The 115,343-nt window shown below is 64.7% G+C and carries 98 protein-coding genes, 1 tRNA gene and 1 pseudogene (2 of these 100 running past the window's edge); 56 read left to right on the top strand and 44 right to left on the bottom strand.

The genetic code is table 11. From position 1 onward, the window contains the following. On the bottom strand, positions 1–708 hold the 5' portion of the coding sequence (locus tag ACK4R0_RS02875) for an alpha-E domain-containing protein (protein WP_409669904.1). It extends 234 nt beyond the left edge of the window; only the first 708 of its 942 coding nucleotides appear in the window; it begins with the start codon at positions 706–708; its stop codon lies off the left edge, out of view. Positions 709–739: 31 nt separating this feature from the next. Further along, a complete protein-coding gene (locus ACK4R0_RS02870; RefSeq protein WP_409669902.1) occupies positions 740–2,167 on the bottom strand; it encodes a circularly permuted type 2 ATP-grasp protein in 1,428 nt (475 codons plus the stop codon). A gap of 163 nt (positions 2,168–2,330) precedes the next feature. On the opposite strand from ACK4R0_RS02870, the gene ACK4R0_RS02865 reads away from it, so the two are divergent. Further along, positions 2,331–3,452 carry a DUF2891 domain-containing protein gene (locus ACK4R0_RS02865; protein ID WP_409670881.1) on the top strand — a complete coding sequence of 374 codons (1,122 nt, stop codon included), beginning with the start codon at positions 2,331–2,333 and terminating at the stop codon, positions 3,450–3,452. A gap of 223 nt (positions 3,453–3,675) precedes the next feature. On the opposite strand, the gene clpB is transcribed toward ACK4R0_RS02865, so the two are convergent. Together clpB and ACK4R0_RS02855 are read right to left on the bottom strand one after the other, a co-directional pair. Beyond that, complete coding sequence (clpB, locus tag ACK4R0_RS02860; RefSeq protein WP_409669900.1) at positions 3,676–6,255, bottom strand: ATP-dependent chaperone ClpB; 2,580 nt, start codon at positions 6,253–6,255, stop codon at positions 3,676–3,678. A 111-nt stretch (positions 6,256–6,366) separates the two neighbouring features. Next, on the bottom strand, positions 6,367–7,245 hold the full coding sequence (locus tag ACK4R0_RS02855) for an HpcH/HpaI aldolase/citrate lyase family protein (protein WP_409669898.1): 879 nt from the start codon (positions 7,243–7,245) through the stop codon (positions 6,367–6,369). Between ACK4R0_RS02855 and ACK4R0_RS02850 the strand changes: the two genes are divergently transcribed. The 3 genes from ACK4R0_RS02850 (at position 7,181) to ACK4R0_RS02840 (ending at position 8,612) form a co-directional block, all read left to right on the top strand. Next, on the top strand, positions 7,181–7,564 hold the full coding sequence (locus ACK4R0_RS02850; RefSeq protein WP_409670928.1) for a hypothetical protein: 384 nt from the start codon (positions 7,181–7,183) through the stop codon (positions 7,562–7,564). The two genes, ACK4R0_RS02855 and ACK4R0_RS02850, sit on opposite strands and share 65 nt — an antisense overlap. 179 nt (positions 7,565–7,743) lie before the next feature. Then, entirely contained in the window at positions 7,744–8,067 is a 324-nt protein-coding gene (locus ACK4R0_RS02845) for a winged helix DNA-binding protein (protein ID WP_409669896.1), read from the top strand. 83 nt (positions 8,068–8,150) lie between these two features. Then, a complete protein-coding gene (locus ACK4R0_RS02840; RefSeq protein ID WP_409669892.1) occupies positions 8,151–8,612 on the top strand; it encodes a PilZ domain-containing protein in 462 nt (153 codons plus the stop codon). A gap of 74 nt (positions 8,613–8,686) precedes the next feature. Here ACK4R0_RS02840 and serA read toward each other — a convergent pair whose 3' ends face one another. The 4 genes from serA to ACK4R0_RS02820 form a co-directional block, all read right to left on the bottom strand. Further along, positions 8,687–10,273 (bottom strand): phosphoglycerate dehydrogenase, encoded by a 1,587-nt coding sequence (serA, locus tag ACK4R0_RS02835; protein WP_409669890.1) that lies wholly within the window; start codon positions 10,271–10,273, stop codon positions 8,687–8,689. A gap of 138 nt (positions 10,274–10,411) precedes the next feature. Continuing rightward, complete coding sequence (locus ACK4R0_RS02830; RefSeq protein ID WP_409669887.1) at positions 10,412–11,566, bottom strand: phosphoserine transaminase; 1,155 nt, start codon at positions 11,564–11,566, stop codon at positions 10,412–10,414. Positions 11,567–11,719: 153 nt separating this feature from the next. Next, a complete protein-coding gene (locus tag ACK4R0_RS02825) occupies positions 11,720–12,013 on the bottom strand; it encodes a PepSY domain-containing protein (RefSeq protein WP_409669884.1) in 294 nt (97 codons plus the stop codon). Between the two features lie 40 nt (positions 12,014–12,053). Further along, positions 12,054–12,647 carry a sulfite oxidase heme-binding subunit YedZ gene (locus ACK4R0_RS02820; protein ID WP_409669881.1) on the bottom strand — a complete coding sequence of 198 codons (594 nt, stop codon included), beginning with the start codon at positions 12,645–12,647 and terminating at the stop codon, positions 12,054–12,056. 161 nt (positions 12,648–12,808) lie between these two features. Between ACK4R0_RS02820 and ACK4R0_RS02815 the strand changes: the two genes are divergently transcribed. Together ACK4R0_RS02815 and ACK4R0_RS02810 are read left to right on the top strand one after the other, a co-directional pair. Then, the gene (locus tag ACK4R0_RS02815; protein ID WP_409669878.1) at positions 12,809–13,696 is read left to right on the top strand and encodes an extensin family protein; all 888 of its coding nucleotides are present in this window, start codon (positions 12,809–12,811) and stop codon (positions 13,694–13,696) included. Between the two features lie 25 nt (positions 13,697–13,721). Beyond that, complete coding sequence (locus ACK4R0_RS02810) at positions 13,722–14,591, top strand: LOG family protein (protein WP_409669876.1); 870 nt, start codon at positions 13,722–13,724, stop codon at positions 14,589–14,591. A 5-nt stretch (positions 14,592–14,596) separates the two neighbouring features. Here ACK4R0_RS02810 and proC read toward each other — a convergent pair whose 3' ends face one another. The 6 genes from proC to ACK4R0_RS02780 form a co-directional block, all read right to left on the bottom strand. Beyond that, on the bottom strand, positions 14,597–15,400 hold the full coding sequence (gene proC, locus ACK4R0_RS02805; protein WP_409669874.1) for a pyrroline-5-carboxylate reductase: 804 nt from the start codon (positions 15,398–15,400) through the stop codon (positions 14,597–14,599). A gap of 115 nt (positions 15,401–15,515) precedes the next feature. After that, positions 15,516–15,968, bottom strand: coding sequence for a YbjN domain-containing protein (locus tag ACK4R0_RS02800; RefSeq protein ID WP_409670878.1), 453 nt, complete (start codon positions 15,966–15,968; stop codon positions 15,516–15,518). Positions 15,969–16,160: 192 nt separating this feature from the next. Continuing rightward, positions 16,161–16,430: an accessory factor UbiK family protein gene (locus tag ACK4R0_RS02795; RefSeq protein ID WP_409669872.1), complete on the bottom strand. Its 270-nt coding sequence runs from the start codon at positions 16,428–16,430 to the stop codon at positions 16,161–16,163. A gap of 96 nt (positions 16,431–16,526) precedes the next feature. Then, positions 16,527–17,096, bottom strand: coding sequence for a TspO/MBR family protein (locus ACK4R0_RS02790; RefSeq protein WP_409669869.1), 570 nt, complete (start codon positions 17,094–17,096; stop codon positions 16,527–16,529). A 106-nt stretch (positions 17,097–17,202) separates the two neighbouring features. Next, positions 17,203–17,997 (bottom strand): TlyA family RNA methyltransferase, encoded by a 795-nt coding sequence (locus ACK4R0_RS02785; protein WP_409669866.1) that lies wholly within the window; start codon positions 17,995–17,997, stop codon positions 17,203–17,205. Positions 17,998–18,616: 619 nt separating this feature from the next. After that, complete coding sequence (locus ACK4R0_RS02780; RefSeq protein WP_409669863.1) at positions 18,617–19,612, bottom strand: adenosine kinase; 996 nt, start codon at positions 19,610–19,612, stop codon at positions 18,617–18,619. 123 nt (positions 19,613–19,735) lie between these two features. Here ACK4R0_RS02780 and ACK4R0_RS02775 point away from each other — a divergent pair, with 123 nt between their 5' ends. Together ACK4R0_RS02775 and ACK4R0_RS02770 are read left to right on the top strand one after the other, a co-directional pair. Continuing rightward, complete coding sequence (locus ACK4R0_RS02775) at positions 19,736–20,440, top strand: EI24 domain-containing protein (RefSeq protein ID WP_409669860.1); 705 nt, start codon at positions 19,736–19,738, stop codon at positions 20,438–20,440. Then, positions 20,437–20,802, top strand: a complete 366-nt coding sequence (locus ACK4R0_RS02770; RefSeq protein ID WP_409669857.1) for a hypothetical protein — start codon at positions 20,437–20,439, stop codon at positions 20,800–20,802. The genes ACK4R0_RS02775 and ACK4R0_RS02770 overlap by 4 nt, the downstream gene beginning before the upstream one ends. Positions 20,803–20,947: 145 nt before the next feature. Here ACK4R0_RS02770 and ACK4R0_RS02765 read toward each other — a convergent pair whose 3' ends face one another. Then, entirely contained in the window at positions 20,948–22,693 is a 1,746-nt protein-coding gene (locus tag ACK4R0_RS02765; RefSeq protein ID WP_409669854.1) for a DUF885 domain-containing protein, read from the bottom strand. 291 nt (positions 22,694–22,984) lie between these two features. Between ACK4R0_RS02765 and ACK4R0_RS02760 the strand changes: the two genes are divergently transcribed. Next, on the top strand, positions 22,985–24,313 hold the full coding sequence (locus ACK4R0_RS02760; protein ID WP_409669852.1) for an MFS transporter: 1,329 nt from the start codon (positions 22,985–22,987) through the stop codon (positions 24,311–24,313). Next, complete coding sequence (cysK, locus tag ACK4R0_RS02755; protein WP_409669849.1) at positions 24,310–25,227, top strand: cysteine synthase A; 918 nt, start codon at positions 24,310–24,312, stop codon at positions 25,225–25,227. Before ACK4R0_RS02760 ends, cysK begins: the two co-directional genes overlap by 4 nt. 755 nt (positions 25,228–25,982) lie before the next feature. On the opposite strand, the gene ACK4R0_RS02750 is transcribed toward cysK, so the two are convergent. From ACK4R0_RS02750 to hisI, 4 genes are all read right to left on the bottom strand, one after another. Next, positions 25,983–27,785, bottom strand: coding sequence for an acyl-CoA dehydrogenase C-terminal domain-containing protein (locus ACK4R0_RS02750; protein ID WP_409669846.1), 1,803 nt, complete (start codon positions 27,783–27,785; stop codon positions 25,983–25,985). 140 nt (positions 27,786–27,925) lie between these two features. Beyond that, entirely contained in the window at positions 27,926–28,354 is a 429-nt protein-coding gene (locus ACK4R0_RS02745) for a MerR family transcriptional regulator (protein ID WP_289619508.1), read from the bottom strand. 42 nt (positions 28,355–28,396) lie between these two features. After that, entirely contained in the window at positions 28,397–28,951 is a 555-nt protein-coding gene (locus tag ACK4R0_RS02740; protein ID WP_409669843.1) for a hypothetical protein, read from the bottom strand. Further along, complete coding sequence (gene hisI, locus ACK4R0_RS02735; RefSeq protein WP_409669840.1) at positions 28,948–29,313, bottom strand: phosphoribosyl-AMP cyclohydrolase; 366 nt, start codon at positions 29,311–29,313, stop codon at positions 28,948–28,950. Before hisI ends, ACK4R0_RS02740 begins: the two co-directional genes overlap by 4 nt. 139 nt (positions 29,314–29,452) lie before the next feature. Between hisI and purF the strand changes: the two genes are divergently transcribed. Continuing rightward, a complete protein-coding gene (purF, locus tag ACK4R0_RS02730; protein ID WP_409669837.1) occupies positions 29,453–30,913 on the top strand; it encodes an amidophosphoribosyltransferase in 1,461 nt (486 codons plus the stop codon). A gap of 13 nt (positions 30,914–30,926) precedes the next feature. Beyond that, positions 30,927–31,640 carry an SDR family NAD(P)-dependent oxidoreductase gene (locus ACK4R0_RS02725; RefSeq protein WP_409669835.1) on the top strand — a complete coding sequence of 238 codons (714 nt, stop codon included), beginning with the start codon at positions 30,927–30,929 and terminating at the stop codon, positions 31,638–31,640. Positions 31,641–31,687: 47 nt separating this feature from the next. Here the strand turns inward: ACK4R0_RS02725 and ACK4R0_RS02720 are convergent, their stop codons facing one another. Beyond that, complete coding sequence (locus ACK4R0_RS02720) at positions 31,688–32,437, bottom strand: SIMPL domain-containing protein (RefSeq protein ID WP_409669832.1); 750 nt, start codon at positions 32,435–32,437, stop codon at positions 31,688–31,690. A gap of 128 nt (positions 32,438–32,565) precedes the next feature. Here ACK4R0_RS02720 and ACK4R0_RS02715 point away from each other — a divergent pair, with 128 nt between their 5' ends. The 3 genes from ACK4R0_RS02715 to ACK4R0_RS02705 all read left to right on the top strand — a co-directional run bounded on the left by ACK4R0_RS02715 (position 32,566) and on the right by ACK4R0_RS02705 (position 34,092). Then, entirely contained in the window at positions 32,566–32,985 is a 420-nt protein-coding gene (locus tag ACK4R0_RS02715) for a VOC family protein (protein ID WP_409669830.1), read from the top strand. Positions 32,986–33,054: 69 nt separating this feature from the next. After that, complete coding sequence (locus ACK4R0_RS02710; RefSeq protein ID WP_409669828.1) at positions 33,055–33,504, top strand: hypothetical protein; 450 nt, start codon at positions 33,055–33,057, stop codon at positions 33,502–33,504. Positions 33,505–33,702: 198 nt separating this feature from the next. Next, positions 33,703–34,092 (top strand): endonuclease domain-containing protein, encoded by a 390-nt coding sequence (locus tag ACK4R0_RS02705; protein WP_409669825.1) that lies wholly within the window; start codon positions 33,703–33,705, stop codon positions 34,090–34,092. Positions 34,093–34,184: 92 nt separating this feature from the next. Here ACK4R0_RS02705 and ACK4R0_RS02700 read toward each other — a convergent pair whose 3' ends face one another. From ACK4R0_RS02700 to ACK4R0_RS02690, 3 genes are all read right to left on the bottom strand, one after another. Continuing rightward, entirely contained in the window at positions 34,185–35,192 is a 1,008-nt protein-coding gene (locus ACK4R0_RS02700; protein WP_409669822.1) for a histone deacetylase family protein, read from the bottom strand. Then, entirely contained in the window at positions 35,189–37,123 is a 1,935-nt protein-coding gene (locus ACK4R0_RS02695) for a S9 family peptidase (RefSeq protein ID WP_409669820.1), read from the bottom strand. Before ACK4R0_RS02695 ends, ACK4R0_RS02700 begins: the two co-directional genes overlap by 4 nt. A 186-nt stretch (positions 37,124–37,309) precedes the next feature. Continuing rightward, complete coding sequence (locus tag ACK4R0_RS02690) at positions 37,310–37,804, bottom strand: flavodoxin family protein (RefSeq protein WP_409669817.1); 495 nt, start codon at positions 37,802–37,804, stop codon at positions 37,310–37,312. Between the two features lie 188 nt (positions 37,805–37,992). On the opposite strand from ACK4R0_RS02690, the gene recJ reads away from it, so the two are divergent. Both recJ and ACK4R0_RS02680 read left to right on the top strand, forming a co-directional pair. Continuing rightward, on the top strand, positions 37,993–39,777 hold the full coding sequence (gene recJ, locus ACK4R0_RS02685; RefSeq protein WP_409669812.1) for a single-stranded-DNA-specific exonuclease RecJ: 1,785 nt from the start codon (positions 37,993–37,995) through the stop codon (positions 39,775–39,777). 75 nt (positions 39,778–39,852) lie between these two features. Next, a tRNA-Glu gene (locus ACK4R0_RS02680) sits at positions 39,853–39,927 on the top strand. Between the two features lie 355 nt (positions 39,928–40,282). Here the strand turns inward: ACK4R0_RS02680 and ACK4R0_RS02675 are convergent. After that, a complete protein-coding gene (locus ACK4R0_RS02675) occupies positions 40,283–40,543 on the bottom strand; it encodes a helix-turn-helix transcriptional regulator (RefSeq protein ID WP_409669809.1) in 261 nt (86 codons plus the stop codon). A 72-nt stretch (positions 40,544–40,615) separates the two neighbouring features. Between ACK4R0_RS02675 and ACK4R0_RS02670 the strand changes: the two genes are divergently transcribed. The 5 genes from ACK4R0_RS02670 (at position 40,616) to ACK4R0_RS02650 (ending at position 44,516) form a co-directional block, all read left to right on the top strand. Further along, entirely contained in the window at positions 40,616–41,125 is a 510-nt protein-coding gene (locus ACK4R0_RS02670; RefSeq protein WP_409669806.1) for a helix-turn-helix domain-containing protein, read from the top strand. Between the two features lie 321 nt (positions 41,126–41,446). Next, entirely contained in the window at positions 41,447–41,671 is a 225-nt protein-coding gene (locus ACK4R0_RS02665) for a hypothetical protein (RefSeq protein ID WP_409669803.1), read from the top strand. Between the two features lie 13 nt (positions 41,672–41,684). Next, positions 41,685–43,541: a hypothetical protein gene (locus ACK4R0_RS02660; RefSeq protein ID WP_409669800.1), complete on the top strand. Its 1,857-nt coding sequence runs from the start codon at positions 41,685–41,687 to the stop codon at positions 43,539–43,541. Positions 43,542–44,043: 502 nt separating this feature from the next. Further along, positions 44,044–44,223: a hypothetical protein gene (locus ACK4R0_RS02655; RefSeq protein ID WP_409669797.1), complete on the top strand. Its 180-nt coding sequence runs from the start codon at positions 44,044–44,046 to the stop codon at positions 44,221–44,223. Between the two features lie 2 nt (positions 44,224–44,225). Beyond that, positions 44,226–44,516 carry a UvrB/UvrC motif-containing protein gene (locus tag ACK4R0_RS02650; RefSeq protein ID WP_409669795.1) on the top strand — a complete coding sequence of 97 codons (291 nt, stop codon included), beginning with the start codon at positions 44,226–44,228 and terminating at the stop codon, positions 44,514–44,516. A gap of 58 nt (positions 44,517–44,574) precedes the next feature. Here the strand turns inward: ACK4R0_RS02650 and galB are convergent, their stop codons facing one another. Then, the gene (gene galB / locus ACK4R0_RS02645) at positions 44,575–47,355 is read right to left on the bottom strand and encodes a beta-galactosidase GalB (protein ID WP_409669792.1); all 2,781 of its coding nucleotides are present in this window, start codon (positions 47,353–47,355) and stop codon (positions 44,575–44,577) included. Between the two features lie 6 nt (positions 47,356–47,361). Here galB and ACK4R0_RS02640 point away from each other — a divergent pair, with 6 nt between their 5' ends. From ACK4R0_RS02640 to ACK4R0_RS02615, 6 genes are all read left to right on the top strand, one after another. Continuing rightward, the gene (locus ACK4R0_RS02640; protein ID WP_409669789.1) at positions 47,362–47,526 is read left to right on the top strand and encodes a hypothetical protein; all 165 of its coding nucleotides are present in this window, start codon (positions 47,362–47,364) and stop codon (positions 47,524–47,526) included. Between the two features lie 69 nt (positions 47,527–47,595). Continuing rightward, positions 47,596–49,719 (top strand): TonB-dependent siderophore receptor, encoded by a 2,124-nt coding sequence (locus tag ACK4R0_RS02635; RefSeq protein ID WP_409669786.1) that lies wholly within the window; start codon positions 47,596–47,598, stop codon positions 49,717–49,719. A 13-nt stretch (positions 49,720–49,732) separates the two neighbouring features. Next, on the top strand, positions 49,733–50,452 hold the full coding sequence (locus tag ACK4R0_RS02630) for an ABC transporter ATP-binding protein (protein WP_409669784.1): 720 nt from the start codon (positions 49,733–49,735) through the stop codon (positions 50,450–50,452). Next, a complete protein-coding gene (locus ACK4R0_RS02625; protein WP_409669781.1) occupies positions 50,449–51,897 on the top strand; it encodes a DUF3526 domain-containing protein in 1,449 nt (482 codons plus the stop codon). The genes ACK4R0_RS02630 and ACK4R0_RS02625 overlap by 4 nt, the downstream gene beginning before the upstream one ends. Next, positions 51,894–53,162, top strand: coding sequence for an ABC transporter permease (locus tag ACK4R0_RS02620; protein ID WP_409669778.1), 1,269 nt, complete (start codon positions 51,894–51,896; stop codon positions 53,160–53,162). The genes ACK4R0_RS02625 and ACK4R0_RS02620 overlap by 4 nt, the downstream gene beginning before the upstream one ends. Beyond that, positions 53,134–55,032: a TonB-dependent siderophore receptor gene (locus ACK4R0_RS02615; protein WP_409669776.1), complete on the top strand. Its 1,899-nt coding sequence runs from the start codon at positions 53,134–53,136 to the stop codon at positions 55,030–55,032. The genes ACK4R0_RS02620 and ACK4R0_RS02615 overlap by 29 nt, the downstream gene beginning before the upstream one ends. Before the next feature lie 115 nt (positions 55,033–55,147). Here the strand turns inward: ACK4R0_RS02615 and ACK4R0_RS02610 are convergent, their stop codons facing one another. Both ACK4R0_RS02610 and ACK4R0_RS02605 read right to left on the bottom strand, forming a co-directional pair. Continuing rightward, positions 55,148–56,818: an MFS transporter gene (locus ACK4R0_RS02610; protein WP_409670875.1), complete on the bottom strand. Its 1,671-nt coding sequence runs from the start codon at positions 56,816–56,818 to the stop codon at positions 55,148–55,150. 24 nt (positions 56,819–56,842) lie between these two features. Beyond that, the gene (locus ACK4R0_RS02605; RefSeq protein WP_409669773.1) at positions 56,843–58,240 is read right to left on the bottom strand and encodes a DcaP family trimeric outer membrane transporter; all 1,398 of its coding nucleotides are present in this window, start codon (positions 58,238–58,240) and stop codon (positions 56,843–56,845) included. A 193-nt stretch (positions 58,241–58,433) separates the two neighbouring features. Between ACK4R0_RS02605 and acs the strand changes: the two genes are divergently transcribed. Both acs and ACK4R0_RS02595 read left to right on the top strand, forming a co-directional pair. After that, on the top strand, positions 58,434–60,389 hold the full coding sequence (gene acs / locus ACK4R0_RS02600; protein ID WP_409669770.1) for an acetate--CoA ligase: 1,956 nt from the start codon (positions 58,434–58,436) through the stop codon (positions 60,387–60,389). Next, positions 60,386–61,006 (top strand): response regulator transcription factor, encoded by a 621-nt coding sequence (locus ACK4R0_RS02595; RefSeq protein WP_409670872.1) that lies wholly within the window; start codon positions 60,386–60,388, stop codon positions 61,004–61,006. The genes acs and ACK4R0_RS02595 overlap by 4 nt, the downstream gene beginning before the upstream one ends. Positions 61,007–61,008: 2 nt before the next feature. Here ACK4R0_RS02595 and ACK4R0_RS02590 read toward each other — a convergent pair whose 3' ends face one another. Continuing rightward, positions 61,009–64,353: a PAS-domain containing protein gene (locus ACK4R0_RS02590; RefSeq protein WP_409669767.1), complete on the bottom strand. Its 3,345-nt coding sequence runs from the start codon at positions 64,351–64,353 to the stop codon at positions 61,009–61,011. Positions 64,354–64,532: 179 nt separating this feature from the next. On the opposite strand from ACK4R0_RS02590, the gene ACK4R0_RS02585 reads away from it, so the two are divergent. Further along, entirely contained in the window at positions 64,533–65,537 is a 1,005-nt protein-coding gene (locus ACK4R0_RS02585; RefSeq protein WP_409669764.1) for an XdhC family protein, read from the top strand. Positions 65,538–65,563: 26 nt separating this feature from the next. Here the strand turns inward: ACK4R0_RS02585 and ACK4R0_RS02580 are convergent. The 4 genes and pseudogenes from ACK4R0_RS02580 to ACK4R0_RS02565 form a co-directional block, all read right to left on the bottom strand. After that, positions 65,564–66,022: pseudogene (locus tag ACK4R0_RS02580) on the bottom strand (NTP transferase domain-containing protein); the annotation flags it as partial. Between the two features lie 41 nt (positions 66,023–66,063). Next, complete coding sequence (locus ACK4R0_RS02575) at positions 66,064–68,331, bottom strand: molybdopterin cofactor-binding domain-containing protein (RefSeq protein WP_409669762.1); 2,268 nt, start codon at positions 68,329–68,331, stop codon at positions 66,064–66,066. Continuing rightward, entirely contained in the window at positions 68,328–68,810 is a 483-nt protein-coding gene (locus tag ACK4R0_RS02570; RefSeq protein ID WP_409669759.1) for a (2Fe-2S)-binding protein, read from the bottom strand. The genes ACK4R0_RS02575 and ACK4R0_RS02570 overlap by 4 nt, the downstream gene beginning before the upstream one ends. A gap of 94 nt (positions 68,811–68,904) precedes the next feature. Then, positions 68,905–69,606 carry a VIT family protein gene (locus ACK4R0_RS02565; protein ID WP_409669756.1) on the bottom strand — a complete coding sequence of 234 codons (702 nt, stop codon included), beginning with the start codon at positions 69,604–69,606 and terminating at the stop codon, positions 68,905–68,907. A 125-nt stretch (positions 69,607–69,731) separates the two neighbouring features. On the opposite strand from ACK4R0_RS02565, the gene ACK4R0_RS02560 reads away from it, so the two are divergent. The 3 genes from ACK4R0_RS02560 (at position 69,732) to ACK4R0_RS02550 (ending at position 72,517) form a co-directional block, all read left to right on the top strand. Further along, the gene (locus tag ACK4R0_RS02560; RefSeq protein WP_409669753.1) at positions 69,732–70,118 is read left to right on the top strand and encodes a hypothetical protein; all 387 of its coding nucleotides are present in this window, start codon (positions 69,732–69,734) and stop codon (positions 70,116–70,118) included. An 87-nt stretch (positions 70,119–70,205) separates the two neighbouring features. After that, entirely contained in the window at positions 70,206–70,943 is a 738-nt protein-coding gene (locus ACK4R0_RS02555; RefSeq protein ID WP_409669751.1) for an endonuclease/exonuclease/phosphatase family protein, read from the top strand. Next, positions 70,940–72,517 carry a phospholipase D family protein gene (locus ACK4R0_RS02550; RefSeq protein ID WP_409669748.1) on the top strand — a complete coding sequence of 526 codons (1,578 nt, stop codon included), beginning with the start codon at positions 70,940–70,942 and terminating at the stop codon, positions 72,515–72,517. Before ACK4R0_RS02555 ends, ACK4R0_RS02550 begins: the two co-directional genes overlap by 4 nt. On the opposite strand, the gene ACK4R0_RS02545 is transcribed toward ACK4R0_RS02550, so the two are convergent. Then, a complete protein-coding gene (locus tag ACK4R0_RS02545; protein WP_409669745.1) occupies positions 72,482–73,129 on the bottom strand; it encodes a class I SAM-dependent methyltransferase in 648 nt (215 codons plus the stop codon). The genes ACK4R0_RS02550 and ACK4R0_RS02545 overlap by 36 nt on opposite strands. Positions 73,130–73,276: 147 nt before the next feature. Between ACK4R0_RS02545 and ACK4R0_RS02540 the strand changes: the two genes are divergently transcribed. Beyond that, the gene (locus tag ACK4R0_RS02540) at positions 73,277–74,149 is read left to right on the top strand and encodes a diacylglycerol/lipid kinase family protein (RefSeq protein WP_409669744.1); all 873 of its coding nucleotides are present in this window, start codon (positions 73,277–73,279) and stop codon (positions 74,147–74,149) included. Further along, positions 74,146–74,988, top strand: coding sequence for an inositol monophosphatase family protein (locus ACK4R0_RS02535; protein ID WP_409669741.1), 843 nt, complete (start codon positions 74,146–74,148; stop codon positions 74,986–74,988). Before ACK4R0_RS02540 ends, ACK4R0_RS02535 begins: the two co-directional genes overlap by 4 nt. On the opposite strand, the gene ACK4R0_RS02530 is transcribed toward ACK4R0_RS02535, so the two are convergent. From ACK4R0_RS02530 to ACK4R0_RS02520, 3 genes are all read right to left on the bottom strand, one after another. After that, entirely contained in the window at positions 74,961–75,596 is a 636-nt protein-coding gene (locus tag ACK4R0_RS02530; protein WP_409669738.1) for a TIGR02281 family clan AA aspartic protease, read from the bottom strand. The genes ACK4R0_RS02535 and ACK4R0_RS02530 overlap by 28 nt on opposite strands. A gap of 17 nt (positions 75,597–75,613) precedes the next feature. After that, positions 75,614–78,079 (bottom strand): NAD-dependent epimerase/dehydratase family protein, encoded by a 2,466-nt coding sequence (locus tag ACK4R0_RS02525; protein WP_409669735.1) that lies wholly within the window; start codon positions 78,077–78,079, stop codon positions 75,614–75,616. Between the two features lie 152 nt (positions 78,080–78,231). After that, on the bottom strand, positions 78,232–79,272 hold the full coding sequence (locus tag ACK4R0_RS02520) for a DNA topoisomerase IB (RefSeq protein WP_409669732.1): 1,041 nt from the start codon (positions 79,270–79,272) through the stop codon (positions 78,232–78,234). 207 nt (positions 79,273–79,479) lie between these two features. On the opposite strand from ACK4R0_RS02520, the gene ACK4R0_RS02515 reads away from it, so the two are divergent. From ACK4R0_RS02515 to treY, 8 genes are all read left to right on the top strand, one after another. Next, on the top strand, positions 79,480–79,890 hold the full coding sequence (locus tag ACK4R0_RS02515; protein WP_409669726.1) for a DUF2934 domain-containing protein: 411 nt from the start codon (positions 79,480–79,482) through the stop codon (positions 79,888–79,890). 211 nt (positions 79,891–80,101) lie between these two features. After that, positions 80,102–83,110, top strand: coding sequence for an alpha-1,4-glucan--maltose-1-phosphate maltosyltransferase (locus tag ACK4R0_RS02510; protein WP_409669723.1), 3,009 nt, complete (start codon positions 80,102–80,104; stop codon positions 83,108–83,110). After that, positions 83,107–86,343, top strand: a complete 3,237-nt coding sequence (treS, locus tag ACK4R0_RS02505) for a maltose alpha-D-glucosyltransferase (protein ID WP_409669720.1) — start codon at positions 83,107–83,109, stop codon at positions 86,341–86,343. The genes ACK4R0_RS02510 and treS overlap by 4 nt, the downstream gene beginning before the upstream one ends. Further along, positions 86,340–88,535, top strand: coding sequence for a 1,4-alpha-glucan branching protein GlgB (gene glgB, locus ACK4R0_RS02500; RefSeq protein ID WP_409669717.1), 2,196 nt, complete (start codon positions 86,340–86,342; stop codon positions 88,533–88,535). The genes treS and glgB overlap by 4 nt, the downstream gene beginning before the upstream one ends. After that, a complete protein-coding gene (gene glgX, locus ACK4R0_RS02495; RefSeq protein ID WP_409669714.1) occupies positions 88,535–90,637 on the top strand; it encodes a glycogen debranching protein GlgX in 2,103 nt (700 codons plus the stop codon). The genes glgB and glgX overlap by 1 nt, the downstream gene beginning before the upstream one ends. Beyond that, on the top strand, positions 90,634–92,343 hold the full coding sequence (treZ, locus tag ACK4R0_RS02490) for a malto-oligosyltrehalose trehalohydrolase (protein ID WP_409669711.1): 1,710 nt from the start codon (positions 90,634–90,636) through the stop codon (positions 92,341–92,343). Before glgX ends, treZ begins: the two co-directional genes overlap by 4 nt. After that, positions 92,340–94,349: a 4-alpha-glucanotransferase gene (gene malQ, locus ACK4R0_RS02485; protein WP_409669708.1), complete on the top strand. Its 2,010-nt coding sequence runs from the start codon at positions 92,340–92,342 to the stop codon at positions 94,347–94,349. The genes treZ and malQ overlap by 4 nt, the downstream gene beginning before the upstream one ends. Next, entirely contained in the window at positions 94,346–96,805 is a 2,460-nt protein-coding gene (treY, locus tag ACK4R0_RS02480; protein ID WP_409669705.1) for a malto-oligosyltrehalose synthase, read from the top strand. Before malQ ends, treY begins: the two co-directional genes overlap by 4 nt. A gap of 16 nt (positions 96,806–96,821) precedes the next feature. Here the strand turns inward: treY and ACK4R0_RS02475 are convergent, their stop codons facing one another. Continuing rightward, positions 96,822–97,331: a nuclear transport factor 2 family protein gene (locus tag ACK4R0_RS02475; RefSeq protein WP_409669702.1), complete on the bottom strand. Its 510-nt coding sequence runs from the start codon at positions 97,329–97,331 to the stop codon at positions 96,822–96,824. A 20-nt stretch (positions 97,332–97,351) separates the two neighbouring features. Then, positions 97,352–97,924 carry a TetR/AcrR family transcriptional regulator gene (locus tag ACK4R0_RS02470; RefSeq protein WP_409669699.1) on the bottom strand — a complete coding sequence of 191 codons (573 nt, stop codon included), beginning with the start codon at positions 97,922–97,924 and terminating at the stop codon, positions 97,352–97,354. A gap of 166 nt (positions 97,925–98,090) precedes the next feature. On the opposite strand from ACK4R0_RS02470, the gene ACK4R0_RS02465 reads away from it, so the two are divergent. After that, positions 98,091–98,855, top strand: a complete 765-nt coding sequence (locus tag ACK4R0_RS02465) for an SDR family oxidoreductase (RefSeq protein ID WP_409669696.1) — start codon at positions 98,091–98,093, stop codon at positions 98,853–98,855. Positions 98,856–98,875: 20 nt separating this feature from the next. After that, complete coding sequence (locus tag ACK4R0_RS02460) at positions 98,876–99,874, top strand: zinc-dependent alcohol dehydrogenase family protein (protein ID WP_409669693.1); 999 nt, start codon at positions 98,876–98,878, stop codon at positions 99,872–99,874. A gap of 27 nt (positions 99,875–99,901) precedes the next feature. Here ACK4R0_RS02460 and ACK4R0_RS02455 read toward each other — a convergent pair whose 3' ends face one another. Further along, entirely contained in the window at positions 99,902–100,474 is a 573-nt protein-coding gene (locus ACK4R0_RS02455; RefSeq protein ID WP_409669690.1) for a TetR family transcriptional regulator, read from the bottom strand. Between the two features lie 138 nt (positions 100,475–100,612). Between ACK4R0_RS02455 and ACK4R0_RS02450 the strand changes: the two genes are divergently transcribed. After that, entirely contained in the window at positions 100,613–101,971 is a 1,359-nt protein-coding gene (locus tag ACK4R0_RS02450) for a PQQ-binding-like beta-propeller repeat protein (protein ID WP_409669688.1), read from the top strand. Between the two features lie 24 nt (positions 101,972–101,995). Continuing rightward, positions 101,996–102,946 carry a PQQ-binding-like beta-propeller repeat protein gene (locus ACK4R0_RS02445; protein WP_409669685.1) on the top strand — a complete coding sequence of 317 codons (951 nt, stop codon included), beginning with the start codon at positions 101,996–101,998 and terminating at the stop codon, positions 102,944–102,946. A 79-nt stretch (positions 102,947–103,025) separates the two neighbouring features. On the opposite strand, the gene ACK4R0_RS02440 is transcribed toward ACK4R0_RS02445, so the two are convergent. The 4 genes from ACK4R0_RS02440 to ACK4R0_RS02425 are packed head-to-tail and all read right to left on the bottom strand — an operon-like array spanning position 103,026 to position 107,624. Then, positions 103,026–104,402, bottom strand: coding sequence for an FAD-dependent oxidoreductase (locus tag ACK4R0_RS02440; protein ID WP_409669682.1), 1,377 nt, complete (start codon positions 104,400–104,402; stop codon positions 103,026–103,028). 12 nt (positions 104,403–104,414) lie between these two features. Further along, complete coding sequence (gene leuD / locus ACK4R0_RS02435; RefSeq protein ID WP_409669680.1) at positions 104,415–105,047, bottom strand: 3-isopropylmalate dehydratase small subunit; 633 nt, start codon at positions 105,045–105,047, stop codon at positions 104,415–104,417. Continuing rightward, positions 105,044–106,486 (bottom strand): 3-isopropylmalate dehydratase large subunit, encoded by a 1,443-nt coding sequence (locus ACK4R0_RS02430; protein WP_409669677.1) that lies wholly within the window; start codon positions 106,484–106,486, stop codon positions 105,044–105,046. Before ACK4R0_RS02430 ends, leuD begins: the two co-directional genes overlap by 4 nt. Continuing rightward, positions 106,458–107,624, bottom strand: coding sequence for a CaiB/BaiF CoA transferase family protein (locus ACK4R0_RS02425; protein ID WP_409669674.1), 1,167 nt, complete (start codon positions 107,622–107,624; stop codon positions 106,458–106,460). Before ACK4R0_RS02425 ends, ACK4R0_RS02430 begins: the two co-directional genes overlap by 29 nt. A 170-nt stretch (positions 107,625–107,794) precedes the next feature. Here ACK4R0_RS02425 and ACK4R0_RS02420 point away from each other — a divergent pair, with 170 nt between their 5' ends. From ACK4R0_RS02420 to ACK4R0_RS02395, 6 genes are all read left to right on the top strand, one after another. Continuing rightward, positions 107,795–108,598, top strand: coding sequence for a GntR family transcriptional regulator (locus ACK4R0_RS02420; protein ID WP_409669672.1), 804 nt, complete (start codon positions 107,795–107,797; stop codon positions 108,596–108,598). Between the two features lie 104 nt (positions 108,599–108,702). Next, entirely contained in the window at positions 108,703–109,653 is a 951-nt protein-coding gene (locus ACK4R0_RS02415) for a hydroxymethylglutaryl-CoA lyase (RefSeq protein WP_409669669.1), read from the top strand. Beyond that, the gene (locus tag ACK4R0_RS02410; RefSeq protein ID WP_409669666.1) at positions 109,650–110,333 is read left to right on the top strand and encodes an isochorismatase family protein; all 684 of its coding nucleotides are present in this window, start codon (positions 109,650–109,652) and stop codon (positions 110,331–110,333) included. The genes ACK4R0_RS02415 and ACK4R0_RS02410 overlap by 4 nt, the downstream gene beginning before the upstream one ends. Beyond that, a complete protein-coding gene (locus ACK4R0_RS02405) occupies positions 110,333–111,259 on the top strand; it encodes a polysaccharide deacetylase family protein (RefSeq protein ID WP_409669662.1) in 927 nt (308 codons plus the stop codon). The genes ACK4R0_RS02410 and ACK4R0_RS02405 overlap by 1 nt, the downstream gene beginning before the upstream one ends. Next, positions 111,256–112,191 carry a polysaccharide deacetylase family protein gene (locus tag ACK4R0_RS02400; protein ID WP_409669659.1) on the top strand — a complete coding sequence of 312 codons (936 nt, stop codon included), beginning with the start codon at positions 111,256–111,258 and terminating at the stop codon, positions 112,189–112,191. Before ACK4R0_RS02405 ends, ACK4R0_RS02400 begins: the two co-directional genes overlap by 4 nt. After that, positions 112,188–112,682 carry a nuclear transport factor 2 family protein gene (locus ACK4R0_RS02395; RefSeq protein ID WP_409669656.1) on the top strand — a complete coding sequence of 165 codons (495 nt, stop codon included), beginning with the start codon at positions 112,188–112,190 and terminating at the stop codon, positions 112,680–112,682. The genes ACK4R0_RS02400 and ACK4R0_RS02395 overlap by 4 nt, the downstream gene beginning before the upstream one ends. A 27-nt stretch (positions 112,683–112,709) precedes the next feature. Here ACK4R0_RS02395 and ACK4R0_RS02390 read toward each other — a convergent pair whose 3' ends face one another. Beyond that, positions 112,710–113,936 (bottom strand): MFS transporter, encoded by a 1,227-nt coding sequence (locus ACK4R0_RS02390; protein WP_409669653.1) that lies wholly within the window; start codon positions 113,934–113,936, stop codon positions 112,710–112,712. 93 nt (positions 113,937–114,029) lie between these two features. Here ACK4R0_RS02390 and ACK4R0_RS02385 point away from each other — a divergent pair, with 93 nt between their 5' ends. Together ACK4R0_RS02385 and ACK4R0_RS02380 are read left to right on the top strand one after the other, a co-directional pair. Next, complete coding sequence (locus ACK4R0_RS02385) at positions 114,030–114,821, top strand: SDR family NAD(P)-dependent oxidoreductase (RefSeq protein WP_409669650.1); 792 nt, start codon at positions 114,030–114,032, stop codon at positions 114,819–114,821. Between the two features lie 55 nt (positions 114,822–114,876). Next, positions 114,877–115,343, top strand: partial view of a RidA family protein gene (locus tag ACK4R0_RS02380; protein WP_409669647.1) — the 5' end (the start) only. 898 nt of this gene lie beyond the right edge of the window; only the first 467 of its 1,365 coding nucleotides appear in the window; it begins with the start codon at positions 114,877–114,879; its stop codon lies beyond the right edge, outside the window.

The following is a 115,343-nucleotide window of genomic DNA, read 5'->3' as shown; positions in this document are numbered from 1 at the left end:
CGGCATCACCTGATCGAGGATCATGAACTGGGCGATGTTGCGCGGATTGGTTTCGCCCGGGTTCAGCCAGCGGAACGCGCGATAGGCCGAGACCGAGCGCAAAATCGTCTCCCACTGCACGTTGTCGAGGCTCGAGCCGACATAGGACAGCGAGGGCAGCAGCACGTAGTATTTGACGTCGAGAATGCGCGCGGTGCTGTCCGCGCGCTCGACGAACGCGCCCAGCTGCGCGAAGAAATAGATGTCGTTGCGCATCATGGTGCCGCTCTGCGCGCCGCGCACCAGTGCGCTTTGCTGGCGGATGAGGCTGAGCACATCGGGAAGATCATTGTCCGAAATCTGAGTGCGCAGCCCCTCCTTCAGCGTCATCCAGCACTCGTTGATCGCCTCCCACACCTCGCGGGTCAGCGCGGTACGGACCAGACGGGCGTTGTTGCGCGCGCTCTCGATCACCGACAAAACGCTCGAGGGGTTGGTCTTGTCGCGCAGCAGGAAGTTGATGACGCTCGATCCGTCGACCTTGTCGTAGCGCTGGGCATAGGCCCGGCGCACGCCTGCGGTGGTTAGCACCGATCCCCATTCGTCCTCGGCGGCTTCCGAGCGGGTCAGCGCGATACGGAAGCCCGCATCGACCAGCCGGGCGATATTTTCGCTGCGCTCGAGATAGCGCTGCATCCAGAACAGGCCGCCTGCGGTTTTGCCCAGCATCAGCGGGCTCCTTGTGGCGTGAGCGCGCGCGTCATTCGTCGAGCACCCAGCTGTCCTTGGTGCCGCCACCCTGGCTTGAATTGACCACCAACGACCCTTTTTTCAGCGCCACCCGGGTAAGCCCGCCCGGCGTGATGTCGATACCATTCGGCGAGACGAGCACGAACGGGCGCAGATCGACATGACGCGGGGCCAGCCCCTGGCGCGTCATGATCGGCACGGTCGACAGCGACAGCGTGGGCTGGGCGATATAGTTGCCGGGCCGCGCCTTCAGTTTGTCGCGGAACGCGGCAAGCTCGCGCCGGTTGGCCGCAGGCCCGACGAGCATGCCATAGCCGCCCGATCCATGGACTTCCTTGACCACGAGCTCGCTCAGATGCTCGAGCACATAGGCAAGCGAGTCCGCTTCGGAACAGCGCCAGGTCGGCACATTCTCCAGGATCGCCTTTTCGCCGGTGTAGAATTCGATGATCGCAGGCATGTAGCTGTACAGCGCCTTGTCATCCGAGATGCCGGTGCCGGGCGCATTCGCGATGGTGATGCCGCCTGCGCGGTAGACATCCATGATCCCGGGAACGCCCAGCGCCGATTCCGGGCGGAAAGTCAGCGGATCGAGATAATCGTCGTCGACCCGGCGATAGAGCACGTCGATCGCGCGGTACCCTTGCGTGGTGCGCATCGCGACGCGCCCGTCAATGACGCGCAAATCATGCCCCTCGACCAGTTCGGCGCCCATCTGGTCGGCCAGAAAGCTGTGCTCGAAATAGGCGCTGTTGTGGATGCCCGGCGTCAGCACCGCGATCTCGGGCGATCCGTTGCACGCGCGCGGCGCGCTGGCAGCCAGCGAGCGGCGCAATTTGCGGGGATAATCGGAAACCTCGCGCACCTTGTTCTTGCGGAACAGCTCCGGGAACATGTGCAGCATCGTCTCGCGGTTCTCGAGCATGTACGACACGCCCGACGGGGTGCGTGCATTATCCTCGAGCACATAGAACTGGTCGGGACCGGTGCGCACGATATCGACGCCGATGATGTGGGTATAGATGCCGCCAGGCGGGTCCATCCCGATCATCTGCGGCAGATAGGCGTCGTTCTTGGCGATCAGCTCGATCGGAATGCGGCCCGCGCGCAGGATCTCCTGCCGGTGGTAGATGTCGTAAAGAAACGCGTTGATCGCGCGCACCCGCTGCTCGATCCCGCGGCTGAGGCGGGCCCATTCGCGGCCGGAGATGATGCGCGGCACGATGTCGAACGGGATCAGACGTTCGCTGGCTTCCTCCTCGCCATAGACCGCGAAGGTGATGCCGGTGCGACGGAAGAATTTTTCGGCGTCGCGCGCCTTGATCCGCAATCTGCCGGCGTCCTGCGCGCTGTACCAGGCACAAAACTCGTCATAGGGCGCGCGCACCGAACCATCGGCCCGAAGCATCTCGTCAAAGTGCGGTGTGTCCCCTGTCATTGACACAAGATGTGACAGCTATTGTGCACTGCCGCAAGGCTGGAAATGCACGGATTGCACCTGTTCTGCCAGTGCCACCTCGGGACGGGTGAACTTGCCATAGCGGGCCATTGCGTGTGTATTGCGCGCCGACCATGTGGAAGGACGACACAGCTTGAAGACAATGACAGGTTTCGCGCTCGCAGCAGTGCTGCTGCTGGCAGGCTGCGGCCCCGCCGAAAAGAGCGCCGATGATGCTGCAACGGCCCCGATTCCCGAATCGCGGCCCGATGCGGTGAACGACCGCTTTGCCCGGCTGGCACTGACCTGCGTCCACAAGGAATACCCCAACAAGATCTCGCACGTGATGAACGATGCCGACGACGCGCGAACCCCAAGCGCGCTGACCCCGGCGTTCTATGGTTGTTTCGATTGGCACAGCTCGGTCCACGGTCACTGGCTGCTGGTACGCATCCTCAAGACCGATCCGCAGTCGCCGATGAACCCTGCGATCCTCGCCGCGCTCGACCGCAGCTTCACCCAAAGCAATATCGCCGCCGAGCTCGCCTATCTCGATGGCGAGGGCCGCAAGGGGTTCGAGCGGCCTTATGGCACTGCGTGGCTGCTGCAACTGGTCGCCGAACTCGACGAAAGCGATGACCCGAAGCTGAAAGCCTGGCGCGAGACGTTGCGCCCACTCGAGGAGCGGATCGTCGCCGAAACGCAGGAATGGCTGCCCAAGCTTGCCTATCCGATCCGGCTGGGCACCCACAACCAGAGCGCCTTCGCGTTCGGCCTGATGATCGACTATGCGCGGCAGGTGGGCAATACGGCGTTCGAAAGGCAACTCGCCGACAAGACGCTGGAATTCCACGGGGCTGACGTGAACTGCCCTCTTGCCTATGAGCCATCGGGCGAGGATTTCCTCTCGCCCTGCCTGATGGAAGCAGACCTGATGCGCCGGGTGATGCCGCAGGCGGACTATGCCGCGTGGTTGGCTAAGTTCCTGCCACAGATTCCGGCGGATGGCTCGGGCGGGTGGCTCAAGCCCGGCGAGGTGCGCGACCCCACCGATGGCAAGCTCGTCCACCTCGACGGCGTGAATCTCTCCCGTGCATGGGCGATGGAAGGCATCGCCAGCGCGCTAGCGACGGGGGATGCGCGGGTTCCTGCGCTACTGGCGGCATCGAAAGCGCACGCCACCAGCGGGCTCGCTGCGGTCAGCGCCGACAATTACGAGGGCAGCCACTGGCTCGGCAGCTTTGCGACGTATCTGACGACAAGGCGGGGAATTGCCGCGCGGTAAGTCAGCGCGCAACCCGGTCTCCTGCGAAGACAGGAGCCCATCTCGTGGCAGATGCAACGGCTCAAGAGCTCAGGAGATGGGCCCCTGCCTTCGCAGGGGACCGGTAAATGCTAAATCCCCCGCCAATACTTAAAGCCGTTCTCCGCCGAACGCCGGAGCCCAGGAGTCGGATTACACTGCAACCGCCCTGGACCCCGGCGTTCGCCGGGGAACTAGAAGTCTGTCACTCCACCGTCAGCTCGAGCTGCCCGTCGCCGTCCTCGACCTTGACCGTCGAGCCGTCGGGAATCTCGCCGCGCAGCAGTTTGTCCGCGAGCGCGTCCTGCAGGTAGCGCTGAATCGCGCGCTTCAAGGGACGCGCACCGTAGACCGGATCATAGCCGACCCGGCCCAGCCATTTCTTGGCGCTCTCCGACAGGTCGATGGTGATCTTGCGATCCTTGAGCAGCCGGGCGACGCGCGCGACCTGGATGTCGACGATCGGCGCCATATGCTCCTCGCCCAGACGGTGGAACAGGATGATCTCGTCAAGCCGGTTGAGGAATTCGGGGCGGAAATGGCCGCGCACGATTTCCATCACCTGCGGTTCGACATCCTTGACCTTCTGGTCCTCGGTCATCCCGGCGAGGTACTGGCTGCCGAGGTTCGAGGTCAGGATAATCAGCGTGTTCGAGAAATCGACCGTACGGCCCTGACCATCGGTCAGACGGCCATCGTCCAGCACCTGCAGCAGCACGTTGAACACATCGGGGTGCGCCTTTTCGACCTCGTCGAATAGCACCACCTGATAGGGCCGCCGCCGCACTGCCTCGGTCAGCACGCCGCCTTCCTCATATCCGACATAGCCCGGAGGCGCGCCGATCAGCCGCGCGACCGCATGCTTTTCCATGAACTCGCTCATGTCGATGCGGACCATCGCGTTGTCGTCATCGAACAGGAACCCCGCGAGCGCCCGCGTCAGCTCGGTCTTGCCGACACCCGTGGGGCCGAGGAACAGGAAGCTGCCCAACGGCCGGTTGGGGTCCTGCAGACCCGCGCGCGAACGCCGCACCGCCTTGGCGACGGCCTCGACCGCCGCGGCCTGGCCGATCACCCGCTTGCCGATATGCTCTTCCATCGCCAGCAGCTTCTCGCGCTCACCCGCAAGCATCCGCTCCATCGGGATGCCGGTCCACTTGCTGACCACCGCGGCGATATCGTCCTCGGTCACTTCCTCGCGCAGCATCGCGCCTTCGGTGAAGGTCGCAGCTTCCTCGATCTTGCGCTCGAGTTCGGGGATGCGCCCGTAGGACAGCTCGCCAGCGCGCGCGAGGTCTCCATTGCGCTGCGCCTGCTCGAGTTCGATGCGCAGGGCATCAAGCTCTTCCTTGAGCCGCGCTTCGGCGTTGATCTTGTCCTTCTCGCCCTGCCATCGCGTCGTCAGTTCCGCCGACTGCTGCTCGAGATCGGCCAGATCCTTCTGCAGCGTGACCAGCCGATCCTTCGACGCGGAATCGCTCTCGCGGCTCAACGCCGAGGCTTCGATCTTGAGCTGGATGATCTTGCGGTCGAGCCCTTCGATTTCCTCAGGCTTGCTCTCGACCTCCATGCGGATGCGGCTTGCGGCCTCGTCCATCAGGTCGATCGCCTTGTCGGGCAGGAAGCGGTCCGAGATATAGCGGTTGGACAGCGTCGCAGCGGCAACCAGCGCGTTGTCGGTGATCCGCACGCCGTGGTGCAGCTCGTACTTTTCCTTCAAGCCGCGAAGGATCGAGATCGTGTCCTCGACATTGGGCTCGCCGACGAACACCGGCTGGAACCGCCGCTGCAGCGCGGGGTCCTTCTCGACGTGCTTCTGGTACTCGTCGAGCGTCGTCGCGCCGATGCAGTGCAGCTCACCGCGCGCCAATGCGGGCTTGAGCAGGTTCGAGGCGTCCATCGCGCCCTCGCCTTTGCCTGCGCCCACCAGCGTGTGCATTTCGTCGATGAACAGGATGATCTCGCCGTCGGCGCCCTTGACCTCGTCGAGCACCGCCTTCAGCCGCTCCTCGAACTCGCCGCGATACTTCGCGCCCGCGATCAGCGAGCCCATGTCGAGCGACATCAGACGGCGGTCCTTTAGGGAATCGGGCACGTCGCCATTGGCGATGCGCAGCGCCAGCCCTTCGGCGATCGCGGTCTTGCCGACGCCGGGCTCGCCGATCAGCACGGGATTGTTTTTGGTCCGCCGCGCGAGGATCTGCACCGTGCGGCGGATTTCCTCATCGCGCCCGATCACCGGATCGAGCTTGCCCTCGCGCGCCGCCTCGGTGAGGTCGCGGGCGTATTTCTTCATCGCTTCGTAGCTCTCCTCGGCGCTGGCCGAATCCGCCGAGCGGCCACCGCGCAACGTCTCGATCGCGGTGTTGAGTGCTTCAGGGATCACGCCGGCCTTGGCCAGTGCGTCGCCCGCCTTGGTCCCCTTGGCGAGCGCGAGCGCGAGCAGCAGGCGCTCGACGGTGACGAAGCTGTCGCCCGACTTGGTCGCGACCTGTTCGGCGCTGTCGAGCAGCCGCACCGCGTCATTGTCCAGACCCGGCGTCTGCTGCGCCCCGCCGCCCGAGACGGCGGGCACCTTGGCGAGCAGCGCATCGACTTCCTGCACCGCAACCGGTGCATTACCGCCAGCGCGCTGGATGAGACCAGCCGCCATGCCCTCTGTGTCTTCAAGCAGCGCCTTGAGGATATGTTCGGGACTGATCCGCTGGTGGCTCATGCGGATCGCCACGGTCTGCGCCGACTGCAGGAAACCCTTGGCGCGATCGGTAAATTTTTCGAGGTTCATGGGAGTGTCTCCGCCCTATCTGTGCCCTTGCCAAGCAGACATAGTGTTGCATCTTTGCAACGCAAGGGGTGCAGATGGCACATGCTGCGTCTTACGATAAATTCGCTACGATCAGCCCTGCCCTGCCTGCCTGAGCAGTTGTCGCGCGCGCGACAAATGCGGGCGATCGAGCATGCCGCCTTCATGGCCAATCGCGCCGGCGCCGGGGTTGGCGGCAAACAGATCGACGATCATCTGCGCGTGCGCTAGCTCTTCGTCGCCAGGCGTGAATGCGGCGTTGATCACATCGACCTGGGCCGGGTGTATGGCCAGCATCCCGGCAAAGCCATCGCGGCGGACCTGCTCGGCGCGCGCCTTCAGGCCATCGAGATCGCGAAAATCCGCCTGGATCGTCTCGATGGCGGCAACGCCCGCGCTGGCCGCCCCGAGAAGGCACAGGCTGCGCGCGAGTTCGTAAGTAAAGCGATAGCTGCCATCGGGATTGCGGTTGGCGGCCGCCCCGATCGAATCGGCCAGGTCCTCCGCTCCCCAGCTCATCGCGACGAGACGCGGCGCACCCTTGTAGCTGCCGGTGTGAAACATCGATTCGGCGGTTTCGGTGACCAGGGCGATCACCGGGGTCGATCCTTGCGCGATGCCATTTGCGACCTCAAGCGCCGACAGGTAATGGTCGAGCACCTCGACATCGCGTCGGCCGCTCGCCTTGGGCAGCATGATGCCGCCCGGGCATGCCGGCATGATCGCTACGAGGTCTGCGAGCGTATGCGGACCATCGAGCGGGTTCACCCGCACCCACAGCCGCTCGCGGCGCTCCGTCTGGCTGGCGAGCATCGCCTGGACCATTGTGCGTGCCACCGGCTTGTTTTCGGTCGTCACGGCGTCTTCAAGATCGAGCAGCACGATATCGGCCGCGCCATCGATGGCCTTGGCCATTTTCCTCTCGCTGTCGCCGGGTGCAAACAACCACGATCGCATGGGGCAGGACGGCATTGATGTTGCGGCTATTGGCGGCATGAGAATTTCCTATCCACGACAGGCCAGACCGGCCTTTCAGGTGCCTTTTACCGCCGATCGGGCCCCATGCAATCACCCGACGGCAGAGCCGATCATCAACCACGGTGCAGACACTGTGCCCTGTTCCGTCAATAATTTAGTATACAGTCGTGCATCCGCCAGTTTTTCGGAGGGATCGCAGGTGTATACTTGCAACACATGCGTAAAACTCCGCCTCTCCCCCAAAAGTTGGGGTAGTAAGCTGATGGCGAGACTGCAAGAAGAGAGGAACAAACAAGCCATCAATGTCGCGTGATTTACCGATCCGGTTTCACGCGCAGAAAGACGGCAAACGGTCGCGCGACTTTACAAAGGGGAAAGCACGTGAAATCGTTGGCGAGAGATAATTCCGCGCGCTCCGCGTCGGCCTGGCACCGGCCGACCAGACCCGACGGGGCGCACCCGGATTCAAAGCTGGGCGATGCAGATCGCAGGATGCGGCTGATCCTGCAGGAACAGCAGGCGAGCCGCTTGCGGTCGTCCTGCTTTGCCGGTCTCAAGCTGCGCAATCCCGCCTGGGACATGCTGGTCGCCTTGCTGGCGGCCAAGCGCAATGGCTCGCAGCTTTCCATGAGCGACCTGTGCCTGATGTGCGACGCCCCTGAAAGCACCGCGCTGCGGTTGATCCACCAGTTGCGTGAAAAGGGTTACGCGGAGATGGTCCCGGATCGCTCGGACCGCAGGCGCACCCGGGTGTCGCTGACCAGCATGGGCGAGATGGAGTTCGACAGCTATCTGGACAAACTCGATCAGGTTTGAATCCAATCTCGTCGGCTATCACCAATTTTACGACAATTTAACCGTTCTCGGATATTCCTCAGTCATGTGAGGATGAAAACGCTATGTCGTTCGGAAAAAAAGGCTTGATATCCTCTGGAACTCCGCAGACCCCGCAAGTCGACGGGACGCATGCCCATCGCGAGCCGCGGGTTCATCGCCTGATGAAGGTGACGGTGTTCCACGAGCGCTTCGGCAGCGCTGACGCGGTCATCCGCGATATTTCCTCGGGCGGTCTGGGTGGTCGCTGCAGCGCACGATTGCTGCCGGGCGATGTAATCGAGATCGACAAGCCCGGGCTTGGGCGGTTCGAGGCCGAGGTGCGCTGGTTGCGCAATGGCCAGTTCGGGGCGCAGCTGACATCGGATCTCAAAATCGACACCCAGGCGCTCGACAACCTGGGATTCAGCGAGAAGAGCTGGGACACGCAGGTCAACAAGCCGCTGGAACACCACGTTTTCACGCGCTTCAGGCCGATGCAAAGCACCTACAGGCCAGCAATATCGACGCCCCGCCGCGATCGCTGACCGCGATCGCTCCGGGCTGAACAAGTGCCCCGCCTCTGGCGCCTGCCAGAGACGAGGCATATGTTCATGGCGGATCAGTCGAAGCGAAGGCTTTTGACCGTCTTCACGCCGGCCAGCTGGCACAGCTTCCACAGCACCGGTTCCGCCGGAGCACCATCGAGCGACAGCAGCAGCACAGCCTCACCACCGCCGCGCGATTCACGGCGGCCCAGGTGGAAGGTCGCGATGTTGACATTGGCCTCGCCCAGAGTCGAACCCAGACGTCCGATAAAGCCAGGCTCGTCGCGGTTGACGATGTAAAGCATGTGTCCGGCCAGATCGGCCTCGATCTTGATGCCATAGATCTCAACCAGACGCGGCGTGGCGTTACCGAACAGCGTACCGGCAACCGAGCGCTCGCCGTCCTCGGTCTCCACCGATACCCGCACCAATGTGTGGTAATCGCCCTCGCGGTCGTGCCGCACCTCGCGCACGTCGAGCCCGCGATCCTTGGCCAGGAACGGCGCGTTGACCATGTTCACCGAGCTGCTGAACGCGCGCATAAAGCCTGCGAGCACGGCTGCCGTGATCGGGCGCATATCGAGTTCTGCCGCTGCACCTTCGACCTCGATCGCGATGCTCTTGACGCGGTCGCTCTCGAGCTGCCCGACGAGCAGACCCAGATTGGTGGCAAGCGCCATATAGGGCTTGAGCTTGGGCGCCTGTTCAGCGGACAGGCTGGGCATGTTGAGCGCGTTGGTGACGCCGCCCTTGACCAGATAATCCGCCATCTGCTCGGCAACCTGGATCGCGACATTGACCTGCGCTTCGCTGGTCGATGCGCCCAGATGCGGGGTCGAGACGAAGTTGGGCGTGCCGAACAATGGGCTGTCGGTGGCGGGCTCGGTGGCGAACACGTCGAGCGCGGCGCCTGCGACATGCCCCGAATCGAGCGCCTCCTTGAGCGCCGCCTCGTCGATCAGGCCGCCACGCGCGCAATTGATGATGCGCACGCCCTTCTTGGTCTTGGCGAGCGCTTCCTTGCTCAGGATGTTGCGGGTCTGGTCGGTCAGCGGGGTGTGCAGCGTGATGAAATCGGCACGTGCCAGCAGATCGTCGAGCGTCACCTTTTCGATGCCCAGTTCCACCGCGCGCTCGGGCGTCAGGAACGGATCGAACGCGACGACCTTCATCTTGAGGCCCAGCGCGCGATCGGCAACGATCGAACCGATGTTGCCCGCACCGATCAGACCCAGCGTCTTGGCGGTCAGTTCAACCCCCATGAAGCGGTTCTTCTCCCACTTGCCCGCCTGGGTCGAGGCATCGGCCTCGGGCAGCTGGCGCGCGAGCGCGAACATCAGCGCAATCGCATGCTCGGCGGTGGTGATCGAGTTGCCGAACGGGGTGTTCATCACGACCACGCCCTTGGCCGATGCGGCAGGGATATCGACATTGTCGACGCCGATCCCGGCACGGCCGACAACCTTGAGGTTGGTCGCAGCGTCCAGGATCGCCTTGGTCACCTTGGTCGAGGAGCGGATCGCAAGGCCGTCATACTGGCCGATGATCCCGGCGAGCTCTTCGGGCGTCTGGCCGGTGATGACATCGACTTCACATCCACGCTCGCGAAAAATCTGCGCGGCTTTGGGGTCCATTTTGTCGGAAATGAGAACTTTAGGCATGGTAATCTCCCTCTCCCCTTCAGGGGAGAGGGCCGGGGAGAGGGGAATGGCCTCAATACCCGGCCCTATTGTTGAATTTTGAATGAAGGTTTGCCCCTCTCCCAACCCTCTCCCCTGAAGGGGAGAGGGCTAGAATGATCAGGCAGTCAGCTCGGCGTAAGCCCAGTCGAGCCACGGCCCGAGCGCCTCGATATCGGCGGTGTCGACCGTCGCGCCGCACCAGATCCGCAGCCCCGGAGGCGCATCGCGGTACCCGGCGATGTCGAAGGCCGCGCCCTCCTTTTCGAGCAGCCCGGCGAACGCCTTGATGAACGCTTCGTCCGCACCCTCGACCGTCAGGCAGACGCTGGTGGTCGAGCGGGTCGCCGGATCGGGCGCGAGATGGCCCAGCCATGGGCGCGCCTGAACGATGGCGTCCAGAGCTGCGGCGTTGGCATCGCTGCGGGCAATCATGCCTTCAGCGCCACCGATCGACTTGCCCCACTCGAGCGCGAAGATAGCGTCTTCGACCGCGAGCATCGAGGGGGTGTTGATCGTCTCGCCCTTGAACACGCCTTCGGCGAGTTTGCCCTTGGACACCAGTCGGAACACCTTGGGCAGCGGCCATTCGGGCGTATAGGTCTCGAGCCGTTCGACCGCACGGGGGCCCAGGATCAGCACGCCGTGCGCGCCTTCGCCGCCGAGCACTTTCTGCCAGCTGAAGGTGGCGACATCGATCTTGTCCCAGGGCAGATCATAAGCGAACACCGCGCTCGTCGCATCGGCGAAGCTCAGGCCTTCGCGGTCTTCGGCAATCCAGTCGCCATTGGGGACGCGTGCGCCCGAGGTGGTGCCGTTCCAGGTGAACAGCACGTCGTTCGACCAGTCCACTGCGTTCAGATCGGGCACATGGCCGTAATCGGCGCGCAAAATGGTGGGATCGAGCTTGAGCTGCTTGACCGCGTCGGTGACCCAGCCCTCGCCGAAGCTTTCCCAGGCCATCGCGGTGACCGGCCGGGCGCCCAGCATCGTCCACATCGCCATTTCATAGGCGCCGGTGTCCGATCCGGGCACGATGCCGATGCGGTGGGTGTCGGGGAGCTTGAGCAGCTCGCGCATCAGGTCGATGCAATATTGCAGACGCGCCTTGCCGATCTTCGATCGATGCGAGCGGCCCATGGATTCGGTGGAAAGCGCTTGCGGCGTCCAGCCCGGAGGCTTGGCGCAGGGGCCGGATGAGAAATGCGGCCGTGCAGGCTTGGTATCAGGTTTTGCGGCGAGCACTGCGGTGCTCGCGCCAACGGTATCAGTCATGTCAGTCTCTCCTTACAGAGAGCACGCGCGGCGTTGGGACCGCGTGGCCCGTCGACGGCACTAGGGGTGTTTCGCGTATTACGCAATCACCAATCGCCGGACGGACATATTCAGGCGCCGTCCGGTGCAACAAAACACCGGACGGCGAGCCGATCACTTCTTGAAAATTACCTTGCCACGCTGCGAAACCAGCAGCTTTTCCATCGTTACGGGATGGAAATAGGCTTCGACATTCTGCCCCTCGGGGGTGACGCCATAAACTTCGTAGCAGCCGCCATCGACCTTGGACTTCTTGACCGTCCAGCCGTCCTTCTTGAGCTGCGCCTCGAGCGCGGTGCGGCTCTTCCAGCTGCTCTGCGGACCCGAGTCGCACTTCATCTTGCCGGTGGCAGATGCATCCGGGCTGCCGGCGAACTGCATGGCGGTGGCGGCGGCAATGGCCAGCATGGCCTGCGAAAATTTCATAAACGTCCCTCTTCTCTTGGCGTCAATGCGTGGTTGCCGGTGTGTCACGGCGCGCTGAACGCCGCTTGAACATAAGGACGAGTCGGGCAGTTTCCAGGAGAAGCAGCGGAACAAAATGCATCGCCATCGCCTTCCATTCACCATCGACATAAACCCAGTGGAGCGCGATCAGCAATGCCGCGAGATAGACAAGCCGCTGCAGCCGCTTCCAGTTGCGGCGCAAGGCACGCTGCGAAGCATTGTTGCTGGTCAGCGCCATCGCGACGAAGATCAGTATCGCTGCATAGCCCGTCCAGATGCTGAAGATCACCGCCTCTTCGACGATCTGCCGCCAGCTGCCCATATCGTAGAGATAGAAGCCCAGATGCAGCAGGCCATAGCCGCAGGCCGCAACGCCCAGGGCACGGCGACGTGCCAGCAACCAGTCGAGCCATCCCCGCCGGCCCAGCACCGCGCGCAACGGAGATATCATCATCGCCACGATCATCAACCGGACCGAAAACTCGCCGCTTGGGTGGATAAGGTCGAACGCCGTCACGGGGTCGCCGACAAAGCCTGCCAGCATCGCGATGCCCGGGAGGGCCAGGATCAACCAGAAAAACTGGGGTATCTTCACGATTCGCAGCATCGCGGACCTTCGGTGTTTGGTGCGGAAATGCGCCTGCGCCATCGCTAGCCCGCTCACCACAGCCGCGCAATGCCATGGTTTGGATCCTTACCCGCCTGTTAACCATGGTCGGCACGGCAGGGTTAAAGTTCGTCCGTTATAACTGCCTCATGATCGATAGCGCCCTTCCCTCCAGCACGCCCCCGGGTACGCTGCCGCCGTGCACCGCACCGGGCAGCAGCGTGGACGGCCTGGCTGCGTCGGAAACGTCGCCCCGCCCGCCTGCCGCGACCCATCACCGCACTGCGGTCCACAAGCCCGACCCTCGCTTTCAACCGACGATCGGCTCGTCCGAAGTACAGCGTATGGCGCTCGTCGCTGCGCTGTCGGTGATCATCGCCGGATGCAGCATGGTGCCCGATGGCCGCGGTCTTTCGCGCGGTGTCGCCCCGCAACAGGCCCGCGTCCAGCAGCCTGCGGCCCTGCCCGCCCCGCCCGCAGCCGATACCCGCCAGTGCATCAGCGCGCTTTCCAAGGCGCAGGTCCGCTTCACCCCGGTGCCCGACCAAACTTTTGGTGCAGGGTGTTCGCAGCTCGGCAGCGTGCGCCTCTCCACGATCGCGCTGACAGATGCGCCGCGCGGGCTGGACGAGCTGGCGATCACCAACATCGGTCCGGTCCGCTGCGAACTGGCACAGCGGTTTGCCGGCTGGGCCCAGTTCGGCATCGCCCGCGCGGCCGAACAGATGCTCGGCAGTCCGCTGGTCAGGATCGAGACGATGGGCAGCTATTCATGCCGAACCATTGCCGGCTCGGCCAAGCTGTCGCAGCACGCCCATGCCAATGCGATCGACATCGCAGCTTTCGTGCTCGCCGATGGCCGCAGGATCAGCGTCAAACAGGGATGGAACGGCGGGGACAATCAGGAGCGCGCCTTTCTGCGCACCATCCACTCCAGCGCCTGCAAGCGATTCGGCACGGTGCTAGGTCCGGACTACAATGCGGCGCATCACGACCACCTGCATGTCGATATGAGCGGCCAAGGCTATTGCCGATAGCGTCATCGCCCCTTAATTGCGGGCGATGACCAAGAAAGAATTGACCGAGCCGCGCTTTCGCCGCGCCGATGAAGATGCCCGCACCGCCGAAGCTGCAGTGCACGACACCCCACAAACGCGGGATCCGGCCTATCGCCTGGCCTTTGGCGACAGCGAATTCTTGCTGCGGCAAGAGCTTCGCCCGGTGCGCTTCCAGCTGGAACTGCTCAAGACCGAGATGCTGCTCGAGGAAGCGGGCATCGGCTCTACCCTCGTGATCTACGGTTCTGCGCGTATTCCTGCACCCGACAAGACCGAAGGTCTGGTCGAGGCCGCGCGCACGCCGGAGGAAAAGGTCGTCGCAGAGCGGCTGGTCGCCAAGTCCAAATATTACGAGGAAGCGCGCAGGCTGGCGCAGATCGCCAGCGAATGCGGCATCGAAGAGGACGGCAAGCGCCAGTTCGTCGTCTGCTCGGGCGGTGGCCCGTCGATCATGGAAGCCGCCAACCGCGGTGCGGCCGATGTCGGCAAGGAATCGGTGGGTCTCAACATCGTGCTCCCGCACGAACAGGCGCCCAACCGCTATGTCACCCCGCACCTGTCGTTCCAGTTCCACTATTTCGCGCTGCGCAAGATGCACTTCCTGCTGCGCGCGCGTGCGGTGGCAGTCTTCCCCGGCGGATTCGGCACCTTTGACGAGTTCTTCGAACTGCTGACGCTGATCCAGACCGGCAAGATGGCTCCGATCCCGATCATGCTGTTCGGCCGCGAATTCTGGAACCGCGTGGTGAACTTCGAGGCGCTCGCCGAAGAAGGGGTGATTTCACCCGGCAACCTTGAGCTGTTTCACTTCGTCGAGACCGCTGACGAGGCCTGGGCGCACATCGGGACGTTCTACGAACTGCCCTGCGACTGAGCGTTTCAGCCGCCCAGTTCGACGCTCCGCCGGGCTGCGGCCGCCATCGCCTCGGCCACCAGTCGTTCCAGCGAATCGTCGGCATCGAACACGTCGAGTGCGGCGCGGGTGGTGCCGCCGGGGCTGGCCACGCGTTCGGCAAGCTGCGCGGGCGCCTCTGACGACTGGTGTGCCAGCTCGGCCGAGCCGCGCACCATGGCAAGCGCAAAGCGTGCGGCCTGGTCCTCTGGCATGCCAAGCGCGACCGCGCCCTTGCCGAGCGCATCGATGAAGCGGAACAGATAGGCTGGCCCCGATCCGCTCAGCGCCGTCACCAGATGCATCTGCGATTCGTCCGCCAGCCACTCGGCGCTGCCCAGCATCGCGAACAGGGTTTCGAGCCGCTCACGCTCTGACGGCTGCAACGGCTCGGCATAGAGCGCGGTGACCGACTGCCCGATCCCGACCGCCATGTTGGGCATGACGCGGGCGATCGCGCCAACGTGCGGTACCGCCTTGCGAAGGCCGGCAATCTCGATTCCCGCCAGCATCGACACCAGCAGGGTGCCCGACAGATCAAACGGCGCAAGCTGCGGCGCGACATCGCCCAGCATCTGCGGCTTGATCCCCAGCAGCAGCCAATCGGGCGCGGCGAGGCTATTGTCGATGGCGGTCAGGTGACGCGCGCCTTCGGGCAGGTCACGCGGCGATGGGTCGACAATCGTCACGCTCGACGGGTCCAGCCCGCGCGCAAGCCATCCGCGCAGCATGGCCCCTGCCATGTTGCCCGAGCCTATCACCAGCAGCGATTGGGGGAATATGCCCGACACGAAAACCTCCGTTTGTCCCGAGCGAAGTCGAGGGACGTTTAGGGCAACCGTAGTGCATGCGTCCCTCGACTTCGCTCGGGAACGAGGGGAGGTTTGTTGGACTGTCAGTCCGGCCTCAAGCCTCGCCCTGGGTATCGATCAGCGCAGCGGCCAGCGCGTCCTGCGGGGTCTTGTCGCCCCACAGGATGAACTGGAACACCGGATAGAAGCGGTCGCATTCGTCGATTGCTGCCTCGACCGCAAGCTGCGCCTGGTCGAGCCCGAGCATCGCATCGCTGCCCAGCATCATGCCGTTGCGGTACAGCACCACGCCGCTGTTCGACCAGATGTCGAAATGGCCGAGCCAGAGCTGTTCGTTGATCAGAGCCAGCGCCTCGCAGATCACCGCGAACTTGGCGTCGGGAACGCGAATGTCGGGCATCGCGAGCAACTGCAGCACATTGTCCTCATGCCGCCAGATCGCGCGCAGCTGATAGCTGGTCCAGCTGCCCTTGACCTCGGTCAGCAGCTCGTCCTCGCCCACCATCTCGCACGGCCAGCCCCGCGCTTCGAACAGCGCGGCGAGCATGTCCACCGGGGCGGCTTCTTCCCGGTCCAGATCAAGCTGCTGTTCGTTCAAATGAATATCCTTTCGCGCCCGATGGCACGTCGTCAAATTGCCGGGATGCGGTGCTGCGCGCAATGGCTAGCCAGACCGCATCGCCGCGTGATGTGGCGAAGTCTGTTCAAAAACTGTGGATAACGGGGGGTTAAGCCGATGTCAGAGCGCAGGCCCTGACGTCTGGCTGGCCATCTTGGCCTCCAGCGCGTCCAGCCGGGCTTTCAGCGTTTCGCTTTCCTCGCGCGCCTTGCTCGCCATTTCCTTCACCGCCTCGAACTCTTCGCGGCTGACGAAATCAAGCCCGGCGATCCACTCGCGGGTGCGCTCGCGCGCGCTTTCGCCCGCCTCGCGGCTCATGCCTGCGACCGTTCCGGCCAGGCCGTTGATGAACTTTGCGAAATCGCCGCCAAATTCGGATTTGTTCTGCATGAAAGCCTCCATCGCAGGCGCATTGCGCCCCGGTTCAATTGTGATGCCATAGCATGTGGGTTGCGCCAGCACCAACCGCAAGCGCCTTTGATGCGGTCAGGGCGCTGGGGGGGCCAGCTGAATACGCTGGGAATCGCGCGGCACGACCAGATTTTCGGCATTGGGATTCAGTGTGTCGATCTGCTTGTTCAGCACAGCAGCAAAGCACAGCCACGCCAGATACGGCACCATCAGCCATGCGGCGAGCGGGCGTACCCTGCCGAAGACGATGGTGGTGATGAACGCCGCGACGAACACGGCGACCAGCAAGTAGAACGCGCCGGTGACCTGATGCATACCGAAGAAATAGATCGGCCAGGCAAGGTTCAACGCCAGCTGGACGAAGAACAGCAGCACCGCAAGCCCGCGCAGCCGCGCACCGCGCGCGGTGACCACGACGGTGATCGCCAGCCCCATCATCACGTACAGCACCGACCATGCTGCACCGAAGGCCCAGCCCGGTGGCTGTGCCGCGGGCTTCTGCAGCGCCTGGAACCAGCGATTGTCTTCGCCCGACCCGGAAAAATCGCTGACGCCAAAGCCGAGCAGCACGACCAATGGTACGAACAGCAACGCCCAGCGCAAAAAGCTGAGACGGAGCTGCATGGGCGAGGCGATTTCATTCATCGAAGCGAGGTCTCCTGCCCTTTTCAGGGGTTTACCCGTACTCGCATATCGGATTCGCTCGGACCGCGCCAGCGGGCTTTATTGTGCAAATGCGTACCGCTTCGGGTCAGCAATTGCCGCCCTTCTGCGCCGCGACCAGAAATTCGACGTTGCCGCTGGGCCCTGTAATCGGGCTTTGCGTCAGCCCGGCGACGGGCCAGTCGATGCTTTCGAGCCATTGCATCACCCGGTCGCACACCGCGCTGTGCAGCGCGGGATCGCGCACCACCCCGCCCTTGCCGATCTGGTCGCGCCCGACCTCGAACTGCGGCTTGATCAATGCGACCAGCCACGCGCCGGGCCGGGCGAAGGCCATCGGCACCGGCAGCACCTTGTCGAGCGCGATGAAGCTGGCATCGCACACCACGATGTCGATCGCCCGGGTGATGTGCGCATCGGTGATGATCCGCGCGCTGGTCTGTTCGTGCACGCTCACCCGGTCATCCTGCCGCAGCTTCCAAGCCAGCTGGTTGGTGCCGCTGTCCACCGCGAACACATGCGCCGCGCCGCGGGTCAGCAGCACATCGGTAAACCCGCCGGTGGACGAGCCGACGTCGATCGCGGTCATACCGGTGACATCAATGCCGAAATGGTCGAGCGCGTGCGCCAGCTTGATGCCGCCGCGCGACACCCAGGGATGATCGCGCCCGCGCACCTCGAGCGACGCATCGATTGCCAGCGTCTCGCCCGCCTTGGCCACCTTGCGCTCGCCCGCGAACACAAGCCCTGCCAGAATGAGCGCCTGCGCCCGCGCGCGGCTTTCCACCAGCCCGCGTTCGACCAGCAACTGGTCGACGCGCATCTTGGGCGTCTTGGCGGAAGGCTTTTTGTCAGATGCGGAAGGTGGGGGATGATCGGCCATGGGCCTTCGCCATACCGGCTGCGGCGCGCTTTTGCGAGCGGCAGATAGTGACGCCAAAAAAAATGAATTACAAGTCTTGCTGTGAGCCGCGCGATGATTCACAACAGGCGTGCAAGGTATACAGATCGTCACAAACGCGGGGTTTCCCGGGTTTTTGCGAATGGCCCTTCACTTGGTTTCAACATAGCGAAAGGAGGTGATCCGATGTCTCATGGTTCAGCAAAGGGGTCGGTCAAGTCCATTCGGAGTGTTCGCGGCTAACAGCCTTCTGCCCACTGGTCTGGGCAGGCGCTTGTTAAGCGCGAGATACACTCCGAAGGCGGCACTTCCGGCCGCTGACCATGTGATGGGCCGCGCAGGGGGCTGTGATCCCCGGCGGCCCCTCTCATATTTTCAGGTTTCACAACCTTGGTGACAGGCCTGTTCGAGTGTTACGAACGCCGCGCCCACATCCCACATCCCACACCCCGCAGCCATTATTTCGAAGCTTAGCTCGTATGTCGGGCACTGGCTATCGTCGTCACCCCCGCGAACGCGGGGGTCCCGCTACTGCGCTGACGTCGCGCAAAAAGCGTCATTCCCGCGTTCGCGGGAATGACGATGGTGGTGACCGAAACCCTCAACCCAGCTTCTGCGCGATCAGTGCCTTCAGATCGGCAGACGAGCGCGCGCCGAAGTGCGAGATAATCTCGGCTGCGGCGATTGCACCCATGCGCAAGGACGTTTCGATATCCTTGCCCTGCGCCTGTCCTGCGAGGAAACCGGCCGCGAACAGGTCGCCTGCGCCCGTGGTATCGACGACCTTGTCGATCGGCTCGGCAGCAACCGCAAAGCGCCTGCCTTCATGGACCGCGATCGCGCCGTTTTCGCTGCGCGTCACCACCAAAGTGGGCAGCTTGCCCGAGATCGCAGCGACGGCGGCATCGAAGTCATCGATCTGCGCGAGCGACTGGATCTCTGCCTCGTTGGCGAAGAGGATGTCGATCTGGCCCTTGTCGAGCAGGTCAAGGAAATCGCCGCGATGGCGGTCGATCACGAAGGCATCGGACAAAGTGAAGGCGACCTTGCGGCCTGCCGCGCGGGCGGCATCGATCGCGGCGCGCATCGCGGCGCGCGGCTCTTCAGGATCCCACAGATAGCCTTCCAGATACAGCACTGCAGCGTCCGCAATCATCTTGGCATCGAGCGCGCTGGCGGGAAGGAACTGCGATGCGCCCAGGAAGGTGTTCATCGTGCGTTGGCCATCGGGGGTGACCAGGATCAGGCAGCGCGCAGTCGGGGTCTCGCCCGCGCGCACCGGGGTCGCGTAATCGATGCCCAGCGCGCGGACATCGTGCGCAAACACTTCGCCGAGCTGGTCGTCGGCGACCTGGCCGATGAAGGCGCACTTGCAGCCCATGCCGGCAAGACCCGCCAGCGTGTTGGCAGCCGAACCGCCGCTGATTTCCTGCGCCGGGCCCATCGCTTCGTACAGCGAGGTTGCGCGATCGGCGTCGATCAGCATCATCCCGCCCTTGGTCAGCCCTTCCTTGGAAAGCAGGGCATCGTCGGCGGGGGCCATCACGTCGACAATGGCATTGCCGATGGCGAGAACGTCGAAACGGGGGTTGGTCATGTCGGGCTGGACTTTCTGTAGGCGCGTTCCATGGCTGGAGCAGCGCGGAATGTTGCCGCGCGGCCTATCGGCTTGGGCACACCGGTTCAAGCCCAATTGCGCGCGATTGACGCTGGCCAGGATTTGCCCGACAGCAATGGCATCATGCTGACCGCCTTCGTCAAGAGCCTGGGCCAATTGGGAGACCGCGCGATCCTGGCCGCGCTGGGGTGGACGTTGCTGTGCGCGGTGCTGATCTTCGGGCTGACCGGCTGGGCGCTTTGGCAGGGCCTGGCCTGGGCAACACAGCGGTATGGCGGCCCACTTGGCGCATATGCAGAATGGACCGGGGTGCTGGCGGCGATCATGACGATCCTGGCGTTCTGGTTCTGGTGGCGTGTGGTGGCGATCGCGGTGCTGCAGCTGTTTGCCGACCGGATCGTGATCGCGGTCGAACGCAAGCACTATCCGCAGGCTGCGGTGAGTGCGCGCGATCTGCCGCTCGGTCCCTCGTTGGCGATGGCGCTGCGCTCATTGGGCAGGGCGCTGCTGTACAACGCTCTCGCGTTGCCGTTTGCGCTGGTCCTGCTGTTCACCGGTGTTGGGGCACCGATGCTGTTTCTGGCGGTCAACGCGGTGCTTGTCGGGCGGGACCTGACCGAGATGGTGGCGGCGCGGCATCCGCATGCTTCGGCTCAGGCACAATCGCGGACCAGCCGTTTCGTGCTTGGGTTGATTGCCAACCTGCTGCTGCTCGTCCCCTTGGTCAATCTGCTTGCACCGATTATAGCCGCGGCAATGGCCACGCATCTTTTCCACCAGCGCAAGGCCATGGGGGCTTTGTCATGAACCGCATTTTCGCGATTGCCACGCTGACGCTGGGCCTGGCCGCCTGCGCCGCGCCGCAACAGGTCGTCGCTCCTTCGCGAACCGCCGTCCCTGCGCGCAGCACCACGCTGGATGGCAAGGGCCTGGAAGCCGTGCTCGGCAAGTCGGCGCGCGATCTTGAGCGGATGTTCGGTGCGCCACGGCTCGACGTGCGCGAATTCGATGCACGCAAGCTCCAGTTCGTCGGCAGCGCCTGCGTGCTCGACGCGTTTCTCTATCCCGAAGGCGCAGGCGGCGCGCAGGTGGTCACCTATATCGATGCCCGGCGCAGCGATGGGCAATCGGTCGACCGGGCCGCGTGCGTGGATGCGCTGCGGAAATAACGCGACGGTTGCGCGTACGTCCCTCGACTTCGCTCGGGACAAACGGAGGGGGGTATAGCAAGCCGTAATTGAGGACAGCACTACCTCTCCGAGTTCCCGAGCGAAGTCGAGGGACGTTGCGCGAAACCTGCGGTTGTGATTCCCCTCAAAACACCGCCTTGGGCGCCGCCTCCCCCATCATCGCGGCGCGCACCATCGGCACCGGGGGGCCGCCATAGGACAGGAACGCGTCGTGGAACGCCTTCCACGCATCGCGGCCGCCCTTGCCTGCGGTCCAGTCGGCGCGCAGCTTGCGGATCATCAATTTGCCCAGCGTGTAGTTGAGATATCCCGGATCATAGGTACCGCGAAGCGCCTGCTGGCGGGCGTTGCCTTCGTCGATAAAGCACTGCTCGCGGAACATCGCCAGCGACTGATCGACGGTCATCCCGCCGGTGTGCAGGCCGATCGCGGAGAGATAGCGGCAGTTGCGCAGCAGTGCGTTGGCAAGCTGGCCGATATGCGTCTCGGGATCGCCCTCGCCCAGCCCTGCTTCCCACATCATTTCCTCGGTGTAATGCGCCCAGCCCTCGGCATAGGCATAGCCGACGAACAGCCGCCCGAAGAACGACTTGGCGCGGTTGGCGTGGAGGAAATTGAGGAAGTGGCCGGGCCACACCTCGTGCACGCTTGTGAACAGCAGGTCCTTGCTCGGCGGGATATATTCGGCCTGCACTTCCGGCGCCCAGCTCGGGTCCGGCGGCGAGATATAATAGACCGAGGGCAGCCCTTTCTCATAGGGACCTGGAATATCGATATAGGCCGAGTTCTGCCGGTTGTAGGGCGGTGATTCTTCGACCTTGGCCTCTTCGGTGCCCGGGATCGAGACCAGATCCTTGTCGACCAGGAAGGCGCGCAGCTTCGGCAATTGCCGCCGTGCTTCAGCCACCGGTCCGTCCTCGGGCTTGTCGAGCGAAAGCTTGGCCATGCAGTCGGGCATCGTCGCGCCGGGGGCGAACTGCGCGCAAGCGGTCGCCAGCGCCTGCTGGTTGCGCCTGAGGTCGGCCTCGCCGATGGCCTTCAACTGTACGATCGGCAGATCGACCATCTCGGTACTCACCAGCATCTGCGCAAACAGGTCCGGCCCAAGGGCGTAGCCAACCCTTGCCGTCGCCTTTTCGGTGGTCAGCCAGTCTGCCAGCCCCTGCATCGCCTTGCTCGCATCGGCGGTGGCTGCCTCGAGATCGGCCTTGACCGCGGCGTCGCTGACATCGGCGAACGCGGCGCGCGCATCGCCGGTGAAGAAGGTGGCATAGCCGCCGAACGCATTGACGCCATAATCGATCGCATAAGGGTCGAGCGGGGTCTTCAGGTTGCTGCGAATCTGCTCGGCGGCCTTGGGAATGCCGCGCGCATAAGCGATAAACGCGCGCGCCCGGGTATCGACATCGGCATAAGGCCGCGTGACATAGACCGACGGGTCGAGCGTACCGGTATAGAATGCCGGGTTGCGGTGCGGCCAGTCCGCCTGCTTGAGCCAGAACAGTTCGCCGCGCACCACAGCGATCAGGTAACCACGCTCGAACTTGTGATCGTCTGCGAGCTTCGCGGGGTCCATTCCTTCGGCATCGGCCAGCGTCTTTTCGAGGAACGCGATCTGGTCGGCCAGCCCCTGTTCGGACCAGTCGGGCAGCTTGCCATCGAACTCGTGCCTGCCTTGATAGACCGCGAAATCGGGATTGCGCGGGAAATAGCCGGTCAGGAACGTGTCGACGAACTTGCCCCAGTCGGACGCGGTGTCGATGCCGGTGCTCTTTTCGGCTGCGGCGGGCTGATCAGACGGGGCAACGCTGCATGCGCTGGCCATCACGGCGAGCGATGCGGCAGCGAGAAGCGTTTTCGACCAGTGCATGCGCGACTCCAAATTCAAATCCTCCCCGAGCTTGTCTCGGGGAGGTGGCAGCCCGCAAGGGCTGACGGAGGGGTAGTTGCGCTGGCCTCAGGACAATGCCCCTCCACCATTCGCTGCGCGAACGGTCCCCCTCCCCGAGCAAGCTCAAGGAGGATTTCCTCAATGAATCATAGCTGACACCAACCCTCGCGCTTGGGAAGAGCCATTCTTTCGCAGCTGCACAACATCGATGCCACGCGCCTGCAAGTTCATCTTGCTTGCCGCCCGCATCTCGCTCGCCTACCGGACGGCATGGACTCACCGGCTGCTGCTCCCCACCCGTTCACCATCCCCAATTACCGCGCCTATTGGCTGACGCGGCTGGCATCGATGCTGGCGCTGTACTGCATGATGCTGATCGTCGGCTGGCAGGCGTACAACATCGCGCGCGAGACGATGGATATCGCGTCGAGCTCGGCGCGGCTGGGGATGATCGGCCTGCTGCAGTTCGCGCCGCTGTTCGTGCTGACCCCGCTGGTCGGCTGGATCGCCGACCGCATGGACCGGCGTTTCGTCGCGCGCACCGTCCTGCTGTGCCAGGCGGCGATCGCCGCGACGCTCGCATGGACCACCGCAAGCGGCCTGATCAGCCTGCCGATCCTGTACCTGATTGCCGCGCTGCTCGGCACGGCGCGCGCGTTTCTGGGACCGTCGCTGAGCGCGCTCGCCCCCAATCTCGTTCCCAAGGCATCGCTGCCCACCGCCATCGCGCTGTCTTCGATCGCCTGGCAATCGGGCATGCTGGTGGGTCCGGCAATGGCAGGGCCGCTCTACGCAATCCGCCCCGATCTGCCGTACATCGTCAGCGCATGCCTCTACACCGTTGCAGCGCTGGCGATGATGACGATCGGCCCGGTGCCCCGCACGATCATGGACAAGGGCAAGGGGCCGATCGCGCAGATCATCGACGGGATGGCCTATGTCGGGCAGAACAAGCTCGTGCTCGGAGTCATCACGCTCGATCTGTTCGCGGTGTTCCTGGCTGGTTCCACAGCGCTGCTGCCGGTGTTCGCGCGCGACATATTGCAGGTCGGCGAACAGGGGCTCTCGCTGCTGGCATCCGCGCCGGCTGCAGGCGCGGCGCTAGTCGCGCTTGTCTTCTCGTTCCGCCCGATCCGCACCAATGTCGGCAACAAGATGCTCGCCAGCGTCTTCCTGTTCGGCGTGGTCACGATCGTCTTCGGGCTCAGCAAGATTCTGATCGTCTCGATGGCCTGCCTGTTCATCGCGGGCGCCGCCGACATGTTCAGCGTCTATGTCCGCCAGTCGCTGATCCAGCTCAACACGCCCGACGACAAGCGCGGCCGCGTTTCTGCGGTGTCGCTGCTCACCGTTTCGGCGTCGAACGAGCTCGGCGACGCGTTCTCGGGAATGCTCGCATGGCTGATTGGCCCTGTCGCTGCAGTTGTCGCGGGCGGCGGCGGTGCTATAGTGATCACAGCGCTTTGGGCCCGGCTGTTTCCGCAGATCGGTGCCGCGCGCAGCTTTGATCCTACGGAGGAAGAAGCGCATCCTCAACTTCAGCCCCAATCCAGTGCGCCACACCCCACGGCGCCCTCTGCAGGAGAGACCAAGTCATGATCGCATCGAGCATATTGGAAACCATCGGCAAGACCCCGCATGTCCGCGTCAACCGCCTGTTCGGCGAGGCGAACGTGTGGATCAAGTCGGAACGCAGCAACCCCGGCGGATCGATCAAGGATCGCATTGCGCTCGCGATGATCGAGGCAGCCGAGGCAGACGGTTCGCTCCAGCCCGGCGGCACGATCATCGAGCCGACATCGGGCAACACCGGCGTAGGCCTGGCGATGGTCGCCGCAGTCAAGGGCTACAGGCTGGTTCTGGTGATGCCCGAAAGCATGTCGATCGAGCGTCGGCGGCTGATGCTGGCCTATGGCGCGACGTTCGACCTTACCCCGCGTGAAAAAGGCATGAAGGGCGCGATCGAGCGCGCGCAGGAACTGGTCGATCAGACCCCCGGGTCCTGGATGCCGCAGCAGTTCGAAAATCCTGCCAACATCGCGGTCCATGTCCGCACCACCGCGCTCGAGATCCTCGCGGATTTCGCCGACCAGCCTCTCGATGCGATCATCACCGGCGTGGGAACCGGCGGCCACATCACCGGTTGCGCCGAGGAATTGAAGAAGCACTGGCCCAGCCTCAAGGTTTTCGCAGTGGAACCGACGCTGTCGCCGGTGATCTCTGGCGGCCAACCCGGCCCGCACCCGATCCAGGGCATCGGTGCAGGGTTCATCCCCGGCAATCTGCACACCAAGCTGATCGACGGGGTGATCCAGGTCGATCCGGCCGACGCCAAGGTCATGGCGCGCCGCTCTGCGAGCGAGGAAGGCATGCTGGTGGGCATATCTTCGGGTGCGACATTGGCTGCGATCGCGCAGAAATTGCCCGAGCTCGGCAAGGACGCGCGGGTGCTGGGCTTCAATTACGACACCGGCGAGCGCTACCTGTCGGTGCCCGATTTCCTGCCGGAGTAAGGCTAGCGCCCGAGCATGCAAATTCATCGTCACCCCCGCGTTCGCGGGGGTGACGAGGTCTGGTGCTACCGGACGCAAAAAGGCCGGGAGATTGCTCTCCCGGCCCTTCGCTTGCGACCCTTGCGGGTTTTGATAATTCAGCGGCTTCCATTGGATCAGCCTTGTCGGGCTGGCCGTCGCCATTGGTATCCCAAGCGTCAGCCGTGCCGTCGCCGTTGCGATCCCAGGCGTCCATCACACCGTCGCCATTCGAGTCCATCGTGGCGGGCGGAACCTGGCTTGAGGTTGCCGGGGCATCGATCGCCGGGCCGTCCATCGTGGTGCCAGCCGGCACTTCGGTGGTGCCAACGGGCGCTTCAGGGGTCATTTCCTGTGCCATTGCGGGGGTAACTGCCAGCGCACCGGCAGCGATCAGAGTTCCAAAAATTGCGTTCTTCATGAGTTCTACTCCTCGTGGTGCGACCCCTTAGGGAGGGGCCTGAGATATTGCGGAGGGCCATCTTCGCTCCGCAGCATCAACGGCGAGAGGGGGCAGGCGTTCCACGGCAGAAACGCGGCCAGCGACGCTGATTCCAAGGTTCCCGCAAGTCAGCGCAATTACCTCACGATTCAGCGCGACGAACCCATGCGAACTGCGTCGATCCGGTTCGCGTCAGCGATAAAAAAATCGCATCAATTCATCGCAAATCAACAAAAAGGGGCACTTCCGGTATCCGAAAGTGCCCCCGATACTGTTGTATTGGCTATTTTTGCAGTCAAGCCGCAGCAAAAAGCTCAGGCTCGAGTGCCATGATCGCTTCCGATCCCGCCTCGATCTTGCGACGCAGGGCGCCAGCGTCCGGCATCACCCGCTCGGCGAAGTAGCGCGCGGTCTTGAGCTTGGTCTCATAGAACACCGCGTTGCCGCTGCCCGCATCGAGCGCGGCAATCGAAGCGCGCATCATCCGCAGCCACATCAGGCCGAGTGCGACGATGCCCATCATGTGCATATAGCTGTGCGCGCCCGCGCCGACATTGTTGGGGTTGGCCATGCCGTTCTGCATGAACCACATGGTCGCGGCCTTCAGCTCGCCCGCTGCCTTTTCGAGGCGGCTGGCGAAATCGGCGAGGCGTTCGTCGCCCTTGGCTTCGGCGCATTCGCTGTCGAGGATGCCGAAGAAGGTCTGCACCGCGCGGCCACCGTTCTGGGCAAGCTTGCGGCCGACCAGATCCATCGCCTGCACGCCATTGGTGCCTTCGTAGATCATCGCGATGCGGGCATCGCGGACATACTGCTCCATGCCCCATTCGGCGATATAGCCGTGGCCGCCATAGACCTGCTGCATGTTGGTTGCGATCTCATAGCCCTTGTCGGTGCCGTATCCCTTGATCACCGGGGTCAGCAGGCTGATGATGTCGTCGGCGGCGACGCGCTCTTCCTCGGTCTGCGCCTTGTGCGTCAGGTCGACCTGCAGGCCGCCCCACAGGATCAACGCGCGCAGGCCCTCGTTGATCGCCTTGGCTTCCATCAGCATGCGGCGGACATCGGGGTGCACGAACAGCGTGTCGGCCTTTTCATTGGCATCCTGCGCACCGGTCAGTGCGCGGCCCTGACGGCGGTCGCCGGCATATTGCACCGCGTTCTGGTACGACACTTCGCCCATCGACAGGCCCTGCCCGCCGACGCCGAGCCGCGCAGCGTTCATCATGATGAACATCGCGGCCAGGCCCTTGTTCTCCTCGCCCACCAGATATCCGGTCGCGCCGTCATAGTTCATGACGCAGGTCGAGTTGCCGTGGATGCCCATCTTGTGCTCGATCGAGCCGCACGACACCGCGTTGCGCTCGCCCAGTGAGCCATCGTCATTGACGAGAAACTTCGGGACAATGAACAGCGAGATGCCCTTGACGCTGTCGGGCGCGTCGGGGGTCTTGGCGAGCACCAGATGGATGATGTTCTCGGTCAGGTCGTGCTCGCCCGACGAGATGAAGATCTTGGTGCCGGTGATCGCATAGGCGCCGCCGGGCTGCGGCACCGCCTTGGTGCGGATGAGGCCCAGATCCGTGCCGCACTGCGGCTCGGTGAGGTTCATCGTGCCGCTCCACTTGCCGCTGATCATGTTGGGCGCGAACTTTTCCTTCTGCTCCTGGCTGCCCTTGGCGAGGATCGCCGAGACCGCGCCATGGGTCAGGCCCGGGTACATCGCGAACGCCATGTTGCTCGACGACATGAACTCTTCGAACGCGATGCCGACGACATGCGGCATGCCCTGCCCGCCGAACTCTTCGGGCGCAGCCAGCGTGCCCCAGCCAGCTTCGCAATACTGCTCGTATGCAGCCTTGAAGCCCTCGGGGGTCGTCACAGTGCCGTCCGCGTGGCGGGTACAGCCCTGGAGGTCACCAACCTGGTTGAGCGGAAACAAAACTTCCTCGACGAACTTGCCGGCCTCTTCGAGCACAGCGGACAGCACGTCGGGCGCGGCATTATCGAAGCCCGGGAGGTTCGAATATTTCTCGATACCGAGAACCTCGGTCAGGATGAACTGGGTGTCGCGCACGGGGGCGGTGTACTTGGGCATGTCAATGTCCTCTTTAACAATGGCGATCAGTGGTTCGAGCCAGTTGGGCCCGATCGGGGCGTGGTCCGTGAGGCAACCGCCCGCTAAAGTGGTGGCCGGTCCGGCCCGACCGTCAGGTTCAAACCCTCAGGTCCGATATCTTAAGCGAGGTCTTCACGGTCAACCCGCTCGACCATCTTCACGAACTGCGAAAGCTCTTGGATCGAGCTTTCAAGGTCCTTCTTCTGCTTGCGCATCAGCGCAATGCGTTCCTTGCAGCGCTGCAGGGTGACCCGGCGCTGCTCGCGCCTGCCGTCACCAATGTCGTACAGATCGATCATCTCGCGGATTTCGCCGAGGCTGAAGCCCACGTTCTTGGCGCGCATGATCCAGGCGAGCCGCGCACGGTCGCGCTTGGAATAGACGCGGGTCAACCCCTTGCGCTCGGGCGCGATCAGGCCTTCGTCCTCGTAGAACCGCAGCGCGCGCGCGGTCACGCCGAATTCATCCGACAGATCGGAGATGGTATAGCTGTCCCGATTGTGCAGATCGGGCGTATCGATGCGGCCAAGTGTCGAACGGTCGTGCATGGCGCAATGGCTACATTCCCTTGACGTAAACGTCAAGCCCAATCAGCCGCTGCAGAGCCGATCAAGCGAACGCCCGCGTGCTGCGGCGGCGGCGTCATCGCCTGGCTCGATCAGCGAGAACGACGCGCCGGCCAGGCTCGCACGGCCGCTGCATGCGGCAAGGCACCCTGCAGGCAGGCTGCCGGGCAAGGCCAGGCCGTTGCCATCGAACCGGGCGCTGAATCTGCACCCCGAAACTGCGCTGCCCTTGCCGCTGCGATCAAGGCTGATCGTGGCCTGCTCGCCCGACAGGGTCGCGGTGCCCTGCGCCTCGCACTGGCTCGCTCCGCCAAAGCTGACGGCCACGCCGACAGCATAGCCTTTGCGCCGGTCGCCGCGCGCGCAAAAGGCATCGCTGCCCGTGCCGGCGGTATCGGCAAAGCTTCCCGCCAGATCGATGTCCTGCGGATCGGCAAGGACGCCTGCCTCGATCGCCGCAGCATCCAGCGGGGTGACCGCCGCCGTATCGCCCCCGGCGCGCGTTTCGCTGCACCCGCCCAGCAGCAGGCAGACCCCCAGGCTGGCCGAAAGGCCGATGGGGGCAGCGCGGCGCATCATGCAATCCGTTCCAGCGCGCCGTCTGCCGTCACCTTGCGGTAGAAGCAGGAGGGCGCGCCAGTGTGGCAGGTGGGGCCTGCGGGCGATGCGATCACCCACACCGCGTCCTGATCGCAATCGATGCGAAGCTCGACCAGCTTGAGCACGTTGCCCGAGCTTTCGCCCTTTTTCCACAGGCGCGCGCGCGAGCGCGACCAGAAATGAACCTCGCCGGTCTCCAGCGTCAGCTCAAGCGCCTGGGCATTCATATGCGCGATCATCAGCAACGATCCGCTCGCCGCATCGGTAACAGCCGCGGTGATCAGCCCTGCGGCATCATATTTGGGTTCCAGGACCAGCCCGGTTTCACGCAGATTTGCCATCGGCCCCCGGTTAATCCTCCCTATGCCACTGCGCAACACGGTTAACAAAAAATGATCCGTGACAAAAGCAAGACAAACCCCATTTGCCTGCCTATAGGGAAGCCGAACCAGCCGGCTGCAACCGAATCGGGCGCGCGACATGATCACCACTCATCCTTTTGACGACGACAAGCTGCGCGAAGAATGCGGCGTTTTTGGCGTGGCGGGCGCCATCGATGCGGCCGCGATGGTCGCGCTCGGCCTGCACGCGCTGCAGCATCGCGGCCAGGAGGCTGCGGGCATCAGCAGCTTCGATGGCCGCCTGTTCCACAACCACAAGGCGGTGGGCCATGTGGCGGGCAACTTCGATTCCGAAGATATCATGCGCTCGCTCAAGGGTGAGTGGGCGATCGGCCATGTGCGCTATTCGACGACCGGCGAGACCGCATTGCGCAACGTCCAGCCGCTCTATGCGGAACTCGCCTCGGGTGGCTTTGCGATCGCGCACAACGGCAACATCTCCAACGCGATGAAGCTGCGGCACGACCTGATCCGTACCGGATCGATCTTCCAGTCGACCTCGGACACCGAGACGATCATTCATCTGGTCGCGACCTCGCGTTACCGGACGCTGCTCGACAAGTTCATCGACGCGCTCAAGCAGGTCGAGGGCGCCTATTCGCTGATCTGCCTCACCGACAGCGGCATGATCGCCTGCCGTGATCCGCTGGGCATACGCCCGCTGGTGATGGGCAAGATCGGCGACACGGTCATCTTCGCTTCGGAAACCGTCGCGCTCGACATCGTTGGCGCCGAATTCGTGCGCAGCATCGATCCGGGCGAACTCGTCGTGGTCAGCGGCGGCGAAATCCGCTCGCACCGCCCGTTTGCCGACAAGAACTCGCGGCCCTGCATCTTCGAACATGTCTATTTCTCGCGACCCGATTCGATCGTCGACGGCTCTTCGGTCTATACCGTGCGCAAGGCGATCGGCGCGCAGCTGGCGATGGAAAACCCGGTCGAAGCAGACCTCGTCGTGCCCGTGCCCGACAGCGGCACGCCTGCTGCGATCGGCTATGCCCAGCAATCGGGACTGCCGTTCGAGCTGGGCATCATCCGCTCGCATTATGTCGGGCGCACGTTCATCCAGCCAGGCGACGGTGTCCGTCACCTGGGCGTCAAGCTCAAGCACAATGCCAACCGGCCACTGATCGACGGCAAGCGCATCATCCTGATCGACGATTCGATCGTGCGCGGCACCACCAGCCTCAAGATCGTGCAGATGATGCGCGATGCAGGCGCTGCCGAGGTGCACATGCGCATCGCCAGCCCGCCGACGATGCACAGCTGCTTTTACGGCGTCGATACGCCCGAACGCTCCAAGCTGCTTGCCGCGCAGAAGTCGATCGAGGAAATGCGCCAGTTCATCCAGGCCGACAGCCTGTCGTTCGTCTCGATCAACGGCCTGTACCGGGCGCTGGGCGAGGCCGAGCGGCAGGACAACAATCCGCGCTATTGCGACGCCTGCTTCACCGGTGACTATCCCACCACGCTTACCGATCTGGCCGAGCGCGACCGGCCCAACCAGCTGACATTGCTGGCCGAACGGGTCGCCGGCTGAGGATTTTACTGCAATGACCGACAAGACTTTCGAAGGGCAGCTGGCCCTTGTCACCGGCGCGAGCCGCGGCATCGGTGCCGCGACCGCCAAGGCGCTCGCTGCGCGCGGCGCGCATGTCATCCTCACCGGGCGCAACGCCAGGGATCTCGAAGGCGTCGAGGACGCGATCTTCGAAGCGGGCGGCAACGCCACCATTGCGCCGCTGGATCTCAGCGATGGCGACGCCATCGCGCGGCTTGCAGTTGCCATCGGCGGACGCTGGAATGCGCTCGACATGCTGGTGCTCAATGCGGCGATGCTGGGCACGCTCGGCCCGGTCGCGACCATCGATGGCGGTGAATTCAACCGGCTGATGACGCTCAACGTGCTGAGCGCGCAGGCGATGATCGCGCATTTCGACCCGATGCTGCGCAACAGCGGCAAGGCACGGGTGGTGGCCTTGACCAGCTCGGTCGCCGCCGCTCCGCGCGCCTATTGGGGGGCTTATGGCGCCTCCAAGGCCGCGCTCGAGGTGCTGCTGTCGGCGTATGGCGAGGAATTGCGCAACTTCGGCAAGGTCCGCACCGCGATCGTCGATCCGGCGCGCACCCGCACCGCGATGCGCGCCAAGGCCTATCCGGGTGAGGACCCGGCCACGGTCAAGCCGCCCGAGTTCGTCGCGGACGCCATCGCCGATCTGCTCGCCAGCGATTTCGAGACCAACCACCGGCTGGTGCTGCAAGGCTGACGCCCCCGCCGCGCAGCGGAGGGTACGCCAGCCTTAGGGGTGCATCCTCAATCGAGGTAGAAGTCCACGGTCGTCACGACGCGGACCTTCTTGAAGGGCGTGTCGCTGACACCCCAGCTGCCGCCACCGTCACCATCGCGTGATTCCACCGAGAAGTACCCTTGGGTCGCGCTCTTGATGCCGCCGACGCCGGTGCCGCTGTCCTGCGCGAACTGCTCGGCAGACGCACGCGCGTCCTTGGTCGCGTCGGCCACCATCTCGGGCTTGATGTCATTGAGCTTGGTAAAGCTGTAGGCCATGCCTGAGCCTTCTTCGAGAACCACGCCGCGCTTGATCAGGTCGAACTGGCGCTTCACTGCAGCTTGCGCCTTGGCGATGTCGTTGGTCCTGAGCGACATGCGCTGGCGGATGGTGTAGGTGGTCGATCCATAATTGTTGTTGAACTGCGAGACGTTGGCGCCTGTCGGCTGCAGCGCTTCGCCGTCGAAGCCCAGCTCGGTGAAGAAGCCGCGCAGCGCCGTGGTATCGGCATCGATATCGGTCTGTGCAGTGGCCAGATCATCGGCCTGCGATGAATAGGCGATAGTCCAGGTGGCGAGGTCGGCTGTAACGTCCTTCTCCGCAAGCCCGCGCACCGTCACCGACCGGTCCGCCTGCTTGGCGCGAAGCAGACCGTCGCCCAGCAGATATCCGCCCGCGACCATGCCCAGCGCCAGGATTCCGGCCCCCGCCAGCAACACATTGTTCGCCAGCCAGCCGCGTTTTTCTGCACCGCGCAATTCCCCGCCCTCAACCATGTCCAAATGTCCTTTCAATGCCTTCTGCACCGCTTATATCACGAGAGTATCACCCCTGCGGCATACCTCATGAATTATGCTGCTGGCGATGAACCGTGTCTTAACTGCGATGAACTGAGTATATCCTAATGACCAAATATCTCCATACGATGATCCGCGTCACAGATCCCGATGCGACGATCCGGTTTTTCGAGCTTATCGGGCTGAAAGAGACCAAGCGGTTCGACAGCGAACAGGGCCGGTTCACGCTGATCTTCCTCGCTGCACCCGGCCAGGAAGGCGTTGCCGAGGTCGAGCTGACGCACAATTGGGACCCGCAGGAATATACCGGCGGGCGCAATTTCGGGCACCTGGCCTACCGCGTCGACAATGTCTACGAAACCTGCCAGCGGTTGATGGACGCAGGGGTCACGATCAACCGTCCGCCGCGCGATGGCCATATGGCGTTCGTGCGTAGCCCCGACGGCATCTCGGTCGAACTGCTGCAGGAGGGCTATCTCGAGCCCGCCGAGCCATGGGCGTCGATGCCCAACACCGGCGAGTGGTAAGCTGTTGGCGATCTGCGGCGAACGGGGTTATGCTGCGGCGTTCCGGGGGCGGATGAAAGGATGATGATCATGCGAGCTCTCCCCGCACTGCTGGGCATCGGTGCCATGGCCTGCGCCGCCCCGATGGTCGCAGCCAACAGCGACCGCACCGACGTCCGCGAAAACACCCTCGCCGCGATCGCCGGGCTCGATGCGCGCGGGCAGGACATCGCTAACCTTTATCTCAAGGATCGGGTGGCGGGCGAACCTGTGCAATGCATCCCGCGCACCCGGCTGCGCCGCTCGACCGCCGCCAGCGACAATGTATTGCTCTACGACGACGGGTCGACCGTCTACGTCAACACCCCCCATCTCGGCTGCCCGCGCGCGCGCGACAACACGATGATTTCCTCGACCCCGATCAACCGCCTGTGCTCGGGCGATGTGGTGCTGGTGCAGGATCTGCGGATCAATGTGCCGCTGGGCAGCTGCGCGCTGGGCGAGTTCGTGCCGTTTCGGAAGGTGAAGTCGGGCGGGTAGGCGTTCCATCCCCACCCCGGTTAGCAAGTCGGACTAGGGTTTCAGCAGGCCCACCCCGGTCCAGCAAGCTGAACCTGCACCTCCCTGAAGGGAAGGGAGGGGAGAGCGTTGGCGCACTACGTCTCCCCTCCCGCTTGCGGGAGGGGTGCCCGCAGGGCGGGGTGGGCAGGCTGAGGCGGAGCGTTGGGAGACATAGCCATGAAAATGCAACAGCCATTTTCCCGCAACTCCGCGCGCGCCCGCAGCCTGCGCAGCAGCGCAACCATCAGCGAAAAACGCCTTTGGCTTTACCTCAACAAACGCCAGCGAATGGGCCACAGGTTTTCCCGTCAGATACAGGTCGGCCCCTATTTCTGTGACTTTCTATGTCGCAAAGCCAGACTGGTGATTGAGGTCGATGGCGACACGCATGACTATACGGCCGATTATGATGCGCGTCGCGACATGTTCATGCGCCGCAACGGCTACCGCACCCTACGCTTCCATAACGAGGAAATCCGCGACGGTTTGGAAAGTGTGCTGGTAGTGATCGATGCCGCTCTGCAGGAATGGGAAGCATTGCAGGCCCACCCCGGTTCAGCAAGCTGAACCTGCCCCTCCCTGAAGGGAGGGGAGAGCCGCAGCGCCAATTCTCTCCCCTCCCTTCAGAGAGGGGTGGGCGAAGGCCGGGGTGGGGCCGGTTACTCGAACCCCGCCAGAAACGCCGCGACATTCGCGCCGAGTGCATCGACCGCGTAGCCGCCTTCCATCACGATCACGGTTGGAAGGCCAAGCGCTGCGATGGACTGGGCGATCGGAGTGTAGTCTGCCGTCTGCAGCGCGAACTGCGAGATGGGATCGCCTGCGAAGGTATCCGCGCCGAACGAGACGCACAGCATGTCGGCACCGAAATCACGGATCGCCTGCAGCCCGGTTTCCAGCGCGGCGCGATATTCCGCCAGCCCGGTGCCGCGGGGCAGCGGCAGGTTGAGCGTCGTGCCTTCGCCGTCCCCCTCGCCGCGCTCGTCGGCATGGCCCCAGAAGAACGGATAATCGGTGACCGGATCCGCATGGACCGAGACGAACAGCACGTCGCCGCGTTCGTAGAAGATGTCCTGCGTGCCGTTGCCGTGGTGGTAGTCGATATCGAGGATCGCGATGCGCCGCCTGCCCGCTGCAATCGCCGCCTCAGCCGCGATTCCGACGTTGTTCAAGAAACAATAGCCGCCCAGATAATCCGCGCCGCAATGATGGCCGGGCGGACGGCACAGCGCAAACGCCGCGCGTTCGCCGCCAAGCACAACCTCGGTCGCGGCCAGCGCTGCCTGTGCGCCCCAATAGGAACTCACCCAAGTGCCTGCCGCGATCGGGCTGGCGGCATCGAAGCTGAACTGGCCAAGATCGGCATCGATCCGGTCGAGCTTGAGCGGACGCCGCCCCACCACCGGCCAGGCATAGCCATGCGCATCACCGTCGCGCCCCGCCGCCACCCAGCGCTGGTGCGCGCTCTGCAGAAAGGCGAGATAATCATCGCCGTGCACCCGGCGGATCGGCTCGATCCCGAAATCGCGCGGAGCCTCGACCCCGGTCAGCGTCGCCAGCACATTCTCCATCCGCCCGCGATGTTCCGCGTGCGGCACATATGCGCCGTTGTGCAGTTCCACCGCCGGTGCATGGTCGTGCTGGCGCGGGTCGAAGAACGTCCTCATTGCGCAAAAAGCTTCTTCAAGAAAACCGTCTCCACCTCGCGGCGCAGATCGTTGTTCGCCTTCTTCATGAAGCCATGGCCCTCGTCGGCATAGAGCACGTACCACGTCTCCACCCCGTTGCCGCGCAACGCCGCAACCACCTGATCGGACTCGGACTGCGGCACCCGCGGGTCGTTCGCGCCCTGCATCACCAGCATCGGCTTGGTGATCTTGCCGACGTTCTTGAGCGGCGCGATCCGCTCGAACACGGCGCGCATCTTTGGGTCGCGCTCGTCGCCATATTCGGCGCGGCGATTGTCGCGGCGATAGGCTTCGGTGTTGGCCATGAAGCTAATGAAATCGCTGATGCCATAGCGCTCGACCCCGCCGACGAGCTTGTCCGAATAGAAGGTCATGCTGGCGAGCGACATATAGCCGCCATAGGACTGCCCATAGACCGCGATCCGCCCGGCATCCATGCCCGGCTGCTGGCCCGCCCAGTCGATCAGCGAGCCGATGTCCTTGACGCTGTTCTCGCGCAAAGGTCCGTTGTCGAGGTTGAGGTACTTGGTACCATAGCCGTCCGATCCGCGCACATTGGGCAGGATGACGACCGCGCCCAGCACATCGGCGAAATACTGCGCGCCAGGGTTCCAGCCGGGCCGCGTCTGCGCCTCAGGACCACCGTGGATGTCGATGATCACCGGCAGCTTCGAATCGGCGGCAGCGTTCTTCGGACGATAGACCAGAGCCGGCACCGACACGCCGTCGAAGCTCTTGAAGCGGATCAGCTCGGGCTCGACCAGCCTTGCCGGATCGAGCTCACCTGCTTCCGACTGCGTCCAGCGGGTGACCGCGCCGCTGCCCAGATCGACATCCCAGACATCGCCTGCGGTGGTGGCGTTGGTCAGCCCGATCGCAAGCTTGCCGCCATCGGGCGAGAACTCGAGCGCGGTGATCACGCCGCGCGGCAGCTTGGGCGACGAGATCGCCTGCGGCGTGGTCAGCGACGACACCAGCACGCGTGAAAAGCCATCCTCGTTAAGGGTATAGGCAAGTGTCCTGCCATCGGGTGCGAGGTCATAGCTCTCGACATCCCATTCGACCTTGTCGGAAAGCTGAGTCATCTTGCCGGTGGCGACGTCGATCTTGACCAGCCGCCGGAAATCGCCGCCCGCATTGGTGATCGCCAGGATCGCCTTGCCGCCATCGACGAAGCGCGGGTCCTCGAACCGTGCCTTGGCCTTGACCGAGAAATCGAGCGGGGTGACCTTGCCACTCGCCATATCGAGCAGCATCAGCTGGTTTTCGCGGTTGGAAATGCCCTTGGCGAGCAGCACGGTCGTCTTGTCGGCGCTGATATCCTGCGGGCCGACCGAGCCTGTGCCCTGCCAGACAAGACGGCGGCTCTTGGGGTCCGCCGGGTCCGCCGCCATGATCGCATAATCGGCCGACCCCTTGGTCGCGCGCGACCAGACCAGCAGGCTGCCATCCTTGGCAAACACCGCCGACTGGTTGCGGGTAACCGGCTCAGTGAGCGGCTGGGCCACGCCATCGAGATCGCGCACGAACAGCTGGAACCATTCATCGCCGCCGGTATCGCGGGTGAGCACGAAGCGCTGCTGGCCCGGCACCACCTTCGCGCCGCCCACAGGCTCGTTGAAATAGGTCAGCTGCCGCCGCGCCGCGCCCGGAGCGGCAACATGGTGCACCTGGAAGGTCGATCCAAAGCGGGTGGTGACCAGCATCGACCCGTCGGGCAGCCAGTCCTGGAACCGCGCCTCGCGATAGTTCTGATAACGCTGCACCGCATCGCGGATGTCCTGCGGAATCTCGGGCACGTTCTCCAGCCGCGCGGTGCCCACCTGACGGGTCTCGACCTCAGCCTGTTGCGCGGTAGCGGGAACGGCGACCAGCGCGGCGAAAGCCATCAGCGATGAACGGAACAGCATGCGACACTCCTTTGAAAAGGCGATAAATCCTCCCCTGCAAGGGGAGGGGGACCACGACGTGGTGGAGGGGTATCACCACTTCGCAAATGTGGACACCCCTCCGTCTGGCTAAGCCAGCCACCTCCCCTTGCAGGGGAGGATTTGCGCGGCGGTCATCCGATATCCATTACTTGCAGATGCTTACGGTCAGAAAATCCCCATGGCCAGCCCCGCACCGAACATTGCGCCCATCTCGCCGCACAGCGCGAGCTCGCGCGCATCCAGCACCTTGGGCGCTGCGATCGCCTCCGGGGTCTGCGCATGGGTGCAGACGATCAGACTGTCGGCGATCTGCTTGAGCCGCCACCCGGTCGCGATCCGTTCGATCTGCCGCACTGCCCCTGCCCCGTCCGACCCTGCCGCCACCATCACCGCATAGGGCCGTCCTTCGATCCGACGCAGCACCGGGTAATAGCAGCGGTCGAAAAACTCCTTCATCGCCCCGGTCATGCTGGCAAGGTTTTCCGGGCAGACAAACAGATAGCCGGCCGCCTCGAGCACGTCTGCGGGCTGCGCATCGGCGGCAGCGATCAGCCGCACCGCGCATTCGCCCGCCGCCGCATCAGCCGCCGCCTGCGCCATCGCTTGCGCAGCGCCGGTGCGGCTGTGCCAAATAATCAGCACGGTGGGCGTATCGGTCATGCTTCTGGTCTAGCGGTGCGCATCAACGATTGCGACCCTCTCGCCAAAGACCGGTCAGCGGTTTAGAGCACAGTTCAAAGCAAATCCGTTCTCCGGCGAAAGCCGGAGCCCAGGAGCGAGATTGCACCGCCTCCGCCCCTGGATTCCGGCTTCCGCCGGAAAGCGCAAACCCGATCGATCAGGATTTCATGGCCACCCTCCACCCCGAACCCGTTCTTGGCATCACTCAGTCGCTGACCGGCCAGCCCTGGCACTGGCGCGGCGCAGAAGGGGACAGGCGTCAGGCCGACCTGGAGCCGGACGATCTGGTCGCGCTGCTCCTGCTCAGCCGCGGGGTGGCGCGCGATGATCTCGAACGCCACCGCGCACCGACCATCCGCGGATTCATGCCCGACCCGTCGATCTTCCGCGACATGGACAGCGCCGCCGACCGGCTTGCGCAAGCGGTGATCGCGAGAGAACAGGTCACGATCTATGGCGATTACGACGTCGACGGCGCGACCAGCGCCGCGTTGCTGATCCGGCTGCTGCGCGATCTGGGGCTCGATGCGGGCGCCTACATCCCCGACCGGCTGATGGAGGGCTATGGCCCCTCGGGCGCGGCGCTGACCAGCCTGGCCGAAGCCGGATCGACCCTGATCGTCACCGTCGATTGCGGCGCGATGGCCTATGAGGCGCTGCAGATGGCGCACGACGTCGGGGTCGATGTCGTGGTGGTCGATCACCACAAATGCGCTGCCGAGCTGCCGCGCGCCTTCGCTCTGGTCAACCCCAACCGGCTGGACGAGGATGATGAGGCGGCGGCGCACGGCCATCTCGCTGCGGTCGGGGTCGCCTTCCTGCTCGGCGCGGCGCTCGTCCGCACATTGCGCACGCGCGGCTTCTTCGCCAGCCGCAGCGAGCCTGCGCTGATGGAACTGCTCGATCTGGTGGCGCTGGGCACCGTGGCCGATGTCGCGCAACTCAAGGGCCTGAACCGCGCTTTTGTCGCCCAGGGGCTCAAGATCATGGCGCGTCGGCGCAATATCGGCATGACCGCGCTGGTCGATGTCAGCCGCCTCACCCGCGCCCCGGTGTGCTCGGACCTCGGCTTTGCGCTCGGCCCGCGAATCAACGCAGGCGGGCGCGTCGGCGCGGCGGACCTTGGCGTGCGGCTGCTGACCACGCAGGACGAGGCCGAGGCCGCCGACATCGCAGCCCAACTCTCGCGCCTCAACGAGGAACGTCGCGCGATCGAAGCGATGGTCCAGGAAGAGGCGGAAATGCAGCTGGCGGGCCAGCACAACCGCTCGGTGGCGCTGCTTGCAGGCCATGGCTGGCATGCGGGCGTCATCGGCATCGTTGCGGGCCGGATCAAGGAGCGGACGAACAAGCCATCCTTGGTGATCGCGCTCGACAATAACGGCATCGGCAAGGGATCGGGCCGATCGATTCCGGGCGTCGATCTGGGCGCGGCGATCATCGCGGCCAAGGACGCCGGGCTGCTGGTCGCGGGCGGCGGCCATGCGATGGCGGCAGGGCTGACGATCAACGCCGACATGGTCGAGAGGTTCAGCGAATTCCTTGAAGACCAGCTCGCGGCCAAGGTGGCTGCGGCATCGGGCGCCTCGCGGTTGCTGGTCGATGCGCTGGTCGCGCCGCGCGGGCTCACGCCGGAGCTGATCGAGCGGATGGAGAGCGCAGGCCCCTATGGCATGGGCTGGCCCGCCCCTCGCCTTGCCACCGGCCCGGTGCGGATCGTGCGCTGCGATGTCGTCGGCACTACGCATGTCCGCGCGATCGCGGCGGGCGATGATGGCGCATCATTCAAGGCGATGGCGTTTCGCAGTGTCGATACCCCGCTGGGACAGGCACTGCTCGGCGCCCCGCGCGACCGCCGCTTCTGGCTGGCAGGCCGCGTCAAGATCGACAACTGGAACGGCAATCACGCCGCAGAAATGCATGTCGACGACCTCGCTGCGGTCGATCGCTGAAAAAGCGGATCAAACCCCAATAGCGCGCTTGACTGCCCAGCCGCGAATCCCTAATGGGTCGCTTCCCGCGAAGATGGCCCCTTCGTCTAGCGGTTAGGACGCGGCCCTTTCACGGCTGAAACACGGGTTCGATTCCCGTAGGGGTCACCACGCGGATAAACACTTGTTTTATAAGTGTTTTTGTTGTGCAAAACGACACACATGCTCAAAAAATCACCCAATAAATGTGACATTTTTCTGTATCTGGATGCGGTCCAATGCGCCCCAGTGCGCTCGCTGCACTCCCAGATTTTCTGTTCACTTTCAGATACTTAGAAACCTAACTGGACTGTCGCTTTTCGCGAACCTGTGTTTACAGGGCGGAAGGGCGGGTTGGGCATTGCGAAAGCGGGATTGAGGCCGCGACGTCGGCGGTGTTGGTGCGGCCTTTGCTCCCCTGCCGCGGTCCGACAACATGCATGTGTGTCAGCGTCTATGTCGGCTATCGGGGCTGACTTGGGCAGCGCTACCGCTCCTCGTTTATCCGAGAAATGGTGTCAGCAAAGCGATCGAGATGTTTCCTGTCCCATACCAGCCGCCGTCCAAGTCGAAGAGGATGCGGCATCTTGTAGCTTCGCCACAGCGCCTCAAATGATCGCTCGCTAATGCCAAAATATGCTGCCGCGGTGGGTTGATCGAAAAAGCGCGGCTCAGGCAAAGCGACGTATTGTCGCCTCGCCGACGGGTTGTCCGCGCTTTTCTCGTCAGCTTTCTTGCGGCCAACCATGCCGGTGGCTCATTTCAACCCTGGGAACGAATGTCGCGGCCCACCTTGATATAGGACTCCGTCTGAACAAGCATGATGGCCCACAGAGCCATCCCGTCCAGCCGGCAGACCCTGCGAAGAAGTGTCCATCAGCTCATTGAGAGTGAAACCACCAAAGCGAACGTCCGTGGCGGACACGGCTGTGAACAACTGCTCTGCCTCGTCCTCCATCAACTCGAGCAACAGGGTGACACGACGCATATAGCCTCTCTCCTCGCACACCCATCAATACCCCATTTTGGGGTAAAACCAAGACTGCTCGTAGCTCGCTCTGACGATTTCGGGAGCGCGCTGTTGACTAACAAAAGCATTCAGAATGCTTCTTACCGCGCCCTCGTTGACGGGCTACGGGACGGTCGTCGCGCTGCGCGCCTGACCCAAACAGAATTGGCTGCATCGTTGGGTCGATCACAGCAGTTCGTGTCAAAATACGAATCCCTGGAACGGCGCCTCGACGTGATCGAGTTGGTTCAAATTGCCCAGGCCCTGACGTTAGACTGGCGACAGCTCATTCAAGACGTGATTGATGAAGCCAACCCTTAATTTTGGCTGCCGGACGGCCTAGCTATTGGCCAGGAAACATCGCAACCACGCTACCTGAAAAGTTGAGGCTGCACCGCAGAAATGGCGAGCACTACATTCGCCAAGTCATCTGAATCACGCGCCCGACCAGCCTACACTCACCTCGCAGAATTCGACACATGAAGGCGTGCATGCCGGCATTCCAGAAACCGGCGTGGCGTTCTACACGCCGCGCACCCAGAAGGATGAGGTGTGTTCTTGCCGAACATTTTCATGAATTTCATGACATCCTTGCAAAGATTGCCATGCTTCATTATATGATATGCGGAAAGGAGATCATCGGTGCCTGATTCGGAAAAGCGCGAGAAATTTGTTAAACTTGCCGAGGGTCGAACGCAGATCGCGTTGGAAGCAATTCGCAAGCTTGGGAATCTATCGAACAAACGGGCTTATGCATATTCAGACAGCGATATTCGCAAGATCACGAAAGCGTTGCGCGATGCTGTCTCTGACCTGGAGAAGCGGTTCGGGTCCACCAACGAACCCAACGAAACGTTCAAGCTTTGAATAGGAGATAAGCATGGGTCCCGAACACCTTGGCATTGGCGACAGGAAGTTTCTCATCAATCGCCTCATTCAGCAGGCGCCGATCAACACCCTGATCAGAGAGTTTTTTAAGAACGCCGATGAGAATACGGCATTGGCGCCACCCGACCGCAGGGTCGTCAAGATTCACCCGACGACATTCAACGGCGTTCGCAAGTTAACATTCTTCAACACAGGCATTGGGATGTCTGCCGCGGAGCTGAGGGACGCGACGAATCTGAGTTCGTCGATTGGCAAGGAAATGTCGCTGGATGGCAACTTCGGAATCGGTGCAAAAGTGTCTGGCTTGGCCGCGTCACCAGACGGCATCCGTTACCGATCTTGTAAAAACGGCGAAGTCAACGAGGTGACCATAGGATGGGACCCGGACGAGGAAACCTACGTGCGCTTCAATGCCAGGATGCCAGATGGGAGTTATGAGACCATTTACGATGTAACTGCTGCCGCGATAGCTGAAGGCCATGATATTGGTTACGACTGGACAGAAGTTGTGCTTTTTGGTGAAACCCCCGAGCATGACACTGTCGCAGAACCCATCGGGGTCGGCAAAGAAGTTGATCGCAGTTTCATCGCAACGTCGATCTTCAGGCGCTTTGTCACATTTTCCGAGGGCGTCGATGTTAAGATTGATGTCGCAATGACGAAGGGCGGTGGCAAAAACGAAACAGGCCGATTTCGGCCACTCAAGACGTTAGATGATGTGCTCGACCGACTTGGACAATGGCAAGATGTCGTCGATGAAGCAACCGGCGTTATCATTAGATACATCCACGATCCGAAGCATGAGAGTTCGGGTCACAGCTTGAGCTCGCGTGCAAATGCGGCAACAGGTTCGACGACATTTTGCGCGCTGGTATATAAAGGCGAGCGTTACGACTTCAAAACGCAAAAGGTTTGGTCGTCAGTAGCTCCTTCATTCGGAATTCCCTTCGGCTCAAAAGTTCTGACAGTCGAAATTCGCTTACCGGACAACGGCGCCTACCCCAGTCAATATCGCGACGCGCTACTTTGGCGGCACGACCGGTCACCGTTAACTGCTGATAATTTTGCATACTTGGTTCGTGAGCAAATGCCGGATTGGGTAAAAGAGATAATTCGACAGGAATCACCGGACAACGCTGATGACTTGAATGATCTTCAATCCGAACTTCAGCAGCTTCTTGATGAGCTACGGGTTCCGACCCACGTGATCAAACCTGCGCCAACAAACGCCAGCCCCACATTCTGGACCAATCCCAATGATTCGGGCGAGGCCGAGCCTGAGCGAACCGCTATCGAATCTGAGCAGGACGAGCCGCAGATGGACGGAACGCAAGCCCCCGTGAAAGGCACCGAAAACCGAGCATCGAAGCGCAGAGTAAGGAATGCTCCGCAAGGTGCCATGGCATCCAGAGTTGCTCGCGCTCTCGAGCGTGCGCCTGACATCAAGATTCTCGTAGATCCACAAGAAATTTCGGATCGCGGTTTGAAAGGCCGCGCAGCCAAATTCTACGGCGATGTTCAAACGCTTTTTGTGAATGGCATTTACCCGGTGGTTGACCGGATGGCCGATGAATTGGCAAACGAGTTGGCTGGTGCTGACGACGCTGAAGAAGCGCGAAAGATCGCGGTCGAAGCCGCTCGTCGCACGCTCGCATTCCGTGTCGGAAAGGCAACCTGCTTTGCTTTGGCGAAACGGCTTCAGGAGGATTGGTCCAGCGAAGACTTGGACCGTGCGACATCGCCTGAGTCACTGTCAATGGCTGCTGATGATTATCGCCAAAGCATCACCTCCGCCAAACGATGGATCAAGGATCGAATCAAAATGGGAGACGTGGCAGCTATGGGGTAAGTTTTGGTCGCCATCATGTCTGTTTATACAGGCAAATGCACATCATGTTGCCTACCTGCCATTAATCTCGTTCTGCCTTTTTTCCACCGAGCCGGTGCTTTGAAGAAGCGGGTCTGCGTCACCCAAATCGGCTGGACAACATTGGACCGCATTGGACGCACGTGACACATTTTTGACTACCAGAAGCTCTATTTCTCCGGGTTTTCATACGTCCACGGCTGAAACACGGGTTCGATTCCCGTAGGGGTCACCAGGATGCTGTCTCACAGCATCCCGCAATGTGCCAAAAATTGGCTGTTTTCCGCGGTTTTTCCTGATATGATGATGCCAGTACGCCATAGCGGCGGGCAATCAGCAGGCGCGCGCAGCAAGGCCGCCCATGGCCGGATCAGCCTGTGTCGGCTCCTGGCGAGCCTGCTGTAGAAGAACCCCTCGGACTCGACCCTGTCGGCGATTTCACGAAGTGCTCGCGGTTGTGCTCGCGATCCACTAACTATGGTGCATGGCAGAGAAATTCGAACGACATCGACAACCATGGACCAGCGCCGAGCTTCAGAAGCTCCACGCATTGGCGAATAAGGGCATGCCTTTGAAGGCCATGGCCAAAGCGCTGACGCGTAGCGAGGAGTCGGTAAAGGACCGCGCCAAGGCAGACGGGCTGCCCATCAAGAAGCTTAGATAGCGATGAGCGAAACATTGCATGATCTGCAGCTGAAAATGGATGCTGCGGCACGCGCCCTGGACTTCGAGGAAGCCAAGCGATGCCGCGACAAGATCAGCCTGATACGCGGCGGCGCCACGGCATCACAAGCCGAGCAGGCAGATTTGTTGGGTGTGGAACGGCAGCAACCGGGCGCCATGGGCCTGGGAACCAGCCAGCAGCGCGTGACGCCCCCTGAAGGGTGGCAGCCACCGCCAAAGCCCGATCCGATGACATCCGGCAACACCGCTCCACGAAAACCGCGCAAGGGCTAACGACAACGGCGTGCGATGCACCGCCTGTGCGCTCTATCGCCGGAAAGGCGGGGAGACGCTATTTCATCGCCGCCGTCCTGCTGGTCGTGCTGATCGTCGTGCTGGCTGAGCCGAGGCCTTCTGCCTCCGCGCGCACGGTGACCTTGCCGGTCTTGCCGGGCAACCCGCGCACGATGACCAGCGCCAGTCCGTTGAAGGCGTCGCGCTGGTGCGACGGGAAGGCGGTCATGTCGGTCGGATCGCCATTGTCGGTGGCGACGATCTCGCCCGGGCCTTCGATGCTGAAGCGGATCGGGTTCTTGGCGGGGCGCACCATTGCGCCAGCGGCGTCGAGCACGCGCAATGTCACGAACGAGAGGTCCTTGCCGTCGGCCGCAATCACCGCGCGATCAGGCTCGAGCGCCAGCGCCGAGGCAGCGCCCGTGGTCCTGACGCTGGCGCTGGCCCAGGGCTTGCCGTCTTTCCAGGTCTCGACCCGCACCTCGCCCGGCGCATAGGTCACATAATCCCAGCGGAAGCGGTATTCATAGTCGCGCTTCTTGATCTTGCCCTGCGACGTGCCGTTGACAAACAGTTCGGCCTCGTCGGCAGAGCTGAACACGTGCACCGGGGTGATCTGCCCCTCGCGTCCGGGCCATGTCCAGTGCGGCAGGATATGCGCGAACTTCAGCTCTGGCCGCCAGCGCGACTGGTAGAGCCAGAAGCGGTCCTTGGCGAACCCGGCCAGATCGATGATCCCCGAATACGAGCTGCGCGATGTATAATAGGGCGTGGGCTCGCCCAGATAGTCGAAGCCGGTCCACACGAATTCGCCCGCGACATAGGGGTGCTGGTCGTCGCTGGCAAACACGCGGTCGGCAGATGAGCCGAAGTCCGACGCATGCAGCTCATAGGCGCTGACCTGATGCGTCACCGGATCGCCGCCCGAATAGGGGCGCACCGGGCCGCTGGTCGCGCCGGCCACCGGGAACAGATATTCGCCGCGGCTCGACAGCGCCGAGGCGCTTTCGCTGCTCAGGATGACCTTGTCGGGGAACGCGGCGTGGAACGCCGGATATTGCCCGATGATGCCGCGAATGCCCGCGCCCTGATAATTGAGGCTGATAACGTCGACCTCGGCGGGCATCGGCATGTCGGCCTTGGCGAAGTTCATCGCGACGGTGGTCAGGCGGCTGGGGTCCTCGTCCTTGGCGATGGCGACCAGTTCGCGGGTCAGTTGGGCGCCTTCCTCGCCGCTATACTGCTCGCCGACCTCGTTGCCGACGCTCCACAGGATGACGGAGGGATGGTTGCGATCGCGGCGGATCATCGCGCGCAGATCGGCCTCGCGCCACTCGGGGAAGATCAGGTGAAAATCGAGCGGGGTCTTCTTGAGCTCCCAGCTGTCGAACACCTCGTCCATCACCAGGAAGCCCATCTCGTCGGTCAGGTCGAGCAGCCCGGGCGCAGGCGGATTGTGGCTCATCCGCACCGCGTTGACCCCCATCTCGCGCAGAATCTGGAGCTGGCGCTGCGCCGCGCGACGATTGAACGCCGCGCCCAATGCTCCCAGGTCATGGTGGTTGTTGACCCCCTGGATGCGCACTTTCTCGCCGTTGACCAGAACGCCGCGCGTGGCATCGAAGCGGACATCGCGGATGCCGAAGCGGGTTTCGAACACATCGGTGACGCGTCCGCTGGTGCGGATGGTCGAGACGGCGAGATAGAGGTTGGGGCTCTGCGTCGGCGGCGGACCCCAGAGCCTGGGGCTGGCGAGCGCTGCGCGCCCGGCGAGCGTCAAGGACCCGCCTGCGGCGACCTCGCCGCCGGTATGCGTGATCTGCGCGACCGGGCGCCGGCTGCGTTTGCCATCGGCGCCAAGCGCATAGATGTCGGTGGTCGCGCTGACCCCGGCCGCAGCAGCGCTGGCGTTGTCGAGCGTCAACCGGACGTCGATCGTCGCGGACGCTGCCGAAACATCGCGGGTCGTGACCGCGCTGCCCCAGTGCGCGACGCGCACGGGATCGGTCTTGGTCAGCCAGATGTCGCGGTACAACCCGCCGCCGGGATACCAGCGCGCCGAGGCGGGCGGATTGTCGAGCCGGATCGCCAGCACGTTGCGGCCACCGGGGACCACGTGCCTGGTCAGATCGACGCGCCAGCTGTTATAGCCATAAGGCCAGCCACCGACGAGCGTGCCGTTGAGCCACACCGTCGCATGGGACATCGCGCCATCGACATCGAGGAAGATCGATTTGCCCGCGTCGCTGGCGGGCACGTCGATGCTGCGGCGGTACCAGCCGATTCCCCAGCTCTTGAGCCGGCCCATGCCACCATAGGGCCCCTCGGTGATGAACGGCCCGGCGATCGCCCAGTCGTGCGGCAGATTGACCTGCTCCCAGCTGCTGTCGTCAAAGCCAGGCTGGACATAGCTCACATCCTCGCCGGGATTGCCAGCAGGCCGAGCGTGATGCTGCGCCGGGTCCTTGATGAACGGATTGGCGGTCGGCAGGATCCAGCGCTTGAGCACATTGGCCCCCGAACCGTCGATCCGCGCTGCCTCTTCGGGCCGGGCGTCGGCGGCCTTGCCGTCGCCGGTGTCATCGAATTCCGGACGGACATCGTAGCGCAGGTCTGCGGTCATTCCGGCGGGATCACCGCGGGTGAAGCGCCAGTCCTGGTTGATCGATTCGCGCGTCCGGGGGGTCTGCTGCGCATGGGCAGGTGCCGCCAGCACCACCAACGCCCAGAGGAACAGACAGCCTGCCAGCGTCACCCATTTCAATACTGTTGCGCTTGCGCGCGCGCTTGTTGCGTTGGCCAGTTGCAATGCCTGCTCCCGTTTTGCTCTTTTTTTCATCGAACCATGACCATCGAGGCCCAGCGGTTGGGCGGCAATTTAACCGACGAAGACGCCGGGTCAACTATTTGTCTGAGTTTTCGGCGCGGCCAGTGGCGCAAATTCGCTTTCGGTGCGGGCCTCCCGCAGCATTGCAGCAAACAAAAAAGCAGAAACCGCTTGATCGCGTAATGATATTTTGTATCACGCCCCAGCATGCTTCACGGGGGAAGCAGCATTGCTGGGGAAGACACCTTTTACATGACCAGATTCACGAGGTTGGCGTTGCCGGTGCTGATGGCCGGATCGGCCTGCGTTGCAGCCCCTGCGCTCGCCGAAGAGGACAACGACACGATCATCGTGAGCGGCCAGCGTCAGGCCTATCGCGGCGATTTCACCCTGCGCGAAACGCCGCAGGCGATCACCCAGATCGATGCCGAGATGATCGATCAGAACGCGATTCTGCGGTTGTCCGACGTGCTCGACCTGTCGGCATCGGTGGCGCGCCAGAACAATTTTGGCGGCCTCTGGGACTCTTATGCGGTGCGCGGCTTTGCGGGCGATGAGAACCTGCCTTCGGGCTATCTGGTCAACGGCTTCAACGGCGGACGCGGCTTTGGCGGCACCCGCGACGCGGCCGGGATCGAGCGAGTCGAGGTGCTCAAGGGCCCCAATGCGGCGCTGTTCGGGCGCGGCGAGCCAGGCGGTACGGTCAACATCGTCACCAAGGTTGCCGATTTCGATACCCGTGGCCGGATCACCGCGCTGGCCGGCAGCTTCAATCGCCGCCGCGCCGATGGCGACGTCAACATTGCGATCGGCGATGTCGCCGCCATCCGCCTTGTTGCCTATTATGAGGACGCCGGCAGCTTCCGCGACACCGTGCGCAGCGAGCGTCTGGGCTTCCTGCCTTCGGTCCTGGTCAGGCTCGGCGAGCGCACCACCCTGACCTATGATCTCGAACTGTCGCGGCAGGAAGCGGATTTCGATCGCGGTGTCCTGGCGATCGGCGGCGTGCTGGGGTTGATCCCGCGCTCGCGCTTTCTGGGCGAGCCGGGCGACGGCCTGATCGAGGCCGATGCCACCGGACATCAGGTGCAGTTGCGCCACGAATTCAGCGATGACTGGAGCTTGATGGTCGGCGGCCAGTATCGCGAGACCCGGCTCGAGGGCTTTTCGACCGAGGCCGAGCTGGCGGCGGGCCGCCAGCGGCTTGGCCGCGATGGTCGCTCGCTGTCGCGCCAGCGCCGCTCGCGGCTGTACGAGGCCGTGCACTTCGTGCTGCGCGGCGAGATTGCGGGCCAGTTCGACACCGGCAGCCTGACCCACCGCGTGCTGATGGGCGTCGACTATGACGAGTTCGACAATTCGCAGGTGTTCCTGCGCTTCCGCCCGGCGGTGATCGGCGCTGCCACCACCCCGCAGGCAACCAACGACATCGACATCTTCAACCCGGTTTATGGGCGCTTCCCCCTGCCCGCACTGCCGCCGCAGACCAACCGGCTCGACCAGCAACGCGCGGTGGGTGCCTATTTCCAGGACCAGATCACGCTGAGCGACAGCCTGCAGCTGCGCATCGGCGGACGGTTCGACGACACCACGGTGGAGACGCTTAACCGCGCCAACGGCGCCGGCAACCAGCGCAGCTATACCCGGTTCAGCCCGCAGGCCGGCGTCGTCTTCACGCCATCGGACGCGGTCTCGCTTTATGCCGCTTATGGCGAAGGCTTCCGCGCCAATCTGGGCGCGACGGCGGCAGGCACGTTGTTCGACCCGGAGACGACCAAATCGGCCGAAGTCGGCGCGAAATTCGGCCTGTTGGACGGCGCGCTCGAAGGCACGGTGTCGCTGTTTACCCTGTCCAAATCCAACGTGCTTGCGGCAGACCCCGCCAACCCCGGATTCTCGCTGCCGATCGGCAAGGCGCGCAGTCGCGGGCTTGAGATCGACCTTGCGGGCAAATTGCCCGGCGATATCGATCTGTGGCTGTCTTATGCCTATGTCGATGCCGAGGCGCGTGCGGACGTGATCGATCTCAACTTCGGACTCGCGATCCGATCGGGCGACCGGCTGATCAACATCCCGCGGCACAGCGCCAACATCCAGCTGTCGCGCGGGTTCGATATCGGCACCACCCGGCTCAACCTGGGCGGCGGCGTGCAATATGTCGGCAAGCGCCTGGGCGAGACGGCAACGACGTTCGAGCTGCCCGATTATGTGCTGGCACGCGCCTTTGCGAGCTGGAAACTGCAGGAAAATCTCGAGGTGATTGCCAATGTCACCAACCTGTTCAATACCACTTACTACACCAACAGCTTTGCCCAATTGTGGGTACAGCCGGGTACACCGCGCGCAGCGTCGGTTGCCTTGCGCGTATCTTTTTGAAAAAGGGATTAAGGTGACAGATCGTACCCTGGCCATTGACAATCTGGTCGTCGAACGCGGCAGCCGCCGCATCGTCGACGGCCTTTCGCTGTCGCTTGCGCCGGGAGAAATCTATGCGCTGCTCGGCGGCAACGGCGCAGGCAAATCGACCACCCTGTTTGCCATCCTGGGCTTCCTGCCGGTCACATCGGGCACGCTGACGGTCTGCGGCCGAGACCCCGGCACCAGCCCGGATGCGGTGCGCGCCTCGGTCGCCTATCTGCCTGAAAACGTCGCGCTGTACGATCACCTGACCGCGCGCGAGAACGTCGATTATTTCCTCAAGGTCGCCGATTGCCAGCGCTCCCACGCGGACATCGAGCAGGCATTTCAGAGCGTCAGCCTTGCCTCTGCGGCCTGGGACCAGCGCGCGGGCCGTTTTTCCAAGGGCATGCGGCAGAAGACCGCGATTGCGCTCGCCTTGCTGCGCAACACGCCGCTGCTGCTGCTCGATGAGCCGACCTCGGGGCTCGACCCGGCAGCCTCGGCCGATTTCCATGCGCTGCTGGAAGCCCTGTCGGCGCGCGGCGTTTCGATCCTGATGGTCACGCACGACCTGCTGGGCGCGGCCGACACCGCCGACCGCATCGGGCTGATCGCGGGCGGGAGGATCGCCAATGAATGGCGCGCGCAAGCCACCGGCCCCCGGTTCGATCTCAATACGTTGCACGACGGCTTTGCGGGCGTCAAATGAACCGCAGCCTGATCATTGCCAAGGCCGAACTGCGCCTGATGCTGCGTTCGCGACTGGCGCTGGTCGGTGTCGTGACGCTGCTGCTGCTGTCTGCCATCGCGGCGGTGACATCGGCCGTGCAAATGACGGAGGCCGCCAGGGCGCGGGCCGAAGCACAGGCCGCGACCGATGCGCAGTTCAAGGCGCAGCCTGACCGCCACCCGCACCGGATGGTGCATTACGGAACCTATGCGCTGCGTCCCGTAGGACCGCTCGCCGCGTTCGACCCCGGCGTCGATTCGTTCACCGGCACGGTCGTGTTCCTCGAAGGGCACCGGCAGAACAGCGCCACCTTCGGCGCAGCGCGGGAATCGTCGGACCTGCTGCGCTTTGGCCAGCTCACCCCGGCGTTCGTGCTGCAGACGCTGGCGCCGCTGCTGCTGATCTTCCTTGGCTTCGCGACGATCGCGCGCGAACGCGAACGGGGCAGCCTGCGCGCTCTGGCAGCGCACGGCGCGAGTGCGCGAAGCATCCTAAGTGGCAAGGCGATGGCGCTGGGCGTCGTCGCGCTGCTGGCGCTGGCGCCTGCGCTGGTCGCGCTGGGCTGGGCCGCGCTGCGCCAGCCGCATGAGGGCGGCATCGCTGTGCTCATCGCACTGGCCTATGCGGGTTATCTTGCCGCCTGGGTGCTGGGCATCGTCGCCGTGTCGGGCATCGCGCGGACATCGCAGGGCGCGCTGATTGCGCTGATCGCCGCCTGGGCGCTGATCGTGGTGCTGGTGCCGCGTGCCGCCGCGGGCTTGGCGGGCGTTGCCGATCCGCTTCCCAGCCGGGTCGACACCGAGCTAGCAATCGCCGCCGACCTGCGCCGCATCGGCGACAGCCACAATCCCAACGACCCTCACTTTGCCGCGTTCAAGGCGAGGTTGCTCAAGCAATACGGCGTCACGCGCACCGAGGACCTGCCGTTCAATTATCGCGGGCGCCTGGCACAGGAGGGTGAGCGGATCACATCGCAGCTGTTCAAGGATTATGCCGCTCGGGCCGATGCCATCCGCCAGCGCCAGTCCGGCTGGCTGGATTGGGCAGGCGTGCTAAGCCCGGCGCTTTCAGTGCGCGGCGCATCGATGGTCGGCGCGGCTACCGATTTATCCACCCACACCGCCTTTATGAATGCCGCCGAGGCTTATCGCTTCGATCTGGTGCAGCGCCTCAACGGGCTGCAGGCGACAGCCGTAGCCAGCGCAGACGATGCTGCGCGCAGCAAGGACCCGCTCGCCGACCGGCGCACCCGGATATCTGCCGACTTCTGGAAGACCATGCCCGAATTCGAATTCGCCGCCCCCTCTCCCTCGGCCCGCATGATCGCGATGGTGCCGTCGCTGCTGCTGCTCGGCCTGTGGATCGCCTTGGCCTTTGGCGTGCTGGGCTGGGCCGCGCGGCGGATGGAAAGGCACGGCGCATGAGCAACGTGATCCGCGAACTCTGGCTGCTGGGCCGCAACCGCGCGGCCGTCGCAGCATTGGTCCTGCTGGCGGTTTTCGCCGCAGCCGGCGTAGCGATCGGTCTGGCCAACGTGTCACGCGATCAGGCGATGATCGAGCGGATGCTCGCCGGGCAGCCCGCCGAGGAGCAGGCATTGGCAGGCTTTGTCGAGGATGCGGGCTATGGCGCCTATTACGGCTTCCAGCCGGTCTGGGATCCGCCGTCGGACCTCGCCTTTGCCGCGCTTGGCAACCGCGACATTGCCCCTGCGATTCTGCGGGTGCGTTCGCTCTCGCTCGAAGCGCAGCTCTATGAGAACGAAAGCGCCAACCCCGAGCTGTCGCTGGCCGGGCGGTTCGATCTGGTGTTCATCACCATCTACATTGCACCCTTGGTGCTGATCGCGCTGCTGCACGATGTGTGGTCGGGCGAACGCGAGGCGGGGCGGCTGTTCATGCTTTCGGCGCTGCCCGGTGCGCGGCGGAGACTGTGGACGGTGCGGATTGCGGTGCGGATCGCAGGGGTGCTTCTGGCCCTGCTGATTCCCTTTGCGGTGGGCGCCATTTTCGCAGGAACCACCTTGCCCCGCCTGCTGGCGTTCGGCGGGCTGATCACGCTCGCCTGCCTGTTCTGGTCGGCGGTGATCCTGCTGGTGGCGCGGCGCGGATCGAGCTCGGTGGTCAATGCTGCGACCTTGGCCTCGATCTGGTTCGCGCTGACGCTCGTCGTTCCTGCAGCGGCCAATCTGGTGATCAACGCGTCGGTTCCGGTCCCCGATGGCGCGGAACTGGCGCGCGAAAACCGCGAATTCGTCCACGGCGCATGGGATCGGCCGCGCGAGGAGACAATGGACGCGTTCCTGGCGCTCTATCCGCAACACGTTGCGGGCAGCGCGCTACCGCCGACATTCCACTACAAATGGTATTTCGCGTTCCAGCATCTGGGCGATCTGCATGTCGCCGATCAGTCGCAGGCCTATCGCGACGGCATCGCGGGTCGCGCGGCCTATGCCCGGGCGGCCGGCTGGCTGCTTCCGCCTGCGGGTATCGCGCAGGCCATGACCGCGCTGGCGGGGACCGACGTCACCGCCCAGCTTGAATTTCAACAGCGCATCCGCGCCTACCATACGCGATTGCGCGAGTATTATTATGACTATCTCTTCAGCGAACGACCCTTCGATCTCTCGATTCTGGCGAACGTTCCGCGTTTCGCTCCTGTTGACGACGACAACGCTCGGGCTGACTGAGACCGCCTACGCTCAGCGTGTCACCGACAATGCCGCAGGCGGTGCAGAGGACGCTTTCGGCACCAGTATCGGCAACGAGCGCGTCGGGCTCTACAGCGGCAGCGACGTGCGCGGCTTTTCGCCGGTCACCGCCAACAATATCCGGCTCGAGGGGCTGTATTTCGACCGCCCGGCCTCGTTCACCGACCGGCTGGTGCAAAGCAACGTCGTGCGCGTCGGGCTGACCGCGCAGAACTATCTGTTCCCCGCCCCCACCGGCATCGTTGATTACAAGATCCGCCCGGCGGGCAACGACTTCGTGCTCAGCACCATGTTCGGCCTCAACAGCTGGGGCGGCGGGCGGCTCGAGCTCGATGCGCAGATTCCGGTGATCAAGGACAAGCTGAGCCTGGTTGCGGGCGTCGCCGGCTTCGTCGACGAGCTTGCGCCGGGCAACCAGTCGTTCTTCGGGTCTTATGCGCTCGCAGCACGGTGGAAGCCTGCGCCCGGGATCGAGGTGATCCCGTTCTGGAGCCGGATCGACCTCTACAACCGCGAGGCCGCGCCGCTCTACACGCCCGAAGGCGCCTTCCTGCCGCCGCGCATCGAGCGCCGCCGCTTCCCCGGCCCCGAATGGGCAGACCAGCGCAACACCGTGCAGCATTATGGCGCGCTCACCAAGGCGCGGCTGAGCGAGAAATGGCAGCTCGCCGCCGGGCTGTTCCGCTCGACATCGGACAGCAGCACCAATTTTGCGCAGAACTTCATCGCGCTGCGGCCCGATGGCACTGCGATCCGCCGGGTTACCAGCGATCCGCCGCTCTCGCTCGCCGGGACCAGTGGCGAACTGCGGCTGAGCCGCACGTTCGCCGATGGCCCGCGTCGCCACACGGTCCATGCCGCAGTGCGCGGGCGCGAACGGGTGAGCCGTTACGGCGGCGGCGGGCGGATCGATTTCGACCGTGCCCCGGTTGACGAGGTGCTCGATATCCCGGCACCCGAGTTCGCCTTCCTGCCGCAGACCGGCGAGACGGTGCGCCAGGGCATCGCCGGCATCGCTTATGACGGCCGTTGGCTGGGCGTCGGCGGCTTGAGCGTAGGCCTGCAGCACACCTGGTACGCCAAACGCGTCGATCGCCCCGGCGCACCGCTGGCGCGGACCGACGATCAAGCCTGGCTGCCCAATGTCACCGCCTCGGTCGAGCTGACCGAGCGGCTGGCGCTTTACGGCAGCTACACCAAGGGGCTGGAGGAGAGCGGCATCGCCCCCGACAGCGCTGCCAACCGCACCGAGGCGCTGCCCGCGATCCTGACATCGCAGATCGATGGCGGGCTGCGCTGGAAGGCACCCTGGGGGATGAGCCTGATCGCCGGGCTGTTCGATGTGCGCAAACCCTATTTTGCCGCAGACGAGATCAATGTCTTTCGCCAGTTGGGCGATGTTCGCCATCGCGGGGTCGAGCTCTCTGCCGCCGGGCCGCTGGCCGAGGGCTTGACCGTGGTCGCAGGCGCGGTGCTGATGCAGCCGCGCGTGACCGGCGATGGCGTCAGGCTGGGCCGGGTCGGACGCCGCCCGATCGGCCAGCCCTCGCAATTGCTGACGCTGGCGACGCAATATGCGCTCCCCGGTGTCGATGGCGTGCAGCTGACCTTCAACGTCACCCATCGCGGCACCCGCGCCGCCGATACGCGCAATCTCGTTACTTTGCCCGCGCGCGCGATCCTGGATGCCGGCGTGCGCTGGCGGTTCGATCTGGGCGACAACCCGGCGCTGCTGCGCGTGCAGCTGCAGAACCTGACCAACGCCTATGATCTCGCGCTGGTCGGCAGCGGCAGCTATCAGGTCAATTCACCCCGCCAGCTGACGATGTTCCTGACGGTCGATTTCTGACAGCCTTGCGCCGGGCGAAAGCCTTCGTCCGATAGATGCTGCCAGCGCGCCAGAGGTTTTCCGGCACGCTGGCAGTGGAGATTGGTCGTCCGAGCAACAGCCCGACGCCGACGCGTCAGTCGTCGATGTTGCGCCGGAAGGTTTCGGGCAGGAAGAGCAGCCCGATCACCACCGTGGCAGCGGCCACCACGACCGGGTACCACAGGCCGTAATAGATGTTGCCGGTGGCCGCGACCATCGCGAACGCAGTGGTGGGAAGGAAGCCGCCGAACCAGCCGTTGCCGATGTGATAGGGCAGCGACATCGAGGTGTAGCGGATGCGGCTGGGGAACAGTTCCACCAGCAGCGCGGCGATCGGCCCGTAGACCATCGTTACCAGCATCGCCAAGGCCCACAGGATGGCGACCACCGCCACCTTGTCGATCCGGGCATTGTCGGCCTTGTCGGGGTATCCGACCGCGACCAGCCCGGCCTTCAGCTCATCCTGGAAAGCCTTGATCGCGGCCTTCCTGTCGTCGCCCTGCAGGCTGTCCGGATTGGGGGCGGTGAACACCGTGCTACCCACGCTGACCGTGGCGATCGTGCCGGGGGCCGCCTCGACATTGGCATAGCTGACGCCCGCCTTGGCGAGATAGGTCTTGGCGATGTCGCAGCTCGTGCTTTCGAAGGTGTTCTTGCCCACCGGATCGAACTGGAACGAGCATTCGTCGGCATGCGCGGTGATCGTCACCGGGGCAGCGGCCTGCGCCTCGGCCAGCGCCGGGTTGGCCGCCTGGGTCAGTGCGCCGAACAGCGGGAAGTACAGCACCGCTGCGAGCGCGCAACCGCCCAGGATGATCGGCTTGCGGCCGATCTTGTCAGACAACCAGCCGAAGAACACGAAGAACGGCGTGGCGAGCGCAAGCGCAATCGCGATCAGGATGTTCGCGGTTGCGCCATCGACCCGGAGTGTTTTTTCGAGGAAGAAGAGCGCATAGAACTGGCCAGCATACCAGACCACCGCCTGGCCCATCACCGCACCCAGCAGTGCGATGATCACCCAGCGCAGGTTGCCCCATTTGGCGAAGGCTTCGGTCAGCGGCGCCTTGGAAGTGGTGCCTTCGTCCTTCATCTTCTGGAAGACCGGGCTTTCGTTGAGCTGCATCCGGATCCACATCGACACGCCCAGCAGCAGGATCGAGATCAGGAAAGGCAAGCGCCATCCCCAAGCGGCAAACGCCTCTTCGCCCAATGCATAACGGATGCCGATGACCACCAGCAAGGCTGCGAACAGCCCGAAGGTCGCCGTGGTCTGGATCCAGCTGGTGTAAAGCCCGCGCTTGCCCTCGGGAGCATGCTCGGCGACATAGGTGGCCGCGCCGCCGTACTCGCCGCCGAGCGCAAGACCCTGGGCGAGCCTCAGCGCAACCAGAATGATCGGAGCGGCAACCCCGATCGAGGCATAGCTGGGCAGCAGGCCAACCGCGAAGGTCGACAGCCCCATGATCCCCATGGTCACCAGAAACGTGTTCTTGCGGCCGACCATATCGCCGATCCGCCCGAAGACGATCGCGCCAAACGGTCGCACGGCAAAGCCCGCAGCGAAAGCCGCGAGCGCGAAGATGAACCCGGTTGTCTCGTTGACCCCGGAAAAAAACTGCACCGAGATATAGGTCGCAAGCAGGCCGTAAAGGTAGAAATCATACCATTCGAACACCGTACCGAGGGACGAAGCGGCGATGACCATCTTCTCCCCCTGTGTCGCCTTGTGATGCTTTGGCAGTGCATCCACTGGTTGTGTCGCCATCATCCCCACTCCTTTTTGGTGTCTTCAGAACGTGTATTTTGCTGCCATTTCCAGCCGGTCCATCTGACCCTTCAACCCGCTCGCCACCTCGCGTTCGGCGTGGCGGACCTCAATGCCGATGTCGAGATTTTTGACCGGAGACCAGAACAGATTGGCGGCTATCGAATAGGCCGAAACATTGGCCAGCCCCGGGATCGCGATGCCATCGGGATAGTCGGCGTGCTGATAGCCCGCAGCGAAGGTCGAGCGCAGATTGGTGGTCCAGCCCAGCTTGAGCGAGGCGAAGCCTGCAATGTTGTCGACATTGAGCAGCCGGTTGCCCAGCACGTTGCGGTCGAACACCGCATCGGGCGCATAGCCAAGGCCCAGATAGCGGCCGATGCCGTTGCCATACGTGGCGCTCAGCCGGATATCATGGCGACCATCGGGGCCGAAGGCGAACTTGCCGCCGGCGGACACGCCCCATCCCACCGAGTCATCGCCAGCGCCGCCATCGTGCACCGACAGCTGGCGCACCAGCCCTGCCAGATGGAGGTCGAGATTGGGCTTCTTGTACACCAGCTTGGCGACCAGATCGGGCACGCGGTCCTGATCGTTGTCGCTCAGCACCGGATTGATCGTGGTGACCGTCTCGGTCTGCGGATTTTCCAGCGCGAGCAGCAGATCGAGCCCCTGGCCCAGTGGCTGGCGATACTGGAGGATCATCTGGCGAACGAACACGGTGCCTTCGAGCGGGCCGACGAAATCGGTGCTCTCGGGCAGCAGCGCAGGGTTCTGGAAGGTGGTCCATTCCTGACCTATCAGGAACCGGTCATAGGTCAGGAAGGCGCGGCGCAGCGTCGGCGTATAGGCATTGGTGGCGCGCTGCGCGCCTGCAGGCGCGGTCGCCAGCGCAAAGTCGAATTCGATATGGCTCTTGAGCTCCTTGCCGCCCAACGGGGTGGAGCTGGTAAAGAACAGCCGCGTCTGGCGGGCATTGGCCATGAAATCGCGGGTCGCAGCGCCGCCGACCGGGATCTGCTGCGGCAGGTAGAACTCCTTGCCCAATGATCCACCCGCGAGCATGCCGTCGTCGAACCGGGTCGCGCTGGCCACCGCCTTGACGAAGCCCCCGAGCTTGAAGGTGGTGCCGCCGACGCGGAAGCCCTCTGCGGGCGCGGTGGGTCTGCTTTCCAGCGTGGCAAGCTTGGTGGCGGTCTCCTCGCTGCGCGCGGCGGCCTGGCTGGCGGCGGCTGCGGCCTGCGCCTGCTCGCTGCGCGCGGCGCCCAGATCGGCGCGCAATGCGGCCATTTCGGCTTCGAGCTTCAGCAGCCGCTCTTCCAGCGCCTGTTCGCGGGCGCTTTGGGCATAAGCCACCTGCGGCGCGACCAGCGCGCTTGCTCCCAGCAATATCAGCCATGATCGGCATCCGGCCTTTGGCATCTCACCTCTCCTGATATCCCGCTCCGGCTTGTTGTCGGTAGTGGATGCAGTGTTCGCTCAATGCCGATGTGTCGCCAGCCCGACCTTGGTCGTAGGCCTACGACCTTTGTCTAAGGTCCGGCAGCGTTCGCGCAGGGCTATCATGCCGCCAGCAATGCGCCGCAGACGCATCCAGACGAGGAGAGAGACAATCATGGCCGAGAGCAGCTATCCCGTACCCGCAGACTGGGCGGACAATGCCCTGATCACCGCATCGGTGTATGACGAGCGCTACCGCCTGTCGCTCGACGATCCCGATGCTTTCTGGCGCGAGGAAGCCGCGCGGCTCGACTGGATCACTCCTTTCACCAGGGTGAAGGAAACGAGCTTCGACGAGGCCGATTTCGGCATCCAGTGGTTTGCCGATGGCACGCTCAATCTCGCCGCCAACTGCCTCGACCGGCATCTGGCCGAACGCGGCGATACCGTCGCGATCCTGTGGGAGCCCGACAGCCCCGACGAGGCGAGCCGTTCGATCACCTATCGTGAGCTCCACGAACAGGTCTGCCGTTTCGCCAACCTGCTCAAGGCGCACGGTGTCCGCAAGGGCGAGCGGGTGACGCTGTACCTGCCGATGGTGCCCGAAGCTGCGGTGGCGATGCTCGCCTGCGCGCGGATCGGAGCGATCCATTCGATCGTGTTCGCAGGCTTCTCGCCCGAAGCGCTTGCGGGCCGCATCCAGGATTGCGACAGCCGCATCGTCGTCACTGCCGACGAAGGCCTGCGCGCGGGCAAGCACGTGCCGCTCAAGGCCAATGTCGATGCCGCGCTCGACCATGATGGCGTCGCAGTGGACACCGTCATCGTGCTCAAGCGCACCGGTGCCGGTGTGCCGATGGTCGATGGCCGCGATGTGGACTGGGCGGCGAGCGTCGCTGCGCAGTCGGCCGACTGCCCGGCGGAGGAAATGAGCGCCGAGGATCCGCTGTTCATCCTGTATACCTCGGGCTCGACCGGCAAGCCCAAGGGCGTGCTCCACACCACAGGCGGCTATGCCGTGTGGGCGGCAATGACCTTCCAATACGTGTTCGATTACCGCCCCGGCCAGGTTTACTGGTGCGCCGCCGATGTCGGTTGGGTCACCGGGCACAGCTATGTCGTCTACGCCCCGCTGATCATGGGCGCGACCACGGTGATGTTCGAGGGCGTCCCGACCTGGCCCGATCCGTCACGCTTCTGGCAGATCGTCGACAAGTACCGGGTCGAGATTTTCTATGGGGCGCCGACAGCATTGCGCGCGCTGATGCGCGAGGGCGACGACTGGGTGACGAAGACCAGCCGCTCGTCGCTGCGGCTGCTCGGATCGGTGGGCGAGCCGATCAATCCCGAGGCGTGGGAATGGTATCACCGCGTGGTCGGCGAGGGCCGCTGCCCGATCGTCGACACCTGGTGGCAGACCGAAACCGGCGCTTGCATGATGACGCCGCTGCCCGGCGCGCATGCGCTCAAGCCCGGGTCGGCCGCAATGCCCATGTTCGGGGTCAAGCCGCTGCTGCTCACCCCCGAAGGCGAGGTCATCGAGGGCGCGGGCGAGGGTTGCCTTGCCATCGCCGACAGCTGGCCCGGCCAGATGCGCACCGTCTGGGGCGATCACGACCGGTTCTTCCAGACCTATTTCACCACCTTCAAGGGGCTGTATTTCACCGGCGACGGCTGCAAGCGCGACGAGGACGGCTATTACTGGATTACCGGGCGGATCGACGATGTCATCAACGTCTCGGGCCACCGGATGGGCACAGCCGAGATCGAAAGCGCGCTGGTCGCGCACCCCAAGGTGGCCGAAGCCGCGGTCGTCGGCATGCCGCACGATGTGAAGGGCCAGGGCATCTATGCCTTCGTCACCACCAATGTCGAGGTCGAGCCCGACGAGGCGCTGCGCCGCGAGCTGGTGCAATGGGTACGCCGCGAGATCGGCCCGATCGCCACCCCCGATATTATCCAGTTCACCCCCGCGCTGCCCAAGACCCGCTCGGGCAAGATCATGCGCCGCATCTTGCGCAAGATCGGCGAGAACGACCTCACCAATCTGGGCGATACATCGACGCTTGCCGATCCATCGGTTGTCGATCATCTTGTCGCTGAGAGACCCCAACCGGCAGAAGCGACATAGAAACGATCCTGATCGCGGACGACCACCCGCTGTTCCGCCAGGCGCTGATCCTGGCGGTCGGCAGGGTGGCTCCGCAGGCGCAGATTCTGGAAAGCGGCACGCTCGCCGCCGCCGCGCGTGCGGCAGGCTCGGCCGAGGGTCTGCGCCTGATCCTGCTCGATCTCAAGATGCCCGGCGCGGTTGGCTATTCGGGAATAGCCTTGCTCCATGCCGAGCGGCCCGAGGTGCCGATCCTCGTCGTATCGAGCGCGGAAGGCGCGGGCGTCGCCGACGAGGCGCGGCAACTGGGCGCGGTGGGGTTCCTGTCCAAGGACAGCGACCTAGACAGCATCGAACAGGCGATCGCGCGAGCGCTGGGAGGACGTACCGCCAAGCCTGCGCCGAGCGGCCCACACGAAGAAGTGCAGCAGGAAATCGCCTCGCTTACCCCGACCCAGCTCAAGGTGCTGATCGAAGTTCTCGACGGCAAGCTCAACAAGCAGATCGCGCACGACCTTGCGATGAGCGAGGCGACGGTCAAGGCGCACATGACCGTGATCATGCGCAAGCTGGGCGTGCAGAACCGCACCCAGGCCGCTCTGGTCGCGCGCTCGCTGGGGCTCAACCTCAGGCATTGATGTCAGGCCGGGCCCGCGGCCTCGGCGAGAAATCCCACGATCTCTGCCGCCGCCGCCGGTTTGGCGATCACCGGCACCCCCAATGCACCTGCGCGCCGCACCAGCTCGGGCGAGCCTTGTGCGGTCACCAGCGCGGCAGGCAGGCCCGGGTGCTGCAGCCGCAACGCCGCGATCAGCGCCAGCCCGTCGGTCGCGGTGCCCAAGTGGAAATCGACCAAAGCCACATCGAACGGCCCTTCCGCCGACAGCGCCTGCACCGGATCGGTAGCGCCGGTCGCGTTGTGGCCCAGGCTGGTCAGCAAGGACAGCATCGCCTCGACGATCAGCGCATCGTTATCGATCACCAGCACCCGCAGCGCGCGCGCTGGGCTGTGCGTAGGCACCGTGCGCGCGGGCACCGCCGCTTGCGTCTGTGGTGCGCTAAGCGGAAGCGACAGGCTGAACCGGCTACCCCTGCCCGGCACCGAACGTACCGAAATCGCGCCACCCAGCAGCCGCGCGATCCGCTCGGCGAGCGCAAGTCCCAGCCCCAGCCCGTCGGCCTCGACCTCGCCCAGCCGGGTGAACTCGGTAAAGATGCTGTCAATCTGCTCGGGCGCGATACCGACCCCGGTGTCGTAGACATCGATCCGTACCCGGTCCCCGCGCCGCCTGCTGCCGATCAGCACGCCGCCTTGCTGCGTGTAGCGCAGCGCGTTGGAGAGGAAGTTCTGCAGCACCGAACGCAGCAGCCCCGGATCGGTGTGGACATCGCCGATCAGCGCACCGATGCGCAGGGACAACTGCTTGCCCTCGGCCATCGGCATGAAGCTTTGCGCCAGATCGGTAAGGAACGGCGCCAGCGCGACCGGCTCGGGGCTCGGCTCCACCCCGCCCGCATCGAGCCGACTGATGTCGAGCAGCGCCCGGATCAGGCCATCGGCGGCACTGATCGCGCTGTCCACCCGGCCTGCGAGCATCTGGGTGTTGGGCTCAGCGTCGCGCGACAGCGCGGCAGTGAACAGCCGCGCGGCGTGCAGCGGCTGGAGCAGATCATGGCTCGCGGCGGCGAGAAAACGCGTCTTGTCGCGCGTCGCCTCGGCGAGCTGGCGGTTGGCGGCGCTCAATTCGCCGGTGCGCTCGGCGACGCGCTGTTCCAGCTCAGCCAGTGTGCGCTCCAGCTCGTCGCGGGTGCGCGCCTCGTCGGTGATGTCGGTAAAGCTGGTGACATAGCCGCCGCCGGGCATCGGCCCGCCAACGGTCTTGATCACCCGGCCATCCTTGCGCTGCCGCTCGAAGCTGTGCGCCTGCCCGCGCCGCATATGGCTTAGGCGCTTGCGGACATGGTGCTCGATATCCTCCGACCCGAAATCGCCAAGCCGCGCGTTGTAGCGGATCAGATCGGCGATCGGCGTGCCGACGCGGACCAGCCCCTGCGGATAGCCGAAAATGTCGAGATACTGCCCGTTCCACGCGACCAGGTTCATTTCGGCATCGACCACGCTGATCCCGGCATCGACATGTTCGAAGGTCGCCGCCAGCAGCTCGCGCGAGAAGCGCAGCGACTGGCCACGCTCACCCAGTAGCCGGGTGACATCGGCGAGGCTCATCTGGCTGCCCGCCAGCGCCGATGCCACCAGCGCCCGCGCCGAAGACGCTCCGACCACGCGGGCGATGAGGTCGCGCGCGCGCTGCGCCGCAGCCCGATTGATCGGCACGCCGGGCGCAGCGTCCGGAAACTCGGTCTGCGCCCGCTCGATGCCCACGAAGCTGGCGGTGAGCCGCGCAAGATCATCAAGATCGCTGATCTTCTGCTGGCCGCGCAGCTGCCACGGCAGCGGCGGCGCCTGCACGTTGCGCGCGGCCACGATGCTATAGGCAAACAGATTGGCCCCAAGGCTCCACCCCACGCCATGCACCAGCGGCGATGCGTTGCCGATGCCGAACAGCCGCAGCGGATCGAGCAGCGTGCCGGTCAGCGTGTCCAGCCACGCTGGTGGCAGTATCGGCGGCAGCGCCAGCGTGTACAGCCATAGCGCAAAGCCGATGCTCAGGCTCACCTTTGCCGCCAGCGCATCGCGTCCCTTGCCCTGCGTGGCAAGGATCAGGTGCGGGGTGAACTGGGCCATCGCGGCAAAGGCGATCAGCCCGATCGACGCCAGCGAATTGCGCGCCGGGATCAACAGCGCCCAGGCCAGCGCGGCTGCCACGATTCCCAGGATCGACACTCGGCGGGCCAGCAGCATGCGGCGGCCCAGCCCGCCCTCGGCGGCATCGCCCTGCCTGCGGCGGAGCAGCGCGGGGAAAATGAGATCGTTCGATACCATTGTTGCCAGCGCGGTCGAATCGACGATCACCATCGATGCCGCCGCGCTGATCCCACCGACCAGCGCCAGCACCAGGATCGCCCCTGTCCCTCCGAACGCCGGAACCTGCAGCACGTACAGGTCAGCACCGGTCGTCTCCGGTCCGGGGATCAGGCTTGCGCCGGCAAGTGCGATCGGCAACGCCATGATTGCCATGATCGCAAGATAGCCCGCAAGCCCTTTGCGCGCGCGGTCGAGCGAGCCGGGATCGTGCGCCTCGACCAGCCCCATGTAGAACTGACGCGGCAGCGCGATGATCGCCATGATCGAGATCAGGAAGATCACGCCGAATTCCACCGACAGCCGCTCTGGCCGGAAGTTGGCGGCAAGCTGGGTCATGCCTTCGTCGACCGCCACGCTCTGGGCGTTCGCGAGCATCCACACCGCGACCCCCGCCACAGCCGTCAGCGCGACGATCTTGATCACCGACTCCAGCCCGATGGCGTAAACCAGCCCCTCGCTGCGCCCGGCCAGCTCATAGCGGCGCGCGCCGAACAGGATGGCGAACAACGCCAGCAACGCCGCCGATCCGATCATCGTCACCGTGGTGATCGGCTGACCCGAGGCAAAGGCCAGCGCGCCGCCGATCGAGCGGAACTGCAGCGCGACATAGGGGATGGTGCCAACCAGCGCGATCAGCGTCACCAGCCGCGCCACCCCGCCATCATGGCCAAAGCGCGCTGCGATGAAGTCCGAGACCGTGGTTGCCTGTTCCTCGGCCACCGCCTGCGCCAGCCGTCGAAGGAAGCGCGGCGCGCCCAGCAACAGGCAGATCGGGGCAAGATAGATCGGCAGATACTGCCAGCCATCGCGCACGATGCTGCCCACCGCGCCGTAAAAGGTCCAGCTCGAGCAGTAGACGCCCAACGCCAGCGTGTAGGCAGCATGTCTGAGCTGCGGCCGCCGCATCATCGATCCGCGTCGGCTTTCCACCACCGCCGCTACCGCGAACAGCAGCAAGATCATTGCCAGCCCGGAAAATGCCGCCGACGGCAGGCTCATCTGCTTCGCTTTTCCCCCAGCCCGGTTGAGCTTCGGGGTGTGTTTTAGGTCAACACGCCGACCAAGCGCAAGCTCTCCTCCAAACGGTGGGATGAACGCCCGGATCAGCGGCAAGGCGATTGCGAACGGCGTCGCAGGCCAGTACAGCGGGCGCTCCCCTCCCCGATCACAGGCATGACATGAGCAGATGGCATCTCGCAGCGCAGGTTGATGATATCCGGCCGCTGCTGATGGATGTGCGCGCGACGAACGCCGCCTGCGCCATCGCGACCCTGGTCGAGACCTCGGGCCCGGCCCCGCGCGAAATCGGCGCACAGATGCTGATCACTGCAGACGAGCACTGGGGCTATCTGTCCGGCGGCTGCATCGAAGCCGACGTCGCCCGGCATGGCCGCGAGGTGATGGCGAGCGCTGAGCCAAGGCTGCTGCGTTATGGCGAGGGCAGCCCGTGGATCGATATCCAGCTCGCCTGCGGCACCGGCATATCGGTGCTAGTCGAGCCCGTGTCAGGCGATGACCCTGCGGTCGCCGCGCTGCTCGACGCTTATGCTGCGCGCACCCCGGTGCTCTGGAGCAGCGACGGCAGAACCCGCCGCGTCACGCCGCCATCCGCTGGGCTTCCACCGCTCTGGGATGGCAAGCAGTATGCCCGGCTTTGCGAACCCGTGCTGCGGCTGGTCCTGATCGGCGAGGATGCCACCGCGATGGCGAGCGCGGCGCTGGCGCAACAATCGGGGATCGAGGTCATTTTGATCACGCCCAACGGTCCCGAACAGCCGCCCTTTGCCGACATCGGCTATCACCGCACCGCCGCGGCCGACGCGCTGGACGCGATCGGGCTGGACCGCTGGACCGCTGTCGCGGTGATGTCACACGATCGCGAGGACGACGAGCGCGCGCTTGCCCGCGCGCTGAAGTCGGACGCGTTCTATGTCGGGGCGATCGGCGCACGCGCGCGGCTGGCGATGCGGCAGGAGCGGCTGCGCGATCACGGCGTGAGCGAGGATCGGCTGGCGCAGATGCACGCGCCGATCGGGCTTCAGGGATTTGGCAAGGCGCCGCGCGATATCGCGCTGTCGCTGGTCGCCGATGTAGCGCGCGATTTCCACGCGCGTTCGGCAGCGGCAAGGTCTTCGAGGGAATCGATGTCGAGCACCGCGCCGGTATCGGCTGTGTCCAGATAGGCGACGCCCGAGGGTCTGTGCTTGAGCAGATGCGCGGCGCCCTGGTCGCCCTGCAACGTCGCAAGATCGCCGAGAGCACTGCCGACGAAGCATACCGGGTGGCCGGGCTTTCCTGCCACTCTGGGCCGCGCGGCATAGCCCGACGCGTTGGCCAGCTCCGCCAATGGGACGCATAGATCGATCAGGACCAATGGCATATCGCCCAGAAAGACGAACAGCCCTTCGGCTCCCTCTGCCATCGCGCCGACGCCGGTGCGGATCGAGGCGGCCATGCCTTCATCCCAGCCCGGCGTATGGACGATCCGGCAATCGAGACCATTCAGCGCCTTCGCCAGTTCGTCGTGCTGCGCGCCGGTCGCGACGACGGCATCGCCGAAGCCTGCCTGCAGCACCGCCTCGACCGTGCGGCGGATCACCGGTGCGCCATCCAGATCGGCGAGCAATTTGCCGCCGCCAAAGCGCCGCCCGGCGCCTGCCGCCAGCACCAGCGCGCCCCAATCTTGCAGGCTCGAGGCGCGCGCTTCGCTCAGGCCTTGGCCTGGGTCAGCACGGGCAGCGCGCGGACGCGCTTGCCGGTCGCGGCGAACAGCGCGTTGGCCAGCGCAGGCGACGCAGGCGGGAGACCGGGTTCGCCGATCCCGCCCATCTTCGCGCCGCTCTCGATGAAGTGCACGTCGATGACCGGCGGAGCATCAGCGAGCTTGAGCAGATTGTAATCGTTGAAGTTGCTCTGCACCACCGCGCCCTTGTCGAGCGTGATCGCCTCGCCGATCGCCGACGACAGCCCCATGATCAGCCCGCCTGCGATCTGCGCCTCGGCGTTGAGCGGATTGACCGTGGTGCCGCAGTCCACCACCGCGAACGCCTTGAGCACCTTGGGGCTGCCATCCTCGCGCAAGGTCGCCTCGATCACCTCGGCAACGATGGTGCCGAAGCTCTCGACGATCGCCATGCCGCGCCCCACCCCGTCGGGCAGCGGACTGTCCCAGCCCGAGCGTTTCGCGACCGCATCGAGCACCGCGAGATGCCGCGATCCGGCAGGCAGATGCTTGCGACGGAACCGGTACGGCTCCTCGCCCGCCGCCGCCGCCAGCTCGTCCATGAAGCATTCGTTGTAGAACCCCATCTGGGTCGAATTCACCGAGCGCCACGGGCCATCGATCTGGTTCGACTGATAGCTGAAATGCCGCCGCGAAGTCGCGGGGATCGCGTAGATGAAGCTGGTTTCGCCCTCGGCATCGCCGCTCTGCACATAATCGGTGCGCCATGCGGCGATCCTGCCGTCCTTGCCCAACGTCGCCTGCAGGTGCGCCGAGGATTGCGGGCGATAGGTGCCATGGCGCACATCCTCCTCGCGGCTCCAGATCAGCTTGACCGGATAGGGCAGTTGCTTGGCGAGCAGCGCCACCTGATCGATGATCTCGGTCATGTCGGGGAAGCGCCGCCCGAAGCCGCCGCCCATGATCATCGGGTTGAACACGACGTCGTCGATACCGATGCCGGCCGCTTTCGCCGCGCGCGCGCGGGTCGAGAGCGGGTCCTGCAGGCCGCCCCACAAGGTGAGCTTGCCCTGCTTGTAATGGCCGGTGAGCGCGAACGGCTCCATCATCGCGTGGTGCAGAAACGGGACGCGATAATCCGCGCTGACGGTCCTGGCACCCACCACGCCAAACGCCGCATCGACATCGCCGTCGCCGCCCTCGTTGTCGGGCTTGCCTGCCTTGCGCAGGGCGTCCTGTGCGGCGTAGATCGAGGCGGTGGACACATCGCCATGGCCGCCATCGGAGAATTTCGGGCTGAGTGCTTTCAGCCCCTTTTGCGCCTGCCAGTAGCGCTTGGCGACGACGATCACCGCATCGTCGAGCTTGATCACCTTTTCCACGCCGGTGACGCCCAGCGCTGGCTTTTCGTCCACCGATACCAGCTTGCCGCCGCGCACCGGTGCCGCCGCGATCGTCGCGACGCGCATGTCGGGCAGCGTGAAATCGATGCCGTATATCGCGCTGCCATCCACCTTGGCGGGGATGTCGATTCGGGGAACCGGCTTGCCGATCAGCTTGAACTGGTCGCGCGTCTTGAGCACCGGATCGCTGGTCATAGAGCGTTCCGCCGCGCCGGCGGCAAGCTCGCCATAACGCAGCGACCTGCCCGATTGGGCGTGCAGCACCTTGCTGTCTGCCGTGGTCAGCTCGCTCGCTGGAACGCTCAGGCGGTCGGCGGCTTCCTCGATCAGCGCCAGCCGTACCGCGGCGCCGACGGTGCGCATGCCGACCTGGCCGGTGTAGCGCAGCGCCGACGAACCGCCGGTAATCTGCAACGGCAGCGAGCGCGCGATCATCGAGATGATGGCCCCGGGCAGCGCGTTGATCACCCCGGGCGCACCCGACATCTCGGCAAGAAAGCCCTTGCCCAGCGGCGTGTTGGCAAACGCGGTATCGGCGGGCGCCTGCTCGACCTTGACTTTGCTCCAGTCGGCATCGAGCTCATCGGCCAGCATCTGGCCCAATGCGGTGTGGCTGCCCTGGCCAAAATCGATGTGCGGCGAATATACCGTGACGGTGTCGTCTTCGGCGATCTTCATCCAGCTGAGGAAATTGTGGTCCCCGCCCGTTTCGGTCAGCGCCTTTGCGCGCGCTTTGGCGGAGCTGTCGCCCCAATAGAGCCCGAAGGCGCCGCCGCCGACGAGCAGCGCGCTGCCAACCAGAAAGGCGCGGCGGACGATGCCCCTTTTTTTCTTGGGCGGTGCTGCCTCGACCGGCGTATCGAGATGCGGGCTGGGATTGTCTGCCATCATGCCTCTCCCTGCAGCGCTGTCGCCGCCCGCCCGGTGGCAGCGACAATAGCCTTGCGGATGCGCGGATAGGTGCCGCAGCGGCAGATATTGGTCATCGCCTCGTCGATCTGCTCGTCGCTGGGGCTGCCCGTCGCTTCGATCAGCGCGACCGCCGCCATGATCTGTCCCGACTGGCAATAGCCGCACTGCGGTACCTGCGCATCGATCCAGGCCTGCTGGACCGCATGCAGTGCGCCATCTGCGCCGCGCAACCCTTCGATCGTGGTGACCGATTTGCCCGCAATGTCGCTGATCGGCACGCTGCACGAGCGGGTGATCCGGCCCTCGACATGCACCGAACAGGCTCCGCAGGCGGCAATGCCGCAACCGAACTTGGTCCCGGTGAGGCCCAGTTCCTCGCGCAGCGCCCACAACAACGGCGTATCGGCATCCGCCTCGACGCTGACATCGCTGCCGTTGACCTTGAACCCGATTGCCATCGTCGCCACCCCCGCTGCGTGAATTCAGTCCTTTATAGCAACCCGATGCACCGTCGGCCACCGGAAAACCCGCGCATGGAAATCCGATACCTCGTCAGACCGCCGTCCCGACCATCGCCCCGATTGCCGCAGTCAATGCCATCGCGATCGCGCCCCACACGGTTACCCGGACGCTGCCGCGCCACAGCGATGCACCCCCTGCCCGCGCACCGACCGCGCCCAGCAGCGCGAGGAACAGCAAGGATGCGACAGCTACGACAACGGGCAACCTTTCGGCAGGGGCGACCAGCACCATCGCCAGCGGCAGCGCCGCACCCACCGAGAAGGTCGCCGCAGACGTCAGCGCCGCCTGGACCGGGCGCGCGGTGGTGAACGCCGATATGCCCAGCTCGTCGCGGGCATGCGCGCCCAGCGCATCGTGCGCCATCAGCTGGCGCGCGACTATCCCCGCGGTCTCGGCATCCAGCCCGCGTCCCATGTATATCCCCGCCAGTTCCTCGATCTCCGCATCGTTGTCGTCCGCCAGCTCGCCGCGTTCGCGCTCGATGTCGGCAGTTTCGGTGTCCTGTTGCGAGCTGACCGAGACATATTCCCCCGCCGCCATCGACATCGCGCCCGCGACCAGCCCTGCGGTTCCCGCGACCAGTGCGTCGCCCGATTGCGTCGATGCCGCAGCGACGCCGATGATCAGGCTGGCGGTCGAGACGATACCGTCATTGGCCCCCATCACCGCTGCGCGCAGCCAGCCGATACGCGCGACGAGATGCCGTTCGGAATGGATATGCAGTCTGGTCATGGCAATCTGCCTTTCTGGCGGAGCCTCAACATGGCTGCAGTGGCTTTTCACATTCGGCGGGGCATGGCTATCGCAATGATTCGTCCTATGGTGAATACTTGCTGCCACATGAGGATGCCCCGACCGTGATCTATATCTGGCTGAACATCGTGCCGATCCTTGTCGCGACGCTTGCGGGACTCGGGATCGGGTATATCTGGGCGCGGCTGTCGGGCTTGCGCATCGGTGCCAGGGTCGCGGTCGCCGCTTTCGTCGCCGAATTCTGGCTGACCGCGATCCTCGCCGGCGCGGTGATCCTGGCGCCGGATCAAGCTTCGCCGTGGACGATGGCGCTGGGCAGCGCCTTCATCATCTGGGTGGGATTCGTTCTGCCCGTGCTGGTGGTCACGCTCAGCGTGATCGGCATTCGCGCCGGCGCCATTGCGAGCGCGGGCGGCTATTGGTTGGTGACTATGCTGGTGCAGGCGGCGCTGCTGCAGACCATGGGGCTGGTACCGCCGCCTGCCGGATAGCAACCCGCGCGGCATCTGGCGGTTATTGCGCCAATAGCCTATCGCAATACCCTCGCACCCCCGCCCCGCAACAAGGCCTGCCATCCGATGACCGCCGACAGTCCCGAAACCTTCGGTGTCGTAAGCTACAACATCCGCAAGGCGATCGGGAACGACCGCAGGCACGATCCTGAGCGAATCATGCGCGTATTGGCGGAAACCGGCGCGGATATCGCGGTGCTGCAGGAGGCCGACCGCCGCCTGGGCGAGCGCAACAGCGCGCTTCCGGCGGCCCTGGTGGCGGAAGCTGGCTGGCAGGTGGTGCCGGTATCGACCGCGCGCCATGGCATCGGCTGGCATGGCAACGCCATCCTGGTCTCGCCGCGGGTCGATATCCTGCGCGGCGAGCGACTGAAGCTGCCGATGCTCGAGCCGCGCGGCGCGGTGCTGGCCGACCTTGCGATCGACGGACACCCGCTGCGGGTCGTCGGCGCGCACCTCGACCTTTCGGGCCTGTGGCGCCCGCGTCAGCTCAAGGCACTGCTCGGCCATGTTCATGGCCAGGAGGAAGAACGCCCCACGCTGATCACCGGCGATTTCAACGAGTGGCGGCGCGAGCCATCGGGCCTGCTGCATCTGGTCCGGCATTTCGAGCATATCCGCCCCGGCCCCAGCTTTCCTGCGCGTTGGCCGGTGGCGCATCTCGACCGGATGTTCGTGTCGTCCGATCTGGCGGTGGAGGATGCCGCCGTCCACGCCAGCCGCCTGGCGGCGATGGCGTCCGATCACCTGCCCGTCTGGGCGCGCCTGAAACTGCCCGGCCAGCGCCCGACCACCCCGCGATGAACGCAATTCCGTGGCATATCTTGGCGCCTGTGGGGCTGGCCGCGCTGTGGATCGCGCTGAGGCTGGCGTTTCGCCTGCCGACGCTTCCTCCCGAGCCGCCTTTGCCACCGCCGCAGGATACGCCGCACTGCCGGATCGGGCGGGCGATCGCGGGTCTGGAAGCGGCCCATCCCGGCCTTTCCGGCATCCTGCCGCTGTCCGATTCGCGCGGCGCGTATGTGGCGCGGGTCAAGCTGATCCGCGCGGCGGACGTGAGCCTCGACGTCCAATATTACATCTGGCGCGAGGATGTCGCGGGTCTGCTGCTGCTCGAGGAACTGCGCGAGGCGGCGGACCGGGGGGTCAGGGTCCGGCTGTTGCTCGACGACAACGGCATCGCCAAGCTGGACGATGAACTCGCGGCGCTGGAGACCCATCCCAATATTGAGGTGCGGCTGTTCAACCCGTTCGTGATCCGCAAGCCCAAGATCGCAGGCTATCTGCTCGACTGCTTCCGGCTCAACCGCCGGATGCACAACAAGAGCCTGACCGCCGACAACCAGATGACGATCATCGGCGGGCGCAACATCGGCGACGAATATTTCGGACCCGGCGACCAGCCCGAATTCGCCGACCTCGACGTGCTCGCGATCGGTGCGATCGTTCCCGAGATGGCGGCGGACTTCGGGCGTTACTGGACAAGTGCGAGTGCGTACCCCGCGCCGCTGATCCTGCCACGAGCCGGGCCGGGCGCGCAGGCCGAAGTCGCGCGCAAGACACGCGCACTGATCGAGACCAGCAGCCTGGCCAGAAACTATGCGGCGGCGGTCGAAAACGATACGCGCGCCGGATCCTATGCCGATCCGCTCACCCATGATGACATCGACTATGAATGGGTCCCGGTGACGATGTTGAGCGACGATCCGGCCAAGGCGCTCGGCAAGGAACCGCGCGACCCTGCACCGCTCGGCGCGATCGGGGCGATCATGCGCGAGACCCGACAGCAACTGGGTCTGGTCTCGGCCTATTTCGTGCCCGCCAAATCCGGTGCCGCCATGTTCGAATCGCTATCGGCGCAGGGCGCCTCGGTCGACGTGCTGACCAACGCGCTGTCGAGCACCGACGTCGCGGTGGTCCACGCAGGCTATGCGCGGTATCGCAAGCGGCTGCTGCGGGCCGGGGTGCGATTGTGGGAGATGAAGGGCGATGCGCCGCGCCATCCATCGACCCGCAGCGGTGTGCTCGGCAGCCTGCCACGCTCCAGCCGATCGTCATTACACGCCAAGACCTTCACCATCGACGGGCGAAAGCTGTTCGTCGGGTCGTTCAACTTCGATCCGCGCTCGATGCATCTGAACACCGAGCTTGGCTTCCTGATGGACAGCCCGGTGCTCGCCGAGCGGCTGCAGCACCTGTTCAACGAGCCGCTGCGCCACCGCGCTTATGAGGTGCAATTGACACCGCAGGGCAAATTGCTGTGGATAGATGCGACTCCCGATGGGACCGTCCACCATCACCATGATCCGGGCGCAACGCTGCTGCGCCGCGCGCAGGTGGTGTTATGGAGCATGCTTCCGATCGAGTGGCTGCTTTAGCGGGAGCGGGCGGCGCGCCCAATAAAGATGGCAGGGCGGAATGTTGCGCCAGACGAAGGATTTTTCCACCTCGGCGAAGCGCTGCTTGAGCATCGGCGCGATCGCCCGCCGCATCTGGTACGCGAGCACAGCGCCATCATCCGCCAGCACCTTGGCGCTCAAATCGAGAATATGGCTGCCTGTGCGCGCGGGAATGGTCGAGAACGGGATCCCTGTCACGATGACGTCGGCCGACCCCAGCCGGTGATCCGCCAGGATTGCAGCGACCGATGCCGCGGAGTCGGTAATCGCCAGCAGCCGGGGATCATCGATCGTGCGGCGCAGATGCCGCGTGAAATCGCGGCTGACGTCGATCGCAACCAACCGGCTGTCGCGCGGCATTCTTGAGAGCATGGCACGCGTCAGCGGCCCCGACCCCGGGCCGTACTCGACGACGACCCGCGCCTTCGACCAGTCCACCGGTGCGAGCAGCCTGTCGACCAGAACGCCCGAGGCCGGAAAGGCCGATCCGACCAGCCTCGGCTCGCGCAGGAATTCGCGGATGGCGACCTGCAGCGCGGAAGCATTGCTGGCGGCATCGCCGCTGCGATGTGCATCGAATTTGCTGGCCATGTGCTTCTCCCCGCATTGTGTCACAGCCTCGACTTACGTGCAGCGCATGGGCCGGTTCCTTTCTTTCGATCGGACGACTGCCGGAACGGTTTGAACAGCCGCAGCGTAACGGCTGGACACCTTTCCCGCCCCCCTGTCGGAGCATCCATGCGCGCGCTACTCGTCCACAACGCCCAGGCTGGCACCGATCCTGTTCCCCGCAAGAAAATCGAAGCCGTGCTGCACGATGTGGGCATCGAGACCATCTATTGCGCGCACGCCCAGGACGATCTTGCCGATGCGCTGCGCCGCCCGGTCGATCTTGTCATTGCCGCTGGTGGCGATGGAACGGTGGCAGATGTCGTCGCCTCGCTCGAGGACACCGGCCGCCCCATCGCCATCCTCCCGCTGGGCGGGTCGAACAACATCGCGCATGCGCTGGGCGTCGGTGGTCCGTGGCACGACCTGCCCCGGCGCTGGTCGCTCGATGCCTGGACTCGCCTCGACCGCTGCGAAGCGGATGGCCCGTGGGGCTGCAAACCGTTTCTCGAAGCGCTGGGCACCGGCGTGCTGACCGACTCTTTCGAAGAAACCGACGAGGAACCGGCCAGCCCTGCCGAAAAGCGCGACAATGGCCGTGCAGCGTTTGCAGCGGCGCTGGCCAGGGCAGAACCGTTCCACTGCGCGGTCGCCTCGGACGAGTGGGACTGGGAAGGTGACTGTCTGATGATCGAGGCGATGAACATCGGCTTCGTCGGATCGCGGCTCGCGCTGGCGGAAGCAGCCGTGCCCGATGACGGCCTTCTCGATGTGGTGATCATAACGCCGGAACAGCGCGAAGACCTGTTGCGCTGGATGGAAAGGCCCGACGACTGGCCATGCCCCGCCCCTGCGCGCAAGGCCGTGTCGGTCCGCATCACGGTGCACGAGAGACCGATCCGGCTGGACGACCGGTCGCCCGACGAGGACCTGACCGGAACCGTCGATGTTCGGGTGCGCTCGTCCTGGGTCAGGATACTCGACGCTGGAGAAGATGGATGACCGATCGCCTCGTGCCGCCCGACGCCACGCTGCTGGCCGAAATAGAGGATGTCGCGGTGGAGCTGGCCCAGATCGGCGGCACCGAAATTCGCGCCGCGCTGGGCGGCATGCTGCGGATCCAGTACAAGGGCGCCGAGGACAATCCGACCCCGTTTCGCGACCCGGTGTCGGACATCGACGATCGCGTCGAAACGCTGATCCGCCAGCGGCTGAGCGAGCGTTTTCCGGACCACGACATCGTTGGCGAGGAGATCGATCACCGGCCGAGCCTGGGGCACGATTTTCTGTGGGCGGTCGATCCGATCGATGGCACCGCCAACTTCATCAACGGTTTCCCGCTGTTCGCTTCATCGGTGGGCGTGCTCTATCACGGGCAGCCGGTGGCCGGCGCAGTATGGTGCAGCACCAGCCACATGCTCGAGCCGGGGGTGTATCATGCAGCCGCTGGCGGCCAGCTTCGCTTCAACGGCGCGCCGGTCGCGACCGCTGCCAATCCCGCCATCCGCAGGCGACTTGGAGGCGAGCCTCGTGCGCAAGCAGGGGCGCCGCATGGCTGGGATGGGCGCAAGACCGGATCGGCCGCGATCGAATGCGCCTTCGTGGCCGCCGGAATGCTCGAAATGGCATGGTTCGAGCGGCCCAATATCTGGGATGTCGCCGGCGGCCTGGCGCTGGTCCGCGCGGCCATGGGCGATGTCTTGCAACACTCCGCCACAGGCGGCTGGGCCAGCTTCCCGGGGTTTGATGACGGCGGCGCCGATCCTGGCGCGTGGTGCGCGCCGATCGCGATTGGCAGCGCGTCGGCCCTGGCTCAGTTCGCCGGCAACTCGCCGCTCTGATCGCCCGGCTTGGGGACGAGCACCAGCACCCGGCCCTCGACCCGCCACGATTCAAGCTGCGACAGGAAGTTCATTCCCAGCACATCGACATTGCCAAGCGCGGGCGAGGTCACGACCTTGAGATTGCGGGCCTCGATATTGCCGAGCGTCAACCGTTCGACGGTCCCGGTTTGCGCCTGCACCGATCCATTGGCGGTGCGGAGGATCACCGGCAGGAGGGTCCCTGCGCCCGTCACCGACGCCTCGTCGGCCGTCGCTTGCGAGAGCGCGGTCACGGTCGCTCCGCTGTCTACGAGCATCCGCCGTTCGACCCCGTTGATCGATGCTTGCGCCCAGAAATGCCCGTCGTTCGCCATGCGCAGGCGCACTTCGTTGCCGACCACCTCCTGATTGTCGAGGCCCAGCCGCGACGTCAGCCGCGACAGGTTGGCATCGAACGGCGCCTGCTGAAACAACACGAACAGGCACAGAGCCAGCAATCCGAACGAGAACAGCGAACGCAGGATTCTCCCGACAAAGGGAATGTTGAACAGCACGATCAGCAGCAACGCGGCGCCACCGGCATAAAGCGCCAGCTGCTGCCATTCGGGGTTGGTCGTAATGGGCATGAAAACTCCGGTGTTGGTCAGACGATGTAGCGATGCCACGATCCATAGCGTTCGTGGACCGAGCCTCTGCGCAGGCTGAGCGCAATCAGCGCCAGGCCAATTGCGACGTTGGCAGCCGCATGGACCGTGCTGGCATCGAACAGGAACGGAGTGACCACCAACGCAGCGCCCAGCGGTATAAGGCAATAGCGCACCGCGCGCGCGACTTCCGCCGTGGCAAGCGAGACGATGGTCAGCGCAAGGAAGCCGATGACATGATCGCTGTGCGCCATCGTCCCATCCGCCCCGAAGGTGATCCGCGTAAACAGCATTGTCGCGGCAAGCACGGCGGCACAGGCGAGGTTCCACGGCAGGTTCACACCGCCCACCCACATGTCCTTCAGCACCGCACCGGCACCGTTATCGAACTCGTCTTTCTGCTCCTGGCGTTCGCCGTCGTCGGTATCGCCGAACAGGAACACCCTCAGCCATGGCTGACCGGCCTTCGAGCGCCGCCGGACGAACTGCAACGTCGCGAGAAGCTCGTCGAGCGAATAGGGGATCTGGATCAGCATAGCCGCTGCACCGGCGAGAGTGAGCGTCGCCCAGGTGCCGATGACGATCGGCTGGATGATCACGAACAGGATCGACACCACGCCGAGCGGCGCGATCATCAGCCCGAACAGGAACACCAGCCACGGCATCGTCCGCCAGCGCGCGCGCGAACCGACGATTCCGGTCACGATCTCGAGCGCATAGGTGTAACCGCCCAGCGCCGCATCGGGGATCGGGAACGCCTGCGACAGCGATGAAGTGATCACCGTTTCGGTCCCGTTTTTGGAAGGGTCGGCAGGCAACCCGGCAAAAAACGGGTCCCACACGCCATCGATCTGCTCGAGCTGGTACGCGGTCAGGTAGCGTGCAATCAGCAAGCCGATCAGCGCCAGCAGGATGATCGGTACCCGCTGTACCCAGCTGGAAGGGTTATAGGTCCATCCCGAAGGAACATCCGGACCGGTCATCGCCGCGACCACCGATGTACCCGGCTCGGGCCTCGTTCCCACCGCCAGCCCGAAGGCCAGTGCGCCCACCAGGGTATCCGACAGGAAGGAGGCCGGATTGGTCGTCCAGAACACGAACGGGATTGCCATGATCCCTGCTGCCACCGCAGCGCTTGCCCACCGCGCCCACGCCATGCGCCAGGACAGCGAGAGCGAGGCAAAGCCGATCAGCGCTGCGCCGAGCACGATTTCGGACCAGAACAGCGCGGGCTCTTCGACCTGAACGATGACCGGCTGCACCAATATCCACAGGCCAAGCGCAATGTTGACGAAGTGCGCCCAGCGCGTTTCGCCATGCGCCGCGCGCCGCCACTGCTCATGCCGGACGCGCAACGCCTCGGGGTCTTCACCTACGGCCTCTGCGTCGGAAACGAAGGGCGGCACCGGGATGCGGTTTGCCTCGTACCATGCAGCAGGGTCGCGCTTGAGCGTCTCCACGATCTCGGGCAGAACATCCGCCAGCCTGTGGCGTGGCTGCCAGCCGAGCATCTCGCGCGCGCGCGCCGTATCGAGCGCGTAGTGATCGCTTGCCATCTGCGTCATGAAAGGCTGGATGAACGGACGCTCGCCCTGGTCGATCGCATCGGGGATCACAGGCTCGGCCTTGTCCTGAACCCACGCCCCCACGCCTGCGACAGCGGCAGGCACGCGCAGCGTCGCCCAATCCTCTTCGCCGTGGATCAGCGCGCCAAGACGGTCCTGCAGATCGTCATAGCCGATGGCATCCGCCTCGCCGATCAGGATCACGGTTTCGTCGGAGAACCGGTCCCGCCGGTCGATCGTGCGGACGAAGGCGTCGATCATGTCTTCGCGGTGGATCATCGCCTGCCCGGCATCGGTATCGCCCGAGTACAGGTGGCTCTGGAAATCCCGCTCGTAGATGCGCGCGATCTGGTTGGCGAAGGTGGGCACCGATGTGCGCTCGTCATACAGACCGGCGAGGTGGAGGTAGACCACGGGGATCTCGCCGCGTTCCTCGCTGATCGCCTGCTCGGCCTTGGCCTTGGATTTGGGATAGGCCCAGCCCGGAGCGATCTTGCGGCTCTCGTCGATCCGCTCGCCAGGGCGGCAGGCCTCGTGCACCAGCATCGTGCCCGAATAGACGAACTGATCGACCTCGAACCGCTGGAGACCGCGCATCAGGTTGCGGCTGCCATCGACGTTGACCGCCTGGTATTGCGGCTTGTCCTCACCGCTGAAATCGAAATACGCGGCCAGATGGACGACGCTGGCAATGCGCCGACCGTGGTCGGACGCGATCTGCTCCAGCGCGGCATCGACACTGCCTGCGTCGGTCAGATCGACCTCGACGACGGGAAAGTCGGTATCGCCTTCCGCCATGTCGAGGCCGACGACCCGATAATCGCGGCCGAGCGCCTTTGCCAGCGATCGGCCGATGTTGCCGGCTGCGCCCGTGATCAGAACTATCGGCTTTTCGGCCATCGATATCCCCGGAAAAATTTGGTCGGCGGCCTCCCAGGCCGCCGCACAGTGTCATGGTTCGCGGCGCTTGGCCCCTGCTCAGGCCATTTACTGTTTCAGCCGCCGATCGTTGCCCGGAGCGGCAATTTCGCGCGGTTGCCGCAAAGCCGCTTTCAGTCCTTGGCGGCAACCTTCTTCATGAAGGCGAGCACGTCGCGTTCGGCGGCGGCAAAGTGCGGCGGTCCGGTCACCGGCTGGTGCGGCAGCACCATCTTGGCAAACAGCGGATGCGCGTCGTGATAGGCTTCCAGCAGCGCGGGATGGACATAGGACTGGCGGCAGACGGTCGGCGTGTTGTGCAGGATCGCCGCAACCTCCGCCACGGCCGTGCGGATCGCCGCATCGGGCTTCATCTCGGGATCACTCTGGCGCAACTGCGCCAGCGATACCGCTGCCAGCACGGTGCCATGCCAGGTGCGAAAATCCTTGGCGGAGAATTCTCCACCGCTGATCTCGCGCAGATATCCGTTGATATCCTCCGAATGCACCGGCTTGACGGCATCGCCATCGACATAGCGAAACAGTTCCTGACCCGGCAGCTCCTGCAGGCTGCGAATGACACGCGCGACCCGCCGGTTATCGACCGACAGATCCCATTTCCGGCCGCTCTTGCCGCTGAAGCGAAAGCGGATTCTGGACGAGTCGAGCTTGACGTGGCGGCGGCGCAAGGTCGTCAGCCCGAACGATCCGTTGTCTGCGGCATAGGCCGGATTGCCGATCCGGATCGCGGTGGAATCGAGCAGATGGATGATCGTCGCGCACACCCGTTCAAGCTGGTTGCCGCGCAGCCGCATCGCGCTGTCGATCCGCTCGCGAATCAACGGCAACTGCTCGCCAAAACCGATCAGGCGAGAGAATTTCGCCGTATCCTGTGCCGCGCGGAAATCGGCGTGATAGCGGTATTGCTTGCGCCCCCGCGCATCGCGGCCCGTCGCCTGAAGGTGGCCGTTGGCTTTCCTGCAGATCCATACATCGACATAGGCAGGCGGGATGGCGAGCGCCCGGATGCGGTCCAGCATCGCCCGGTCCTTCAGCAAAGATCCATCGGGCAGGTGGTAGCTGAATCCCCGCCCGCGCTTCACGCGGGTGATGCCGGGCTGGTCATCGCTGGTGAACACCAGCCCATCTCCGGGAGAATCCGTCTTCGTCGCCACCTCGCCCAGCCTCTCTAACCCACGCCCGAATTGCGGGAGACCTGTATACGTGTGCGCTGGGTCAAAGCTCCCGCGTGCATGACAATTTTGCAATTGCCAGGGCCCGCGCGCTGGCTCGAATGACCTTGGAACCTTTTGCTTCACGCCGCGATAATGTGTCAGACAATAGCGACGAGAGCGTCGCGCCCCGCATCCTGAGGAGACGACATGGACAGGCACGATCTGATCCGTCAACGCGCGCACGCCATTTGGGAAAGCGAAGGCCGACCCGAAAACCGCGCCGAAGAGCACTGGAAAATGGCGAGCGTCGAAATCGAAAACGCTGCTGCTGGGACGAAGCCTTTCGAGGGAGAGCCCAAGGCTTCGTCGGCCAAGACTGGGTCGGCCAAGACTGGGTCGAAGTCGGCCAGATCAGGCAAGGCGGCCGGCATCAAGGCAGACCAGAAACCCGCAGCAAAGCGGAAATCTTCTGCTGCCGATCCAGCGGCAACGCCGGAAGGCCGCCCGAAGACGTCCTCAGACGTCACCGTGCCGGCTGGCGATACCCCGCCGTCAGGCACGGCTGCTGTAGCCAAGTCCCCCGCAAAACGTGCCGCCAAGCGCAGCGCCAAGACTTAAACCCACCCACGGCGCGGAACGGTGCGGATCGATACCGCGTTCAACATCATGAAGGCTGTCCGTCCATCATCGGCTCCGTCTGAACAGCTTCGCCATCCAGCGGCACAAGGTGCCAACGCCAGTCCGAGGACCCCAGCACTTGCCAAATATTCCAATATGCATGCTCGTCTGCCCGCGCATCCCGGACGCAGCGGACCGAACTGCGCTGGAGATGTTGGCAACCGATGCCGCCGGACTTGGGTTCGACGGCTTGCTGTATTCAGACACCGTGCCCCTGCACGATGTCGACCAGGGCACGATAGCCGAGTTCACCGCCCTGTGCGCGAAGGCTGGGCTTAACCCTGTGGTCCAGCTAGATATCGCGCGGTTTCCGCTCAATCACCCGGCGGTCGTCGCAAATCCGGAACTGTTCGCCTTCCGGAGCAATGACGCGCGCTCAGGCGTGGTCGATCCTCGCAACCCCTTGCCTGCTGCCGGCCAAGCCGTGGCGCGCGTGCGCAGCAGCGATGCTGCCGCTGTCATCGGAAAGGTCGTCGCGCAATCGCTGATCGCGCTGGTGGAAGGCTCGGGGATTGCCACTGTGCAGATTGCAGGTGCCGACCAAATGCATCCTGAACTTCTTGGTTCGATCGTGACCGCAGTCCGTGCCTCCAAGCCGGACACCGGCTTTCTGGCAGCGATTGATCGCGATCCGACCCACGCTGGGACGCTCGGCGGTACCGGGGTCGATTGCCTGGTGGCACCCTTGGCGACGCTGAACGCCAGCAGTTCCGGCGGATTGCCCACGCTTGCTGTTGTCGGATCGGCGGGTGCCCCGCGCACGCCATATGCATTGGCCGAGGCAAAATCGGCCGCCGCGCTGGGTCATGGCGTGGTCGCGCCGCTCGACTGGTTGAGCGGGCCTGAAGGCATCGAAGCGCTGGAAGACGCCATCACGCTGCTGCGCCAGTCCAGCGAATATGCCGGCGAATGGCATCCGCTGGCTGCGGCTGGATCTGCCGTGGAGGTCATGCTGCGCAGCCGCGCGGGCGATCTGCGCTCCAGTGCCGATGCGCTGCTGATCCTGCGCAACACCACCGACACCGAGCGCGGGGTTCCGCAACGCAGCGCGCTGTCGGATCGGCTTGGGTCCTTCGGCGATGTCGAAAACCTCGCCCCCCTCGCCCCGTACGAGGTGCGGCTGGTGCCGGTCGAACGCGGCAACGCCATCGTTACGGTGCCGGATGCCGCGACGCCGATGGCGGCTGGCGGGGAAGATCGTCTGGTCATCGAAGCGATTGCGCCATGCGTCGATAACGGCGCGCATGCGGTCAAGCGGACCGTTGGCGAGACCGTCGAGGTCAGAGCCACGATTTTCGCCGATGGTCACGAAAAGCTCAGCGCCGAGCTGTTCTGGCGGGCGGCCGACGAGCCGGTCTGGCATTCTGCGCGGATGCTGCAGCAGCCCAACGACCTGTGGCTGGCACGGTTCGATTTGCGGCGTCTGGGTCGTCATGAATACCGCATCGAGGCATGGCTCGATCGGTTCGCCGGATTCCAGCGCGACTTTGCCAAGAAGGTGGCGGCGGGCGTTGCCTTGCCGGTTGACCAGGCCGAAGGTCTGGCGCTCATCGAGACGGCGGCGAAACGCAGCCACGGCGCGCTTGCCGATGGCCTGATCGATGTGGCGCAAATGATCGCCAACGCCGATGCCGAGGCCGCTGGCGAACTGCTGCTGTCGTCTGATCTTCGCGTGCTGATGGACAAGGCCGACGACCGCCCGCACCGCGCCGCCAGCCCGACGGTGATCGTCGATGCCGAGCGGATCGAGGCCCGGTTTTCAAGCTGGTACGAAATCTTCCCGCGTTCGATGACCGACAACCCCGAACGGCACGGCACGTTCGATGATGTCATCGATCATCTGCCGCGTATCCGCGCGATGGGGTTCGATACGCTGTATTTCCCGCCGATCCACCCAATTGGGACTGCCAACCGCAAAGGGCCCAACAACACGCTGACTCCCGGTCCGGGTGATCCCGGCAGCCCCTATGCGATCGGCAGCGCCGACGGCGGGCATGACGCGATCCACCCCGAACTCGGCACGTTCGCGGACTTTGACCGGCTGGTTCGCGTCGCCGCCGACCATGGCCTCGAGATCGCGCTCGATTTCGCGATCCAGGCCTCGCCCGACCATCCGTGGCTGCAAGAGCATCCCGGCTGGTTCGCCTGGCTTCCCGACGGCAGCATGAAGTACGCCGAAAATCCGCCGAAAAAATATCAGGATATCGTCAACTTCGACTTCTATGGCCCCGATGCGCAGCCTGGCCTGTGGCACGCACTGCGCGACGTCATCCTGCTGTGGGTGCGGCACGGCGTAAAGACCTTTCGCGTCGACAACCCGCACACCAAGCCGCTGCCGTTCTGGGAATGGATGATCGCCGAGGTTCGCGCGCAACATCCCGAGGTGCTGTTCCTGTCCGAGGCGTTTACCCGCCCCAACATGATGTACCGGCTCGCCAAGGTCGGCTTCAACCAGAGCTACACCTATTTCACCTGGCGCGACACCAAGGCCGAGCTTGTCGATTACATCACCGAACTGGCCACAGAGGCGCCCAAGGATTTCTACCGCCCGCATTTCTTCGTCAACACCCCCGACATCAATCCGCATTTCCTGCAGACCGGCGGACGGCCCGCGCACCGCATCCGCGCGGTGCTGGCGGCGACGCTGTCGGGGCTGTGGGGGGTCTATTCGGGCTTCGAGCTGTGCGATGCCGCGCCGCTTGGTCCGGGCAAGGAAGAGTATCTCGACTCCGAGAAATACCAGATTCGGGTGCGCGACTGGAACGAGCCTGGGAACATCATCGCCGACGTGACACGGCTCAATGCCCTGCGACGGACCCATCCCGCGCTCCAGACGCATCTCAACACGCGTTTCTATACGGCGCATGATGACAATATCATATGGTATGGCAAGCCCTCGCCGACGGGTGGCACAGCGCAGGATGGCGCTCTTAGCGAGATGATCATGGTGATGGTCAACATGGACCCTCACCACAGTCACGGATGTGCGTTTGAAATCCCGCTTTGGGAGTTCGGCCTGCCCGACCATGCCAGTATTGCAGTGGAAGACCTTGTCGAAGGTCACCGCTTCGATTGGCATGGCAAGACCCAGCATATCGAGCTCCATCCATCGGAACCCTACCGCATCTGGCGGCTGTCGCTGCCAGAGGAGAATGCATGAATTACGCGATCCATCCCGTTCCGACCGAAGACACCATCGACGCTGCGGCCGACCTGTTGTGGTACAAGGACGCGGTCATCTATCAGCTGCACATCAAGTCGTTCTTCGACGCCAACAATGATGGCATCGGCGATTTTGCCGGGCTGATCGAGAAGCTCGATTACATCGCCGACCTGGGCGTGACCGCGATCTGGCTGCTGCCGTTCTATCCCTCGCCGCGCCGCGACGATGGCTATGACATCGCCGACTATCGCGGGGTCAGCGAAGATTATGGTTCGATGGACGACGTCCGCGCGTTCATCGACGCCGCGCACGAGCGCGGTCTGCGCGTCATCACCGAGCTGATCATCAATCACACCAGCGACCAGCATCCCTGGTTCCAGGCGGCGCGCCGCGCGCCTCCGGGTAGCCCCGAGCGCGATTTCTATGTCTGGGCCGAGGACGACAAGCTGTATTCGGGCACGCGGATCATCTTCCTCGACACCGAAAAGTCGAACTGGACATGGGACGAGGAAGCCGGCGCCTATTTCTGGCATCGCTTCTACTCGCACCAGCCCGATCTCAACTTCGACAACCCCAAGGTGCTCGAAGAGGTATTGTCGGTGATGCACTTCTGGCTCGATGCCGGGATCGACGGGCTGCGGCTCGATGCCATCCCCTATCTGATCGAGCGCGACGGCACTTCGAACGAAAACCTGCCCGAGACCCACGTCATCCTCAAGAAGATCCGCGAAGACTTGGACGCGCATTACACCGGCAAGATGCTGCTGGCCGAGGCCAATATGTGGCCCGAGGACACGCAGCAGTATTTCGGCGCGGATGAAATCCGCACCGAGGAATGCCATATGGCGTTCCACTTCCCGCTGATGCCGCGGATGTACATGGCAGTGGCGCAGGAAGACCGCTTCCCGATCACCGACATCATGCGCCAGACGCCCGACATCCCGCCCGACGCGCAATGGGCGATCTTCCTGCGCAACCATGACGAGCTCACGCTCGAGATGGTGACCGATATCGAGCGCGACTATCTGTGGAACACCTATGCCGCCGACCAGCGTGCGCGGATCAACCTGGGCATCCGCCGCCGCCTCGCGCCGCTGATGGAGCGCGACCGTCGCCGCATCGAATTGATGAACGCGCTGCTGCTGACCATGCCGGGCACACCTGTGCTGTATTATGGCGACGAGATCGGCATGGGCGACAACATTTTCCTGGGCGATCGCGACGGCGTGCGCACCCCGATGCAATGGTCGCCCGACCGCAACGGCGGCTTCTCGCGCGCCGATCCGCCTTATCTCGCGCTGCCCCCGGTTCAGGACCCGCTTTACGGTTTCGAGGCAATCAACGTCGAGGCGCAGCAGCGTGACCGGCACTCTTTGCTCAACTGGATCAAGCGCATGCTCGCGGTGCGCGGCGAACGACGCGCGTTCGGGCGAGGAACGCAGACCTTCCTGCGGCCCGCCAACCGCCGCATCCTCGCCTATCTGCGCCAGCATGAGGGCGAGACCATCCTGTGCGTGGCCAATCTCAGCCGTACCGCGCAGGCGGTCGAGCTCGACCTGCACGAGTTCGAGGGCAACACTCCGGTCGAACTGTCGGGTGGCGCGGCCTTCCCGCGGATCGGTCAGTTGCCCTATCTGCTGACGCTGCCGCCTTATGGCTTCCTGTGGTTCGACCTGCGCGGCGATATCGAAGCCCCCGAATGGTCGACCGCCGCACCGGGCGCCGAGGTCGAGCGGCACACCTTCGTGCTGCGGCCCGAACTTATGAGCATTACGCACAGCGGCAACCGCCATGTGCTCGAGCGCGACCTGCTGCCCGATTATATCCGTCACCGGCGCTGGTTCGGGGCGAAGGACGAGGCGATCGAGGCTGTCGACCTCGTGCGCCTGACGCCGATGCCGGGCGCCACCGATCTGCTGCTCGGCGAAATCAAGGTCCGTTCAACCAACGGCGAGGCGCTCTACACCCTGCCACTCGGCATTGCCTGGGAGGGTCAGCAGCACGGACCGTTTGCGACCAACCTTGCGATCGCGCGCGTCCGCCGCGAACGCTATGTCGGGCTGCTCACCGATGGCTTCGCGCTCAAGGAATTCGCGCAGTCGACCGTCGGCGCGATGCTCGACAATGCGCGCGTCGAATGCGGCGATGGCGAGCTGGTGTTCGAGGCAATCGACCCTGAGGCACTCGCCACCGATGCCGAGCCGCAGTGGATTGCAGCGGAACAGTCGAACAGCACGCTGGTGCTGGGCGACAAGGTGGTGCTCAAGCTGCTGCGCAAGCTCGCCCCGGGCACCCATCCCGATGCCGAAATGGTGCATTACCTTGCCAGCGCCGGGTTCGCCAATGTCCCGCCAGTGCTGGGGACGGTCAAGCGCATCGACGGCGACGAAGAGACGCTGGTGATGCTTGCGCAGGCTTTTGTCTACAATCAGGGCGATGGCTGGCAGTGGACGCTGGGGATGCTCGATCGTCTGGCAAGCGACGCCAGCCCGAGCTTTGCCAACTACGAGAATTTCGCCGCCAATCTCGGGCGCAGGGTGCGCGAGATGCACGCGGTGCTCGCGCGACCGACCGACGATCCGAGCTTTGCGCCTCAGCGGCTCGACACGGCAGGAGCCAAGGCGCTCAGCGAACGCGTCGTGCGCCAGCTCGATCAGGCGCTATCGCGTATCGCCGAGCATGATCTTCCAGAGGACAATGCCAGCGATGCAGCCTGGCTCGCCGAACACCGCGATGACCTCGCGGAGCGGGTCGCAGCGCTCACCGCTGCTACCGAAGGGCGCGAATGCACCCGCATCCATGGCGACCTGCATCTCGGCCAGATTCTGGTGGCAGGCGCCGATGTGATGATCATCGACTTCGAGGGCGAGCCCGCGCGACCGCTTGAGCAGCGCCGTGCCAAGGACCTTCCCGTCCGTGACGTCGCCGGGTTGTTGCGCAGCTTCGACTATGCTGGCGCGGTAGCCGCGCGCAGCCGGCCCGCTGGCCCAGACACCTGGGAGGCGAGTGCCGACGAGCGCACCGCAACGTTCCGCGACAGCGCCGAAGCTGCTTTCCTTGCGGGCTATTACGACACGGCCGAACCCGATCCGCTGCTGCCGGTCTTCCTCATCGAAAAGGCAGCCTATGAGATCTGCTACGAAGCGGCGAACCGCCCCGACTGGCTCGGCGTGCCGCTCGCCGGACTGATCCGGATCGCCCGCAACCTTCTGGGCGAAAGTACCCCATGACCTTGACCAACAATCTTCACGCCGCCGCTGCCGCGTTGCTCGAAGGGCGACTCGACGACCCCTTCGCGCTGCTCGGACCGCACCGCGATGACACTGGCCCGCTGGTGCGTACTTTCCAACCGGGCGCCCAATCCGTCACGCTTGTCTCGCGCACGACCGGCGACGACATCGGCCCGCTCGAGCAGACCGGGGACGGGCTGTTCGAGGGATCGAAGCAAACCGACGACGCCTATCTCCTGCGCATCCGCTGGCCCGATGGCGCGGTGCAGGATACCGAGGACCCCTATTCGTTCGGGATGGTGCTCGACGACTTCGACCTTCATCTGTTCACCGAAGGCCGCCATCTCGAACTAGCGCGCGTATTCGGCGCGCAGCCGCGCGAGTTCGAAGGCGTTTCGGGCGTTGCGTTTTCGGTCTGGGCGCCCAATGCGCGGCGCGTGTCGGTGGTCGGCGAATTCAACGGCTGGGACGGCCGCCGTCATCCGATGCGGTTGCGCCACGCATCGGGCATGTGGGAGATCTTCGTGCCCCGGCTTACCCCGGGTGCCACCTACAAGTTCGAGATCGCGGGCGCCGATGGCACGATCGTGCAAAAGGCCGATCCGCTCGCGCGCCAGACCGAAAAGCCGCCCGCAACCGCATCGGTGGTCGCCGCTGCGCCTGATTATCGCTGGACCGATCATGGCTGGATGGAAGAGCGTGCGAGCGCGCATGCCCCCGATGCACCAATCAGCATCTATGAGGTGCATGCCGGTTCGTGGATGCGGCCCGATGCCGAGGGCGATCATGCGCTCGATTGGGCTGAACTCGGCGAAAAGCTGATCCCTTATGCCGCCGACATGGGCTTCACGCATATCGAGCTGCTGCCGATCATGGAATATCCGTTCGGCGGCTCGTGGGGATACCAGCCGCTGTCGCAGTTCGCGCCATCCGCGCGCTTCGGTGGGCCTGAGGATTTTGCCGGCTTCGTCAACGCCTGCCACCGCGCAGGTCTCGGGGTCATCCTCGATTGGGTCCCTGCACATTTCCCCACCGATGCGCACGGCATGGCGCGGTTCGACGGGACGCACCTGTACGAGCATTCCGATCCGCGCGAGGGCTTCCACCAGGACTGGAACACGCTGATCTACAACCTCGGCCGCAACGAGGTGTCGGGCTATCTGATCGCGTCTGCCATCTGGTGGCTCGAGACCTTCCATATCGATGGCCTGCGCGTCGATGCGGTCGCCTCGATGCTTTACCGCGACTACAGTCGCAAAGCGGGCGAATGGGTGCCCAATGTCCATGGCGGGCGCGAGAACCTGGAGAGCGTCGCGTTTCTCAAGCGGATGAACACGGTGATCGCCGAACGCTGCCCCGGCGCGATGACGATCGCCGAGGAATCGACCGCATGGCCGGGCGTGTCCGCGCCGGTCTCGGCAGGTGGCCTCGGCTTCGACTACAAGTGGAACATGGGCTGGATGCACGACACGCTGCATTACATCGAGCGTGATCCCATCCACCGCCGCTGGCACCATGGCGACCTCACCTTCCCGATGGTCTATGCCTATTCCGAAAAATACGTGCTGCCGATCAGCCATGATGAAGTCGTGCACGGCAAGGGTAGCCTGCTGGCCAAGATGCCCGGCGACCGCTGGCGGCAATTCGCGAACCTGCGCGCCTATTTCACGTTGATGTGGACCCATCCCGGCAAGAAGCTGCTGTTCATGGGCTGCGAGCTTGGCATGGACAAGGAATGGAACCACGACGAGGGATTGCCATGGCACCTGCTCGACGTTCCCGAACATGCCGCAACGCAGATGCTGCTGCGCGACCTCAACCGGCTCTATCGCAGCAACGACGCGCTGCATGCGCTGGACACCGACCCGGCAGGCTTCGAGTGGCTGGTCAGCGACGATGCGCAAAACAGTGTCTTCGCCTTCGTCCGGAGGGGCCGGAACGGTCCGCCGGTCGTCGTGGCGCTTAACCTCACGCCCGAACCGCTTTCCGGCTACCGGTTTGGTCTGCCGTGCGGCGGCGCATGGCGCGAGGCGCTCAACTCCGATGCTGCGACCTACGGCGGAAGCAATTTCGGCAACGGCGGAACTGTCCATGCCGACGGTCCGGCGCTGCACCACCAATCCCACTCCGCTGGCGTGAACCTCCCGCCGCTCGGCGCGATCATCCTGATCCATGAAGGAACTTCAGAATAATGCACATTCCTGATCGGCTTGACGATGGCATTCCTTATCCGTTGGGGGCCACGTTCAATGGCCTGGGCGTCAATTTTGCGGTGTTTTCGGCCAATGCTGACAAGATCGAATTGTGCCTGTTCGACCCGGAGGGTCGCAAGGAGCTCGCGCGGCTGACATTGCCGCAATGCACCGACGAGGTCTGGCACGGCTTTCTGCCCGAAGCCCGCCCGGGGCTGGTCTATGGCTTTCGCGCGCATGGCCCGTACGAGCCCCACAACGGTCACCGCTTCAACCCCAACAAGCTGTTGATCGACCCCTATGCCCGCAGGCTGAAAGGCGAGGTGCGCTGGACCGATGCGCTGCATTCGTACAGCGTCCGGTCAAAGCGTGCCGATCTCAGCTTCGATCGGCGCGACAGTGCTCCGGCGATGCCCAAGGGCGTCGTCAGCCACAGCGGCTTCGACTGGAGCGGCGACCAGCGGCCCAACGTGCCATGGTCCGACACCGTGATCTACGAGGCGCATGCCAAGGGGCTTACCAAGCTGCTCGAGGACGTGCCGCCGCAGGAGCGCGGGAGCTATGCCGCGCTGTGTCATCCGACGGTGATCGCGCATCTCCAGCGCATGGGCGTCACCACCCTCGAACTTTTGCCGATCCACGCTTTCGTGCAGGACAGGCGGCTGCAGGAGAACGGGTTGACCAACTATTGGGGCTATAACACGCTGTCGTTCTTCGCCCCCGAACGGCGCTATATGTCCGGCGACGGGCATGGCGACGAGCTTCGCATTGCGATCCGCAGGCTGCATGCGGCGGGGATCGAGGTCATTCTCGACGTGGTCTACAACCACACCGCCGAAGGCAGCGAGCTTGGCCCGACGTTCAACTTCCGCGGTCTCGACAACGCCACTTACTACCGGCTGGTCGAGGACAATCCGCGCTATTGCGTCAACGATACTGGTACCGGCAATACGCTCGACCTCAGCCACCCGCGCGTACTGCAGATGGTCGCCGATTCGCTGCGATACTGGGCCGAGAGCTACCGCGTCGATGGCTTCCGCTTCGATCTGGGGGTAACCCTGGGCCGCGACGGCAACAACGGCTTCGATCCGCGCAGCGGCTTTTTCGATGTGCTGCGGCAAGACCCGGTGCTCGGCCGCCTCAAGCTGATCTCCGAGCCATGGGACATCGGCCCGGGCGGCTATCAGCTTGGCAACCACCCGCCAGGCTTTGCCGAATGGAACGACAAGTTCCGCGATGCGACCCGTCGTTTCTGGCGCGGCGATTCAGGCATGCGGCCCGAGTTCGCCAACCGGCTTGCGGGTTCGGCCGATCTGTTCGACCGCCGCGCGCGCCGGCCCTGGGCCAGCATCAACTTCGTCACTGCGCATGATGGCTCGCCGCTCGCCGACGTGGTCAGCTACGAGCAGAAGCACAACGAGGCCAATGGCGAGAACAACCAGGACGGCCACTCGGAAAACTATGCCTGCAATTGGGGCGCCGAAGGCCCGACCGATGACGAGGGCATCAATGCGTTGCGCGACCGCGTGACGCGTTCGATGCTCACCACCCTGTTCTTCTCGCTGGGCACGCCGATGCTGCTGGGCGGCGACGAATTCGGTCGCACCCAGCGCGGCAACAACAACGCCTATTGCCAGGACAACGACTTGAGCTGGATCGACTGGAGCCTGCTCGAAACGCCACGCGGCAAGGCAATGAGCGAGTTCGTGCGGCGGCTGACGCAGGCGAGGACCGACTTCCCGCAATTGCATGCGCGGCAGTTCCTGCATGGCGACCTCGAAGTGGCCCCCGGCTTGCTCGATATCGACTGGTTCGACGAGCGCGGCGAGCACCTGACCGAGGACGACTGGAACAACGCGGAAGGCCGCGCGCTGGTCATGCGCCGGGTCCGCATCGACGAGGACGGCAAGCTGGAGGCCGTCACCATGCTGATGAACGGCGCCGATGTGCCGCTCGAGTTTCACCTGCCGCCGCCTGATCTGGCGCGGAGACTGGTGATCGACAGCGCCGAGCCCGAGGCCGAACAACGTGAGATCGGCGAGACCGTCATGGTGCAGGACCGGGCGATGATGCTGGTGGTGGGCACAGGGTTCAGGTCATGACGCCGATGTGGGGACCGCAACGGATCGATTCCGTAACGGCCCGGTTCCGGCTCTGGGCCCCCGACCGCGAGACGTTAGCGCTCGAAATCGACGGTGGCGCGCCCATCGCGATGCGACGCGATGCCGAAGGCTGGTTTTCGGTCGATGCCGATGCCGCACCGGGATGCCACTATCGCTTTCGGCTGGACGAGGACCTCGCCGTGGCCGATCCGGCCTCGCGCGCGCAACACGGCGGTGTGCACGGGTGGAGCGTGCTGCACGAACCAGATAGTTATGCGTGGAAGTGCGCCGACTGGACAGGCCGTCCATGGCACGAGGCGGTCATCCAGGAGGTTCACGCAGGGGTGCTGGGCGGCTTCAATGGTGTCGCCGAACGCCTGTCTGCGCTGGCGGAGCTGGGCGTCACCGCGATCCAGTTGATGCCGATCGCTGCCTTCGGCGGGACACGCAACTGGGGCTATGACGGCGTGCTGCCTTTTGCGGTGGCCGAGGCCTATGGCAGCCCCGACGCGCTCAGATCGTTGATCAATCGGGCACACGCGCACGGGCTGATGGTGATGCTCGACGTCGTCTACAACCATTTCGGACCCGACGGGAATTATCTCGGCGCCTATGCCAAGGGCTTTTTCGACGAGCATGCCGACACCCCCTGGGGCGGCGCGGTGGCGGTATCACAGCCCGCAGTCAGGCGCTTTTTCATCGAGAACGCGCTGATGTGGCTGCGCGACTATCGGTTCGATGGCCTCAGGTTCGATGCCGTGCACGCCATCGCCGACAACGCGTTTCTCGACGAGATGGCGCGCGAGATCCGCGCCGAATTGCCCGGACGCCATATCCATCTGGTGCTCGAGAACGAGAACAACGACGCCGACCGGCTGGGCCCCGGCCTTTATGACGCGCAATGGAACGACGATTTCCATAACGTGCTGCACGTGCTGCTGACCGGCGAGACCGACGCGTATTATGCCGGCTTTGCCTCTGAGCCGACCTCCCGGCTGGCGCGCTGCCTGGCCGAAGGGTTCATCTACCAGGGCGAAACTCCGCCAGGCGAAGGCGCGCACCCGCGCGGCACGCCGAGCGCGCATCTGCCCGCGACGCGGTTTGTCGCGTTCCTCCAGAACCACGACCAGATCGGCAACCGGGCGATGGGCGAGCGGCTGACCGTGCTTGCCGATCATGACCGGCTTCGCGCTGCGACGGCGCTGTTGCTGCTGAGCCCGCAGATTCCGCTGATCTTCATGGGTGACGAGGACGGCAGCACCTCGCCATTCCTGTTCTTCACCGATTTCACCGATGAACTTGCCGAAGCGGTGCGCGAGGGGCGCAGGCGCGAATTCGCCTCGTTTGCAGCGTTCGTGGACCCTGAGCCGCGCGCGGCGATCCCCGACCCCAACGCGCCCGACACCTTCCACGCCTCAACGCCGAAACCCGGCGCCGATGCCGGGTCCTGGCATGCGCTGTATCGCGACCTGCTCGCGATCCGTCACGAATCGATCGTCCCGCGTCTGGCCAGCGCGCGCGGACGCGGCGCAGACGTGCTCGGCGACGGCGCGGTGTGCGCGCGCTGGGAAATGGCCGACGGCAAGACGCTGACGATTGCGGTCAATCTCGGCGATGGCGAGGTGGGCTTCCCGCCGGCAGGGGAGCCGCTCTACGCGCTCGGCACCGCTGGAGCGCCTGGCTCGTTCGCGGCGTGGCTGGCATGAGCCCGCTGCATCGTCTCGCCGCGGCTGCCGGTTTGCAGATCGACTGGCACGACGCTGCGGGGCAACCGCAGCGGGTTGCCGATGAAGCGCTGCGCACGGTGTTGACCGCATTGGGCTACCCGGCCGAAGACGGCAGCGCGCTTGCATCCAGCGTTGAACGATGCGTCGAGGAAGGCCGCAGCGCCACTTTCGTCTCGGGCGATATTGGCAGGCCGATCTTGTTGCCCGAGGCGTGCGACGCGCCGATCGGGCCGGTTGAAATCCGGCTTGAAAACGGCGCTACGCTGCAATCGCGGATCGGCAGGACGCGCGATGGGCTGGTGCTCTCGCCGATCGACGTGATCGGCTATCACGATGCGACGATCGGAGATTGCGATATCCGTCTCGCCATCGCCCCGGCGCGCTGCCTCAGCCCTGCCGATCTGACCGGGCGCGCGCGGCCCTGGGGCGTGGCGGTGCAGACGCCCTCGTTGCGCGATGATCTTCCGAGCGCGTTTGGCGGTTTCTGCACACTGGCTGCGGCCGCAAAGGCGCTGGCCGCAGCGGGCGCGGACGCGCTGGCGATCAGCCCTGCGCATGCGCTGTTTCCCGCCGACGCCGCGCGCTACAGCCCCTATGCGCCATCGAGCCGGTTGTTTCTCAACGTGCTGTTCGGCGATCCTGCGCTGGTCGGCTGCCCGATCCCGCCCGAGCCCCAGACTGCGCCTGAACTCATCGACTGGCAGCAAGCGATCCCGCAACGGATGGCAGCCTTGCGCCAGGCATTCGACCAGCGCAGCGGTACCGACCGGGAGGGGATCGCCATCTGGCGCGCACAACAGGGTATTGAGCTTGAGCGCCACGCCATATTCGACGCGCTGTTTGCGCGGCACTTTGCCGATGGCGCACGCGGCTGGCAGGACTGGCCGAGTGAGTATCACGAGCCCGCCAGCGACGCAGTGGCCCGTTTTGCCGGGGAGAACCGCGACGAGGTGGAATTCTACGTGTTCGCCCAGTGGCTTGCCTCGGCCAGCCTCGATTCCGCCCAACAGGCTGCCCGCGACGCCGGGATGGGGATTGGCCTGATCGCCGATCTCGCGGTCGGGATGGACGGTGGCGGAAGCCATGCCTGGAGCCAGCGCGAGGATCTGCTCACCGGGCTGTCGGTGGGTGCTCCCCCCGACTTGCTCGGCCCCCAGGGGCAGAACTGGGGCCTGACCGGATTTTCGCCGGCAGCTCTCCGGCGGACCGGTTTCAAGGCGTTCATCGCGACCTTGCGCGCGGCGATGCGCCATGCAGGCGGAGTGCGGATCGACCACATTCTGGGCCTCGCGCGGTTGTGGGTGATCCCGCATGGCCAAAGTTCGGCGGATGGCGCCTATCTGACCTATCCGCTCGATGACATGCTGCGCATCCTGGCGATCGAATCGCACCGTGCCCGCGCCATCGTCATAGGCGAGGATCTGGGCACCGTTCCTGATGGCCTGCGACCGCTGCTGCGCCAGCGCGGCGTACTGGGCATGCGCGTGCTGTGGTTCGAGCGCGATGACGACGGCGATTTCATCCCGCCCGATCGCTGGGAAAGCTCGGCCGTCGCGATGACCGGGACCCACGATCTCGTGACCGTGGCCGGCTGGTGGCAGGCAGGCGATATCGCCTGGAACCGCAGGCTCGGCCGCATTCCCGACAGTGCACAGGAGGAAGACGAAATGATCGAGCGCCAGCAAGACCGCCACGCGCTGTGGACCGCGATGGCACAGTCGCAGGCCGCAACCGGATCAGCCCCCGATGCCGACCAGCCCCAGCTTGTCGTCGATGCCGCGCTTGCCCACGTCGCTGCATCGCCGTGCGCGCTTGCCATTCTGCCGATCGAGGACATAGCCGGGCAGATCGAGCAGCCCAATCTGCCGGGCACGATCGACGAGCACCCAAACTGGCGGCGGCGGATGCCAGCTTCGACCGCCGACTTGCTCAAGCAACCGGAGATCGCGCAGCGGCTCGCCCGGATCGAAGAGGCACGGCGATGACCCCGCGCGCGACATACCGGCTGCAGTTTCACCGTGATTTCCCGTTTGCCGCAGCGCAGGCGCTGGTGCCCTATTTCCGGCAGCTGGGGATCAGCCATATCTATGCCTCGCCGATCACCACCGCACGCAGCGGTTCGCAGCACGGCTATGATGTCGTCGACCCCACCCGGGTCAATCCCGAGCTTGGCGGCGAAGCCGGTTTGCGCAGCCTGGTGGCGGAGCTGCGCTCGCACGGCATGGGGCTGATGATGGATATCGTGCCCAACCATATGGGCGTGGCAGGGGGCGAAAACCCGTGGTGGAATGACGTGCTCGCGCATGGGCAGGCGAGCAGCTTTGCGCATTATTTCGATATCGACTGGAGCGAGCGCCTGCTGCTGCCCATCCTCGGCACGCCGCTGGAAGAAGCGCTGGCGCAGGGGGCGATCGCGATCGATCACCGCGACGGCCAACCCGAACTGTGCGTCTATGCCGAACACCGGCTGCCGCTGCGTCCCGAGGACCACGACGGCCTGCCCGATACTCTCGACAGCCATGCCCTGAAAGCATTGCTGGATCGTCAGCACTATCGGCTCGGCTGGTGGCGGACGGCCGATGACGAGCTCAACTGGCGGCGCTTCTTCACGATCAACGAGCTGGCCGGGCTGCGGATCGAGGAACCCGAAGTGTTCGACGCGGTCCATGCGCTGCCTTTGCGTCTCTGGCGCGAGGGACTCGTCGATGGCGTGCGGATCGATCATGTCGATGGCCTGACCGATCCTGCGGGCTATTGCCGCACGCTGCGCGCGCGCCTCGCCGCCGAGCCGCGCGTGCCCGATGCACCTTCCGGCCCCGCCTATATCGTGGTCGAGAAAATCCTCGGACCCGGCGAGAGCCTGCCGGCCGACTGGGATATCGACGGGACCAGCGGCTATGACTTCATGGAACAGGCATCGGCGCTGCTCCACGATCCGGACGGCGAGGCGCCGCTTCGCACCGTGTGGAACCGCTTTGCCGGACGCCCGGCCGATTTTGCGCCCGAAGAACTGCGCGCCCGGCAGGACATGCTGTCCTGGGCTTTTTCCAGCCAGCTGAGCCGCTGCGTCGACGGTTTCGTGGCGCTGGCAGCATCTGCTCGACCCACCAGTGGCTACAGCCGCGCGATGCTCCACCGGGCGATCGAGCGGCTGTTGTGGGTGTTCCCGGTCTACCGCACCTATGGCACTGGTTCGCAGGCCCCTGCCAGCGACGCCGACATCCGCGACCGCGCGCGCCGCGCCGTCGCAGCGTTCGTACCACCGGGCGAGAGCGGCGTCGTCGATGCCATCCTCTGCTGGCTGGCCGGCGAAGGTCCGGGGAGGCCCGACCTGTGTGCCGAGGCCGTACGGCGGTTCCAGCAACTGTCCGCCCCGATCGCTGCCAAGGCGGTGGAAGATACGGCCTTCTATCGTCACGGCCCGCTGCTTTCGCGCACCGATGTCGGCTTCGATGCCGCGCGATTTGCGATCGACGTCGACGCGTTCCACCGCCTGTGCGGCGATCGCGCCGCGCATTATCCACGCGCGATGCTTGCCACCGCGACCCACGATCACAAGCGCGGTGAAGACGTCCGCGCCCGGCTGGCGGTGTTGTCGTCGATCCCCGATATCTGGGAGGAGCAGCTAGGGCTCTGGGATGGTCTGGCCAACGGGCCTTCGAGCGGCATCGATCCGGGCGACCGCTACATGGCCTATCAGATGCTGCTGGGTACCTGGCCCGATGGGCTTGAACCCGATGACCGGGGCGCTCTCGCCACCTTCGGCGAACGGCTGTGCGCCTGGCAGCAAAAGGCGCTGCGCGAGGCCAAGCTGCGCTCGTCCTGGCAGCAACCCGACGAGCAATACGAGGCCCGCACGCTCGGCTGGATCGCGGCCATCTGCGACCCTGCCCGATCACCCGAACTGCTCGGCCACATCCACCGCTTCGTCCTCGATACGCAGAGCGCGGCCCAGGCCAATTCGCTGGTGCAGACCGCGCTGCGCTATACCGTCCCCGGCGTCCCCGATCTGTATCAGGGAACCGAACTGCCCGACTTCAGCATGGTCGATCCCGACAATCGCACACCGGTCGATTATGCCCTGCGCGAGGCCATGCTGGCAGGGTCGGTTGCCAACCACCCCAAGCTCGATCTGATCAGGACCCTGCTGTCCTATCGGAACAAGGCGCCCGATGTCTTCGCGGCGTCAAGCTATGAAGCGGCCACCGTTACCGGAATCCGGCGAGACCATGTGCTCGGCTTTTCCAGGCGCTGCGGTGAATCCGAGTTGCGCTGTGCAGTCCTGCTGCGCTCGGGTCGCATGCTGTTTCAGTCCACCGCCGCTGTCCCGGCGGCCGAATGGTGGGGCGATACCATGCTGACCTTCCCCGGATCGAGCGAGCCTGTCCCCGCCGGCGAGATATTCACCGATCGGCCTGTCGTGGTGGATCTGGTGACATGAGGATTCGCTTGGCCTGTCAAAGGCTTTCGAAGAAGCCGATCCGCCCTGCCTGCGCTTCGGCCGAGAGCGCCAGCAGCGGGTAGTTGGTGTCGACGCCCGGCATGGCCTGCATGACCCTGATGTCGCCGGTATAGGAGACCATGCGGGAGGACCGATCCTTGATGCGCCAGCCTTCGGGCGAGCGCACGAGCATGTCATCGTACCACCCGGTGGTTTCGAACACGCACGATGTGCCGTCGATCTCGCGGCGAAAGCGCCCCGTGACGTAGCTCAGGCAGTGCGCCTGGTCCCCATCAAGCGAGATGGCGTGGCCCGATGTCATGTGCTGGGTGGCATCGAAAACGGCATGAATCTGCGCGAAGACCGCCGAGAGCGTCTGGCGATCCGTAAATGCCGCGCCGCCCCCGAAATCACAGCGAACGTCTTGGCTGAACACCTGATCGAACAGGTCATAGCGGTGCGCGTCCACCGCGACGGCGTACAGGTTGATGACGTTTGCGATTTCGGCAAAACTGGCTCCGGACATGGGCACTCTCCATTTATGGGTTATTCGCTCGATGGCGACGTTTCGCAGACCAGCGCCTGAAGCGCGCTCGCGAGCATCTGGGCAATGTCGCTCTGCACCTCGGCCCCGTGGTTCAGCGGCAGGTTCTGGTGAAGAATGGCAAATCCGGTCGTCATCATCAGCACGCTGGTGGCGCGGGCCATGTTCGGTTCCGGCAACCAGGCGGCCATCGGCTCGAGGATATGCTCCCGCGTGACCCGTGCGGCGATCTCGCGCGCCTCGGCATCACCCAATGACAATGCCAGCATGGTCGGCGCCGCCATGCGAACGCCAGGGTTCACGATGCTGTCGATGATCGCCTCGCCGAACCGCGAGCGGTCTGCCTGAAAGACATGCGGCGGGATCAGCGCCGCGATCAGCGCCTGCTCGAAAAGCTTTGCCTTGGTCTGATAATATTTGGTCAGCAGCGATGTTGCGACCTGGGCCCGGGCAGCGATTTCGCGCATGCCGGCTTGGGAATAGCCGCTCTCGCTGAATACGGCCTGCGCCGCGTCGAGAATGCGCGCGCGGGTCTCGTCTGCATTGCGGATGCCACTTGTAGCCTCATTCTGCATCGTCAGCATTCTCTCAGGATTGACATGCCGTTGCTCAGGTGTACACTCGTACACCTTGGGCTGGCAAGGGGGTATTGCGCCGTCTTGCTCAGCGGTGGGCTGGCCGACCGGGGCCCGGTTCCCGGGTGGCCGCCTGGGAAACAAGAGCTTGGAGAGAGTTGCCGATATGCAGGATTTGGAAGGAAAGGTCGCGCTGGTCACCGGTGCAAGCCGTGGTCTGGGTGTGCACATGGCAGCGAGACTGGCAAAGGCTGGCGCGCTCGTGGCAGTGAACTATGCCTCGGATGAGGCAGCGGCGAAAAACACGGTGCGGCTCATCGAGGACGCCGGCGGGCAGGCCTTTATCGTGCAGGCAAAACTCGGCGGTCAGCAAGCGGCCGAGGAACTCGCTGCGGCACTGGACAGCGAATTGACGCTGCGCACCGGAACCAACCGTATCGACATCCTGGTCAACAATATCGGCGGCGGCGACTATGGTCCCATTTCCGAGGCCGACGAGCCCTTTTACGATCAGGTGTTCGCCAACAACGTGCGCGGACCTTTCTTCCTGACGCGCGTGCTGTACGACCGGATCAACGACAATGGCCGGGTCATCAACATCTCGTCGGCCGGTTCGCGGCTGACCAACCCCAATATCATCGTCTACACGATGGCCAAGGCCGCGGTCGAAGCCTTTACCAGGGTATTGGCGCAGGATCTTGGCAAGCGGGGGATCACGGTAAACTCGGTGGCGCCCGGTTTCACCGCAGGACCGACCAACGATTACATCGTCAAGGATCCGGTGGCGGCAAAGGCGATCACGGACATCACCGCGCTCAATCGCTTCGGCCAGCCCGAAGAGATCGCCGAAGTCGTGTATTTCCTCGCGTCCTCGATGGGCCGCTGGGTGACGGCGCAGAACATCGAGGCAAGCGGCGGATTCAAGCTCTGACCCAGGACAGCGGACCAGTCATGGCGAAAGTCGTACGTTTCCCCAGCTTCGGCGGGCCTGAGGTCCTGCAACTTGACGACTGCGCCGTTGCAGACCCCGGCCCCGGCGAGGTGCGTGTCCGGGTCGCTGCATTTGGCCTCAACCGTGTCGAGACGCTGTATCGCAGCGGCGGCCTCGGGCCGGTGCGCTTTCCGGCGACGATCGGCTACGAAGCGGCCGGCGTCATCGACGCGGTGGGGGCGGATGTTCCCCGCTGGCAGCCAGGCGACCGCGTCGCCACACTCTACGGTCTGTCGATGGAACATTATGGCACCCATGGCGAGACGATTTTGTATCCGGCAGACATGCTGGTCGCGGTGCCCGACGCGCAGCCACTGGTCGAGGCCGCAGCCAGCTGGATGATGTATGGGACAGCTTATGCGCTTGTCGAGGTGGGCAGGATAAGCCGTGGTGACATGGTGGTGATCACGGCGGCATCGTCTTCGGTCGGCGTCGCCGCAATCCAGATCGCCAACGATTTCGGCGCAGTGCCGGTCGCCATCACCCGCACCCGGCAAAAGGCGGCGAGGCTGATCGAGCTTGGCGCGGCCCATGTGATCGTAAGCGATGAGGAATCGCCGGCAGAGCGGATCATGGCGATCACGCAGGGCAAGGGCGCGCGGATCGTTTTCGATGCGGTTGCCGGCCCGCCGCTTGCCGAGCTGCTCACCGCAACGGCGCCGCTGGGCGTGGTGATCGTCTATGGCATGCTCGGCGGATACTCGGTCGACCTGGCCCTCCCCGCGCTGATGGTCAACAACCTGACCCTGCGTGGCTTTTCAGCCGATCTGCTGATCGCCCAGCCGGAATCGCGTGCCAGGGTGGTCGATTATGTCAGCTTCGGCGTGAAGCGCGGCGCGCTGAAACCGGTGATCGACCGGACGTTCGACCTATCGCAAATCGTCGAGGCGCACAGGTATCTGGAAGGCAACGGCCAGGCCGGCAAGATCGTCGTGACGACGCGCAACGCCAGCGCATAGTTGCGCACGCGCAACTCCGCGTCATTCCTAGTCGAAGGCTGACGCTCCGTCATCGTTCTCGACGGTGCGCTGGATCGTGTTGGCGATCCATTCCTGAACGACCGTGCGCTGTTCGGGCGATTCCAGCGTTTCCATATAGCGATGGAAGATCGCGAACCCGACGCTCAGGAGCAAGGTTATCTCCGCCCGTGCCTGTCCATGCGTGCCCCCGATCCACTCCGAAACCGGTTTGAGGATCCGCTCGCGCGCGACCTTGGCGGCGACCATCCGCGCCTCTTCATCGCCGAGCGACAGAGCGATCATCGCCGGCGCGGTAATGTTCATCCCCGGATTGAGCACGGACTGCACCAGCTTTTCGCCAAATCCGGTCTTGTCGGGCAGCAGCTGATTTTCGCTGAGCGACGCGACCAACGCCTCTTCGAACAGGTTGGCCTTGGTGAGATAGTATTTGACGATGAGCGATGAAACGACGCCCGCATCCTTGGCGATTTCGCGAAGTCCGGCAGCCGAATAGCCCTTCTCGGCGAAGACCCGCTGCGCCGCGTCGATGATGCGGGCTCTCGTCTCAGGGCCATTCCTTGGATGCGCTGTCGAGGACATTGCCGGGCACTAGCACGCAATTGACACGGGCCAAAGCCAGGATTAGTGAGCAGCTGTTCACCCCAAGGCTATGATCAGAAAGACAGGCGAGCGATGAGCACCAACGGCACTGGCCTGACGAAGCAGCCGCGAGGCTTTGTGACATGGTTGTTCGCGATCATCCTCCTCCTGGTCGGCGGCGGCCTCGCTTACGGGGGGATCCTTCTCGCCGCGGCTGGCGGCAGCTGGTATTATGTCGTCACAGGCGTCGCCGTGCTGGTAGCCGCGACGGGGTTCATCCGGCGCGCGCGTTATGCCTATTGGGCCTATGGCGCGATGCTGGCCGGGACGATCGTCTGGGGCCTTTGGGAAGCAGGGTTGAACAATTGGGGGTTGATGCCGCGCCTTGTGGCACCCGCCGTGGTCGGGCTGTTGTTGCTGCTGCCGCCGATGCACCGGGCCGCAGGCGCGCGGCGCGCCTGGATCGCCGTCCCTGCCCTGGCAGCGCTCGCGCTCGTCGGGGCTGCAATCGTCCGCGCCGAGACCGCCGAGAGCGGCCTTCCGCCCGCTGCAAGGATTGCCGTATCTGCCGACGCGCCAACGGATTGGCGGCATTGGGGCAATGCCCTGGCCGGGACGCGCTACGCCGCGATCGACCAGATCAACCTGGGCAATGTGCGCGATCTGGAGCTTGCCTGGCACTTCGATTCGGATCTGCCGCCAGGCGAGTTGCCGAGCCTGCAGGCGGCGCCCCTCGCCGTCGACGGCCGCCTTTACGTGTGCCTCCAGTCGGGCACGGTTGCAGCGCTCGACCAGGACAGCGGCAAGCAGATCTGGCGCTTCGACAGTATGCCGCGGAACTCGCCACTGCTCGGCTGGAAATGCCGCGGCGTCGCTTATCATGCAGATGAGCCTGCGGATCAGGACGCTGCTCGCCCCGCCCCGGCGCGACTGTCACAGGCAGCGCCTCGGCAGCGTGACTGCGTGCGCCGGATTTTCCTCAGCGCGGTGACGGGCGACCTCATCGCGATCGACGCGGACACCGGTCGGCCTTGCAGCGGGTTCGGTGAAAACGGCAGGGTCGATCTCAAGATCGGGATGGGCCTGACCAAGCCCGACGAAGCGCTGCCGACGTCGCCGCCCACCGTGGTCAATGGCGTTGTCGTGGTCGGGCAGAGCATCTCGGATTTCGAATCCTTCACCGCACCTTCGGGCGTGATCCGCGGCTATGATGCGCGCACCGGCGCGCTGCGCTGGGCCTGGGACGTCGGTCGGCCGGGCAAAACGCAGCTCGAGCCGGGCGAGACTTACACGCGCGACACGCCCAACGCCTGGGGCGTATTCAGCGGCGACGAGGCGCTCGGCCTGGTCTATATCGGCACTGGCAACAGCCCGCCCGATTATTATTCGGGCTTCCGGTCGAAGATCGCCGACGAGTTCACCGACAACATCGTCGCGATCGACGTCGCGACCGGGCTGCCGCGCTGGCGCTTCAAGACGGTCAATCACGACCTGTAGGACTATGACATCGCCGCGCAGCCGGTGGCGGTTGATCTTCCCGGCGCGCAGGGTGCGCTGATCGTGCCGACCAAGCGCGGCGAGATCTTCGTGCTCGACCGCGCCACCGGCAAGCCGATCGATCCCGTCGTCCAGAAGCCGGTGCCGCAGGGCGGCGTGAAAGGCGAGTGGACAGCACCGACGCAGCCCTACACCACCGGTTTTCCCTCGGTCGCAGGTGACGACCTGCGCGAGCGTGACATGTGGGGGCTGACCCCGATCGATCAGATGGTCTGCCGGATCATGTTCCGGCGCGCCAACTACAAGGGCCAGTTCACGCCGATCGGCACCACCCCGACGATCACCTACCCTGCGGTCGGTGGCGGCATCAACTGGGGCGGCGTCTCGATCGACGAGCAGCGCGGCCTCATGGTCGTCAACGCACTGCATTTCGCCAACCTCAACCGGCTGGCGCCGCGCAAGGCGGGCGAGACGCCGAAGAGCGGCTTTGAAGGCGGCGTCATCATGTTCCCGCAGGCCGGCACGCCGTATGGCTTTGAATCCTTCCCCTTCCTCTCGCCGATTTTCGCGCCCTGCCAGCAGCCGCCCTATGGCATCATCTCGGTGTTCGACATCAAGACGCGCAAGCTGCTGTGGAGCAAGCCGCTCGGCACGGCGGCAGGCTCGGGTCCGCTTGGGATGGCGAGCCACATCCCGCTGCGGATGGGCGCGCCCGGCTTCGGCGGATCGGTATCGACCGCGGGCGGCCTGGTGTTCATCGCAGCGACGCAGGATCGCGTCCTGCGCGCGTTCGACATCGGCAATGGCCAAGAGGTCTGGAGCGCCAAGCTTCCGGCGGTTGGTGCCGCGATGCCGATCAGCTACGTCTCGCCAAAGACCGGCCGCCAATATGTCGTCATCGCCGCCGGGGGCCACTTCGCCGTACCCGGCCCCCATGCCAGCGCGATCATGGCGTATGCGCTTCCCGCGCGCTGATCGCCGCTTGAGACCCCGCAGCTTGCATCGGGCGCGGCGTGCGGCAGTCTGCGTTGCTTAGCCTGAGGCTTCGTTCGCTTTATTTGCTTCCGGCCCCGACCAGCCGCGCCGCCGCCCGTCCCGCCAGCTTGCCGAGCGTGGTCGCAGTCAACAGGCCGTTACCGGCGAGATAACCGTCGGCGCCGTCGCCCGAGATACCCCGCGCCGCGCCGCCGCCTGCGAACAGGTTGGGGAAATGCGCGCCTGTTTTCGAGACGACCCGCGCATCGCGATCGACGACCAATCCGCCCTGGGTATGGAACAACGCGCCTGTGACCTTGGCGCCGTAGAAAGGGCCCGCCAGAACGGGCTTGCCGGTGAAATCGCGTCCGAATGGGTCGGTGGCATTTCCTGCGACCATGTCAGCCACGAGGGTCAGCGTTTCCAGGAGCGCGGCCGGGGGAAGCTTGAGTTTCTGCGCCAGTTCAGCGGGGCTTTGCGCACTGACGACGGCGCCTGCAGCCAGGGCATCGCGATAATCGTCGAAATCGCTCATCAGCCTGTGGAGCCGTTCATCGAAGATCGACCACGCAACATGGCCCGGCTGCGCATTGACCTTGGCGGCCTGCTCGGAATAGCCCGACGCCTCGTTCGAAAAGCGCTTGCCATCGCAATTGACCTGAAAGCCGCCTTCCATGATCAGCGGCCACAGGATCGGCACGCCATGGCCTGCAGCCAGGCCACCATGCCCCTGATACGCGCCAAGGTCGGCGGTCTGCGCGCCGATCTGCTCGGCCCAGCGCAGCGCGTCGCCCTTGTTGCCGGGGTGACCGTGAAAGACAGCATCGGCCATCTCGGGGATCAGCCGGGCGACCAGATCGGCCGCGCCGGCAAAGCCCGAACAGGCCAGGATCAACGCCTCGCATCCGACCCATTCCACACTGCCATCGGGACGCTCGAACGACACTGCCGTCGCCCGGTCGCCGTCGAAGCGCAGCTCGCGCACGGTCGAATCGGTGAGGATCGTGACTCCCGCATCGGAACAGGCCGATTCGAGCGCGGCCATCAGTTCGCCCCCCGTGCGGTTCGGCGTTCCGTACATCCGCCGCGCACTGTGGCCGGGATAAGTGAACCCATCGACCAGCGCGAGCGGCACCGCGTGGCTGTCGCGCAACCAGGCGATGGTATCGGCCGATTCGCTGGCCAGCCGCATCGCCAGGTCCAGATCGGTGCGGCCCTTGGTCTTCTTCTCGATGTCCGCTGCGAACTGCGCGGGCGAATCGACGATACCGCACGCAGCCTGCTCGGGCGTGCCCGATGCCGGGATGAGGCCAGTCGACATCGCGGTCGATCCGAGCGGGGTCGAATCGCGCTCGAGCACGAGCACGTCGACGCCTGCGTCGGCAGCGGCAAGCGCCGCACAAAGTCCGGTGCCACCGGCTCCAATGATGACGATGGGGAAAGTTTCTTCAGACATCCGTGTGTACCTTCACTTTTTCAGCATCTCGCCGGGCCGCTGCACCGCCTCCGGTCTTGCATAGGCCCAGCCCCGGGCGGCGCGATCACGCTGTTCGAACACATCGATGGAATCGCTATCGAGCAGCGTCAGCGCGATCGGATCGAGTCCTTCGAGCAGCATCCGGCGCGCTTCCGGGTCCATCTCGAATGGCCAGACCTGGCCTCCGCCCGACACCGTGCAGGCCTCAAGATCCACCGTCACCGGACCATCGACCAAGGCGATCGGTCCCGCGTCGAGCGCCACCGGGACGATCCCGTTGCGAAGGCAGTTGCCGAGGAAGATCGGATTGAACCTGGCGGCGATCACCGCACGAAAGCCATAATCCTCGAGCGCCCAGGCCGCGTGTTCGCGGCTCGACCCGCAGCCGAAATTGTCGCCGCCGAGCAAGATGCGGGCATCGGCATAGAGCGGATCGTTGAGCACGAAATCGACCCTGGGGGTGCGCGAATCAACATCGTCATAGCGCCAGTTGGCAAACAGCCCCGCAGCCAGCCCGCGCTTGGAAACGCTGCGCATCTCGCGTGACGGGATGATCGCATCGGTATCGATATTGTCGCGGATCAGCGGCACCGCGCGCGAGGTCACCGAGGTAAAGGGTCTCATGCCACGGCCTCCGATACTATGGTCGCCAGCTCGTCGGGGAGCGCGATCCGGCCGAGCACCGCCGATGCCGCGACGGTCGCAGGTGCCGCGATATGGGTGCGTGTCCTTTGTCCCTGGCGGTTTTCGAAATTGCGGTTGGTCGAGCTGATGACGCGCTGTCCGGCACCGAAGCTCTCGCCACCGGCAAAAAAGCACATCGAGCAGCCCGGCTCGCGCCATTCGAAGCCTGCAGCGATCAGCACCTTGTCGATGCCCTCGGCTTCGGCGGCGCGCTTGACCTCGCCCGACCCTGGCACGCAGATCGCCCGCACCCCCTGTGCGACCTGCCGACCCGCCAGCAGCCCGGCGACGATGCGCAGGTCCGACAGCCGGGCATTGGTACACGATCCGATGAACGCGGCATCGATGGCAAGGCCGGTCACTGAGCCTGCCGAACCGATGTCCATGTAATCGCGCGCGCGTTTGTCGCTATCGTCGGCGGCGGCTGGAACGTGCGTGCCCGCAGTCACCGACTGGTGCGGGCTGGTGCCCCAGCTCACCATCGGCCCGACGGCTGCGGCATCGATCCGCACTTCGCGATCGAACACCGCATCGGGGTCCGAATACAGCGCGCCCCAGCTTGCCAGAGCCTGGCTCCAGTCTTCGCCCGCAGGCGCATAGGGGCGGCCGCGCAGATAGGCGATCACCTTGTCGTCGGGTGCGATGATTGCGGAGAACGCGCCGAGTTCGGTCGCCATGTTGCACAAGGTCATCCGCGCCTCGACGTCGAGATCGCGCACCGCTTCGCCTGCATATTCGAGCATGAAACCGCGCGCGCCCGCCGCTCCGATCGTCGCCACGATGTGCAGCGCCAGATCCTTGGCGCTTACGCCATTGCGCAGCGTTCCATCGATGGTGATGCGCATGTTGGCCGGACGGGTAATGCGCAAGGTGTTGGTCGCCAGCGCATGCTCCGCCTCGCTCGATCCGATTCCCCAGGCAAGCGCGCCGAGCGCGCCTTGCGTACAGGTGTGGCTGTCGGGGCAGACCAGCGTCAGGCCGGGCAGCACGATCGCCTGTTCGGGCGAGATGACGTGGACGATGCCCTGACGCAGATCGCCCAGATCGAACAGCGTCACGCCCGCAGCCTGCGCCGCGGCCCGGGTTTCGACGATGAACTGCTTGCCCGTGGGCATGATGGTATCGTCGCCGCGTCCCGGCAGCGTATCGACGACATGATCCATCGTCACGAACACCCGGGCGGGATCGCGCACCGCGCGGCCATCCTCGGCGAGGCTCTTGAGCGCGATCCCGCCGGTGCGTTCATGCAGCAGGATCCGGTCGACGGCGATCAGACCCGTCACCGCATCGATGTCACGGACGAGATGGCTGGCCCACAATTTGTCGAAGAGGGTCGATGCCGCCACCGCTTTAGCGCCCGGTCCGGAGGAGTTGCGCATTGTGCTCGCCGGGCTTTGGCAAGTCATAGGCGACGCCGGCGCGCTGACCGTCGATCTCGAGCGGCAGCGCGGGCAGGCGCGTGGTCGTGCCATTCTCGAGCGTCAGCGTCACAAGGCTGCCCTGCGCGTTGAGGTGGGTATCGTCGGCGAGCTCGTCTGGACGCACGATCGGCGCAAACGGCAGGCCGATGCGCTCGAGACGCTCGACCAGCACCGCGCGGTCGATGTCGGCGAACAGCGCGCGCACAATCGGGAGCAGCGTCTCGCGCGCCTCGACCCGCTGGTTGTTGGTCGCATAGCCAGGGTCGGCGGCAAGCTGCGTCAGATCGAATGCCTGGCAGAACTTGACCCACTGGCCATCGCTGACCACGCCGACGAACAATTGCTCGCCGGACTGTTTCGTCTCGAACACGTCATAGATCGCCCAGGCGGATATCCGCACCGGCATCGGCTGTGCAGCCTGTCCGGTCACGTCCTTCTGCGCCATGTGCTGGCCGACCAGGAACGCCGTCGTCTCGAACAGGCTGCAATTGACATGCGCCCCCTTGCCGGTGCGATGGCGCTGCTCGAGCGCGGCGAGGATGCCGATCACCCCGAACATGCCCCCGGTAATATCGACCACCGAAGACCCCGCGCGCAGCGGCCGCCCCGGAGGACCGGTCATGTATGCCAGACCGCCCATCATCTGGGTCACCTCGTCGAGCGCGGTGCGGTCTTCATAGGGACCAGACAGGAAACCCTTGGCCGAGCAATAGATCAGCCGCGGATTGATGTCAGCGAGCGCTGCATAACCCAGGCCGAGCCGGTCGAGCGTGCCCGGCCGGAAGTTCTCGATCACGATGTCGGCTCCGCGGCACAGGTCGAGCGCGGATTGCAGATCTTCCTCGCTCTTGAGATCGAGGCAGACGCTGCGCTTGTTGCGGTTGAACATCGGGAAATAGCCCGCGCCCGAGCCCAGCAGGCTGCGCGTGCGATCGCCGCCCGGGGGTTCGACCTTCACCACATCCGCGCCCAGATCGGCCAGGATCACGCCGATCGACGGCCCCATGACCATGTGCGTAAATTCGACGACCCGCAAACCGTTGAGCTGGCCCAGGGTGCTGCCCTGTGCGTGTTGCGGTCCGTGTTGCCCATCCATATCAGCCGTATATCCCCAGTTTTGAATTGATATAATCATATTACAAATGATCGCGGCTTGGCAACCCCCCTCGCGCCTGTCAGATACAGCCCGACATGCGCTGACGCTCGCTGCTGGTGCCGGTGGGCCTTATTGGCTAACGTATCTGAGAACATCGGAGGGGCAATCTCTTGAGAAGACCGCAAGCACTGAAGAAGCCGCGCGCGCCGGTGGCAGGCGGGTCGGTAAATCGCGAAACCGCCATTCCGCTCTACCACCAGATATACCTCACGCTCAGGGACGAGATCGCCCGGGGAGACCGCCCGTACGATTCCGCGATGCCCACCGAAATGCAGCTCAGCGCGCGCTACAACGTCTCGCGGATCACCGCGCGCCGTGCGCTCGACGAGCTCGCCAGCGGCGGCTATGTCGAGCGCAAGCGGCGCACGGGTACGCGGGTGATCTACCGCCGCCCCGACCAGCAGATCGAGGGCAATATCGACCAGGCGGTCGAATCGCTGATCGCCTTTGGCCAGAACACCGAGGTCAAGGTGGTCGAGATCGCCGAGGAGCCGGCCTCGCCCGCCATCGCCGAAAAGCTCAAGCTCGAGCCGGGGGATCATGTCATCCGCGCGGTCCGACTGCGCTCGCTCAAGGGCCAGCCGCTCGGCCTGATCATCAGCCACCTGCCCGCCGACATGGGCATCGATGCCACCCCCGAACGGCTGACCGGATCGCCGATGCTGTCGCTGTTGCGCGCTGCTGGGCTGACGATCGGCGGCGCGGTGCAGACGATCGAGGCGATCGTCGCCGACCCCGATCTCGCCTCGGCGCTGGCGATCGAACCGCGATCGGCGGTGCTGCATGTCGAGCGCCAGGTCGAGGATTCGAGCGGCCGCATCGTGCTGATTACCAGCGCCTATTACCGCGCCGACCGCTACCGCATCACGCTCGACATGCATGAGAAGAGCCAGTTCTCGCCGACCTACTCCTGACACAATCAGCCCGGTTCTCCCGGTGAGTCAGGCAGGGGTTGCAAACACCGCATTTGATCTATAGCTAATACAAATCAAATGTCGGGTTGAAACGAATTATGGCGATGGACGGGATCGATATCCTGGTGAGCGAAGTGGGCCCACGCGACGGCCTGCAGAACGTAAAGGCAGTGATGCCGACGGCGGCGAAGAAGCGCTGGATCGATGCGCTGGTCGCGTCCGGAGTGCGCGAGATCGAGGTGGGCAGCTTCGTTCCGCCCCGGCTGCTGCCGCAGCTTGCCGACACGGGGGAGATCGTCGCGCATGCGCTCACCCATCCGGGCCTCACCGTCGCCGTTCTCGTCCCCAATGTTCGCGGAGCGGCCGATGCGATCGCCGCAGGCGCACACAAGCTGACGCTTCCGCTGTCGGTGTCCGAAACACACAGCCTCGCCAACCTGCGGCAAACCCACGATCAGGTGCTGGCCTCGGCGCGGACCATCGCAGCGATGTGCGCGGATGCCCCGTCGCGCCCACATTTCGAGGTCAGCCTCTCGACGGTGTTCGGCTGCACGCTCGAAGGCGCGATCCCCAATGAAACGATCAGGCGGCTGTCGGCCGCGCTGATGGACGCCGGCTGCGACGAGATCGGGCTGTCGGACACCACCGGCTATGCCACCCCCGATGCCGTCGTGCGCATCGTCGACATGGTGCGCGGCGTGGCCGGGTATGACGCTGTCCACGGCCTGCACCTGCACAACACCCGTGGCCTCGGCCTCGCCAACGTCATGGCGGGGCTGTCGGCGGGCATCACTACGTTCGACGCTTCCTCGGGTGGCCTTGGCGGCTGCCCGTTCGCGCCCGGGGCCAGCGGCAACATCGTGACCGAGGATCTCGTCTTCATGCTCGAGGCGATGGGCAAGCGCACCGGGATCGACCTCGATGCGCTGCTCGCCAGCCGCGAGCACCTCATTGCCGCCCTGCCCGGCGAACCCGTCTACGGGTTCATCGCCGATGCAGGCGTGCCCAAGGGCTATGCCCCTGCCACTTCCCCCCAGATCAGGAGCGTCGGATGACAATACCGGGAACCCGCATGGTCAGCGATGGCCGCACCGCGCGGCAGATCTTCGAAGACGTGATGGCCAATCCCGCGCGCGCGCGGTTCGGCTTCGGCAACAAGCTGGCCATCGTCAATGTCGACTTCCAAAACGCCTACACCCGGATCGACGAGTTCAAGACCGCGTACGAGACCGATCCACGCCAGATCGAGCACACCAACAGGATTTCGCGGCTGGCGCGTGCTGCCGGAATGCCGGTCGTGTGGACGCATGTCGCCTATATGGACAGCGCGGCAGATGCCGGTGTCTGGGGCACGCGCACCGACACCCCCGACAGCCTCCAGAACATCAAGGTCGACAGCCGCCGCCACGCCTTCGACGACCGCTGCGAGATCGACCGCGCGGTCGATGCCATCTATACCAAACGCATGCCCAGCGCGTTCTTCGAGACGCCGCTGCAGAGCCTGCTGGTGTGGCACCAGGTCGATACCGTGGTCGTCACCGGCGGCTCGACCTCGGGCTGCGTCCGCGCGACCGCAGTCGATGCGCTCAGCCGGGGCTATCGCACCATCGTCCCGATCGAGACCTGTGCCGACAAGCACGAGAGCTATCATTTCGCCAACCTCACCGATCTGCAGCTCAAATATGCCGATGTCGTGCCCGTGCAGGACGTGGTCGACTGGCTGGAGGCGCGCTGATGCGGGAGGGAAAGCACGACCCGGGGCTCTACGATTTCCGGCCCTATCGCGACCGGACCCCGATCGCCTGGCCCGACGGCAAGAAAGTCGCGGTGTGGGTGTCTCCCAACCTCGAATTCTACGAGCTCGACCCGCCAGCCAACCCGCACCGCAAGAGCTGGACGCGGCCGCACCCCGATGTCGTGGGCTATGGCCACCGCGATTATGGCAACCGCGTCGCGCATTGGCGGATGGCCGAGATGATGACCAAGCACGGCTTTCCCGGATCCGTTTCGCTGTCGGTCGCCTTGTGCCAGCATATCCCCGAGATCGTCGAGGACGCGAACGCACGCGGCTGGGAGTTCTTCAGCCACGGCATCTACAACACCCGCTACAGCTATGGCATGGACGAGGCGCAGGAACGCGCGATGATCGAGGATGCGATCGCCACCGTGCGCGAGGCCACCGGCCAGACGATCAAGGGCTGGCTCGCGCCCGCGCTGACGCACACGCCGCGCACGCTCGACCTGATCGCCGAATACGGCCTCACCTACACCTGCGACCTGTATCATGACGACCAGCCCGGCCCGGTCCACGTCAAGACCGGCGCACTGATCTCGATGCCCTACAGCCTCGAGGTCAACGACCATTACGGCTTCTTCGTCTACAACATGAGCCCGCGCGATTATGCCGACACGCTGATCCGCCAGTACGACCGGCTCGCCGACGAAGGCGGCACGGTGATGTGCATTCCGCTGCACGCCTATCTGATCGGCCAGCCGCACCGCATCGGCCCTTTCGAGGAGGTGCTGCGGCATATCGCCGCCGATGGCCGCGCATGGATCACCCGCTCGGGCGACATCGCCGACCATTTCATCGCGCAGAATTATCCGCAGGCGGTCGCCGACGATGCCGCGCGATTTGCCACCGGAGGGCCACGCGCATGACGCTCGATCCCGCCTGCATGGCCTATCCGATGCGCCGCCGCGGCATGGACCACGATCTGTATGCCTGGTCGAACATCCACCAGCGCCCCGCCCTGGCGTGGCCGGGCGGATGCCGCGTCGCGGTGGCTATCATGGTCAGCCTCGAATGGTTTCCGATTCTTCCCGCCGCCGATGCCGCGTTCAAGGCGCCCGGGCACATGCAGACCGCCTATCCCGACTATCGCCACTACACCTCGCGCGAATATGGCACCCGGATCGGGCTCTACCGGATGCTCGATGCCTTCGCCAAGGTCGGCACCCGCGTGTCGGTGGCGACCAACGCCGCGATTGCGCAGCGTTACCCCTCTATCATCGCCGACATCGTCAGCGCCGGGCACGAGATCGTCGCGCACTCGACCGACATGGATGGCACGATCGACAGTTCGCTTCCCGAAGAGCGCGAGCGCGCGCTGATCGCGCAATCGCTCGACGTGCTCGAGGCCGCAACCGGGAAGCGCCCGCGCGGCTGGATGTCGATCGCGCGGTCGCAGTCGTTCAACACCCCGCGCCTGCTCCGCGAGGCCGGCATCGACTATATGTGCGACTGGCCCAACGACGATCTGCCCTACCGGTTCGAAACGCCCGCCGGACCGATCGTCAATGTGCCGATCAACCACGAGCTGTCCGACCGCCAGATCATCACCGTCCAGCAGCATTCCGCCGACAGCTATGTCCAGCAGATGCTGGACGCGCATGACTGGCTGGCGCGCGAGAATGCGCCGCGGATGCTGCCGCTGCATGTCACGCCTTACATTCTGGGCCTGCCCTATCGCATCGGGGCGTTCGAGCGGCTGCTGGCCCGGCTTGCCGACAGCGATGCCGCCGGCTTCCTGACCACCGGCGAGATCGCCGGCACCCTGCCCCTCCATCATGACCCGGAGCAAGCCGCATGAAAACCGCCCACCTATCGCTCGCTTTCACACTCGGCATCCTGGGCGTTTCCGCAACCGGCACCGAGGCTCACGCTCAGTCCGGTGCTGCTGCCGTTTCCGCCGAGTTCGAGGCTGTGCGCGAGGAACTCTGGACCAAGGAACTGTCGATCTACGAGGGCCGCAGCCGCGGCGACCTGTCGCTGTATCTTGCCTCGACCGCAGACAATTACATCGCCTGGCCGCCTTTCAACGACGTGCCCAAGGGCAACGACGGCCTGAAGGAGACCGGGCGCAAGATGGCAGGCAAGACGCAGGAGGTCCTCAAGATGACCTATCTCGACCTTGCGCTCAACGGCGACACGGCGGTGATCTATTACAAGACCCACCGCACCCGCCTGGCCGACGGCAGCCCGGCCGACCAGCATTACGAGGTCACCCACACCTGGGTGCGGCAGGACGGCAGCTGGAAGGTGCTCGGCGGAATGGCGCGCGAGCGGCCCGCACGCGACTGACGAGCCTCGGCGCGGCGGGCTGGGCGATCAGCCCGCCGCCTGCTCGCGCGGCTCGGTCGCCCACACCGCCAGCGCCAGAAGCGCAAAGCCGGCCCCAGCGCCCGCGCACGCGGCCCATCCGGCATACGCGTAAAGCAACGGCGCAATCCCCGATCCGATCGCGCCGCCGACGAACATCAGGCTGATATAGACCGCGTTGATCCGGCCGCGAAACTGCGGGGCAAGGCTGTACACCCGCGCCTGTCCGAGCACCTGGTTGGTCTGGGTCGCCGCATCGATCGCGATGGCCAGCACCGCCAGTGCGATCACCGACCCCCACACCACCGCCGGCACCGAAAACGCAAAGCACACCGCCATCCCTAGCATCGCGGCGGCCGAGCCGATGCGCGTCCTGCCGCCATCGGCGAGCCTTCCGGCGAACGGCGCGGCGAGCGCGCCGCCTGCGCCAGCGAGCGCGAACAGCGCGATCTTGCCCTGATCGAAGCCGAAGCGGTCCTCGAGCGCGAGCGGTGCTGCGGTCCAGAACACGTTGAAGCTGCCGAACAGGCACGCCTGGTAGAAGGCGCGGCGGCGGAGCTGCGAAAACCGCCCCAGCAACTGCGCCATCGACCGCAGGATGGCGAGGAACGGCTCCTTGCCCTCGGGCTGGCGTCGCGGCATCGTCAGCGCGAGCACCAGCGCCAGTACGACCATCAACGCCGAGGGCACCGCAAACGCCACCCGCCATCCGAAACCCTGCGTCAGCGCGCTGGCGAACGGGCGTGCGAGCATGATTCCCGCCAACAGCCCGGCCATGATATAGCCGATGACCCGGCCCTGACGGTCGGGTAGCGACAGATGCGCGGCCAGCGGCACCAGCACCTGCGCGCCGACCGAGCAGATGCCAGCAATGCAGACCGCGATCAGGAACATCGCGGCCGACTGCGCGGCAGCAGCTCCTGCGATGCCCACGGCGGCGGCCAGCGTGAGCGCAAGCACCAGTCGGCGGTTCTCGATCCGGTCGGCCAGCGGCACGATGAACAGGAGTCCGGCGCAATAGCCTACCTGGGTCAGCGTGACGATCAGCCCGAGTCGTTCGACCGAAATTCCCAGGTCTTCGCCAATCACCGCGATCAGCGACTGGGCATAATACAGATTCGCCGCCATCAGCCCGCAAGCGAGCGCAAACACCGTGATCATGAACGGCGACATGCCGCGACCAGCGCCATCCGAAGCCGCGCCCGCACCGGATACAGCATTGTTTATTTTCAACATCTTAAACCCTCTGATGCGGCTGCAAACGCCCTTTGCAGGCCCGCGCGAACAATGACTTTGACGGCAATTTAATTGTAGTATAGTTATATCAACATGACAATTGGACGACGCCAATTTGACACCGAAACCGGGGCCACCAGCTCCGGTGAGTCCGCTGTTGGCCTCCCTGTCGCCATCGTCACCGGGGGCGCCGGCGGCATCGGCGCGGCGACGTGCCGACAGCTTGCCGATAACGGCTTTGCGGTGGTGATCGTGTACCATGCATCGCAGGCGCAGGCGCAGCAGCTCGAACGCGATATCGCCGATGCCGGGGGCACTGCCTGGGCGATCGGCGGAGATGTGTCCAACAGCGACGACGTCGAAACGATCGTCGATGCGGTCGCCGACCGGTTCGGGCGGATCGACGTGCTGGTGAACAATGCCGGCATATCTTCTTACCTTGAATTCGGCCGCATGTCGGGCGCCGACATCGACCGCGAGTTCGCCGTCAACGTCAGGAGCGTGGTGCTGATGACGCAGGCCTGCGTGCCGCACATGCGCAGCGGCGGATCGATCGTCAACGTCAGTTCGAACCTCGCCTGGGCGCCGCTGCCCGGGCTGTCGCTCTACAGCGCGACCAAGGCTGCAGTCGCCTCGCTGACCAAGGGCTTCGCGCGCGAACTGGGCGGGCGCGGCATCAGGGTCAATGCGGTCGCGCCGGGGGCGACCCGCACCGCGATGACCGAATGGATCGACGACCAGACGATGGCGGGCATCGCCTCCAGCACGCCGCTCGGCCGTGTCGGCCAGCCGCAGGACATCGCATCGGCGATCGCCATGCTCGCCTCCGCCCAATCCGCATGGATCAGCGGCCAGACCATCATCGTCGATGGCGGGCTCAGCTGATGGCGTTCGCGGAAGCTCGCCAAGCTGCGTTTCTCCAGACTTCGGGAGCCGTCACGTGATCGATTCCAAAGCCCCCCAGGCCATCTGGCCCGATATCCCGCAGCCGCTGATGCCCTATTCGCCGGCGGTCAAGGCCGCCGACTGGATCTTCGTGTCAGGCCAGCTCGCGAGCGATTTCACCACCGGTATCGCGCCCGAGGCGATCCCCGCCAACGCAAATCTGGTCGACGCGCAGGAGCTGCAGTCGCGCTACGTGATGGAGACGCTCAAGCGCACGCTGGCCGCAGCGGGCGCCGACCTTGCCACTGATGTCGCGCGGATCTGGCAATGGCTGCCTTGGGACCGCCCGACAATGGCCGAATTCGCCGACGGCACGTGCTTTCCCGAAGGCCTCGGCATTTCGCCGTATCTTGCGGTGCGCAACGACTATATCGGCGAGCCGCGCCCGGCATCGACCGCGGTCGGTATCCGCGCGCTTCCGGTCAAGAATGCGCTGATCGAGATCGACGTCATCGCGATCGT

The organism is Blastomonas sp. (assembly GCF_046294995.1).
GTDB lineage: Bacteria > Pseudomonadota > Alphaproteobacteria > Sphingomonadales > Sphingomonadaceae > Blastomonas.
Note: the sequence above shows the minus strand (reverse complement) of the source record. Positions and strands in the feature narration are given on the sequence as shown.

Excerpts from the sequence above, each read along its gene's own strand:
- ACK4R0_RS02510 (WP_409669723.1), top strand. The coding sequence starts at position 80,102 with ATGTTGGCAACCGATGCCGCCGGACTTGGGTTCGACGGCTTGCTGTAT.
- ACK4R0_RS02620 (WP_409669778.1), top strand. The coding sequence starts at position 51,894 with ATGAGCAACGTGATCCGCGAACTCTGGCTGCTGGGCCGCAACCGCGCG.
- treS (WP_409669720.1), top strand. The coding sequence starts at position 83,107 with ATGAATTACGCGATCCATCCCGTTCCGACCGAAGACACCATCGACGCT.
- ACK4R0_RS02815 (WP_409669878.1), top strand. The coding sequence starts at position 12,809 with ATGATCGATAGCGCCCTTCCCTCCAGCACGCCCCCGGGTACGCTGCCG.
- ACK4R0_RS02810 (WP_409669876.1), top strand. The coding sequence starts at position 13,722 with ATGACCAAGAAAGAATTGACCGAGCCGCGCTTTCGCCGCGCCGATGAA.
- ACK4R0_RS02440 (WP_409669682.1), bottom strand. The coding sequence starts at position 104,402 with ATGTCTGAAGAAACTTTCCCCATCGTCATCATTGGAGCCGGTGGCACC.
- ACK4R0_RS02525 (WP_409669735.1), bottom strand. The coding sequence starts at position 78,079 with ATGGCCGAAAAGCCGATAGTTCTGATCACGGGCGCAGCCGGCAACATC.
- leuD (WP_409669680.1), bottom strand. The coding sequence starts at position 105,047 with ATGAGACCCTTTACCTCGGTGACCTCGCGCGCGGTGCCGCTGATCCGC.
- ACK4R0_RS02845 (WP_409669896.1), top strand. The coding sequence starts at position 7,744 with ATGCGGCTGATCCTGCAGGAACAGCAGGCGAGCCGCTTGCGGTCGTCC.
- ACK4R0_RS02745 (WP_289619508.1), bottom strand. The coding sequence starts at position 28,354 with ATGCACGACCGTTCGACACTTGGCCGCATCGATACGCCCGATCTGCAC.
- ACK4R0_RS02650 (WP_409669795.1), top strand. The coding sequence starts at position 44,226 with ATGAGCGAAACATTGCATGATCTGCAGCTGAAAATGGATGCTGCGGCA.
- ACK4R0_RS02585 (WP_409669764.1), top strand. The coding sequence starts at position 64,533 with ATGAGCAGATGGCATCTCGCAGCGCAGGTTGATGATATCCGGCCGCTG.
- ACK4R0_RS02720 (WP_409669832.1), bottom strand. The coding sequence starts at position 32,437 with ATGGTTGAGGGCGGGGAATTGCGCGGTGCAGAAAAACGCGGCTGGCTG.
- ACK4R0_RS02790 (WP_409669869.1), bottom strand. The coding sequence starts at position 17,096 with ATGAATGAAATCGCCTCGCCCATGCAGCTCCGTCTCAGCTTTTTGCGC.
- ACK4R0_RS02610 (WP_409670875.1), bottom strand. The coding sequence starts at position 56,818 with ATGGCGACACAACCAGTGGATGCACTGCCAAAGCATCACAAGGCGACA.
- recJ (WP_409669812.1), top strand. The coding sequence starts at position 37,993 with ATGGCCACCCTCCACCCCGAACCCGTTCTTGGCATCACTCAGTCGCTG.
- ACK4R0_RS02625 (WP_409669781.1), top strand. The coding sequence starts at position 50,449 with ATGAACCGCAGCCTGATCATTGCCAAGGCCGAACTGCGCCTGATGCTG.
- glgX (WP_409669714.1), top strand. The coding sequence starts at position 88,535 with ATGCACATTCCTGATCGGCTTGACGATGGCATTCCTTATCCGTTGGGG.
- ACK4R0_RS02840 (WP_409669892.1), top strand. The coding sequence starts at position 8,151 with ATGTCGTTCGGAAAAAAAGGCTTGATATCCTCTGGAACTCCGCAGACC.
- ACK4R0_RS02555 (WP_409669751.1), top strand. The coding sequence starts at position 70,206 with ATGACCGCCGACAGTCCCGAAACCTTCGGTGTCGTAAGCTACAACATC.
- ACK4R0_RS02750 (WP_409669846.1), bottom strand. The coding sequence starts at position 27,785 with ATGCCCAAGTACACCGCCCCCGTGCGCGACACCCAGTTCATCCTGACC.
- ACK4R0_RS02765 (WP_409669854.1), bottom strand. The coding sequence starts at position 22,693 with ATGCACTGGTCGAAAACGCTTCTCGCTGCCGCATCGCTCGCCGTGATG.
- ACK4R0_RS02465 (WP_409669696.1), top strand. The coding sequence starts at position 98,091 with ATGCAGGATTTGGAAGGAAAGGTCGCGCTGGTCACCGGTGCAAGCCGT.
- cysK (WP_409669849.1), top strand. The coding sequence starts at position 24,310 with ATGATCGCATCGAGCATATTGGAAACCATCGGCAAGACCCCGCATGTC.
- ACK4R0_RS02540 (WP_409669744.1), top strand. The coding sequence starts at position 73,277 with ATGCGCGCGCTACTCGTCCACAACGCCCAGGCTGGCACCGATCCTGTT.
- ACK4R0_RS02725 (WP_409669835.1), top strand. The coding sequence starts at position 30,927 with ATGACCGACAAGACTTTCGAAGGGCAGCTGGCCCTTGTCACCGGCGCG.
- ACK4R0_RS02695 (WP_409669820.1), bottom strand. The coding sequence starts at position 37,123 with ATGCTGTTCCGTTCATCGCTGATGGCTTTCGCCGCGCTGGTCGCCGTT.
- treY (WP_409669705.1), top strand. The coding sequence starts at position 94,346 with ATGACCCCGCGCGCGACATACCGGCTGCAGTTTCACCGTGATTTCCCG.
- ACK4R0_RS02605 (WP_409669773.1), bottom strand. The coding sequence starts at position 58,240 with ATGCCAAAGGCCGGATGCCGATCATGGCTGATATTGCTGGGAGCAAGC.
- ACK4R0_RS02670 (WP_409669806.1), top strand. The coding sequence starts at position 40,616 with ATGATGGCCCACAGAGCCATCCCGTCCAGCCGGCAGACCCTGCGAAGA.
- ACK4R0_RS02415 (WP_409669669.1), top strand. The coding sequence starts at position 108,703 with ATGGACGGGATCGATATCCTGGTGAGCGAAGTGGGCCCACGCGACGGC.
- ACK4R0_RS02690 (WP_409669817.1), bottom strand. The coding sequence starts at position 37,804 with ATGACCGATACGCCCACCGTGCTGATTATTTGGCACAGCCGCACCGGC.
- ACK4R0_RS02535 (WP_409669741.1), top strand. The coding sequence starts at position 74,146 with ATGACCGATCGCCTCGTGCCGCCCGACGCCACGCTGCTGGCCGAAATA.
- ACK4R0_RS02400 (WP_409669659.1), top strand. The coding sequence starts at position 111,256 with ATGACGCTCGATCCCGCCTGCATGGCCTATCCGATGCGCCGCCGCGGC.
- ACK4R0_RS02475 (WP_409669702.1), bottom strand. The coding sequence starts at position 97,331 with ATGTCCGGAGCCAGTTTTGCCGAAATCGCAAACGTCATCAACCTGTAC.
- ACK4R0_RS02795 (WP_409669872.1), bottom strand. The coding sequence starts at position 16,430 with ATGCAGAACAAATCCGAATTTGGCGGCGATTTCGCAAAGTTCATCAAC.
- ACK4R0_RS02760 (WP_409669852.1), top strand. The coding sequence starts at position 22,985 with ATGGACTCACCGGCTGCTGCTCCCCACCCGTTCACCATCCCCAATTAC.
- ACK4R0_RS02515 (WP_409669726.1), top strand. The coding sequence starts at position 79,480 with ATGGACAGGCACGATCTGATCCGTCAACGCGCGCACGCCATTTGGGAA.
- ACK4R0_RS02800 (WP_409670878.1), bottom strand. The coding sequence starts at position 15,968 with ATGCTCGCCGCGCTGTTCGAAGCGCGGGGCTGGCCGTGCGAGATGGTG.
- ACK4R0_RS02425 (WP_409669674.1), bottom strand. The coding sequence starts at position 107,624 with ATGGATGGGCAACACGGACCGCAACACGCACAGGGCAGCACCCTGGGC.
- ACK4R0_RS02705 (WP_409669825.1), top strand. The coding sequence starts at position 33,703 with ATGAAAATGCAACAGCCATTTTCCCGCAACTCCGCGCGCGCCCGCAGC.
- ACK4R0_RS02635 (WP_409669786.1), top strand. The coding sequence starts at position 47,596 with ATGACCAGATTCACGAGGTTGGCGTTGCCGGTGCTGATGGCCGGATCG.
- hisI (WP_409669840.1), bottom strand. The coding sequence starts at position 29,313 with ATGGCAAATCTGCGTGAAACCGGGCTGGTCCTGGAACCCAAATATGAT.
- ACK4R0_RS02675 (WP_409669809.1), bottom strand. The coding sequence starts at position 40,543 with ATGGTTGGCCGCAAGAAAGCTGACGAGAAAAGCGCGGACAACCCGTCG.
- ACK4R0_RS02780 (WP_409669863.1), bottom strand. The coding sequence starts at position 19,612 with ATGACCAACCCCCGTTTCGACGTTCTCGCCATCGGCAATGCCATTGTC.
- ACK4R0_RS02655 (WP_409669797.1), top strand. The coding sequence starts at position 44,044 with ATGGCAGAGAAATTCGAACGACATCGACAACCATGGACCAGCGCCGAG.
- serA (WP_409669890.1), bottom strand. The coding sequence starts at position 10,273 with ATGCCTAAAGTTCTCATTTCCGACAAAATGGACCCCAAAGCCGCGCAG.
- ACK4R0_RS02590 (WP_409669767.1), bottom strand. The coding sequence starts at position 64,353 with ATGAGCCTGCCGTCGGCGGCATTTTCCGGGCTGGCAATGATCTTGCTG.
- ACK4R0_RS02830 (WP_409669887.1), bottom strand. The coding sequence starts at position 11,566 with ATGACTGATACCGTTGGCGCGAGCACCGCAGTGCTCGCCGCAAAACCT.
- ACK4R0_RS02575 (WP_409669762.1), bottom strand. The coding sequence starts at position 68,331 with ATGATGGCAGACAATCCCAGCCCGCATCTCGATACGCCGGTCGAGGCA.
- ACK4R0_RS02870 (WP_409669902.1), bottom strand. The coding sequence starts at position 2,167 with ATGACAGGGGACACACCGCACTTTGACGAGATGCTTCGGGCCGATGGT.
- ACK4R0_RS02550 (WP_409669748.1), top strand. The coding sequence starts at position 70,940 with ATGAACGCAATTCCGTGGCATATCTTGGCGCCTGTGGGGCTGGCCGCG.
- ACK4R0_RS02545 (WP_409669745.1), bottom strand. The coding sequence starts at position 73,129 with ATGGCCAGCAAATTCGATGCACATCGCAGCGGCGATGCCGCCAGCAAT.
- ACK4R0_RS02455 (WP_409669690.1), bottom strand. The coding sequence starts at position 100,474 with ATGTCCTCGACAGCGCATCCAAGGAATGGCCCTGAGACGAGAGCCCGC.
- galB (WP_409669792.1), bottom strand. The coding sequence starts at position 47,355 with ATGAAAAAAAGAGCAAAACGGGAGCAGGCATTGCAACTGGCCAACGCA.
- ACK4R0_RS02410 (WP_409669666.1), top strand. The coding sequence starts at position 109,650 with ATGACAATACCGGGAACCCGCATGGTCAGCGATGGCCGCACCGCGCGG.
- ACK4R0_RS02640 (WP_409669789.1), top strand. The coding sequence starts at position 47,362 with ATGACCATCGAGGCCCAGCGGTTGGGCGGCAATTTAACCGACGAAGAC.
- ACK4R0_RS02855 (WP_409669898.1), bottom strand. The coding sequence starts at position 7,245 with ATGCCGTCCTGCCCCATGCGATCGTGGTTGTTTGCACCCGGCGACAGC.
- clpB (WP_409669900.1), bottom strand. The coding sequence starts at position 6,255 with ATGAACCTCGAAAAATTTACCGATCGCGCCAAGGGTTTCCTGCAGTCG.
- ACK4R0_RS02530 (WP_409669738.1), bottom strand. The coding sequence starts at position 75,596 with ATGCCCATTACGACCAACCCCGAATGGCAGCAGCTGGCGCTTTATGCC.
- ACK4R0_RS02570 (WP_409669759.1), bottom strand. The coding sequence starts at position 68,810 with ATGGCAATCGGGTTCAAGGTCAACGGCAGCGATGTCAGCGTCGAGGCG.
- ACK4R0_RS02470 (WP_409669699.1), bottom strand. The coding sequence starts at position 97,924 with ATGCAGAATGAGGCTACAAGTGGCATCCGCAATGCAGACGAGACCCGC.
- ACK4R0_RS02770 (WP_409669857.1), top strand. The coding sequence starts at position 20,437 with ATGAACCGCATTTTCGCGATTGCCACGCTGACGCTGGGCCTGGCCGCC.
- ACK4R0_RS02460 (WP_409669693.1), top strand. The coding sequence starts at position 98,876 with ATGGCGAAAGTCGTACGTTTCCCCAGCTTCGGCGGGCCTGAGGTCCTG.
- acs (WP_409669770.1), top strand. The coding sequence starts at position 58,434 with ATGGCCGAGAGCAGCTATCCCGTACCCGCAGACTGGGCGGACAATGCC.
- ACK4R0_RS02660 (WP_409669800.1), top strand. The coding sequence starts at position 41,685 with ATGGGTCCCGAACACCTTGGCATTGGCGACAGGAAGTTTCTCATCAAT.
- ACK4R0_RS02385 (WP_409669650.1), top strand. The coding sequence starts at position 114,030 with ATGACAATTGGACGACGCCAATTTGACACCGAAACCGGGGCCACCAGC.
- ACK4R0_RS02390 (WP_409669653.1), bottom strand. The coding sequence starts at position 113,936 with ATGTTGAAAATAAACAATGCTGTATCCGGTGCGGGCGCGGCTTCGGAT.
- ACK4R0_RS02865 (WP_409670881.1), top strand. The coding sequence starts at position 2,331 with ATGACAGGTTTCGCGCTCGCAGCAGTGCTGCTGCTGGCAGGCTGCGGC.
- ACK4R0_RS02825 (WP_409669884.1), bottom strand. The coding sequence starts at position 12,013 with ATGCTGGCCATTGCCGCCGCCACCGCCATGCAGTTCGCCGGCAGCCCG.
- malQ (WP_409669708.1), top strand. The coding sequence starts at position 92,340 with ATGAGCCCGCTGCATCGTCTCGCCGCGGCTGCCGGTTTGCAGATCGAC.
- ACK4R0_RS02395 (WP_409669656.1), top strand. The coding sequence starts at position 112,188 with ATGAAAACCGCCCACCTATCGCTCGCTTTCACACTCGGCATCCTGGGC.
- ACK4R0_RS02430 (WP_409669677.1), bottom strand. The coding sequence starts at position 106,486 with ATGCGCAACTCCTCCGGACCGGGCGCTAAAGCGGTGGCGGCATCGACC.
- ACK4R0_RS02405 (WP_409669662.1), top strand. The coding sequence starts at position 110,333 with ATGCGGGAGGGAAAGCACGACCCGGGGCTCTACGATTTCCGGCCCTAT.
- ACK4R0_RS02785 (WP_409669866.1), bottom strand. The coding sequence starts at position 17,997 with ATGGCCGATCATCCCCCACCTTCCGCATCTGACAAAAAGCCTTCCGCC.
- purF (WP_409669837.1), top strand. The coding sequence starts at position 29,453 with ATGATCACCACTCATCCTTTTGACGACGACAAGCTGCGCGAAGAATGC.
- ACK4R0_RS02565 (WP_409669756.1), bottom strand. The coding sequence starts at position 69,606 with ATGACCAGACTGCATATCCATTCCGAACGGCATCTCGTCGCGCGTATC.
- glgB (WP_409669717.1), top strand. The coding sequence starts at position 86,340 with ATGACCTTGACCAACAATCTTCACGCCGCCGCTGCCGCGTTGCTCGAA.
- ACK4R0_RS02715 (WP_409669830.1), top strand. The coding sequence starts at position 32,566 with ATGACCAAATATCTCCATACGATGATCCGCGTCACAGATCCCGATGCG.
- treZ (WP_409669711.1), top strand. The coding sequence starts at position 90,634 with ATGACGCCGATGTGGGGACCGCAACGGATCGATTCCGTAACGGCCCGG.
- ACK4R0_RS02710 (WP_409669828.1), top strand. The coding sequence starts at position 33,055 with ATGCGAGCTCTCCCCGCACTGCTGGGCATCGGTGCCATGGCCTGCGCC.
- ACK4R0_RS02740 (WP_409669843.1), bottom strand. The coding sequence starts at position 28,951 with ATGATGCGCCGCGCTGCCCCCATCGGCCTTTCGGCCAGCCTGGGGGTC.
- ACK4R0_RS02700 (WP_409669822.1), bottom strand. The coding sequence starts at position 35,192 with ATGAGGACGTTCTTCGACCCGCGCCAGCACGACCATGCACCGGCGGTG.